This is a genomic window from Rhizobium sp. Pop5 (assembly GCF_024721175.1).
GTDB lineage: Bacteria > Pseudomonadota > Alphaproteobacteria > Rhizobiales > Rhizobiaceae > Rhizobium.
In genome coordinates this window covers 114,065-229,407 of the sequence record NZ_CP099400.1, presented here as the reverse complement: position 1 = coordinate 229,407, position 115,343 = coordinate 114,065, and the positions used below count along the sequence as shown (strand labels likewise).

The window sequence follows — 115,343 nt, the reverse complement described above, 5'->3', positions numbered from 1 at the left end:
GACCGCGAAAGTCAACGCCGAGGGTATGGCGGCGGATGTGGAACACGGGCGACCGCCCACGAAAGGAGGACAAGCCATGAGAAAGACCAGAGACGACCTGACGATATCCGAAGCCCTTCGCGACCCCCTGATCGCCATGGTGTTGCGCGCCGACGGCGTGAAGCTTGAAGACTTCAAGCAACTCCTGGAGACGGCCGCCGGCAAACGCGAACCGCGTGCGACTTCGGTGGGCAACATGATCGGCGCGCTTGCGAGCCGCGCCAATCTGCCGGCGATGCCCTGCTTCGGTTGATAGCGCCGCCTGAACAGCTTGGGGATCTCTCCCTGCCCCCGCCAAGGGCTGCCGCCGTAAGAAGCGGCGGCCTTTGTCGTTTCCGGCACCCCGGCGGGCGACATGCATCAAAGGATCGGTTTGCCACCTGTGACCGCGATTGTCGTGCCGGAGACATAGCTCGACAGGGGATCGGCCAGCATTACATAGGCTGTCGCAAGCTCGGCCGGCTGGCCGGGCCGTTTCATCGGCACCTGCTTGCCGAAATTGCTGACGCTTTCCTCGGGCAACGTCGAAGGAATGAGCGGCGTCCAGATCGGACCTGGAGCCACGGCATTGGCGCGAATGCCCTTCTCAGCCAGTAGTTGGGCAAGGCCGGCGGTGAAATTCTGGATCGCGCCCTTGGTCGTCGCATAGGCGAGCAGCGTCGGGTTCGGGCTGTCGGAATTGATCGAGGCCGTGTTGATGATGGCGCTGCCGGGCTTCATGTGGGCGACGGCTGCCTTGGTCAGGTAGAACATCGCGTGGATATTGACCTTGAAGGTCAGTTCCCACTCTTCGTCACTGATCTCGTCGATGCTCTTGAAACTTGCCTGATGGGCGGCGTTGTTGACGAGAATATCGATGCCGCCGAGCTCCTTGACCGCGGTTTCGACGATCTGTCGGCACTGGGCAGGATCCTGGATATCGCCGCTGACGAGGACGGCCTTGCGTCCCGCCCGCTCGACGAGCCGCTTCGTCTCGTCGGCGTCCTCGTCTTCATCGAGATAGGAAATCACCAGATCGGCGCCTTCCCTGGCATAAGCGATCGCCACCGCCCGGCCGATGCCGCTATCGCCGCCGGTGATGATCGCCCGCTTGCCCTTGAGCCGGTCTGCGCCGCGATAACTCTCCTCGCCGTGATCGGGAACCGGGTCCATTTGCGCCGTGAAACCCGGCATCGGCTGCTTCTGGGACGGGAAAGGCGGTGTCGGGTAATTTGTCATCATGACCTCCTGGGTTCGGGGGTCAAACTCAGGCTGGGGCTTGTTGTTCCAAGCGGATGACGACGGAATTACCACATCGCTGCGCAACTGCTGGCGGGTCTTCTTGTGGTGAGCGGGTTAGGAGATGGTGGTGGCTGAAGACCAATCCCTGAGTTTTTAAAGTCCCATCACGGATCCCTCCAGGCTCCACCACGCCGGATCTGACCACACGATCAACCTACAAAATGTTGCGATTTGCCGCAGCGACCGCTATGCCATAGTAATGTAACATGACCGCAGTTTTCATGAGGTGCGTGGAATTGGACGGAAAGACATCGCCCGAAGTTTACTCCGACGATGAAGCCCTTGCCGCCGAAAGCGGCGGCAAGGGCGCACGGCGTGCGCGCGTCAGCGGCATCGACCGGGCGCTTCAGGTAATCGATCATCTCTATGAGACCGGCTCGCCGGCCGGCGTCTATGCCATTGCCAAGGCAGTCAAGGCGCCGCTGTCGACCGTTTACGTCATCGTCGACGACCTCGTCGAAAAGAACATGCTGACGCGCCAGGCCGACGGCTCGATCTGGCTCGGCGCGCGGCTCTACCACTACGGCCTCGCCTATGCCCGATCGCTGGATTTCATGAGCATCGCCACACACGAAATGCACGATCTCTGCCGCCAAGCCGGCGAGACCGTGCAGGTCTGCGGCCGCGACGGCGATTATATGCTGGTGCTTGCCATGGCTGACGGCCCCAGTCATTTCCAGGTGGCGTCGCGCGTCGGCACCCGTGTGCCGCTCAACTGGACGGCGTCCGGCCGCCTGCTCGTCGGCCACCTGCCCGAGGAAGAGCGCATCGAACTCTTCAAGCGCTGCGCTCGCTCCTCGCCGACCGGCCGCGCAGAGATCGACCCGGGCACGCTGTCGGAAGCCGCCGGCAAGGCCTTCGGGGCGCGCCTGTCGATCCAGGCCGGTGAATCGGACTATGCGGTGGCCTGCATCGCCTCGCCGATCTGCGATCGCGACGGCCAATGCGTCGCTACCATCTCCATAGTATTGCCGGAGCAGAAGGCGTTTTCCGATGAAAACCACTATACTGCCCACGTGCGCAGTTCGGCGGAACATATCGAAAAGCTGATGGGGTGGCGAAACCGCTGAATGCCCCGCCTTGCTTCAGACGGCTCTCCGGCGGATTCTTGATCGAACCAAGCCCGGCGCGTGATCCTATCTGTAAGAATAACCATGGCTGTGGCGCACAAGCTTGCGCGCTCGCGGCACGTACCGGCTTGCAGCGAAGGCGTCGGCACCGATTACCGCGTAGCGCGGCTCGAACAGCTTGTTGAGAACCGAGACATCACCGTTGGAATCCGTGGCTTCGAGTTCGGAGTCGACGAGATCGAAAATGGTGAATTCGGCTTGCGAGCCGACCGCAAGCCGGTTTTCCATCGACAGCTTGATGACGGATGCCGGCGCATGGGTGACGGCTTCGACCACCTTGTCGAAGGGCATGCCGACGCTCAGTAGCTTCGACATCGTCGTCGCGAGGTCCCAGACCGGGAAGTTCATCGAATGGCCGTGCAGGTCGGTGGAGATCGAGAAGGGCAGAAGCCCGCGCGCGATCGCCGCTTCGGCGACCTTGAAGGAGAAGGAGGCGCCGCCATGGCCGATGTCGAGGCGGATGCCCTCGGAGGCGCAGCGCTCGGCGAGATAGAAGAGGTCTTCGTCTTCCATGATGCTCGAACCCGCCTTGCCATTGAAGCAGTGGGTGACGACGTCGCCGGGGCCGAGAATCTCCAGCACCTCGTCATAGAGCGCCGGTGGCTCGCCGACATGCACCATCATCGGCACTTTCAGGATCTTGGCGATTTTCTTGCCGAGCTTGACGGGGGTGACACCCCAGGACCCGGTGATGACATGGCTGGCGCGCACCTTGATGCCGACGATATGGTCGCTGTTTGCGGCATAGACTTCGAGGATGCGGTCGAGGTCGATATCTCTAATATCCCTGAGTTCGGCAACGCGGTTGCAGGCGACGAGACCGATCGAGCCGAGGTTCAGGAAGGCCTTGATGCGTTCGCGCGAGGTTTCGATGATATATTCCCGGAAACCATGGAAATTCGCCTCGCCGGCCGAACCGGCATCGACCAGCGTGGTCACGCCGCGCTCGACGCCGCATTCGGAGGGGCGAATGGAAATATCCGTGCCGCCATGCCAGATATGCACATGCAGATCGATCCAGCCGGGCGAAATGAAGGCACCCTTGCCGTCGATGCGTGTGACGTCACGTTGAACACTGAGCGAAGGACCGATCTCGATAATCCTGCCGTCGCCACCGACGAGAATATCGACCGTTCCATCAGGCGTGCCGGCGCCGAAAGCCATGGGCCTGACATTGGTGAGCAGGAGCGGTTTCTTCGCCTGGTCCCCGGACATGATATGCATTCCTTTCGACGTCTTAGAGGTGAATCGTTCCGCGCCCGGCGGCGATCCGTCTGCTGGCCGTTATGGAGGATGAAGGAACGTCAACCGCTCCCCCGCAATTCCATAATTACGTTATGAAAGTCCTTATAATAGAATAAGGGTGATGGCGTCGCTGTCAAGACTAATGACGCTGCGACGATAGGCGGAAGACGCCGGCGGACGCGCTCTCTACAAAGCGCGTCCGCCTTCAGATCCTTTTGTTTTCAATGGGAAAGAACTGAATAGTCGACCCGAGCGAGATGGTCCGGATCGGCGAAGGCATCGATCGCCAGGATCTTGCCGTCGGCAATGGTGAGCGCCACGACGACACGGATCTCGCCCGCGACACGCACGATGTAACCGAGTTCGCCGTCGACGAGAGCGGTTACCGCGGTCTGTGCACGACCCTTGAAAAGTTCGGCGACCTCGTGAGCGCCGCGGAGTTCGCCGCCTCTTCCAAATTGCGCCGCCGTCGCATCGGGCCGGAAGACGACATCGGGAGCCAGCACGGCGACGAGCGCCTCGAGATCGCCTCTGCGCGATGCGGCGAGAAAGGCCTCGGCGATCATCCGCTTGCGCTCGAAATCGACATCCGGCGTCTCGTCCGTGCCCTGCACCCGGCGGCGGGCGCGGCTTGCGAGCTGCCGTGTGGCGACGGATGAACGGCCGATGATCGCTGCAATCTCGTCGAATGGCAGATCGAACATGTCGTGCAGCACGAAGGCGACACGTTCGGCGGGCGCCAGCGTCTGCAGCACGACGAGCAGCGCGAGGCCGACCGAATCGGCAAAGGCCGCCTCGCGCTCCGGATCCTTGGCCGGATCGGTGATCCCGCCATGGACGGGCAATTCCAGCGGCTCCTCGCGACGGGTCTTGCGCGCTCGCAGCATGTCGAGGCAGATGCGCGCCACCACAGTCGTCAGCCAGCCGCCAAGATTGCAGACACCGGTCGCGTCCGTGCGGTTGAGCCGCAGCCAGGCCTCCTGAACGGCATCGTCAGCCTCGCTGCGCGAGCCGAGCATGCGATAGGCGGCCGCTTTCAGATGCGCCCTGTTTGCTTCGAATTCATCGGCCAGCCATTTTTCCTCGTCCATCCGTCACATTCCTCCGCTGCGATCCGTCAAGACCATGACGAACGAAAACCGGCCGATGTGACAGCGCCGGCAGATCGTCAAACGACAAACGTATCAAGGAGACATATCATGCAGGAGAGAATGGTCATGCAGGAAAGAATGGGAAATCCTGCCCTCGTCATCCCCGAGGCGATGCAGGCGCTGGCTGCCCTCAGCAAAATACCGGCCGACACCGGCCTGTCGCCCAAGCTGCTCGAACTCGTCAATCTGCGCGCCAGCCAGATCAACGGCTGCAGCGTCTGCATCGACGGACATCCCCGCATCGCAAAGAAGCTCGGAGAGACGGATGAAAGGCTTTTCGCGGTCAGCGCCTGGCGCGACACGCCCTATTTCAGCGACGCCGAACGGGCAGCCCTTGCCTTGACCGAAGCGGTGACCCGCCTCAGCGACCGCGCCGACCCGGTGTCGGACGAAATCTGGGACGAAGCAACCCGGCATTATGACGGCAGGAGTCTTGCCGCGCTCGTCATCGCTATCGCCAATATCAATGTCTGGAACCGGCTGAACATCGCCACCCGCCAGATCGCCGGCGCCTGGAAACCGTGAGCGGCGATGCCGGCAGCGGTTCACTCCGCGCTGCCGGCATCATATTCATAGCTCAGATGATACCGCCGCCACCGGCAACGGAAGCCGGGCGCTCGGCCGCGACCTGTCTGCGGTAGCCGCTGGCGCGATAAGCAGCGATCGGATCGATCGCGCCACCCGCGCGGCGGCGCGCTTCGGCCAGGATTGGCTCGACATCGGCGCGATAGGCACGCTTCAGTGTTTCCGACGCCATCAATGCATCATTGTCCTGCTGATAACCCTCGAGCGCCTTGCGGTCGACGAGCAGCGCCTGCGCATAGGCGCGGCGGATTTCGTTGGCGCTGTTGATCAGGCTCTCGATCGGGTCGGTGACATTGTGCGACTGGTCGATCATATGGGCCGGATTGAAGTCGTTGACGCCGCGCTGTTCGGCATCCACCAGTTCGTTGAAGACGAGGAACAGCCGGTAGGGATCGATCGCGCCGGCATCGAGATCGTCATCGCCATATTTGGAATCGTTGAAGTGGAATCCGCCGAGCTTGCCGAACTGGATCAGGCGGGCGACGATCATCTCGATGTTGGTGTTCGGCGCATGATGACCGAGGTCGACGAGGCAATAGGCCTTGGGTCCGAGCGTCTGGGCGATCAGGTAGTTGGTACCCCAATCCTGTACGATCGTCGAATAGAAGGCCGGCTCGTACATCTTGTGCTCGGAGTAGAGCTTCCAATCATCGGGCAGCGCCTTGTAAATGTCAGCCATCGAGGCGAGGTAGCGCTCGAAAGCCTTGGTGAAATTGCTCTGTCCCGGGAAGTTCGAACCGTCGCCGATCCAGACCGTCAGCGCCTTGGAACCGATCGCCTTGCCGATCTCGATGCATTCGAGATTGTGCTCCACCGCCTGCGCGCGCGTTGCCGCATCGGTGTGGCTGAGCGAGCCGTATTTGTAGGAATGAGCCTGTCCCGGCGTATCGGAGAAGGTGTTCGAATTCATCGCATCGAAACCGAGTCCGAGCGCATCGCCCTTGGCCTTCAATTCCCGCGCATCCGCCTTGTCCCAGGGAATATGCAGCGAGACATTCGGGGTCGCCCGCGTCAGCTGGTTGATGACGGCGCAATCGTCGAGCTTGTCGAAGATGCCGCGCGGTTCGCCGGTGCCGGGAAAGCGGGCAAAGCGCGTGCCCCCGGTGCCGACGCCCCAGGAGGGAACGGCAACGAAAAACTCCGCCACGTTGCGGGTGATTGCTTCGATATCGACGTCACGGCGCGCGAGCGTCGCGCCGAGCGCCTCGTAATCGGCTTTCAAGGCCGCAGCCCGCTTTTCATTTTCTGTCGCGATGAGATCCTGCGCGATCCTGAACTCGGCCATTCTTTCCTCCCAACCTACATCGCGGTCTTGGACGTCCGCTATTGCATTCCTCATTCCTGTGCTTGCCACAGGAATCCAGCCACGGCGCGTCCGCGCCGTGAATGACTCATACATAGCGAGGGCGATGTTCTCCCGCGCCCAAGGACTTGGGCGCACTGGATTCCTGTGACAAGCACAGGAATGAGGGAGGAGAATAGCGTCCCCGCAGCACTCCCGTTGACGCAGCAGTTACCGCGTAAAACTCTGCACGTTGCCGGCGTCGACGTTGATAATGTTGCCAGTCGATTTCGCCGAAAGGTCCGAAGCGAAGAAATAGATCGCCTCGGCGATATCCTCCGGAAACACGTTGAGCTTCAGCATCGAACGCTTGCGGTAGTGTTCCTCGAGATCGTCCACCTCGATCTTCGACGAGGCGGCGCGCTGTTCGCGCCATTCCCCGCTCCAGATCTTGGAGCCGCGCAAAACAGCGTCCGGATTGACCGTGTTGACGCGGATGCCGGCATCTGCGCCTTCGAGCGCCAGGCAGCGGGCAAGATGGATTTCGGCGGCCTTGGCCGTGCAATAGGCCGACGCATTCGGCGAAGCCGCAAGGCCGTTTTTCGAGGCGACGAAGATGACGTTGCCGCCGAGCGCCTGACGGCGGAACAGGCGGAACGCTTCGCGCGAGACGAGGAAATAGCCGGTCGCCAGGATATCGATATTGCGATTCCACGTCGAAAGCTCGGTTGCTTCGATCGGCGCGGAGGAGGCAATGCCAGCATTCGAAACGAGGATATCGATGCCGCCGAATTCAATGCAAGCTTCCGCGAAGGAGGCGATCACCGCATCTTCCTTGGTGACGTCGAGCCGCAGGCTGCGCACAGCGTCAGCGCCATACTTCTTGACGAAATCGGCTTCGGTGCCCTCGAGCGCTGCCTGATCAATATCGGCGAGCACCACGCAGGCGCCCTCGCCGACGAGGCGCGCGGCCGTCGCGCGGCCGATGCCGCCGGCGCCACCGGTGACGAAGGCGACCTTGCCGGCAAGGCTCTTCGGCTTCGGCATGCGCTGGAGCTTCGCCTCTTCGAGCAGCCAGTATTCGATGTCGAAGGCTTCCTGCTCTGGCAGGCCCTGATATTCCGAGACCGTCGAGGCCCCGCGCATCACGTTGATGGCGTTGACGTAGAATTCGCTGGCGATGCGGGCTGTCGCCTTGTCGCGGGCGAAGGACAGCATGCCGACACCAGGCACCAGGAAGATGACGGGATTGGCGTCGCGCATGGCGGGCGAATTGTCATGCTTGCAGTCGTTGTAATAGCGGGCATAATCAGCGCGGTAATCCTCCAGCGCCTGGTCGAGACCGGCAACGATGGCATCGACATCCGGCTTGGCCGGATCGAATTCGACGATCAGCGGCCGGATCTTGGTGCGCAGGAAATGGTCCGGGCAGCTGGTGCCGAGCGCGCCAAGCGGACGCAACTCCTTCGAATTGACGAATTCCAGAACCGCATCCTGATCATCGAAATGGCCGAGCTTGCGCTCCTGCCCGCCGATGCGGCCACGAATCTCGGGCATCAGGCGGGCGGCGATGGCGCGCCGTTCGGCCATCGGCAGGCTCTGCACAATCGTGCCGCCGAAGATCGTCTTGCCTTCGGTCTGGCCGGCGAACCATTCGATCGCCTTGTTGATGATATCGAGCGTCAGCTCATAGCAGGCCTTGGCGTCATCAGCCCAGGTGAAGAGGCCATGGCTTTCAAGCACGACGCCCTTGGCATTCGGATTCGCCTTGACGAAGGCTTCGAGATCGAGACCGAGCTGGAAGCCCGGACGGCGCCAGGGAAGCCAGCCGATCTCCTCGCCGAAGATCTGTTTCGTCAGTTCCCTGGAATTCTTCGACGCGGCGATCGCGATGATCGCGTCGGGATGCATATGGTCGACATGGGTGAAAGGCACGAAGCCGTGCAACGGCGTGTCGATCGAGGCGGCGCGAGCATTCAGGTTGAAGGTGCAATGCGGCAGGAAGCCGACCATTCGGTCCTCATCCTCGACACCTCTATAGATGCCCTTCAGCGCTTCCAACTTGTCCTGGTAAAGCGTCGCAAAACCGTCGAGCTTGATGGTGCCGACATCACCGCCGGAGCCCTTGACCCAGAGAACCTTGACTTTCTCACCGGTCAGCGGATCGGTTTCCATCACCTTCGCCGAGGTGTTGCCGCCGCCGTAATTGGTGATGCGCTTGTCGGCGCCGAGCAGATTGGAGCGATAGAGAAGTTTGCCGGGCTCGTCGAGGCCTGCCGCGTAACCATCATCCCACCGGTTTTCCAGAAGCCGGACGTTCGCCGCCATGTCATCCTCCCATATAAATCATCAATGGGGACGCGAGTCGGCGCCCCCTTTTCACAGACGATATCGCTCATCAAAACCAAACTTGTCAATCGAAAACGATCAAATTCGATTATTGTGCAGCGCAATATGAAAATTTATGATCGTTTGTGATTGACAGCTTTTAACGGATACGAAATAAACATGACAAGAGGAGGAGCTCAATGCACGAACGTGAACGCCATCGCATCATCCTAAGCGCCGTTCAGGAAAAGTCGGTCGTCACGATCCAGGACATTTCCGAACTGACGGAAGCCTCTGAAGCCACGATCCGGCGGGATATTGCGGCTCTTCACGTGCAGGGCAAGATCCGTCGCGTGCGCGGCGGGGCGGAAGCCGTTCACCCGCCGCAGCTCGGCAATCTTGCCGGCCGGCCGTTCCGCGTTTCAGAATCGGTCAATATCGATAAAAAGCGCGCAATCGCTCGCGCAGCCGTGGATCTCTGCGAAGCGGGCGACGCCATCATCATCAATGGCGGCACGACGACCTTCCAGATGGTGCATTATATGGCCGGCCACCGCCTGCAGGTCATGACCAATTCTTTTGCGATCGCCGAACATCTGGTGAAGCATTCCAAAAACACTGTGACGGTGCCAGGCGGCGCGATCTATCGCGAGCAGAGCCTCATCCTGTCGCCTTTCGACAATGACGCGATCCGCAATTTCTATGCGCGGCGCATGTTCATCGGCGCGCAGGGCGTCGGCCCGCTCGGCATCATGGAGGCGGATGCCCTCATCATTCAGAGCGAGCAGAAGCTGATGCACCAGGCCGAAGAACTCGTCGTCATGGTGGATTCAAGCAAATTCAATCGCCGGTCGAGCCTCATTCTCTGCGCGCTCGACCGTGTTTCTGTGGTCATCACCGATGACGCAATCTCGGACGAGGCAGCTCGCATGGTCGAGAATGCCGGCGTCCGGCTCGTCGTCGCAAGCCCGGTGGCCCAGCTTGTGAAGGAGGATTCCTCGTCGGTCGCATGAAGCGCCGCCGAGGTGTGGCAGTCTAATCTTAATGGGAGGAAAGTGACATGAAACTCGCAAAGACACTTGCGCTCGGCGTAGCGCTCGCCGTCGCCATGATGGCCGGCACCGCAAGCGCCAAGGACATCAAGATCGGCCTCGTCGTGAAGTCGCTCGGCAACGGCTTCTTCGACGCCGCCAACAAGGGCGCACAGGAAGCCGCCAAGGAACTCGGCGGCGTGGAGGTGATCTACACCGGTCCGACGACGACGACGGCCGAAGGCCAGATCGAAGTCATCAACTCGCTGATCGCGCAGGGCGTCGACGCCATCGCCGTTTCGGCCAACGATCCGGACGCGCTCGTTCCGGCTCTCAAGAAGGCCACCCAGCGCGGCATCAAGGTCATCTCCTGGGATTCCGGCGTCGCACCCGAGGGCCGCATCCTGCAGCTCAATCCGTCGTCCAACGAATTGATCGGCAAGATGTGCCTGACGCTCGCCAAGGACCATCTCGATGGCGGCAAGGGTGACTTCGCCATCCTGTCGGCGACGACCACCTCGACCAACCAGAACATCTGGATCGACCAGATGAAGAAGCAGCTCAAGGACTTCCCGGGCCTCAACCTCGTCACCACGGTTTACGGCGACGACCTCTCGGACAAGTCCTATCGTGAAGCCGAAGGCCTGTTGAAGTCGAACCCGAACGTCAAGGTCATCGTCGCTCCGACGACGGTCGGCGTTCTCGCCGCTTCCAAGGTCGTCGAAGACAAGGGCCTGGTCGGCAAGGTCTACGTCACCGGTCTCGGCCTGCCGTCCGAAATGGCCGGCGCGATCAAGTCGGGCGCCACGAAGGAATTTGCCATCTGGAACCCGATCGACCTCGGCTATTCCGCAACCCAAATCGCCTATCGCCTCGTCAAGGGCGAGACCGACGGCAAGCCGGGCAGCGAGATCGCTGCCGGCCGCATGGGCAAGATCAAGGTCGGCGATAACAGTGAAGCCGCCATGGCCGATCCCTTCGTCTATAATGCCTCGAACATCGACCAGTTCTCCAAGGTCTTCTGATCCGGAGCCAACGCGTCAGAGCCCGGCGGTCTTGCAGCCGCCGGGATTTCCCATTCGACACTGGTAGAAGCTGATGAACGCCGCCTTTCAACAACCCGTCACGGACAGCAAAACCGGCGATGCGCCCGCCATTCTGGAAATGCGCGGCATCTCCCAGATCTTTCCTGGCGTGAAGGCGCTCGACAATGTCAGCATCGCGCTCCACCCCGGCACGGTGACGGCGCTGATCGGCGAAAACGGCGCCGGCAAGTCGACCCTCGTCAAGATCCTGACAGGCATCTACAGGCCGAACGAGGGCGAGATCCTAGTCGATGGCAAACCGACGAGCTTTGCCAGCGCCCAGGCCGCGATCGATGCTGGCGTTACCGCCATCCACCAGGAAACCGTGCTTTTCGATGAGCTGACGGTTGCCGAAAACATCTTCCTCGGCCACGCGCCGCGCACGCGCTTTCGCACCATCGACTGGCAGGCAATGAACAGCCGATCGAAGACGTTGCTGACCGCGCTCGAAAGCAATATCGACCCGACGATCCGCCTGAAGGACCTCTCGATCGCGCAGCGCCATCTGGTGGCGATCGCGCGCGCACTGTCGATCGAGGCCCGTATCGTCATCATGGACGAGCCGACGGCGGCCCTTTCCCGCAAGGAGATCGACGACCTCTTCCGCATCGTCCGGGGGCTGAAGGAACAGGGCAAGGCGATCCTGTTCATCAGCCACAAGTTCGACGAACTTTATGAGATCGCCGACGATTTCGTCGTCTTCCGCGACGGCCGCGCTGTCGGCCAGGGCCGGCTCAAGGAAACGCCGCAGGACGAGATCGTCCGCATGATGGTCGGCCGCGACGTCGAGAACGTCTTTCCGAAGATCGATGTCGCCATCGGCGGCCCGGTGCTCGAAGTCGCAAAATACAGTCACCGCACGGAATTCCGCGATATTTCGCTGACGCTGCGCAAGGGCGAGATCCTCGGCATCTACGGCCTGATCGGCGCCGGACGCTCGGAGCTCGCGCAATCGCTCTTCGGCATCACGAAGCCGCTCTCCGGCAGGCTGACGCTCGAAGGCCGGGAAATTTCGATCAACTCGCCGCATGACGCCATTAGAGCCGGCATCGTTTACGTGCCGGAAGAGCGCGGCCGCCATGGCCTGGCGCTGCCGATGCCGATCTATCAGAACATGACGCTGCCATCCCTGACGCGCACCTCACGCAAGGGCTTCCTGCAGGCGGCGCAAGAATTCGCGCTCGCCCGCAAATATGCCGAGCGGCTGGATCTGCGCGCCGCGGCCCTCTCCGTGCCGGTCGGGACGCTGTCGGGCGGTAACCAGCAGAAGGTCGTCATCGGCAAATGGCTTGCCACCATGCCCAAGGTCATCATCCTCGATGAACCCACAAAGGGTATCGACATAGGCTCGAAGGCCGCCGTTCACGGCTTCATCAGCGAGCTTGCTGCCGAGGGCCTTTCCATCATCATGATCTCGTCCGAACTGCCCGAAATCATCGGCATGTCGGACCGGGTGCTGGTTATGAAGGAAGGCCTGTCGGCCGGGTTTTTCGAGCGCGATCAGCTTACGCCGGAAGCGCTGGTGCGCGCGGCGACCGGAAATGCATGAGGTAATGGGCATGGCCAAACTGATTAGAAAACGCGAAACCCTGCTCTTTGCCATCATCGTGGCGATGATCGTCGTCTTCTCGACGCGCGCCGCCGATTTCGCCACACCTGACAATCTCGCCGGCATCTTCAACGACACGGCGATCCTGATCATCCTGGCGCTTGCCCAGATGACAGTCATCCTGACGAAATCGATCGATCTCTCGGTTGCCGCCAACCTCGCCTTTACCGGCATGGCCATTGCGATGATGAATGCGGCCTATCCCGACCTGCCGCTCGTCGTGCTGATCCTTGCTGCGATCATGATCGGCGCCGCCCTCGGCACGATCAACGGCTTCCTCGTCTGGCGCCTCGAAATCCCGCCGATCGTCGTGACGCTCGGCACGCTCACCATCTATCGTGGCATGGCCTTCGTGCTCTCGGGCGGCGCCTGGGTCAATGCCCATCAGATGACGCCGATCTTCCTCTCCGTTCCTCGCACGCCGATCCTCGGCCTGCCTGTCTTGAGCTGGGTTGCAATCATCATCGTCGCGCTGATGTACATGCTGCTGCGCTACAGCCCGTTCGGCCGCTCAGCCTATGCGACCGGCGGCAATCCGACGGCCGCCGTCTATGCCGGTATCGATACGGGCAAGACGAAATTCCTCGCCTTCGTGCTCTCGGGCGCGCTCGCTGGCCTTTCCAGCTATCTCTGGGTTTCGCGTTATGCGGTCGCCTATGTCGATATTGCCAACGGTTTCGAACTCGATAGCGTCGCTGCCTGCGTGATCGGCGGCATTTCGATTGCCGGTGGCGTCGGCTCGGTCGCCGGCACCGTCCTCGGAGCGCTCTTCCTCGGCGTCATCAAGAACGCGCTGCCGGTCATCGGCATTTCGCCTTTCACCCAGATGGCGATCTCTGGAACCGTCATCATTCTCGCCGTCGTCTTTAATGCAAGGCGAGAGCGCAATCGCGGCCGCATCATTCTGCGTGATCGCGCAGCAGCGGAGGTCGCAGCATGAGCACCGTTTCGACGCAGCCCGAAAAGCGGGTCATTCCCGACCGCCTCGGCACGCCGTTCAAACGCATCATGTCGAGCTGGGAAGTGCTGCTATTCTGTGTGGCCGTGCTGATCTTTATCTTCAACTCCGTGGCCTCGCCCTATTTCCTCGATGCCTGGAACCTCTCGGACGCGACCTTCAATTTCACCGAAAAGGCGATGATCGCTTTCGCCATGGCGCTGCTCGTCATATCAGGCGAAATCGACCTCTCAGTCGCTGCGATCATCGCGCTCGCCTCGACGGCGATGGGCGCGGCAGCACAGCTCGGCGTCGGCACGCCGGGCCTCGTGCTGATCGGCATCGGCACCGGCCTTCTCTGCGGCATCTTCAACGGCGTCCTCGTCTCGGTGCTGAAACTGCCGTCGATCGTCGTCACCATCGGCACGATGAGCCTCTTCCGCGGCATCTCCTACATCGTGCTCGGCGACCAGGCCTATGGCAAATACCCCACGGATTTCGCCTATTTCGGCCAGGGTTATGTCGTCTGGGTCTTCTCCTTCGAATTCGTGCTGTTCATCGTGCTGGCGATCCTCTTTGCGATCCTGCTGCATGCGACGAACTTCGGCCGGCAGGTCTATGCGATCGGCAACAATGACTTCGCCGCCCGCTTTTCCGGCATTCCGGTCGAGCGCGTCAAATTCATCCTCTTCCTGCTGACCGGTATCATGAGCGGCGTTGCCGCCGTCTGCCTGACCTCGCGCCTCGGCTCGACCCGACCGTCGATCGCTCAAGGGTGGGAACTCGAAGTCGTCACCATGGTCGTGCTCGGCGGCATCTCGATCCTCGGCGGCTCCGGCACGATCGGCGGCGTTGTCATTGCCGCCTTCGTCATGGGCCTCGTCACCTTCGGTCTCGGCCTGTTGAACGTGCCCGGCATCGTCATGTCGATCTTCATCGGGCTGCTGCTGATCATCACCATCGCCATCCCGATCATCGCCCGCCGCATCAAGATCATGAGCTCCCGATGACCTCAGAAAAACACGCCTTCAAGATGCAGCTCAATCCCGGCATGGAAGCCGAATACCGCAAGCGGCATGACGAGATTTGGCCGGAGCTGGTCGTTCTCCTGCACCAGTCGGGCGCCAGCGACTATTCCATCCATCTCGACCGCGAGACCAACACGCTGTTCGGCGTGCTGACGCGGCCTGCCGACCACACAATGGCAAGCCTGCCGGAACATCCGGTCATGAAAAAATGGTGGACCCACATGGCCGATATCATGGCGACCAATCCTGATAATTCGCCCGTCCAGAGCGACCTCGTCACCCTCTTCCATATGCCATGAGCAATTATCGCCGCATCGCCGTCCTCGACATCGGCAAGACCAATGCCAAGGTGGTCGTGCTCGACAGCGCAACCGGCGCCGAGATCGCTGTCCTGAAACGGCCGAACATTGCGATCAAGACCGGCCCCTACCCGCATTACGACATAGAGGCGCTCTGGTCCTTCGCGCTCGATGCGTTGAAGAGCCTGGCGCAGGAGCCGGGTTTCGACGCCCTTTCGATCACCACCCATGGCGCCGCCGCCGCGCTCATCGGCGAAGACGGAATGCTTGCCATGCCCGTGATCGACTACGAGCATGAATATCCGCAGGAAATCCGCGACGCCTATACGCGGCTGCGTCCCGCCTTCGACGAAACCTTCTCGCCGCGCCTGCCGATGGGGCTGAATGTCGGCGCGCAGCTGCATTACCAAAAGACCGCCTTTCCCCAGGAATTTTCCCGGGTCGCAACCATCCTGACCTATGCGCAATATTGGGCGATGCGGCTGACCGGGGTCGCCACCAACGAACTGACCTCTCTCGGCTGTCATACGGACCTCTGGAACCCGAAAACATCAAGCTATTCCTCGCTTGTCGACAGGCTCGCAATCCGCGATCTGATGGCGCCGATCCGTTCGGCTTTCGATGCGCTCGGTCCTGTTCTGCCTGACATTGCAGACGAAATCGGCACTTCCGTGCCCGTCTATTGCGGCATCCACGATTCCAACGCCTCGCTACTGCCGCATCTCGTTCATCGTGAAGCTCCCTTCGTCGTCGTCTCGACAGGCACATGGGTCATAAGCTTCGGCGTCGGCGGCGATCTCGATCATCTCGATCCCAAGCGCGATGCGCTCGCCAATGTCGATGCCTACGGTCGAGCCGTTCCCTCTTCCCGCTTCATGGGCGGGCGGGAATTCGAGATTCTCTCTGCCGAGATCGGCAATATCGACGACAAGGCCGCCCAGGCGGCGATCGGTCCCGTCATCGACAAGGGCGTGATGCTGCTGCCGAACATCGCCTCCGGTTCCGGTCCCTTTTCCGATAAGGCAAGCCGCTGGATCGGTGCGGAGGAAGCAAGCCGCGACGAACGCCATGCTAGCGCCTGCCTCTATCTCGCGCTGATGACCGACGCCTGCCTCGGGCTGATTGGCGCGAAAGGCCCGGTGATCGTCGAAGGACCTTTCGCCCTGAATGAGACCTATCTGAAGCTGCTTGCCGCCCTTGCCGGTCGCGAGGTGCTAGCCGTTCCCGGCTCGACCGGCACCAGCCAGGGTGCGGCGCTCCTCACCGGCATCCGCCCGGTATCGGGCGCCGAGAAGCACTTTCCGCCGGCCGATGTCCATGGATTGGCCGCCTATCGCGATCGCTGGTACGCGGCGATGGAATAGGTCTCTTTCCAAGAACGGTCTTGTTCGCCGCGGCCTTGCGGTTAGTGTGCACCTCGAAAATCATTCGAGGAGATATCATGACAGAGACATTCGATCCGCGCGGCCTTGCCGCGAGGCTGCACAGCCTGCGTCAGACCGGCAGGCAAGAGACGACGAGCACCTTCGCCCTGCCGGCCGATCTGCATCAGGCGATGGAGACGCAGAATTTCCTCGCCGCCGCAGATGGCATCTCCAGCAATGCCTGGAAGGTAACGGTCTCGCCGCTGGGCCAGGGGGTTGCCGGGCCGCTTCATCCCTATGTCGAAGCCGTCTCAGCCGCCAGCATTCCCTGGTATCCCGGCCTGAAATTCGAAACCGAGATCGCCGTGCGCCTCGGCACGGATCTGCCGGTCCGCACCGGCGCTCCATACAGCCGCGCCGAAATTGTCGAGGCGATCTCAGCCGTCCATCTTGGCGCCGAACTGCTGGTCAGCGCCGTCAAGGAAAGCGGCAGCGTCTCCTTTCTGCTGTTTCTCGCCGACCGGCTCGGCAATAGCGGCTATGTGCTTGGGCCCAAGGTCGACAAAAGCGTCGTCGACACCGCCGGCGGCACGCCTCTCAAAGTCACCCATGCCGGCCGCACCATCTATGATGGTCCGGCGCAGCATCCGAAAGGCGACGTTCTCGCCTGGCTCGTCGACTACGCCAATGACGGGCAGCGCCCCGAGACATCGCTGAAGGCAGGCGCGCTCATCACGACGGGCACGTTGAGCGGCGCGATCGAACTGACCGGACCCGGCGAGATCGACATCCTGTTCGGCGACGTCAGGCTCGATTTTTCGGTGTCCAAGGTCGATTGACGCCAGCCTGGTCAGTCATCTCTTCTCGGCATTCGCTCACGCCTTTTCGCGGAACATCTCGATGATGGCCGAGAAATCCCTTCCGCCATTACCCAGCTTTTCGAAAAGCGCGAAAAGCTGAGCCGCTTCGGCGCCGAGCGGCGTGGAAGCGCCGCTTGCGAGCGCTGCTTCCTGCGAGAGCCTGAGATCTTTCAGCATCAGCGCCGCGGCAAAACCTGGCTTGTAGCCGTTGTTCGCAGGCGAGGTCGGCACGGGTCCCGGCACCGGGCAATAGGTATTGATCGCCCAGCATTGACCGGATGAGGTGGAGGCGACGTCGAACAGCGCCTGATGCGAGAGGCCGAGTTTTTCGGCGAGCACGAAGCCTTCGCAGACGCCAATCATCGAAATGCCGAGGATCATGTTGTTGCAGATCTTGGCCGCCTGGCCGGCTCCCGCCTCGCCGCAATGGACGATCTTCTTGCCCATCGCCTCGAGGATGGGCTTTGCCTTGGCGAAAGCCTCATCAGAGCCGCCTGCCATGAAGGTGAGTGTACCTGCGGTCGCCCCGCCCGTGCCGCCGGAGACGGGCGCATCGAGCGACAGGCAACTTGCGGCCTTGGCCATCTCATGCGCCTTGCGGCTGCTTTCGACATCGATGGTCGAGCAATCGATAACAAGCGTGTCTTGCGCCGCGGTCTGCAGGATGTCGGTCCAGGCCGTCAGCACGTGTTTGCCCTGCGGCAGCATCGTGATGACGATTTCGGCGTCCTTCACGGCCTGGCTGGCATGGCTCGCCGGCTTGACGCCGCTCTCCTCGGCCGCCTTCAGCACGGGAGCGGCGAGATCGAAGCCAAGAACCTCGTGACCTGCTTTGACGAGATTGGCCGCCATCGGCCCGCCCATATTGCCCAATCCGATGAATGCGATCCTTGCCATGGTCTTCTCCTATCGATTGTCTTCGAGGATCATCGCGGCCGCCTTTTCGGCGATCATGATCGTCGGCGAATTGGTGTTGCCAGAGGTGATCGACGGCATCACCGAGGCATCGGCGATTCTAAGCTTGCCGAGCGCCCGAAGTTTCAGCCGGGGATCGACGACGCTGTCCCTGTCGGCGCCCATGCGGCAGGTGCCGACGGGATGGAAGATCGTCGTGCCGATATCGCCCGCCGCCCGCTCCAGATCGGCCTCCGTCTGATAGGAAGGCCCCGGCTTGAATTCCTCCGGCCGGAACCGGGCGAAGGAAGGCTGCGCCACGATCCTGCGCGTCAACCGTATGGAACGGACAGCTATGTCACGATCGCGCTGCGTCGAGAGGTATTTCGGGCTGATCGCCGGCTGGACGGCGAAATCCGGGCTCGAAATATGCACCGAACCCCGGCTTTCGGGTCTCAGATTGCAGACGCTCGCGGTAATCGCCGGGAAAGGATGGACGGGGTCACCGAACTTTTCCAGCGAGACCGGCTGCACATGATACTGCAGATCGGGCGTCTCCCGGTCGGGACCTGAGCGGGTGAAGATGCCGAGCTGGCTCGGCGCCATCGCCATCGGGCCGGAGCGGCGGACGAGGTATTCGAGCCCGATCGCCGCCTTGCCGATCAGCTTGGTCGCCTTCTCGTTCAGCGTCGGAACGCCCGTCACCTTGTAGGCCAGACGCAGCTGCAGATGGTCCTGCAGGTTTTCACCAACACCCTTCACCTCAGCGACGACATCGACACCCGCCTGGCGCAGCACCTCGCCCTTGCCGATGCCCGACAGCTCCAGAATATGCGGCGAGCCAATCGAACCGGCGGAAAGGACGGTTTCCCTGGCCGCATAGGCGCGTTTGGCGACGCCATCATGCTGGAATTCGACGCCGGCAACAGTGCCCTCCTCCACCAGGAGCCGCCGGACCTGCGCCTTGGTGAGAACGGTGAGGTTGGAGCGCTTCATCGCCGGGCGCAGGAAGGCCTTCGAGGTATTCCAGCGAATGCCGGAACGCTGGTTGACGTCGAAGTAGCCGGAGCCTTCATTGCTGCCGCGGTTGAAATCCACAGTTTCTGGGATGCCCGCCTCCTTTGCCGCCTGCTGGAAGGCATCGAGTACGGCCCAGCGTACGCGCGCCTTCTCGATGCGCCATTCTCCGCCCGCACCATGCATCTCATCGGCGCCGCGATAGAAATCCTCGGACTTGCGAAAGAAGGGCAGAATATCGTCCCAGCCCCAGCCGGAGCAGCCCATCTGCCGCCAGAGGTCGTAGTCGCGCGCCTGGCCGCGCATGTAGATCATGCCGTTGATCGACGAACAGCCGCCGAGAACCTTGCCGCGGGGATAGCTGAGCGCCCTGCCGTTCAGCCCCGCTTCCGGCGCCGTGGTGAAGCACCAGTCGGTACGAGGATTGTTGATGCAATAGAGATAACCCACAGGAATATGGATCCAGTGGTAGTTGTCTCTGCCGCCGGCTTCCAGCAGCAGCACGCGGCTTCGGCCATCCGCCGACAGCCGATTGGCGAGCACGCAGCCGGCGCTGCCCGCCCCGATAATGATGTAGTCGTAACGATCCATGTGCGCCCCGCACGAACTCCAGATGCTTGCCGCTTCCCTCTCCCCGCGGGACGGGGAGAGGGACAGTCGCAGTGCCGCCGCCGTCTCTCTTTCCGGAGAAGAAAGCTTCCCCAGGGAGAAAGGTCCGCCCGTTCAGCGGCGATAGACGAAGCCCAGTTTGCGCCCCAGCCGCGAGGCGTAGAATTCGCCGATGACGCCGCGACGGAAGATCAGCACGCAGACCATGAAGACGATGCCGGTGATGATCGTCACCGGGAATTCCGACGTGGCGAGGTAGTTTTCCAGCGCCACCACCAGACCGGCGCCGAAGAGCGGGCCGATCAGCGTGCCGATACCGCCGAGCAGCGTCATCAGGATCACTTCGCCCGACATCTGCCAGGCGACATCGGTCAGCGTTGCAAATTGGAAGACGATCGATTTCACCGCGCCCGCGAGCCCGGCAAGTGCGGCCGACATGACGAAGGCGCCGAGCTTGTAGCGCGCCACGGAATAGCCGAGCGAGATCGCCCGTTGCTCGTTTTCGCGGATCGATTTCAGGATCATGCCGAAGGGCGAATTGATGAACCGCCAGATGATCAGCACGCCGATGATGAAAACAACCAGCACGAAATAGTACATATTGGTCGAGCTGCTGAGATCGATGAAGCCGAAGAGATGGCCGCGCGGCACCGATTGGATGCCGTCCTCGCCCTCGGTAAACTTGGCTTGAAGGCAGAAGAAGAAGAACATCTGCGACAGCGCCAGCGTGATCATCGCGAAATAGATGCCCTGGCGGCGGATCGCGAAGAAACCCATGACGAGGCCCAGAAACGCCGCGCCCGCCACGCCGATCAGGATGCCAAGTTCGGGCGGCAAGCCCCATGCCTTCACCGTATAGGCGGTGAAATAGGCGGCACCGCCGAAGAAGGTGGCATGACCGAAGGAAAGCAGGCCGGTATAGCCGAGCAGCAGGTTGAAGGCGCAGGCAAAGAGCGCGAAGCAGAGCAGCTTCATCAGGAAGATCGGATAGAAGAAGAACGGCGCCAGGAGCAGGAGCAGCAGCCCTACGAGAAGAAAGCCCGCCTGCACCGAAAGAGCGGTTCGGCTTTTTTCCGTTCGGATGGTTTCGGTGATGTCCGCCATATCAAGCATCCCGGCCGAAGAGGCCCGCGGGCCTGATGAGAAGCACGATCGCCATGATGACGAAGATCACGATGTTGGAGGCCTCGGGATAGAAGACTTTGGTCAGCCCCTCGGCGATCCCCAGCACATAGCCGGTGATGATTGCGCCCATGATCGATCCCATGCCGCCGACGACGACCACGGCGAAGACGACGATGATCATGTTCGAGCCCATCAGCGGCGAGACCTGATAGATCGGCGCCGCCAGCACGCCGGCAAAGGCTGCAAGGGCCGCACCGAGCGCATAGGTGAACGTCAGGAGCACCGGCACGTTGACGCCGAAGACCTGCACCAGCACGGCGTTTTCGGTGGCGGCTCTGAGATAGGCGCCGAGCTTGGTCCTCTCGATCAGCAGCCATGTGCCGAGGCAAATGACGAGCGAGACGACGACCACCCAGCCGCGATAGATCGGCAGGAACATGAAGCCGAGATTGGCCCCGCCTGCAAGGGCCGCCGGCGTCGCGTAGGGCTGGCCGGAGGAGCCGTAGAGATAGCGGAAGGTTCCCTCGACCGCGAGCGCCAGACCGAAGGTGAAGAGCAGGCCGTAAAGCGGATCGAGATCGTAGAGCCGGCGCAGGAACAACCGCTCGATGACGGCGCCGGCAAGGCCGACGATGACGGGCGCCAGGATCAGCGACGGCCAATAGCCGATGCCGGCATAGGTCAACAGCAGATAGGCGACGAAGGCGCCGAGCATATATTGCGCGCCATGGGCGAAGTTGATCACCCGGAGCAGGCCGAAGATGATGGCGAGGCCGAGGCTGAGCAGCGCATAGAAGGAGCCGTTGATCAGCCCGATCAAGAGCTGACCGAGCAGCGCCTGCAAGGGAATGCCGAAGATCATCGTCATCTGGTCACACTCCCAGAACCTTGTGCAGCGTATCCATGCGCTGCGGCAGTTCACCGACCGGGAATTCCGACACCATCTGCCCATGATCCATCAGATAGAAGCGATCGGCAATACGGCTGGCGAAACGGAAATTCTGCTCGACGAGCAGGATCGTCATGCCACGCTCCTTGAGTTTCTTCAGCACCTCGCCGATGCGCTGGACGATGACGGGAGCAAGCCCCTCGGTCGGTTCGTCGAGGATGAGCAGCCTGACGCCGGTGCGGAGAATCCGGGCGATCGCCAGCATCTGCTGCTCACCACCGGAAAGTTTGGTGCCCGGGCTGCCGCGGCGTTCGTAGAGATTGGGGAAGAGCTCGTAGATTTCGTCGAGCGTCATGCCGCCTGCGGCCACGACAGGCGGCAGCAGCAGGTTTTCAGAAACGGTGAGCGTGGAAAAAATGCCGCGCTCCTCCGGCACGAAGCCGATGCCCCGGTGCGCGGTCTTGTGCAGCGGCACCTGCATCATGTCGCTGCCGGCAAAGCTGATCCTGCCCTTGCGGGCGCGCACGATGCCGGTGATGGTGCGCAGCGTCGTCGTCTTGCCGACGCCGTTGCGGCCGAGAATGGTAATCGTCTCGCCTTCGCCGACGTGCATGTCGACGCCGTGCAATATGTGACTTTCGCCGTACCAGGCATTGAGGCCCTGAACTTCGAGGAGAGCGGCCATCAATGCTCCTCCGTGCCCATATAGGCGACGCGCACGCGCTCGTCCTGGCTGACGGTGGCATAGTCGCCCTCGGCGAGGATCTCGCCGCGCTGCAGCACCGTGACATGCTGGCAGATGTTGGCGACGACCGAGAGATTGTGCTCGACCATCAGCACCGCCCGGTCGCGGGCGACGTCGCGGATGATCGAGGAAACGACGCCGACATCCTCATGCCCCATGCCGGCCATCGGTTCGTCGAGCAGCAGCACTTTCGGGTCGAGCGCCAGCGTGGTGGCGATCTCCAGCACGCGCTTGCGGCCATAGGAAAGATCGGCGGCGATATGATCGCGCTCCTTGGACAGTCCGACACTGGCAAGCAGTTGTTCGGCGCGCTCGTTCAGCCGGTCGAGTGCGGAAAGCGGCCGCCAGAACTGCGTGGAGAGATTGTTCGGCCGCTGCAGCGCCACGCGCACATTGTCGAGAACCGAGAGGTGCGGGAAGACCGCCGAGATCTGGAAGGAGCGCACCAGCCCCATGCGCGCCACCCTGTCGGGCGCCGTCCCGGTAATGTCGGTGCCCATCAGGGTGATCGTGCCTGCCGTCGGCTGCAGGAACTTCGTCAAGAGGTTGAAGACGGTCGTCTTGCCGGCGCCGTTCGGGCCGATCAGCGCATGCACGCTTGCATCATGCACGTCGAGATCGACGTTCTTGACGGCCGTGAAGCCGCCGAAATCGCGGCGCAGGCCGCGGGCGGACAGCACCACCCGCGGCTTTGCCTGAGTTTCAATCGCGGAAACCGCCATGATGATTACTTCACCAGATCGCAGCCGCTCTTGGCGGGATCGATATAGGCTTCCTTGCCGGGAATGGTAGCGAGAACATTGAAGTAGTCCCACGGCTCCTTACTTTCGGCAGGCTTCTTGACCTGCAGGAGGTACATGTCGTGGATCATGCGGCCGTTGGCGCCGACCGAGCCGCCGCGGCCGAAGACGTCGTCGACCGGCATTTCATGCAGCAGCTTGGCGACGGCTTCCGTATCGTCGGTGCCGGCCTTCTGCACCGCCTTCAGATATTGCGTCACCGCCGAATAGGTGCCGGTGTGGATCATGTTCGGCATCTTGCCGGTGCGGGCGAAGAATTTCTTTGCGAAGGCGCGGCTTTCGTCGTCGCGGTTCCAGTAAAAACCTTCCGTCAGGGTCAGACCTTGAGCCGCTTCAAGGCCGAGACCATGGACTTCGGCGAGCGTGAAGAGCAGCGCCGCCAGATGCTGGCCGCCCTGGGTGATGCCGAATTCAGCCGCCTGCTTGATGGCGTTCGAAGTGTCGAGGCCGGCATTGGCAAGGCCGATCACCTTGGCGCCGGAGGATTGCGCCTGCAGCAGGAAGGATGAGAAATCCTGCGTCGACAGCGGGTGACGAACCGAGCCGACGACCGTGCCGCCGCTCGCCTTGACATAGTCTGTCGTCTGCTGTTCCAGCGAATAGCCGAAGGCATAGTCTGCCGTCAGGAAGAACCAGGTGTCGCCGCCCTGCTTGACGAGCGCGCCGCCGGTGCCGACGGCGAGCGCATGCGTGTCGTAAGCCCAATGGAAGCCATAGGGCGAACAGGCCTTGCCGGTGAGATCAGTCGTTGCAGCGCCAGTGACGATGTCGATCTTCTTCTTTTCCTTGGCGATGGCCTGGACGGCGAGCGCGACGGAAGAAGTCGTCAGTTCCATGATCGCATCGACCTGCTCGGTATCATACCACTGGCGCGCGATGTTGGAGGCGATATCCGCCTTGTTCTGGTGGTCGGCATCGACGATCTCGACCGGCACGCCGAGCACCTTGCCGCCGAAATCCTCGACCGCCATCTTGGCGGCCTCGACGGAAGACTTGCCGCCGAAGTCGGCGTAGACGCCCGACTGATCGTTGAGAATGCCGATCTTGACCTTGCCGTCAGTCGCGCTCTGCGCGAACACCGCCGTGCTGCTTGCAAGCAGAAATGCAACGGATGCAACGAGATTCTTTCGCATACTCTCTCCTCCCAGAGATTAGCCAGATTACGGTTCTGTTCAGATTTGGCCAGCCGCACTCCTCAGAGCGGCAGACCCTTGCCTTACGATCAAGGAAATTTCGCCTTGAAGCAACGGGTGGTTTACAACTAATTCCAAACAGTATCTGTTCGATTTTGAACAGATGGGGATAACGATGACCAACCCACCGCAGTTTACTTGGGACGATCTTCAGTTTTTTCTAGCCGTCGCCCGCACCGGACAGCTTTCGACCGCGGCCCGGCAGCTGCGCTCCAGCCATGCCACCGTTTCCCGGCGCATCGACCGGCTGGAATTCACCCTCAAGGTCAAACTTTTCGAGCGCAATCCGCGCGGGTATGTGCTGACCGCCATGGGCACGCGCTTCATCGAGACGGCCGAGAGGATGGAGCAGGAGACCGAGCGGCTGCGCGCCGACCTCGCCGACGGCTCGATGGCGCAGCGCGGCCTGGTGCGGCTCAGCGCGCCGGAGGGTTTTGCCAATTTCTTCTTCGCGACCGTGCTGCCGCGATTTGCCGCCCAGCATCCGCATCTCTCGCTCGAGCTGGTGACGATCCAGCAGATCATGTCGCTGTCGCGCAAGGAAGCCGATATCTCAGTCGTGCTCGACGAGCCGAAGGGCGGGCCTTATTTCGCCGAGAAGCTGACGGACTACCATCTACAGATCTATGGCTCGCGCGATTATCTGGCGAAGGCTCCTGAGATCACCTGCCGCGACGACCTGCTCGGCCATCCCTTCGTCAGCTATATCGAGGAAATGATTTTCGCACCGGGCCTGGACTATCTCGGCGACGTGCATCCGCGCATCAAGCCGCAGTTCCAGAGCTCCAGCATCTTCGCGCAGCTCACTGCCACCCGAAACGGCCTCGGCCTCTGCATCCTGCCCTATTTCTTTGCCAGCCGCTACCCCGAACTCGTGCGCGTTCTGCCCGACGAGATCGACCTCAAGCGCCATTACTGGATCACCTGCCACCGCGACCTGAAACAGGCGCCGCGCGTGCGCGCCGTCATCGACTTCCTGCGTGAGGCGGTGCGCGGCGAGGATGCGCGCTTCGTGCCGCCTTACGTCACAGCCGCCGGCCCGGTGCGCCGGGGAAAGACGGAAAGCTAGCTATTTCAGGAATTCGGCCCGGTGTGGGGTGAAAGTATCGATCAGCCGGCCCTTTTCCAGAGCCTTGACGCCGTGGATGAGATTGGGCGGCACGATGAAACTGCCGCCCTGCTTGAGCACCTCGGTCCGGCCGTCGATCGTCACCTCGAAGCTGCCCTCGGCGACATAACTTGCCTGAATGTGCGGATGCGAATGGGCAGCGCCGACGGCGCCGCTTTCGAAAGCCACTTCCACCATCATCATTTCGGGCAGATAGGTCATGATGCGCCTGACCACACCGGGCTCGGGATTGACCCACTCAGCGCCTTCACCCGATACGAACAGATCGCTTGACGACATTTCCGCCTCCTCTTTCCAGAATCGAACGTGGGCAAGGTGGATCATGCCGCCGCTTTTGAAAAGATGGCGCGTCTCGTCTTTTCGCCGGATCGCCCTCGGTTGACGCGGTCGGCTGGCGGGTCTATGGCGACCTTGACGAGGAAAGCCTGAACTTGAGGCGAGGAGACCCCCATGCAGCGCACACGCGAGCTTTTCGACTGGACCGATCCCTTCCGGCTGGTGGAGCAGCTGACCGGTGAAGAGCGCATGGTGCAGGAGACCGCCCACGCCTATGCGCAAGAGAAGCTCGCTCCCCGCGTTCTTGAGGCCTTCCGCAAGGAAAAGACCGATCCTGAGATTTTCCGCGAAATGGGCGAACTCGGGCTGCTCGGCCCGACGATCTCCGCCGACTACGGCGGTTCAGGGCTCGGCTACGTCGCCTACGGCCTGATCGCTCGCGAAGTCGAACGGGTCGACAGCGGCTATCGCTCGATGATGAGCGTCCAGTCCTCGCTCGTCATGCTGCCGATCGAAACCTTCGGCTCCGAGGCGCAGAAACTGAAATATCTGCCGAAGCTTGCGAGCGGCGAATGGATCGGTTGTTTTGGCCTGACCGAGCCCGATCACGGCTCCGATCCCGGCTCGATGGCGACACGCGCCAAAAAGGTCGATGGCGGCTACAGCCTCACCGGCTCCAAGACCTGGATCTCCAACGCGCCGATCGCCGATGTCTTCGTCGTCTGGGCAAAGACCGAGGACGGGCTCATCCGCGGCTTCATCCTCGAAAAGGGCTGGAAAGGGCTATCGGCTCCCGCGATCCACGGCAAGGTGGGATTGCGCGCCTCGATAACAGGCGAAGTGGTGATGGACGGGGTCTTCGTGCCCGAGGAAAACCTTCTGCCCGGCGTTACCGGCCTTAAAGGTCCATTCACCTGCCTCAACTCGGCCCGCTTCGGCATTGCCTGGGGCGCGCTCGGCGCGGCCGAGGATTGTTATGCCCGGGCGCGGCAATATACGCTCGAGCGCAAGCAGTTCGGTCGCCCGCTTGCCGCCAACCAGCTGATTCAGAAGAAGCTCGCCGACATGGCGGCGGAAATTTCGCTCGGCCTGCAGGGCTGCCTGCGGCTCGGCCGCATGAAGGAGGAGGGCCATCCGCCGGTGGAACTGACCTCGATCCTCAAGCGCAACAGCTGCGGCAAGGCGCTTGACATCGCGCGTGCGGCCCGCGACATGCTCGGCGGCAACGGCATCTCCGACGAATTCGGCATCGCCCGTCATCTCGTCAACCTCGAAGTGGTCAACACCTATGAGGGCACGCATGACATCCACGCGCTGATCGTCGGCCGCGCCATCACCGGCATCGCCGCGTTTGCGAACTAATGCATGTCGCCCAAAAGTGTGCAGCGGTTTTGCGACAAGACATGCGTAAAACAAAGACCTAAAGCGCGAGGAGCGAATCTGAAAGATCGCGACGCGCTTTAGGCCGGTGCGTATCGGCGAATTGCCACGCGCCTGACAATGTGCAACCTTCCTTAACGACGGCCCCAAAGCCGGCAAAGAGGGGATCGCATGTTTCTGCTTCTTGGATTGCTGATCGGTGTCATCTCGGGCCTTCGCACCATGACCGCGCCGGCCGCCGTCGCCTGGGGCGCGGCGCTTGGCTGGTTCGACGTCTCGCAGACGCCGCTTGCCTTCATGGGTTACCGTTGGACGCCCTGGATCTTCACGGTCCTCGCGGTCGTCGAACTGATCGCCGACCAGCTGCCGTCCACGCCGTCGCGAAAAGTGCCGATGCAGTTCGGCGCCCGCATCGTCTCAGGGGCGCTCTCGGGCGCAACGATCGGGGCAGCCAGCGGTCTGCTCTTCGGCGGGCTGATCGCCGGTGTGATCGGCGCGGTCATCGGGACATATGGCGGTGCGGCTGTCCGCGGCAAGCTTGCCGCCTCCTTCGGTAAGGATCTGCCGGCCGCTCTCATCGAAGATGCCGTCGCCGTCATCGGCGCGGTGTTGATCGTGGGGGCTGTCGCATGAAAAGCTTCGACGCCATCGTCATCGGAGCCGGTCAATCCGGACCGTTCCTCGCCGCCCGCATGGTCGAGAAGGGCATGAAAGTGGCGCTCATTGAGCGCAAATTCCTCGGCGGCACCTGCGTCAATGCGGGCTGCATGCCGACGAAGACGCTGGTCGCCAGCGCCCGCGCCGCCCATGTCGCAAGAAACGGCGCCGCTTACGGCGTCAATATCCCGGGCGCGATCGCCATCGACATGAAAGTGGTCAGGGCGCGCGCGCCGAGGCCGTGACCATGAACGCCCGCAACGGCCTGATCGGCTGGTTCGCCGGCATGGACGGCATGACCGTGATCTACGGCCATGCCCGTTTCGAGGGGCCGAAGACCATTAGCGTCAACGGCGAGACGCTGACCGCTCCGCGCATTTTCCTCAATGTCGGCGCGCGGCCCGTCATCCCCGCCCTGCCTGGTGTTGATGATATCGACTATCTCACCAGCACCTCGATCATTCAGCTCGACACGCTGCCAAGGCATCTGGCCGTGATCGGCGGCAGCTATATCGGACTGGAATTCGCGCAGATGTATCGCCGCTTCGGCGCCGAGGTCAGCGTCATCGAACACGGCCCGAAGGTCGCATCGCGCGAGGATGAGGATATATCGGACGCGATTGCCGACATCCTGCGTTCGGAAGGCATCGGCGTTTACACCAATGCCGGCGACATTGCCTTCGCGAGAAATGGCGGCGGAGTGGCCGTCACCGCCGGCTCTGCGACGATCGATGCGAGCCATGTGCTGATCGCCACCGGGCGCAAGCCGAACACCGACGATCTCGGCCTCGACGCCGCCGGTGTTACCACCGATGAACGCGGCTACATCAAGGTCGACGATCGGCTCGCGACCAATGTCGAGGGCATCTATGCGCTCGGCGACTGCAACGGCCACGGCGCCTTCACGCATACCTCTTACAACGACTTCGAAATCGCTGCCGCCAACCTGCTCGACGGCGACGACCGCAAGCTTTCGAGCCGCATCCTGGCATATGCTCTCTATATCGACCCGCCTCTCGGCCGGGTCGGCATGACGGAAAAGCAGGCGCGCGCCTCAGGGCGCAGGATCATGGTCTCGACCCGGCCGATGAGCCGCGTCGGCCGCGCCAACGAACGCGGCGAAACCAAGGGCTTCATGAAGGTGATCGCCGACGCCGAGACCAAGGAAATTCTCGGCGCGGCGATCCTGGGCATCGAGGGCGATGAGGTGATCCACGGTATCATCGACGCCATGAATGCAGGAACGACCTATCCCGCGCTGAAATGGTCGGTGCCGATCCACCCGACGGTATCGGAACTGATCCCGACGCTGCTTGGGGATTTGAAGCCTGTTCCGCCCGCGGCCTGACGTTTCGGGAAGGCTTGGAGGCGGGCTGACATGTCCATCGAAGCGCTGATCGAAAATTACGGTCTGCTGGCGATATTTCTGGGGGCTGCCTTCGAAGGCGAAACGGCCGCCTTCCTGGGCGGCGTGATTTCCCATCGCGGGCTGCTCCCCTATTGGTCGGCATCGCTAGCGGCGACCGCTGGGTCCTTCGCCGGCGACCAGCTATGGTTCCTCGCCGGCCGTTACGCCGCACAATGGAGGGTCGTTCGCCGGCTGATGGAAAAACCGGCGCTCGCCCGTGCAACCGGGCTTCTGGAAAAATATCAGACCGGTTTCATCCTTGCGTTTCGTTTTCTGGTGGGACTGCGGACGATCAGCCCGATCGTCATCGGAACGACCCGAATCTCAACCGGAAAATTCGTCGTCCTGAACGCCGCAGCCGCGCTGGTCTGGGGGCAGCTATTCACCGCGCTCGGTTACCTCTTCGGGCACGGCATTCAGCAGACGTTGGGCCACCTTCCCCTTCACCGCCATCTGCTGATCGCGGTCGCAGCCGCGGCTGTCGTCGCAGCCGCGGTCCTTGTCTTTCGCAGGATGAAAGCGACCGCCAGCCACTCATAAAGAGCGCCGCCCTATTCCATCACGATCTGCAGCTTCACGTCACTCGGCCGCGCCTCGACGGCGCGATCGAACGCCTTGATCGAATCCTCGAATTTGAACGTTCCTGATATCAGCGGCTTGAGATCGACACGACCCGATGCCAGGAGCGCGATCGAACGTTCATACTGATGCGCATAGCGGAATACCGTCTCGATGCGGATTTCCTTGGTGGACGCCGTTGAGACGTCGAAGCCGATCGGATTGACCGGCAAACCGACGGCGACGATGACTCCGCCCGGGCGCGGCAGCGCCATGATCGTTTCCCAGGCCTTCGGCGAACCGGAGCATTCGAAGACGACATCGGCGCCCCAGCCTTCGGTCAGCCGACCGACTTCCTCGATCAGGTTCTTCTCGCGAATGTTGACGGGGATCACGCCCTGATATTGCGCTGATATATCGAGCTTCGGCTGGGCGAGATCGGCGACGATGGCGCGGGCGCAGCCGCCGGCAAGGGCGGCGATCGCCACCATCGTGCCGATCGGCCCGGCGCCGAGAACGACAGCGGTATCGCCAGGCGCGATCTTCGCCTTGTGAGCCGCCTGCATGCCGACCGCGAAAGGTTCGACCATGGCGCCTTCGGCGAAACTGACATTGTCGGGCAGCTTGAAGGTATAGTTGGCAGGGTGCACGACCTCAGGCGTCAGTACGCCATGGATCGGCGGCGTTGCCCAGAAGGTGACATCGGGATCGATATTGTACAGGCCGAGGCGGCTTGCCTTCGAATTCGGATCGGGAATTCCCGGTTCCATGCAGACGCGGTCGCCAACTTTCAGATGCGCGACATCAGGTCCGACCTCGACCACCGTGCCCGCCGCCTCGTGGCCGAGCACCATCGGCGCATTGACGACGAAGGGACCGATCTTGCCGTGGGTATAATAATGCACGTCCGAACCGCAGACGCCGACTGTATGAATCTTGATCTTCACCTGCCCCGGTCCCGTTTCCAGAGGCAGATCGATATCGCGAAGCGCGAGCTCATGCTGGCGCTCCAGCACCAGCGCACGGACTTTGGTCATGATCGGTTTCCTTCCCTATGGCCTCCCGCGATTCATGGAGCGCCGTTGACGGGACTATAAGACCGTAAGGGGCAGCAATTCAATCGCACCAATCAAGCTTTTGCTCATCATGCGATGAAATGCCCATTTTCCATAACCCGAAAGATTCCCGTCCCAAGACCTCTGGATGATTCCAGCCGAGGCTATCGGGGAGTATATTCTCAAGTCTAGATCGCCATCAATGAAGAAAGATAAAGATATGAACCACGATAACGATAATATCGTCAGGAATATCTCTCGCGGCGCGACGATACCAAAGCAATTCCGGGATCTCTGGCGCCGGCTCGTGGACAATTGTATCGCCGCGTTCGAAGAAGACCGCTCGCCGAAGCCGGTGCGCGTTATTGTCAAGCCAATGGATCGAAATCGTCCCATACAGCGTTAATAGCAGGCGCCGGCATGGCGTCGCGGGGACATGACGGCTCCCGGCACCGCGCGGATCGGCAAGAGAAGGAAGACCATCATGAAGTCGATCGCGTCATTTTGCCTGTTCGCATCCCTTCTCCTTGCCGCAACCGGAGCGTCTGCCGCGATCGAGGAGGCATCGCTTCCGCCGCAGCAGCAGGAAGAAGGGCTGGTGCCGGTCAATCTCGAACTCACATTCACCGGCCCTGTCGATCTTGCCCGCTCGACGGCTGTCCTGCTGGATGCGAAGGGCACGGCGCTTCCGACAGGCAGGCCCTTTCTCTCCGGCCCCGAAGGCTCCATATTCAAGATCCCGCTCGATCCCTCGATGGCACCGGGCCTCTATACTCTCGACTGGCGCGTCCTCTCGATGGACGGCCGCAGCGCCGAAGGCCGATATCAGTTCCGAGTCGATCCGTAGAGCCACCGCTTCGGGCCGATAAAAGCATTTATAAGATTTTTATATTGATGGCTGTCGGCCCGTCTCGAACCTTTATGCCCTCCGGCTCCATATTGATGTCCGAGAGATCGAAAAGATCATCTCCACGCCAGAAAGCATGAAAGGCGACCTCCTTCAGGACGGCGCCCTTTGTCTTGTCTGACTCCAAGAAGAACAACAGGAGTCATGATCATGATGGATATCATTCTACTCGGCACGGCGATCTTATTCTTCGCGCTGTGCTTTGCCTACGTCAGTGCCTGCGACAGGCTCTAAGGGAACACCGACAATGACCTTCGACTATGTCTTGAGCGGTGGAGTGACCGTGTTTCTCACCGTTTACCTCACCTACGCTCTCCTTCGCCCGGAACGCTTCTGAGGTCGCGCATGCGCGACCGGGAAACAGTCGGGTATTGAAAGTTTAACTCCATGACCCTCAACGGATGGCTTCAGATCCTGCTTTTCTGCGGGATCGTCCTCGTGCTCGTCAAACCGCTCGGTGCCTATATGACGCGCGTCTTCAGCGGCGAGCGCACGCTCCTCTCACCCGTCCTCGTTCCGATCGAACGGGGACTTTACCGACTTGCCGGCACCAGTGAACGGGAGGAGCAGCATTGGACCTCGTATGCCTTCGCCATGCTGCTCTTCAACCTGCTCGGCGTCATCGTCCTTTACGCGTTGCAGCGCCTGCAGGCCGGCCTTCCCTATAATCCGGCCGGCATGGCGGCCGTTCCGCCCGAGCTTTCTTTCAACACTGCCGTCAGCTTTGTCAGCAACACCAACTGGCAGAACTACGGCGGTGAAAGCACGATGTCCTATCTCACTCAGATGGCCGGCTTCACCGTGCAGAACTTCGTCTCTGCCGCGACCGGCATTGCCATCGCCCTTGCCTTTATCCGCGCCTTCGCACGCTCTTCGGGCAAGGCCATCGGCAATTTCTGGGTCGATATGACGAGGGCGACCTTTTACGTACTGCTGCCGATCTGCGTCGTGCTGACGCTCGTCTATGTCTATCTCGGCGTGCCGCAGACGCTCGGAGCCTATGTCAATGCGACGACGCTCGAAGGCGCACAGCAGACGATTGCCGTCGGCCCCGTCGCCTCGCAGCTTGCCATTAAGATGCTCGGCACCAACGGCGGCGGCTTCTTCAACGCCAACTCCGCCCATCCGTTCGAAAACCCGGATGCGATCTCGAACCTCATCCAGATGGTCTCGATCTTTGCCATCGGCGCGGCTCTCACCAATGTCTTCGGCCGCATGGTCGGCAACCAGCGCCAGGGCTGGGCGATCCTCGCCACGATGGGCGTTCTCTTCGTCGCGGGCGTCATTGTCACCTATTGGGCGGAAGCCGCCGGCAACCCGCTGATGCATGCCTTCGGTCTCGCAGGCGGCAACATGGAGGGCAAGGAAGTCCGCTTCGGCGTCGCGCTGTCCTCGCTCTTTGCGGTCATCACGACGGCCGCCTCCTGCGGTGCTGTCAACGCCATGCATGGCAGCTTCACCGCTCTCGGCGGTCTGGTTCCGCTGATCAACATGCAGCTCGGCGAAATCATCGTCGGCGGTGTCGGCGCGGGCTTCTACGGCATTCTGCTCTTCATCATCGTCGCCGTCTTCGTCGCCGGCCTGATGGTCGGCCGCACGCCGGAATATCTCGGCAAGAAGATCGAAGCGAAGGAGATGAAGATGGCCGTTCTCGCCATTCTCTGCCTGCCGCTCGCCATGCTTGTCTTCACCGCGATCGCCACCGTGCTGCCCTCCGCCGTCGCCTCGATCGGCACTGCGGGACCGCACGGCTTCTCCGAAATCCTCTATGCCTATACGTCGGCTGCGGCCAACAACGGCTCGGCTTTCGGCGGCCTGACAGGTAACACGCCCTGGTACAACGTGACCCTCGGCATCGGCATGCTCGCCGGCCGTTTCCTGGTCATCATCCCGGCCCTTGCCATCGCCGGCTCGCTGATCGCCAAGAAGGCAGTTCCGGCCTCGGCGGGCACCTTCCCGACGGACGGTCCGCTCTTCGTCGGCTTGCTCGTCGGCACGATCCTGATCGTCGGCGGCCTGACCTTCTTCCCGGCCTTAGCACTCGGCCCCGTCGTCGAGCACCTGGTCATGATCGCCGGCCAGACCTTCTGAGGTGATGCGATGATCCTCCGTCACAGGCTTCGCCACGCTTGTCATCCACGTCCCGGTGCGCCGGGACGTGGACATGGCCCGGGACCCCAAGCCTCCGACATCATCCTGGTGATGATGGCAGGTCTGCTCGTCGCTGTGGCGATCCTCAAGATTTTACAGGGCTGACCGCACAGGTTCGCCATCCTCGTTTCAAGCTGGAGTCTCTTATGAGCCAGGCAAAATCCGCGAGCATCATGGATTCTCGCATCCTCATTCCGGCCGTGGGCGCCGCTTTCAAGAAGCTCGACCCGCGCGCGCTCGCCAGAAACCCGGTCATGTTCGTGGTCGCCACGGTCTCGGTGCTCACCACCGTGCTCTTCCTGCGCGACCTCATCGCCGGCAACGGCAATCTCGGCTTCTCCTTCCAGATCAATCTCTGGCTCTGGTTCACCGTGCTTTTCGCCAATTTCGCCGAAGCCGTCGCCGAAGGCCGGGGCAAGGCGCAGGCGGATTCGCTGCGCAAGGCACGCACCGAAACGCAGGCGAAGCTGCTGACCGCTGATAATGGCAGCGGCTACCGCATGGTGCCGGGCACCAGCCTCAAGGTCGGCGACATCGTGCTCGTCGAGGCCGGCGACATCATCCCTTCGGATGGTGAAGTCATCGAAGGTGTCGCCTCCGTCAACGAGGCGGCAATCACTGGCGAATCCGCCCCCGTCATCCGCGAATCCGGCGGCGACCGCTCGGCGGTGACAGGCGGCACGCAGGTGCTCTCCGACTGGATCCGCGTGCGCATCACCGCCGCCGCAGGCTCCACCTTCCTCGACCGGATGATCTCCCTTGTCGAAGGTGCGGAACGCCAGAAGACGCCGAACGAGATCGCGCTCAACATCCTGCTTGCCGGCATGACGCTGATCTTCGTGCTCGCCACCGCGACGATCCCGAGCTTTGCCATCTATGCCGGCGGCTCGATCCCGATCATCGTGCTCGTCGCCCTGTTCGTCACCCTGATCCCGACGACGATCGGCGCGCTGCTGTCGGCGATCGGCATTGCCGGCATGGACCGCCTCGTCCGTTTCAACGTGCTTGCCATGTCCGGCCGCGCCGTCGAAGCCGCCGGCGACGTCGATACGCTGCTGCTCGATAAAACGGGCACGATCACCCTCGGCAATCGCCAGGCGACGGCCTTCCGCCCAGTGCGCGGCATTTCCGAACAGGATCTTGCCGATGCCGCCCAGCTCGCCTCGCTTGCCGACGAAACGCCGGAAGGCCGCTCGATCGTCGTGCTCGCCAAGGAAAAATACGCGATCCGCGGCCGCGATATGGCAAGCCTCAAGGCCACCTTCGTGCCTTTCACCGCTCAAAGCCGGATGAGCGGCGTCGATCTCGAGGGCGCCTCGATCCGCAAAGGTGCGGTCGACGCGGTGCTGGCTCACGTCAACGGGGACGCGCCTTCGAAGAACGGCAGCGAAGTCATGCGCGACCTGCAGTCGATCGCCGACGAGGTCGCCAAATCGGGCGGTACGCCGCTTGCCGTTGCCCGCGATGGAAAACTGCTTGGCGTCATCCAGCTGAAGGATATCGTCAAGGGCGGCATCCGCGAACGCTTCACCGAGCTGCGTCGGATGGGCATCCGCACCGTGATGATCACGGGCGACAATCCGCTGACGGCTGCGGCCATAGCTGCCGAAGCCGGCGTCGACGACTTCCTTGCCCAGGCGACGCCGGAGATGAAGCTGGCGCTGATGCGCGAGGAACAATCCAAGGGCAAGCTCGTCGCCATGTGCGGCGACGGCACCAACGACGCACCCGCCCTCGCCCAGGCCGATGTCGGCGTTGCCATGAACACCGGCACGGTCGCCGCCCGCGAGGCCGGCAACATGGTCGATCTCGACTCGGACCCGACGAAACTCATCGAGATCGTCGAAATCGGCAAGCAGCTGCTGATGACGCGCGGCGCGCTGACGACCTTCTCGATCGCCAACGACATCGCCAAGTATTTCGCCATCATCCCGGCGATGTTCCTGACCTTCTATCCGCAGCTCGGCGTCCTGAACGTCATGGGACTATCGACGCCGCAAAGCGCCATCCTCTCGGCGATCATCTTCAACGCGCTGATCATCATCGCGCTGATCCCGCTGTCGCTGAAGGGTGTTCGCTATCGTCCGATCGGCGCAGGCGCGCTCCTATCGCGCAACCTGCTTATCTACGGTTTGGGCGGCATCATCGTCCCCTTCATCGGCATCAAGGCGATCGACATGGCTGTCGCGGCCCTCGGCCTCGCTTAGCGGAGAACCGGTTCCGGTTCCCGCGGAAACACTTCAAGGAGTAAGAACAATGTTGAAAGAATTTCGCCCGGCGTTCGTCATGATCGTTGCCACCACGGCCATCACAGGCCTTCTTTATCCGCTCGCCATGACCGGCGCTGCCCAGGCGCTCTTCCCCACCCAAGCGAACGGCAGCCTGATCGAGAAGAACGGCCAGGTGATCGGTTCGACGCTGATCGGCCAGGCCTTCACCAGTGACAAGTATTTCCACGGCCGCCCCTCGGCCGCCGGCGACGGCTACAATGCGGCCTCCTCCAGCGGCTCGAACCTCGGCCCGACCAGCCAGAAGCTGATCGACAGGGTCAAGGGCGATTACGATGCTGCGAAAGCCTCGAACCCGAATGCGGACGTGCCCGCCGATCTCGTTACCGCCTCGGGCAGCGGCCTCGATCCCCACATCTCGCCAGAGGCAGCTTATTTCCAGGTACCGCGCGTCGCCAAGGCACGCAATATCGATGAGGCCAAGGTCAAGGCCCTGGTCGACGGTGCAGTTCAGCCCCGAGAACTCGGCATTCTCGGCGAACCCACGGTCAATGTTCTGGCGTTGAACCAGAGCCTTGATGCTTCTATGACTGAGTGAGTTTGGCAGGCTGGGCGCACGCCGTCCCCTATGCCCGCACCTGCAGAAAGACCATACGCATGCCAGACGACAATCGCGACCAGGCCGGCAGGCCATCGCCCGATGCGCTTCTCGAAAAAGCCCGGGCAGAAACGCGCGGCCGTCTGAAGATCTTTCTGGGCGCCGCCCCGGGCGTCGGCAAGACCTATGAGATGCTGATCTCCGGCCGCGCCAAGATCTCCGATGGTCTCGATGTCGTCATCGGCGTCGTCGAGACCCACGGCCGCAAGGAGACCGAGGCGCTGCTCGCCGGCTTCGAGATCATTCCACGCGTGAAAGTCTCCTATCGCGGCCAGACGCTCGAGGAAATGGATCTCGACGGCATCCTCGCCCGCCGGCCCGACCTCGTGCTGGTCGACGAACTCGCCCATACCAATGCCGAGGGCAGCCGGCACCCGAAGCGCTATCTCGACGTCAAGGAGCTGCTCGATCGCGGCATCGACGTCTATACGACGCTGAACATCCAGCATGTCGAGAGCCTGAACGACGTCGTCTCGCAGATCACCCGCATCCGCGTGCGCGAAACGGTGCCGGACTCGATCATCGACCTTGCCGACGACGTCGAGATCATCGACCTGACGCCCGACGATCTCATCAAGCGCCTGCATGACGGCAAGGTCTACATGCCGAAAACGGCGGAGCGGGCGCTGACCAACTATTTCACGCCCGGCAATCTGACGGCGCTGAGAGAACTGGCGCTGCGCAAGACCGCCCAGCGCGTCGACGATCAGCTGCTCACCCATATGCAGGCCCACGCGATATCGGGTCCTTGGGCGGCGGGCGAGCGCGTCCTCGTTTCGGTCGACCATCACCCGCGGTCGGCCTCGCTGGTGCGTTACGCCTCACGCATGGCATCGCGGCTGCGTGCCCCCTGGGCCGCCGTCTATGTCGAGACCAGCCGTTCGATCAATTTGACGGAAACCGAACGCGATACCGTCGCCGACACACTGCGTCTTGCAGAACAGCTCGGCGGCGAGGCGATCACCATTCCCGGCCGCGAGGTCGCTGAAGAGCTCGTCCGGCACGCCACCGCCAACAATGTCACCCATATCGTCATCGGCGCCCCGAAGAAGCCGACATGGCGCGACTGGTGGAGCCGCTCGATCACCGATGAGCTGATCCGCAAGACCGGCGAGATCAGCGTCCACGTCATCTCAGGCAACGAGAAGGACGGCACCACCGCGCGCGGAATCAGGGCGGCCGCAACATCGCCGCAAATGGATCTTTGGGCCTATCTGCTGGCGACCGTCTATGTCACCATCGCGCTCGGCGTCAGCATCGTGCTCGACCAGGTGCTCGACGTGCGCAACCTCGCCCTCGTCTTCCTGATGGCGGTGCTGACCTCCGCTGTGATCCACGGCCTGCGGCCGGCGCTTTACAGCTGCATCCTGAGCGCTCTGTCCTTCAATTTCTTTTTCCTGCCACCGCGCTACACGCTGACGATCAGCGATCCGGAAAGCGTGCTTGCGCTGTTCTTCTTCCTCGGCGTCGCCATCATCGCCAGCAATCTGACCGCGACGGTGCAGCGCCAGGCCGCCGCCGCCCGGCAGCGGGCGCGCACGACGGAAGATCTCTATCTCTTCTCCAAGAAACTCGCCGGCACCGGCACGCTCGACGACGTGCTCTGGGCGACCGCTTTCCAGCTCGCCTCGATGCTGAAGGTACGCGTCGTGCTGCTGCTGCCTGAGGAAGGCACCATCGCCGTCAAGGCCGGTTATCCCCCCGACGACACGCTCGACGATGCCGATATCGCCGCCGCCCGCTGGGCCTGGGAACACAATCACGCCGCCGGCCGCGGCGCCGATACCCTGCCCGGCGCCAAGCGGCTCTACGTGCCGCTCCGAACCGGGCGCACCGCCGTCGGCGTCATCGGCCTCGATAGCGACCGCCGCGACGGGCCTCTGCTGACGCCGGAACAGCAGCGGCTGCTCGATGCGCTGGCCGACCAGGCGGCGCTCGCCATCGAACGCATCCAGCTTGTCGCCGATGTCGACCGGGCACGGCTCGCGGCCGAAGCCGACCGGCTGCGCTCGGCGCTGCTGACATCGATCTCGCACGACCTGAAGACACCGCTTGCCGCCATCCTCGGCGCCGCCGGCACATTGCGCGACTATTTCGCTTCCATGCCAGAAGAGGATCGAAGCGACCTGCTCTCCACTGTCGTCGACGAATCGGAGCGGCTCAATCGCTTCATCGCCAACCTGCTCGACATGACGAAGATCGAATCCGGCGCGATGGAGCCGAACTATGCGCTGCACTATGCCGGCGACATCATCGGCAGCGCGCTACGCCGCGCCACAAAGATCCTCGAGCATCACAAGACCGAAATGAACATGCCGACCGACCTGCCGATGGTACGCGTCGACCCTGTCCTGTTCGAGCAGGTGATCTTCAACCTGCTCGACAATGCCGCGAAATATTCACCCGAGGGATCGGTGATCCACATCGAAGGTTGGGCAGATACCGACAGCGTCGTCATCCAGGTTTCGGACGAAGGCCCGGGTATTCCCCCGGCCGACCTCACCCGCGTCTTCGACACGTTCTATCGCGTGCGCAAGGGCGATCAGGTGCGTGCCGGCACCGGCCTCGGCCTCTCGATCTGCCGCGGCTTCATCGAAGCGATGAGCGGCACGATCGCCGCCGGCAACCGAAGGGGCCGGTCCGGCGCCGTCTTCACCATCCGCCTGCCGAAACCCCACGACATTCCGAAACTGGATGAACTCAGATGACCGGTTCAGCCGTCAAAATCCTCGTCGTCGACGACGAGCCGCCGATCCGTAAGCTACTCCGCGTCGGCCTCACCGCGCAGGGCTACGAAGTCCGGGAGGCGCCGAATGCGGCCGCCGCCACCCAATCCATCGCTGAAGACATGCCTGACCTCATCGTGCTCGACCTCGGACTGCCCGACAAACCAGGCCATGACCTCTTACAGGAATGGCGTGACGAGGGCCTTTCCATGCCCGTCGTCATCCTGTCCAGCCGCACCGACGAGGCCGGCATCGTCAAGGCGCTCGAAAGCGGCGCGGACGATTACGTCACCAAGCCCTTCGGCATCAACGAACTCGGCGCCCGCATCCGCGTGGCGTTGCGCCACCGCCTGCAGCAGCAGGGCGAAAAGGCGATCTTCCAGACCGGCGGGCTGTCGATCGACCTCGTCAAGCGCATCGTCAAGGTCGATGGCAAGGATATAAAATTGTCGCCGAAGGAATACGATATCCTGCGCGTGCTCGCCCAGCATGCCGGCAAGGTGCTGACGCACCAGTTTCTCTTGAAGCAAATATGGGGTCCGGCGGCCGACGTGCAGTATTTGCGCGTCTACGTCAGGCAGCTGCGGCAAAAGGTCGAACAGATTCCGGACCAGCCTCACTATATCACCACCGAGACCGGCGTCGGCTACCGGCTCAGGGAACCGGATTGACCTCCCGCCCCTCCCGCTGCCCGAACAGCATCGAGCCGAACAGCATTGAGAATCACATGAACCTTCCCAACATCATCCGGCCGGAACACACCTTCATCGGCGTGTCGGCGCCGACAAAATGGCGCGCGCTGCAAACCATATCGGACAAGGCGGCCAAAGCTTTCTCCATCGACGGCCAGACCGTCCTCAAGGCGCTCGAAGCGCGTGAGAAGCTCGGCTCCACCGGCATCGGCAACGGGATCGCCATTCCGCATGCGGCGGTCGACGGCATGACCAGCCCCCGCGGTCTTCTCATCCGCTTCGCCCAGCCGCTGGATTTCGAAGCGATCGACGATATCCCGACCGACATTGCCGTCGTGCTGCTCTTCGGGGAAAACAACCGCGGCGAATATCTGAATGTGCTTTCCGCCATCGCCCGGCGGCTGCAATCGGACGGCGTGCTTGCCGCCATGCGCAAGGCGAAAACGGTCGACGAGTTCTATTCGGATTTCATCGCCGATTCCAGGGTATGAAAAAGGCGCGGCCCGAAGGCCGCGCCCGCTCGTCTGTAATCAGACGACCTTAGAAATCGCGCTGGAAGCGCAGGAAGCCGAAGACTTCGTCGTCGCCTTCGTCCTCATCGTGATATTGCACGCTGAGCTTGGTGCGCAGGTCCTCGACGATCTGGTAGTCGATGGTGACACCGGTCGTGTAGGCGCTGCCACCGGTGAAGCCATTGCCGTCAGCCTCGAGAGCAATGTTTTCGAAGTACTGGAAGCCGGGAGTGATCTTCCACTTGTCGTTGATCTTCAAGGCGTATTCTGCTGCGATCGTCCATTCGGACTCTTCGTAGTAGTAGTTGGCGCCGCTTGCCCATACGCCGGCAATGCCGAGGGTACCCGGGCCGATGTCGGCATAGACGATGCCGCGAACCGCGACTTCGCTGGTGTCGGTGTCATAACCTGCGAGCAGGTAGGCGCTGATGGCGCCGGCCTTATAGGAGACCTGGCCTGCGACACCGAAGTTGTTCGGGCCTTCGCCCGGCTTGGTGGCATAGTCGTCTTCCAGTTCGTCGACCGAAATGCCGGCCGCGAAAGCGCCGGACTCGTACTGATAACGGATCGAGTTATGGGTCGTTTCGTTGCTGGCGAGCGTATCGGTCTCGCCACTCATGTCGTCGTCCCACCAGCTGTACAGCTTACCGACGCGGAAACCGGCGATGTCGATGTAGCCTTCATCCAGGAGGGCTTCCTGATCTGATGCGTTGTCGACGTTGTAACGCAGCGTGATGACGCCGGTGAGTGTGCCGTACTCGGTGTCGTTCTTGGCCTGGAAGGTGACCTGACCGCGAGTCCAGAAATTAACGTCGGAATCACCGGCGATATTGTCACCGAAGCGCACTTCGGTCCGGATGTAACCGCCGATCGAAAGGCATGTTTCCGTCCCCGGAATATAAAAATAGCCGGTACCGTAGGCGTCGCAAACGCGAACATATTCCACGGGCTCGGGCTCCGCCGCCACAATGGCGTCGGCCGCGCGGGCTCCGGATGCCGCGGCAAGGGCGGCAACGGAAGCAAAAAGGATCGTTTTGATATTCATTTTGAATGGCCCTTAACAGGTTTGGAATGCGAGGCGCATTTCAAGGGATGCCCCCACGTAGCGGCCGGTGAAACGGCCGCACCGACGCCATATAGGAATCGGCAAGTGTCATCGCGGCAAAATCTTGGCAAAAATCAGCATCGCTTCGGCCGCTTGTGGAGAAACTGTGGCAGAAAAAACACGGTTCTGCGGCAGGACGACGACCGGCCCGACGATTGGCCGCGGCCAACTTCGGCACGTCCATTTCAAAATCGACCGCGAAATGGAATGAGATTCTAACAGCATCAGGGGAACCGGAAGAACCTTCGTTTCATTATACGACTGACTTGATAGAGTTAAGACAGAAAACAGGAGGGTTCCTATGCAGACACAACGGCTCACCCGGCTCCTCGCGGCGGCGGTCATGGCAAGCAGCTTCGCGATCGGGAGCATTGCCCCGGCATTCGCGGATCAGACGCTGCTTAACGTTTCCTACGACCCGACCCGCGAATTGTACAAGGATTTCAATGCTGCCTTTGCCGCCAAATGGCAGAAGGACAGCGGTGAAACCGTGACGATCAAGGCTTCGCACGGCGGCTCCGGCGCCCAGGCTCGCTCCGTCATCGACGGCCTCGACGCCGATGTCGTGACGCTGGCGCTCGAAGGAGATATCGACGCCATCGCCAAGGCGACCGGTAAGATCCCGGCCGATTGGAAGACCAAATTCCCGAACAATTCGACGCCTTATACCTCGACGATCGTCTTCCTCGTGCGCAAGGGCAACCCGAAGGGCATCAAGGACTGGGGCGATCTCGTCAAGGACGACGTGCAGGTCATCACGCCGAACCCGAAAACCTCGGGCGGCGCCCGCTGGAACTTCCTCGCCGCCTGGGCATGGGCCAAGCAGGCGAATGGCGGCGACGACGCCAAGGCACAGGAATACGTGACGAAACTGCTGCAGCACGTTCCGGTTCTCGACACCGGCGCGCGCGGCGCCACAACCACCTTCGTCCAGCGCGGCCTCGGCGACGTGCTGCTCGCCTGGGAAAACGAAGCCTATCTTTCGCTTGAGGAACTCGGTCCCGACCAGTTCGAGATCGTGACGCCGTCCTTTTCCATCCGCGCCGACCCGCCGGTCGCGATCGTCGACGGCAACGTCGACAAGAAGGGGACACGCAAGGTCGCCGAAGCCTATCTGAACTACCTCTATTCGGATGAAGGCCAGAAGATTGCCGCCAAGCATTTCTACCGGCCGATCAAGCCCGAGGCCGCCGATCCGGCCGACATCGCCCGTTTCCCGAAGCTGACGCTCGCAACCATCGACGACTTCGGCGGCTGGAAGGCGGCGCAGCCGAAATTCTTCGGCGACGGCGGCGTATTTGACCAAATCTACAAGCCGGCCCAATAATAGATTTCATGAAAGCACATAGCCCCACGCGGTGGCGGTTCAAACGGCCGAGCGTCATTCCGGGTTTCGGAATGGCGCTCGGCCTTACCTTGACCTGGCTCACCCTCCTGATCCTCATCCCGCTCTCGGGCCTTGCCGTCCGGTCGAGCGCGCTCGGCTGGGAGAAATTCTGGTCGATCGCGTTCGATCCACGCGTACTGAACGCGCTGCGCATCAGTTTCGGCAGCGCCTTCATCGCCGCAATTGTCAATGCAGTCTTCGGCATCATCCTTGCCTGGGTCCTGGTACGTTACCGTTTCCCCGGCAAGCGCGTCATCGACGCCATGGTCGATCTGCCCTTTGCACTGCCGACGGCCGTTGCCGGTATCGCATTGGCGGCGCTCTACGCACCGAACGGCTGGGTCGGCCAGTTCCTGACACCGCTCGGCATCAAGATCGCCTTCACCCCGGCCGGCATCGTCGTGGCGCTGATCTTCGTCGGCCTGCCCTTCGTGGTTCGCACCGTGCAGCCGGTCATGGAGGAAATCGACAAGGAAGTGGAAGAGGCCGCTGCGACGCTCGGCGCCAACCGCTTTCAGACGATTTTCCGCGTGCTGCTGCCGGGGTTGGCGCCTGCCGTCCTCACCGGCTTCGCGCTCGCCTTTGCCCGCGGCGTCGGCGAATACGGCTCGGTCATCTTCATCGCCGGCAACCTGCCGTTCAAATCGGAAATCGCACCGCTGCTGATCATCATCAAACTCGAAGAATACAATTACGCGGCAGCAACCGGCATCGCGGCGATCATGCTGGTGATCTCGTTCGCCTTGTTGCTCGTCATCAACCTCATCCAGAGCTGGAGCAGGCGGAGGTACGGCTATGGCGCTTGATGCGACCGCTCAACCGGGGAAACTGCGTTCGGTGACCACCGAACACAGGATGGCGCGCTATACGCTGATCGCCCTTTCGCTCGTCTTTCTGCTGCTGATCCTGCTGCTGCCGCTCGCCGCCGTCTTCGTCGAAGCCTTCCGCAAGGGCGCCGGCCCCTTCCTCGAGGCGCTTGGCGATGCCGAGACCTTCTCGGCGATCCGCCTGACACTCGTCGTCGCCGGCATCAGCGTACCGCTGAACCTCGCCTTCGGGGTCGCCGCCGCCTGGGCGATCGCCAAGTTCGAGTTCAAGGGCAAGGCGTTCCTGACGACGCTGCTCGACCTGCCCTTCTCGGTTTCACCCGTGATTTCGGGCCTGGTCTTCGTGCTCCTGTTCGGGGCCAACACGTGGCTCGGCCACTGGCTCAGCGCTTACGATATCAAGATCCTCTTCGCCGTGCCTGGATTGGTGCTCGCCACCATGTTCGTCACCTTTCCCTTCGTCGCCCGCGAGCTGATTCCGCTGATGCAGGAACAGGGAACGGCGGACGAGGAGGCAGCGCTTTCGCTCGGCGCCAGCGGCTGGCAGACCTTCTGGTATGTCACACTGCCCAACATCAAGTGGGGCCTGCTCTACGGCGTGCTGCTCTGCAACGCCCGCGCCATGGGCGAGTTCGGCGCCGTTTCGGTCGTCTCAGGGCACATCCGCGGCCAGACGAACACCATGCCGTTGCAGGTGGAGATTCTCTACAACGAGTATAATTTCACCGGCGCTTTTGCCGTCGCCACGCTTTTGGCCTTGCTCGCGCTGGTGACTCTTGTTTTGAAGACGCTGCTGGAAATGCGCTATAGCGCCGAGATCTCCGCCAGCCGGCGGCACTGAAGGAATTGGAATGGAAGTACGCGTTCAAAACATCCGCAAGGAATTCGATCGTTTTCCGGCGCTGCACGATGTCTCGCTCGACATCCGCTCCGGCGAGTTGATCGCACTGCTCGGCCCTTCCGGCTCCGGCAAGACGACATTGCTGCGCCTGATCGCCGGCTTGGAAAGCCCGACGGAGGGGCAGATCTTCTTCGGCGACGAGGATGCCTCGAAGAAATCAGTGCAGCAGCGCAATATCGGCTTCGTCTTCCAGCATTATGCCCTCTTCCGCTATATGACGGTGCTCGACAACGTTTCTTTCGGCCTGAGGGTCAGAAACGGCGCACGGCGCCCGCCGAAGGCCGATATCCGCAGGCGAGCCTTGGAACTGCTCGATCTCGTCCAGCTTTCCGGTCTCGAGAAACGCTATCCGGCGCAGCTTTCCGGCGGCCAGCGCCAGCGCGTGGCGCTCGCCCGCGCCATGGCGGTCGAGCCGAACGTGCTGCTGCTCGACGAGCCCTTCGGTGCGCTCGATGCCCAGGTGCGCAAGGACCTGCGCAAATGGCTGCGCGAGATCCACGATCGCACCGGCCACACCACCGTCTTCGTCACCCACGACCAGGATGAGGCTCTTGAGCTTGCCGACCGGGTCGTCGTCATGAGCCAGGGCGCGATCGAACAGGTCGGAACGCCCGACCAGGTTTACGACAATCCGAATTCTCCCTTCGTCTTCGGCTTCATCGGCCAGTCGAACTGCCTGCAGGTCGAGATATCCGATGGCGACATCCGCTTCGACGGGCGCTCGCTCGGCCTCAATGCCGACGGCGAGCCGGATGGTCCGGCCCAGCTTTATTTCCGCCCGCACGATGTGAGGCTCTGCGAATCAGCCGAAAACTGCATCGCCGGCCAGTCGGTTTCCAGCCGTCGTGTGGCCGGCACCCGCCATATCGAACTCGATATCGGCAACGACCGCCCGCATATCGAAATCGAGCTGCCGCCGAGCGAGGCCGACAGGCTCGATCGCAACCGCGTGGCGTTCAAGCCGACCCGCTGGAAGCTGTTCCGCGGCTGATCAACATCGGGAAACAAGGGGATTATCGCCGGAATCGTATTCGGCGAGAGCCCCTCAGGCTTTTTGTGATCACAAGTTGTTTGTATTTGTATCATATGACGAGTAAAAGATTTTCACGTTAATCATAAAGGGCTGGACGAATCCAATAGGAGGCACCTGGCGTTGAGGGCGGAGATTTCCTTTGGAAAATCCCTGATCGGGATTTTGCTCGTAGGACTGGCAGCGGCAAGCTGCACCACAACATCGAAGCCGGCGGCAACGGCGGCGAACACCAAGACGAAGCAGGCTCAAGCGCCAAAAGTCACTTTCAATTATACGGCCAAGGATCGCGACTGCCTGAAGCGCGCGATGTATTTCGAATCGCAGCATTCGGATGAGGACGGCTATCTGGCCGTCGGTACCGTTGTCATGAACAGGCTGACGTCAGGCGCCTATCCGCCTTCCATCTGCGGCGTCGTCGCCCAGGAGAAACAGTTTGCGCCCGGCGTGATGACGCGCGAGGTCAAGCCTCAGGCCGAAACGGAGCTTGCGACCGCCGCCGATGCGATCCTTCTGAAGGGTGCGCGCCATCCGCAGGTGAAGGATGCGATGTTCTTTCATACCGAGGGGCTGAAATTCCCCTACGACAACATGCATTATGTGGCAGTCGCCGGCGGCAACGCCTTCTATGAGAAGCGCGACTCCGACGGCACGCTCGAGACGCCGCCGCCGCTGCCCGCCTATGAGGTGGCGATGAACTATGTGCCCGGCGAAAGCATGCTGCCGCCGCAATTCGAAGCGCTGATACCCTCGGCCGTTCCCGTTCCTCTCCCGGCGCCGGACCCCTTGGCCACGGCGAGCACGGCGTCGATGCAGATCATTGCGCCGGTGACCGCGCCAGCACCTTCGCCGGTTCCCGTTCCGGTGGCCGCGCCGGCACCCTTGCCGGTAACCTCAATCGAGCCCGAGCCGGGAATGCCGATCGCAATCCCTACCCCCCGCCCCGCCTATGACAGCGTGATGCTGCGCGGGAGCATGCCGGCGAATGGCGGCTAGCGCATCGGCCCGAAAATCGGAATCGATTTTCGGAAAGCTCGATGCGTAGATTTAATGTGTTAGAGCGTCCTTTGTGCGTCCGAAGGGACGCACAAAGGACGCTCTAGTACCGCCAGTCCCGCATCTCAGACAGGTGAGAATGTTCAAGCCCGCTCTTCCCAGACCTTCGCAAGCTCCACGATCGTCTGGACGGCTTTTTCCATATCCTGGCGGCTGACCCATTCGAGCGGCGAGTGGAAAGCATGGCCGCCGGCGAAGATGTTCGGGCACGGCAAGCCCATGAAGGAGAGGCGCGAGCCATCCGTACCGCCGCGGATACTGCCGCGCACTGGCGTCATGCCCGCCCGCCGCACCGCTTCGATGGCGTTGTCGACGATCTCCGGGTGACGGTCGAGAACGACCTTCATGTTGCGATACTGTTCCGTCACCTGGAAATGATAGGTCGAGCCGGGATAGGCTGACATCACCTCCTTGACGATCGTTTCGAGCATTGCTTCCTTTTCCACTAGCCCCGTATCGGTGAAGTCGCGGATGATGAAGCTCAGCGAAGCCTTCTCCATCGAGCCGGTCACGCCGACCGGGTGAATGAAGCCTTGCTTGCCCTCGGTGGTCTCGGGCGCGATATCCGCCGGCAAGCGATCGATGATGGCGCCGGCGATCTTGATGGCGTTTTCCATGCGGTCCTTGGCGAAACCGGGATGGATCGCCACGCCTGATATGCCGATCTCGACGCCGTCGGCCGAAAAGGTCTCGTCCTCGATATGGCCTGATGTTTCGCCGTCCATCGTATAGGCGAAGTTGGCGCCGAGTTTCTTCAGGTCGACCTTGTTGACACCGCGCCCGACTTCCTCGTCGGGCGTGAACAGGATCTTGATCGTTCCGTGCCTGATCTCGGGATTATCGATGAGGATCTGAGCCGCGGTCATGATCTCCGCCAATCCCGCCTTGTCGTCGGCGCCGAGCAATGTCGTTCCGTCGGTCGTGATAATGTCGTTGCCGATTTGGTTCTTCAGCTCCGGATGCTCGCTGACACGGATTACCCGGCTGGTATCGCCGACGAGCTGAATATCCCCGCCCGCATAGCTCCTGACGATCTGCGGCTTGACACCGGTGCCGCTGAAATCGGGCGCAGTGTCCATATGCGAGCAGAAACAGATGACCGGCACCACCTTGTCGCTGTTGGCGGGGATGGTCGCATAGGCATAGCCATGCTCATCGAGATGCGCGTCGGAAAGGCCAATCTTCAGCAGTTCGTCGACCAGCACCCGCCCGAGATCCTTCTGCTTTTCGGTCGTAGGTTGGGCCGACGAGGATGGATCGGATTGGGTGTCGATCACGACATAACGGAGAAAGCGGTCGAGAACAGTATCGGTCATATCAATCCCATTCAGCAAGATCATCTGACGATATAGCCCTCGTGGGCGATGCGGCAAAAGCTTTTTCCTCACGCGACGCGTGAGGATTGGCCGTTCAGTCGACGCGCCTTCCCTCGGCATCGAATACGTGCAGATACTGGGGCGGAAAAGCCGCGTTGACCTTCGGGCCGGCCTTCAGCGCTTCGCGGTTCAGCGTGAAGATCTTGAAGGGCAGACCATGCAGGGCAAGGTGCAGGATGATGCCGAAGCCCGTGGGTTCGATGAGTTCCACGTCGGTGGCAAGACCCGTCCCGTCATTCGTCATCAGCACATGCTCGGGCCGGATACCGAGCGTCACCTTTGTGCCGTCCGAAAGCGCCAGCGGCTTTGCCAGCGGCACGATCGTTCCATCCCTCAGCCGCACCCCGCCCGCATCATAGGTCGCTTCGAGGAAATTCATGCCTGGCGAACCGATGAAGCCGGCGACGAAGAGATTGGCGGGCCGGTCGTAGAGCTCCAGAGGACTGCCGACCTGCTGCACCACACCGCCATGCATGGCGACGATCCGATCCGCCAGCGTCATCGCCTCGATCTGGTCATGGGTCACGTAGATCGAGGTCGCCTTCAGATCGCCATGCAGTTTCTTGATCTCGGCGCGCATCTGTTCGCGCAGGCGCGCGTCGAGGTTGGACAGCGGTTCATCGAAGAGGAATGCTTTCGGCTGGCGCACGATGGCGCGGCCCATGGCGACGCGCTGGCGCTGGCCGCCGGAGAGCGCCTTCGGCCGCCGTTCGAGCAGCGGATCGAGGCCGAGCTTGGCGGCCGCTGCGGCCACCGCGCCGGCGATCTTTTCCTTCGCCGTTTTGCGGAGCCGCAGGCTGTAGCTCATATTGCCGGCAACGTTCATATGCGGATAGAGCGCATAGGACTGAAACACCATGGCGATGTCGCGGTCCTTGGGATGCAGCTCGTTGACCCGGCTGCCTGCAATGCGGATCTCGCCTGATGTGACCTCCTCCAGCCCGGCGATCATGCGCAGGAGCGTGGACTTGCCGCAGCCGGAAGGGCCGACGAGCACGACGAATTCGCCGTCCCGGATCTTCAAATCGACGTCGTGCAGCACCTGCACATGACCATAGGCTTTGCGGATATTCTGGATATCGATCGATGCCATTCTGTTTAACCCTTGACCGCGCCGGCCGTCAGGCCCTGGACGAGATAACGCTGGATGAGCAGGAAGAAGAGGCCGGCCGGAATGAGCGCCATGACGCCCGCCGCCATCATCTGCCCAAAATCCACCGAGAACTTGGAAACGAAAGTGAGAAGCCCGACCGGGAATGTCGCCGCGTCATTGCCGTTGATCAGCATCAGCGCGAACAGCAGTTCGCTCCAGGCAGCGGTGAAGACGAAGCCGAGGGTGGCGGCGATGCCGGGAAGCGTCAGCGGCAGGATGATCTGGCGGAACGCGGTGAACTGCGTCGCCCCGTCGATCATCGCCGCCTCTTCGAGATCCTTCGGAATGCCGTCGAAGAAGGACTGCATCAGGAAGGTGGCGAAGGGCACGTTGAAGGCGGTGTAGACGATGACGAGCCCGGCCAGGCTGTTGGTCAGATGCAGGGGCGACAGGATCTTGAAGATCGGCGCGACCAGCATGACGAGTGGAAACATCTGGGTCAGCAGCATCAACGCGACGATCCAGTATTTCGCCCGGAAATTGAAGCGCGACAGCGCGTAGCCGGAAAGCGAGGCGCAGATCGTCACCGTCACCGCCGTCGAAGCCGAGACGATCAGGCTGTTCTTGAAGAAGGTGGGAAAGGCGCTGTGCTGCAGCACGAAGGCATAGTGATCCCAGCTCGTGCGCGAGGGCCACATGCGCACGCCTTCGGTATAGAGCAGATCGTTCGGTGTCACCGAAACCTTGAGCAGCCAGAACAGCGGGAAGAGCGCGAAAGCGATGTAGCAGAGGATCGCCAGACGGTGCGCGATCGTGGGGATGACGGATCGTCTCATGGTCTCAATCCTTGTTCAGCAGCGTCTGCCGCAGCAGGATGATCAGCATCGAATAGGCGAGCAGCAATGCGAGCAGCACCAGCGCGATCGCCGAGGCATAACCGAAATCGAGCCGCTTGAACGCCGTCGTGAAGATGTAGCTCGCCACAATCTGCGTGCGGTCGGCCGGCCCGCCATTGGTCATGACGACGATGAGATCGGCGAAATTGGAGATCCAGACGGTGCGCAGCAGCACGGTGATGGCGATTGTCGGCGCCAGGAACGGCAGGGTGATCGAGCGGAAACGCTGGAACCAGCCGGCGCCGTCGATCGACGCGGCTTCGTAAAGATCGCGCGGAATCGCCTGCAGGGCTGCCAGCAACGTGATGGCGAAGAAGGGAATGCCCCACCACACATTGGCGACGATCGGCCCCCACATGGCATAGTTGGGATCGGAAAGAATGTTGCCCGGCTCATGCATCAGCCCGAGCGCGAAGAGCCAGTGCGGGATCGGCCCGATGACCGGATTGAACAGCCAGGCCCAATTGAGACCGGCAAGGAAGGACGGCACCGCCCAGGGCAGGAAAACCAGCGCCTGCGCAATCGCCCGCCCCGGGAACGGCTTGTCGAGCAGCAGCGCCAGGATCAGTCCGAAGACGAATTGCAGCGCGACGGAAGCACCGGTCCACCAGAGCGTGTTTCTCAGCGCGCCGTAGAAGGCGGCATCGCCCGAAAGCTCACGGAAATGCTCGAGCCCGATGAAACCGCCGGAGAACGGATTGAGCAGCTGGATGTCGCGGAAGGCATAGGAAACCCCGAGCGTCAGCGGCACCAGCATCACCGCGATGATCAGGATCAGGGACGGTGCGCTGTAGAGATAGGGCTCCGAAGCATCGGCAAGGCGACGCAGCCACGGCCTGCGGTCGCGACGCATGTCGAGCGTATCGGCGGAAATGGTCATCGGATTGCGGTTTCCATTGTCTTACCCGGTTAGGGATTCACGAGTGGGTCATGCTTTTGAATGGAGAGACCGGAGCCCCCTCATCCGACCCTTCGGGCCACCTTCTCCCCGCTGAGGAGAAGGGGAATGAGGCGCCGCCACGAGTCTCTCTCCCCAGCGGGGAGAAGGTGCCGGCAGGCGGATGAGGGGGCTTCCAGCTCGAAGCCCCCTTTTTCCACTATTTCTTCGACAGGAACTTCTGCTGCGCCTTGGTCAGATATTCCGCCCACTGGTCGGCCAGATCCTTCGCCGAGATATCGCCGAGCAGGGCCTGCTGCGAAGTCTTGATCGCCAGCGAATCCTTGAAGAAGGCGAATTCCTCGAGGTAGGTCGGCATCACGGTCGGCACCGTGTTCGGGTCTGCCAGCTCCTCGAACCAGCCCTTGAACTGGTCACCGGCATAGAAGGGGTCCTTCTCGGCCGCCGTATAGGCCGGCAATGCGCCGATGCGCTTGTTCCACTCGATATTGCCTTCCGGCCCTTCGAGGGTGGCGATCAGCTTCCAGGAGAGATCCTTGTTGCCGCTCGTGGTGAACATCGACCAGCCGCCGTAGCCAATCGTCGGGAAGGACTTGCCGTCAGGTCCCTTGGGCAGCGGCATGACGCCGAAATCTTCCTTTTTCATGCGTTCGGCGATGGCGATCAGCGCATCCGGGTCCTGATCGAGGAAGGCGCAGGTGCCGGAATAGAAGCCGGCGACGACTTCGTTGAAGCCCCAATTGACGCTGTCCTTCGGCGCATAGCCTTTCTTGTAGAGATCGACCATCCACTCGATGCCCTTGGCCCAGCCGGGGCTGTTCATCGTCGAGGTGCCGTCCTCACTGAAGTACTTGTTAGAGCCGGCCATCGAGGCAGCGAAGATCATCCAGCCGTTGAGGCCGCCCGGTCCGCCGCGCATGCAGTAGCCGTATTTGCCTGACAGCTTGGAAACCTTTTCCGAAGCGGCGGTGAATTCCTCCATAGTCTTCGGCGGCGCCGCGACGCCGGCTTCCGAAAGCAGTTTCTTGTTGTAGAACATCGCCCTGAGATAGAAGCCATAGGGCAGCATGTAGGCGGTGTTCTTGACGTCGCGGCCGAGTTCGAGCGCGCGCGGCGTCAGCTCCTTGGTGTGCTCCCACTTTTCAAGGTAGGGTTCCAGGCTTTCGAGCATGCCGTTATTTGCATAGAGCGAGAGCCAGGTATCGGGCATCTCCATCACATCAGGCACATCGCCGGCCGATACCATGGTCGCGAACTTCTGGAAGGCTTCGTTCCAGGGCAGCGAGATGATGTCGACCTTGGTGCCGGGATTGGCGGCTTCGAACTTGCCGACGATCGATTTCAGCGTTTCTGTGCGTTCCGGGCTGGTGATGACTTCGACGAGTTTCAGCGTCGTGTCGGCAAAGGCCGTACCCGCCATCATCGAAGCAAAGAGCGTCGAGATTATTAGCTTTTTCATGCTCAGTTCCCCCTTTTAGGTTTCTCTTGGGTTTCAGGATTGTGAAGCGGCGGCGAGCGCCTCCTCGATATCTCTCCACAGGGCCTCGGTTCCTTCGAGGCCGACATGGAGGCGTACGGATCGCGCGTGGATGCCAAAGGCATGCGCGGAATTCGGCTGTGCCTTCTGCTGAAGCACCACCTCGCCCGGTACGATCAGGCTTTCATGTCCACCCCAGCTTACACCCAGTTTGAAAAGCTTGAGGTGATCGGCGAAGGCACGGATATCGACGCCTTCGCGGAAGATGAACGAAAACAGGCCCGACGTGCCATTGAGCCCGGCGGGCAGGCGATTGGCGAGGCCCGGATGGCAGACCGTCTCCACCACGTCGAGTCTTTGCAGACGCCTGGCGACTTCGAGGGCGGATGCCTCATGCGCTTTCATGCGCAGCGGCAGCGTGCGCAGGCCGCGGATCAGCAGCCAAGCGTCGAAAGGCGAAAGTTTGCCGCCGAGATAGGGATAGGCCTCGGCCTTGATGCGCGCGATCATTTCCTTCGAACCGGCAACGACACCCGCCACCACATCGCTGTGGCCGCCGAGATATTTCGAGGCGGAATGGATGACGAGATCGACGCCGAGCGTCAGCGGCCGCTGGAAAAACGGGCTCGCCCAGCTATTGTCGATCATCGAGATCGCACCGTGATGTCTTGCGAGCGCCGCAAGCGCGCCAACGTCATGAGCCTCCATCACCCAGCTTGTCGGGCTTTCCAGGTACAGGACCTTGGCGCCGGGCAGCGCCTTGGCGACGGCCTCCTCGTCGCGCCCGTCGACATAGGTCACCTCGATCTTCATCCGCTTCAGGATGGTGCCGAACAGGCGGAAAGCATCGGGATAGACGTGTTTGACGGCAACGATGCGGTCGCCTGGTTCGACGAAGCTCAGCACGGCCGACGAGATCGCCGCCATGCCGCTCGCAAAACCCAGCGCATCCTCCGCAGCTTCGAGCTTTGCCAGCATTTCCTCGAAAGCGCGCACCGTCGGGTTCAGCCCGCGCGTATAGATCGGCCGCACTTTCTCGCCGCGATAGGAGGCGATCATCTCGTCGTAATCGGAAAAGGTGAAAAGCGAGGTCTGGAAAATCGGCGGCACGACGGCCTCGGCGAAATTGCCTTCGTCGTGAGCCGTGATGATGGAAGCGAGATCGAACGGGTCTGCGCCGCTGCTCATTTGGACATTTCCTTGATGTCTTCCTCGACGATATCGAGAATTTTCAATGTTTCCGCCCGCGCCGCCTCTGGATCCCGGGCGACGATCGCGTTGAAAAGCGTGCGGTGAAAGGGAAAGGACCGTCGGGCGAAATCCTGCCGGTCGAACGGGTGCTCCCAGAAGCGCTCGAAGGTCTCGCGCATCTGTTCGAGAAGTTGGCGAAACAGCGGGTTATGGGTGGCGTCGTAGACGGCGAGATGGAAGGCAAGATCCTCCGGCCCTGAAGTGCCTTTCTCCAGGTGCACCCGCTCCATTTCGTCAAGCTTCTCCTCGATGACGACGAGATCCCTCTCGGTGCGCCGCCGGGCGGCGACCATGCCCGCCTCGCATTCGATGCCGCGGCGAACCTCCAGCGTCTGCAGCAATGCATCGCGCAGATGCACCGCGTCGAACGACAGCGGCATGTGTATCGTCGCCCGGGAAACCGGCTTTAACAGATAGGTTCCGCTGCCCTTGCGCGTCTCGATGACGCCGAGCGCCTGAAAGTGGCGGATCGCTTCGCGAATGGTCGACCGGCCCACGGCAAGTGCCGCCATCAACTCGCGCTCGGCCGGCAGCCGATCACCCGCCTGCAATCTGGCTTCCTCGACATAATCCGCCAGCGCATCGGTCACCTGACGCGCCCGGTCCATGACGGGAAGCGGCCGGATCACCGGCCTGCCGCTATGATTTGCCTTCATGGTTCCCCATTTTCTATCAGGCAACGACCTAAAAATTGGTCTGACATCTTAGCATTAAGCAAAGACGCAAAGGCGTCAAGCGGTGTTTTTCGACGTGAGATAATGCCCAATCGGCGCCGCTCCGGCTGGAGCCAGGAACTGTTGATCAATAACCGAAGCAGGTCTTCGGATGCTTCTATGATCATAACTCACGCGGCGCAGTCTATCGAACTCGCATGCCCGAAAGGATCATGTTACGCTCGCCCAATAAATTAGAGATATATTAAAAATAGACTGCTATTCCTCGCACTCTGTGCAAAACCAACACGCACGGGTGGAGAAAAAAGCGTTGAAGACCTCATATAATGCACTACGCGCATTGCTTATCATTGCCAACATTACATCACCATTGACCGGATATTCCGCCGCCTATGCCGCGGCGCCGCCGACGCATGCGCTTCCTTCGCCTCAGATTTCCAAGGCGCTCGATGCACTGCTGTTGCCCGTCAACAAGGCGGTCATAAAGAAGTTCAAGCTCGCCAAGGGCGAACACGGCGTGTTGGTGCTCTCGGTCAAGAAGGGCGGCGTCGCCGACAAGCAGGGGATCAAGCCCGGCGATGTGCTCTCGGAGGTTCACGGGCACAAGGTTCACAAACCCGTCGATGTCGACATCGCTGTCAGTCGCGATCTGAAAGCAGGCAAATCCGATATCGCCTTGGCCGTCCTTCGCGATGGTGCGCCGGTGGCTGTCGCCGCCGTCATCACGCTTGAGGAGTACAACGAGGCCATCTCGGTCACGGAAATTTCGACCTGGGAGAGCGACACGTCGGAGACGTCTTTCTCCTATTCCGAATATGTATCCGAGGAAACGCAGACGATCGAGTCCTCCTATGAAAGCGAAGAGACGACCGTCGAGGAAGCGATGACCCAGGAAGAATCTTCCAGCGACGAGGAAACAAGCGAAGAGGCAAGCGACGATAGTTCCGAGGATGACGGCGACGACGATGCCGGTGGCGATGATGATGGCGGCGACGACTCGGGCGGCGATTCCGACGACGGCTGATCATAGCCTGCCAAGGCTCTACCGCGTCTAACCCATCGGCCACCACGTTGTGGCCGATGCGATGATCGAGCGCGTAAGACGCGCCGCGCGAGAGAAGTCTTTCCTGGTCAGATTGCGGCATTCCGACCGGGAAAGACTAGCGGCGGCTCCGGACCATGCGGCCGCTGGTGTGGGCAAGGCCGGGATGACCAAGCCAGACCAGTGCGAGCCGCTCGCCTGTCTGCTTGGCAAGATACATATAGCCGTCGGCGCGCTTCATGAATGAGCTCACGTCGTCGTCCGATTGCAACATGGTGACCCCGACTGCGGCGCCGAGTTCGACCACGACGCCATCGATCGCCATCGGTTTGAAAATGCGGTCCATTGCTTCGGTCAGCGTCGGCTCGACGTCGTTCAGATGGGCCGGATCAACCTCAAGCAGAACGACAAATTCGTCGCCCCCAATGCGTGCGATGAAGTCATTGGTTCGGAAACTGTCACGAAAACGGCTGGCAATCGTCCTGAGCACTTCGTCGCCGGCTGCGTGTCCCATCGTATCGTTGACGGCCTTGAACCCGTTGAAGTCGATGAATGCCAGCACAAGGAGCTTTTCGCTCCCATGCATCCGCTCCACATGCCCGGCGATCACTTCGTCGAAACAGGCCCGGTTGGGAAGCCCCGAGAGCGCATCGGTTCGTGCCGACGCGCGCAATGCAAGTTCGATCTCATGCTGGTGTCGAACACGTGCGGAGACATCGAGAATCACTTCAACATCGAAGGAAACATCATCCACGATCGTGCGCTGCGCGGAAATCAGCGTCGGAATGACCGTACCGTCGGCGTGCCGGATATCGACCTCCTCCAACACGTAGCCGCCATCCTCCTCGAGCATGCGGTGTCTGCGATCACGCGCCGGGCTGCTGATGGCAGCCCCCTCCGAAGTCAGCGTCCTACCGCGAATATCATCCCACTTTAGGCCCGTAAGGCGCAGATAGGCGTCGTTTACCTTGAGGTAGCTTGATGTCTCCGTGTCGCTGGTCGAGATTGCCATCGCTATCGGCGCGAACTCGAACATTCGCATCAATATCGAGGTCAGAACCTCTGAAGGAAGTATTTCTTCGTCAGCCATGCGCCATAACACCAAAAGGACGGAATCAATCTAGCCGACGAAAGTTAAGCTCTCCCTGACGATGGCGGCCAATTTAGAGTATAACCTGCGCCACCGCCGTGGCTCGTTGACCGGGGATCAGTATGCGAGGTGCGTTTCTGACATTCGTCATTGCCCTTTCCGCCGGTGCCGCCTGCGCAGCAGGGCTCAAAGATAACTTCGATTCCGACAGGCTGAATACGGCGAATTGGACAACGCAGCAGATTCTGTCGCGTCAGTATCAGTTCCAGAAACCCGGACGCTGCGGAAGCGCTGCCATCGATATCGTCACGACGGACGGCGACAACGGCCTCGAATGCGAAGACGACTGCCAGCGCGCCGAGTTGAGAACCACCAAAAAGACCTGGCCGATTTTCGGTGACGAGGTTTGGTACCGTTTCAGCTTCAAGATAACGGGCGACGTACCGTCGACAGGGAGCGCCCGTTTGGTGATCGGCCAGTGGAAGGGTCCGGGCGACGGCAGCCCTATGATTGCTCAGCGATTTGACAACGGAGTCTTCCACATCACCGTGCAGGACAACAATGTCCGACGCGTGGTCGCAAGGGCGGAAGGCGATCCGGATGCATTGCTTTCGGCACAAGCCTTGCTCGGAAATCTTCCTCGCGACGAGCGTACAGTCAACGCGATCAACTCGCTGCAGTCTCTTGACCTCTTCACCAGAACGCAACCCAACCTTTCACAGCAGTTCTTCAAGCAGAATCTGATGGACAGCCTGGGACCCGAGGCGCACCCATCCGACTCCCAGCAGTTGTCGCAAGCGCTCGGACTGGGCGACCCCGCCCTGGTAGGGCAATTCAGCGCTTTTTCCTTCGTGGCGGAACCCGGAAAGTACATCGGCAAGGCGGACATCGACATAGAGCCGGAAGACAACCGCTCGCTGCCGGACCCCCGCAAGGACTGGGTCGACATGGTCTACCGCATCAAGCCAGGACGCACCGACAACGAGTATGGACCGCAGCGTCCCGGCGAGATCGACATCTGGGCGAATGGCCAGAAGATCGTGTCCGTCAGGGGCAATATCGGCGCCACGTTAAGGAAGAACGATCCCCGGCCGTTGGTCGGTCCATATTTCAAGTTTGGAACCTACAGACTGCGTATACCCGGCACGTTCCATTTCGAATTCGACGAGTTCTCTCAGGCGTCGACGCAAGCGGGTCTGGGTCAAATCTGCGCGGCTCACTGACAGTCGAGGCCATCGTGGCGACCGGCGGATGGGATCATGCCATGTCCCACCTCGGTGAGTTTCTACTTTCAGGATTGTCTCGTCGCGCCACAGGGATAGCCGAGCTTCGCCGATCGCGGCCGCCGTTAAGACCCTTCGATCCGGGACCTGATCCAGCGAACGAACAGCAAGGCCGGCGGGGTGAGCCGGTCGAAACTGCGCGCGACGAGCCAGTAGGCGCCAAGGGGAATGGCGAAATCGAAGAGGCGAAGCAGCCGGCCCGCTTTGATCTCTTCCTCCGCAAAAATCTCGTCCATCAGCGCTATGCCCTGCCCACGTAAGACCGCCTGCATCACCAGGCCGCCATCGGCATAGACCGGTCCCCGCGCGGCTTCCGGCATCGCAACGCCTGCGGCTTCGAACCAGCGCGACCACACGTCCCTGTTTTCTTCATGCAGCAGCGTGTGACACAGGATGTCCTCCGGTCGTTCGATCACCGGTCCTTTCTCAAACAATGCAGGCGCTGCGACCGCTATCGTCCTGACATCGGCAAGATGCTCGCTCTCGGTCCTCGGCCAGGTGGTCGCGACAGCGCCGTGACGGATGGCGACCTCGGCCTGCCCGGTGCGGAACTCGACCAGCCGCGGATCGGAGTCGATCGTCACGTCGATATCGGGATGCTGCTCGCGAAACTCCGGTAGGCGGGAAACGAGCCAGCAGGACGCAAAGGAAGGTTCCGCGCTGATCGTCACCGCCATATTCGCCGGCCGGCGGCGAAACTCCTCCAGGCACTCGTCGATCCGGTCGAAGGATTGCGTGAGAATAGCGAGCAGCTTGGCGCCGGAGGCGGTGAGATGGACGCTGCGATGGCGGCGCTCGAAAAGCGCTTCGCCGAGCAGCGCTTCAAGCTCGCGGATCTGCCGGCTGACGGCTGCCTGCGAGATGAACAGCTCCTGCGCCGCCTGCGTAAAACTTTCGAGACGGCCGGCGACCTCGAATGTACGCAAGGCCGTCAATGGCAAGCGTCCGCGCTTCATCCATAACCTCAAGTCATTCGAAAGTGACGATAAGCTCGTTTGAACGCATCGGGCAAGAGGAAGCAAATGATCTCGAAGGAGAAATACCATGTTCGAGATATTACGTGACGTCATCAGGCTCGTGACCTTTCAGCCCCGGCCGACCGAAGCGCAGATGCCATCTGCTCGACAGGCCGCTCGCGCGGAAAGACGCTTGCCGGGCGCAAGTGTCCATTGTGCCTTCGAGCATGCCGTGAGAAGCTTCCAGGATCGGTAGAGCCCCTGGGACAGGCAGTGAAGCATGCGCGACTATTTGAAAAGTCGAGACTTTCACCGACATATGCGCTCACTGCTGGCGCCGAGATTTCGGGAGTTGGGCTGGGAATCACAGGCTGCCGGCAAGTGTAGCTTTGCCCGTGCCGAACGGGTTTGTTGGCTACAGGTATCCCAATATTCGAACAGCGTCATGGGCGCCAAATTCACGATCAACATGACTGAGGGCTCTGGCCCGGCCGACGACACGAGAATACTTTACCGCCTGGACGAGGCGGATCGAGCCACTGGCAAGGCTTTGGAGGAACGCATCATCGCGCGCCTTCCGAGGCCCGATCCCGATCTCGAGATCGAAGTCGTCGGAAACGACGGCGGGACTGTGTTGGTGAAGCTGGGCGATCTGGTTCGAGCAAATCCAAGACAGTGGGAAGGCCCCTCCGACGTCTGGCTGCCTTACTTCAGCAAAGCCGATCTCGACGATTGGGCTGCCTTTCTCCTGCCTCGCCTTGAGCGACTGACCACAGCTTCCTCATCTGAAATAGTCGATCCGCAATTGTGGGCACGGCGGTTTCACCGTCTCATGGGTTTTTTCCGCTCAAAGTGAGAATACACGGCGGTCGATTGAGGTCCCGCGGGACGGCACCAACCGGCAGGCTTCCTAACCGGCTATCGGCTTCAGATCGACGAGCGCCTTGACCGGCAGGTGGTCCGAAGCGATGCGCGCGAGCGGCGTGTCGTGAGCCTCCACTTCGGTGATGATCCCCTTGCGGTTGGCGATGATGCGGTCGAGTGCGAGCAGCGGCAGACCGGCGGGAAAACTCGGGACGGCGGGCGGCAGCTCTCCGAAGGCGGATTGGAAAGTGTTGAGCGACGAACTGTCGCCGAGCCGCCATTCGTTGAGGTCGCCGAGCAGGATGGTCGGCATCTCGTGTCTGTCGTTGATAAGCTCGACCAGCGTGCGGGCCTGCTGGGCTCTGCTATGGCGCAACAGCCCGAAATGTGCGGCGATGATGCGCAGCACCCCGCCCTCTTCGAGTTCGATTTCGGCAACCAGCGCGCCGCGTGGCTCCAGTCCCGGCAGCTTGACCTGGTGCACGTCGTGCACCAGCCCTTTCTTGAAAAGCACGACATTGCCGTGCCAGCCATGCGCCTTGGCCATGCCGGCGATCGGCACCGGGATCAGTCCCGTTTCCCTTTCCAGCCGGCCGAGATCGAGAATGCCCGTGCGCTCGCCAAAGCGTGTGTCGGCCTCCTGCAGCGCGATCACGTCGGCGCCGATTTCATGGATCACCCGGCTGGTGCGCTCTGGATCGAAGCGCCTGTCGGTGCCGACGCATTTATGCACGTTGTAGGAGGCGATCAGCGTCCCCGCGCTGCGCGGCCTTGCTTCAGTGTAGGCAGGATCGAGCCGCTTTTTCCTGTTCCTGATCGAGGCGAGAATGCTGGAGGGAAGATTGTCTCTTTTGGCCTGCATCGGACGGCGCACTTGTTCCGTTGATCAAAAAGGCTTCTCTCGGGAGTATAGGCAAGGCAGCGCAACTTGCTACGCCCGATCACGAAAAATCCGCTCAGAGATAGGGCGAACCGAGCCACAGCACCTTCTCGAGCAGCCGCACCGGAAAAGGCCGTGCGCGTAGCCCCTCCAGCGTCACCGGCGTCGCCGATTTTAGGGCTTCCTCGATATGCTCGTCGATCTCGGACGCGAACCCCTCGTTCAGCACTTCGAGATCGACTTCGAAGTTCAGCCTCAGCGAGCGCGGGTCGAGATTGGAAGAGCCGACATAGGCCCAGGTGCCGTCAATCGTCAGCAGCTTCGAATGGCTGAAACTGCCGGTCGAGCGCCAGATGCGGCAATAATTCTTCAGAATCTGGTCGAATTGCGCCGTCATCGCCCGGTCGACCAGCATGAGATTGTTGACATCGGGCACGACGATATCGACTTCGACGCCGCGGCGCGCGGCCGTCACCAGCGCGCTGATCAGTTCGCGGTCGGGCAGGAAATAGGGCGACATGATGCGGATCGACTGGCGCGCCACGGAAAAGACACCCATCAGCATCTTGTGGTTGGTCTCCACACTGCGGTCCGGCCCAGAGGCGACGACGCGCATCAGAATGGGATCGCCGGGGCTGCGCTGCGGCGGCTCGATGCGCCAGGCTTCACCGTTCAACAGTTCCTGGGTGGTGAAGCGCCAGTCTTCGGCGGCAAGGTCGAAGAGGTCGGCGACGACGGGGCCGGTGACGCTGAAATGCGTGTCGTGTGCGAAGCTCTCGCCCGTCGCCTCCTCGCTGAAGCCTGCCCTGATGTTCATTCCGCCCGTCAGTGCGATTTTGCCGTCGACGATGAGGATCTTGCGGTGGGTGCGCAGATTGGCATAGGGCAGCCGCAGGCCCATGATGACATTGCCGTTGAAGACGGCGACGGTGACGCCGCCCTCCCTCAGATGACCGAGAATGCTCGGCACCGAATAACGGGCGCCCACCGCGTCGATCAGCACCCGGACCTCTACGCCGCGCCGTGCCGCCGCGATCAACGAATCGGCGATGCGAAGACCCACGACATCACGGTCGAAAATATAGGTTTCGAGCAGGATGCTGCGCGTCGCCTCGTCGATGGCCGATTTCATTGCCGCATAGGCCTCGTCGCCGGTCTCCAGCATGTCGATGGAATTGCCCGACGTCAGCGGATTGCGGGTCACTCGGTCGCCGAGTGTCTGCAGCGCCGCAAAACGGCGGCCGAACTGGCTGATCACCGTCTCGGGTTCGGCGTCGAAAGTCTCCAACTCGTCGATCTCGGCCGCACGCAGCAGCGCGTCACGACGTATGCTCAGCGATTTCCGGCGAATGCGGTTGATGCCGGCGATCGCATAGAGCAGCGCGCCGATGATCGGAGAAAGGATGATGACGCCGACCCAGCCGATGGCGGCGCGCACCTCCTCCTTGGTCATGGCGGCGTGGATCGCCGCCGCGGCCCCCATGGCGATCGAGACGACAAAGAGGATATGCGGCCAGTAGGTCGACAGGAGGTAGAACATCGCTGGCAAATATAACCGCGAAACGACGGCGTTCAATCGCGCCGTCACTCTCCCATGGCGGGAAATTTCCTGCCGTGATCATTTTACCGCCCGCGTCTGCCGCTCCGCCGCGGAACAAATTCCCGGTGCGATCGATTGATCCCAAGGAGATGAGGATCGTACCATGAACATCGCCGCAAGTGGCGGCCCCGCCCTGGCGCTCGAAGTCGCGAGTGCCGAAAGCATCGCCGAACTCCGGCATCAGGCCGAAGGCTGCACCCGCTGTGATCTCTACAGGAACGCCACGCAGATCGTCTTCGGCGAAGGCCCCGGTAAAGCCGAGATCGTCCTCGTCGGCGAGCAGCCGGGCGACCGGGAAGATCTGACCGGCAGGCCTTTTGTCGGTCCCGCCGGCAACCTGTTCGATCGTTGCCTTGAGGAGGCCGGCCTCGATCGTCAGCGCTGCTACGTCACCAACGCGGTCAAGCACTTCAAGTTTACCCCGCGCGGCAAACGGCGGCTGCATGCGAAGCCGAATGCGGGAGAGATCAGGCGCTGCGCCTGGTGGCTTGGTGCGGAAATCGACATTCTGCAGCCGAAACTCGTCGTGGCGCTCGGCGCGACCGCACTTTATGCGTTGCTAGGGCCGAAGGCGAAGCTGACGCTGCAACGCGGGCATATCCTCTACCCGGCAAACCATCCGCCTGTATTGGTGACCATCCACCCCTCCTATCTCCTGCGCATCCGCGATGAGGAGGACCGGCACCGGCAGCGCCGGGATTTCGTCTCAGATCTGCACAGGGCGGCGGAGTTTCGGCCGCGGTGAAGGCGGTTTCATAACCCTGATATGCTGCAACGCGAAATATTTGCGGTTGCAGCGTGATTTCGCTTGAAAGAGCCCCGCTCCTCTGGAACCATCTCACCCAGTATCGCGTTCGAACGACGGCATCATGTGACTGGAGATCAGCGATGACAGAAACTCGGGAAGAGTGGATCAAAAAACGTGCCTACGCCCTCTGGGAAGAAGAGGGTTATCCGACAGGGCGAGATTCCATCCATTGGGACCAGGCACGGCACGAGCGCGACACGCTCGAGGGTTCGGCTGCGACGTCCAACGGCAAGGAAGTCAAAACCAAGGCGAAGCGCACCGTTACCAGCAGCAAGAAGACCAACGGTGTCGTCACACCGGCACCGAAGCGGACCGCGAGCCGCAAAACGGCGTCCTGAGCACAGACATATCGAACAGGTCGAGAAAAGAGGGCGCCCTCGCGACGCCCTTCGATCCTGTTTGTCATATGCCTGAATTAGTTGTGCTTTATTGAATTGTGAGGGCGGCTTTTTATGCGGGGGTGAACAGAGGCCGAATGATGCTGCAGGCTTTGAGGCTTCTCAGAAAAATTGAGCCCACGCGCGATGTTCCCGAACAGAGCACAAGCTGTTCCGGCGGCCGTAGCGATATCCAATTGCTTCCTTCGTTTAGAGCCGGCCGCCAGGTTCCGGCCGGAATCGTATGAGGATGGAGATGTCGCTTCTGCTCATCGCCGCCCTGCTCTATCTCGGTCTCGCCCTCGGGTTCATCCTCATCGTCGATAATCTCGTCGGTCTGGTTTTCCGCGATCCGCGCGCACCACTGCAACTGCCCTCCATCGATATCGGCCGCGCCTTCGCCGCATCGCAAAAGCTCCATCGAAAATAGAGTTCACCGGCGGCATCCGCAGACCGCCTAACCGTCTGCGCGCCGGCAGACGATGTTTTGGCCGCCTCTGGTCTGAAGGCGCTGCCGTGGCCGTTCGGATGGCCGGAACTTTTGACCTCCTTACCAGTTCGACCTCTTTGCAAGCCAGAGGAGGCGACGATGCCAAGAGGTGACAAGTCAGACTATACCGACAAGCAGAAACGCAAGGCCGAGCACATCGAGGAGGGCTACGAAGATCGCGGCGTCTCCGAGAAGGAGGCCGAACGGCGCGCCTGGGCGACCGTCAACAAGGAAAGCGGCGGCGGCAACAAATCCGGCTCCGGCCGCGGCAAGAAGGATACGCACGAATCCTCCGAAAAGGGTGGCCGCGCCGGCGGCGCTGCATCCGCCGCCCGCTCGAAGGAAGAACGTTCTGCCTCCGCCAAGAAGGCCGCCGCGACGCGCAAGCGTAGTGAGCACCACAGCCACCATTGATCAAGGCTAAGGCAGAGGACTTGGATATGGCCAAATCGAAGAAGAAATGGTCGCAGGACGTTACCGAAAACAGCGACGCGATGGATCTGAAGGAAGGCGTGTTCAAATCGGACGATCCGAAGAAGATTGCCCGCTCCGTCAAACACTCCGCCGAGGCGAGCCATCGCCGCAAGTCGAGCCCCTTCCGCGCGGCTATGTCGATGCTGACCTTCTACATCAACCGCGCCGGCGACCAGTTGACGAAAAAGCGGCGCGGCACGCTTGAAAGGGCCAAGGAAGAATTGCGAAAAGACTTCGGTCGTAAACCGAAGGATTGAGCACCATGACATATGAGCTTCATTATTGGGACGGCATCCAGGGTCGTGGCGAATTCGTCCGGCTGGCGCTGGAAGAAGCGGGCGCCGACTATGTCGACGTCGCGCGCGAGCCGGGTCGCGGTACCGCCGCGATGTTCGCCATCATGAAAAGCGAAAGCGAGCCGCACATTCCCTTCGCGCCCCCCTTCCTGAAGGATGGTGACCTCATCATCCCGCATGTCGCCAACATCCTGCTTTATCTCGGCCCGAAGCTCGGTCTGGCACCTGAGGATGAGGGCCTTCGCTATATCGCCAACGGACTGCAGCTCACCGTCACCGATTTCGTCGCCGAAGTGCACGACACACACCACCCGATCGACATGTCGCTCTATTACGAGGACCAGAAAGAGGAGGCGAAAGCCCGCTCGGCCGCCTTCATACGCGATCGAATTCCAAAATTTCTCGGTTATTTCGAGCGTGTGCTGCGGCAGAATCCTGAAGGTTCCCACCACGTGGTCGGCAATGCTCTCACCTATGTCGATCTCTCGCTCTTCCAGATAGTCGAGGGTCTGACCTACGCTTTTCCCAAAGCCATGGCGAACCGCAAGGCGGAATATCCCGCCCTCCTTGCGCTACGAGATGCTGTGGCGAAGCGCCCGAACATTGCGCGCTATCTCGCCTCCTCACGCCGCCTCGCCTTCAACGAGGAAGGGATATTCAGGCATTATCCCGAACTCGACAGCGCGGGTTAAGTTCATTCCAGCGGCACGGCCGCATCGAAGAAATCGCCCCACGGGTCCTTTGCCCGGCTCTCCACTCGCTGCGCCGCATTGGCGAGCGTGATGGCGGCCGGGCCGGCCAACTTCTGCAACTCCTGCCAATCCAGCGGCATGGAAACCGGGGCACCCGGCCTTGCCCGCGTCGAATAGGGCGCGACCGCGGTGCTGCCGCGGCCGTTACGGAGATAATCGATATAGATGTGCCCGCCGCGTTTGGCCTTCGTCGCGGTTGCCAGATATTTCTCCGGCGCATCGGCCGACATGCTCTCGGCAAGCGAATGAGCGAAATCCTTCGCCTCGATCCAGCCGACCTTCGGCGCAAGCGGCGTTACTACGTGAAGCCCCTTGCCGCCCGACGTCTTGATGAAGGCCGCAAGGCCGCGCGCTTCCAGCCGCGCCTTCACGTCAAATGCCGCGTCGATCACTGCGCCCCAGGCGACGTCTTCCCCGGGATCGAGGTCCATGGTGATCATATCGGGCTTTTCCCAACTGTCGGTCGTCGTGCCCCAAGGGTGAATTTCGAGCACGGCCGATTGAACCAGCGCCGCGAGACCGTCGAAATCGGCAATGCACAGCAGCTTTTCGCCGTCCGCATCCTGCGGATCGGCAATCTCCTCGATATGGGGATTCATGCCCTTCCACCCGTGTTTCTGGAAAAATCGCTGATGGCTTTTAATCCCGTCCGGCAGGCGCAGCAGCGCCAACGGCCGGTTGACGACATAGGGCGCCATGAAGCGCCAGACTTCGGCGTAGTAATTCGCCAGCCCCTGTTTGGTTATGCCCTCATCCGGCCAGTAGAGCCGGTCGGGATGCGTCAGCGATACGTCCGATTTCAGGGGATTGCTCTGGCTCATTCTTCGATCTCGCGTGTGAGGAAATCAAGTAACCTGTTTTCCTCGGCGCGCAAGCCGCGCAGCGGTTCGTTGACGCCCTCGATCAGCCGATGGTCGTTGCCGGCAAGTGCGATGATCGCGGGATGGATATAACTCGAGCGTGAGATCGCCGGCGTGTTGTGCAGCGCCTCGGCCGCGGCCTCCGACATTTCCTTCACCGTCGGACGATCGCCGTCTGCGATCCTCTCGCGCGCCGCGCCGAAGGCCGCCAGCGATCCCGCCCAGGTGCGGAAGGTCTTCGCGGAAATGGGGATGCCCGAGATCTCGGCGAGATAGCTGTTCAATCGGCCGGAATCGACCGGCTTCAGCGTCCCGCTTTCATCTTTCCAGACAAAGAGCTGGCGGCCTGGCAAGTCCGCTATCTCCTCCAGGATCTTCTGCAGCCGGGGGTGCTTGAGGCTGCGCTGGACGCGCTTGCCGCCCTTGGCGCGGAATTTCAATTCTATCTGTCCGTCGACGATCTTCAGGTGGCGCTTCAGCAGCGTCGTGGCGCCATAGGTGCCGTTTTCCCTGACATAGGCCTGGTTGCCGACGCGCAGATGCGCCTCGTCGAGCAGCGTCGTCAAAGCCGCAAGCACACCGTTGATATCCTCCACGCCGGTGTCGAGGTGGCGCAGAACCGTCCGGCGTATCTTCGGCAACGACCGGCCGAATTCGATCAGTTGGTGGAATTTTCCTGCACTTCGGAAGGATTGCCAGTCCTTGTGATAGCGGTACTGCTTGCGCCCGCGCGCATCGAAACCCGTCGCCTGCAGATGGCCATTCGCGTACAAACAGATCCAGACGTTCTCATAGGCCGGCGGCAGGCCGAGGGCGCCGATGCGCGCCCGCTGCAATTCGTCGGTCAGCGTCGTGCCGTCCGGCATCAGATAGCTGAAGCCCTTGCCTTTCCTACGTCTGCGGATGCCAGGCTCGATGTCGCTGACATAGACCAGACCAAGTTCGGTGATGGCTTCGGCATTCATCTTCTCTGCGACCTGCTACTTGCTCCTGCGACCGAACTGGAACCAGCGGCGGCGCTCGGCTTTTGTCGCGTCCTTCGGCGGCTCGGTCTGTCCCCTCGGTGCGAAGACCGCCGCGCTCTGGGTGTAGACCATCACGGGATTGTCCTGATCGTGCACTTCGAAGGCATCCGTCTCCGCTCCGGTGTCGAGAACCCTCGCCCACTCCTCCAGCCCGTTCACGACAGGCAGGTGAACCTCGCAGTCGCCGCCGGCGTTGAAGACGAGGAAAAGGTCGTCCATCGACTCGGTGTCGAGCGCATGGGCGCTCTTTGACAGATAGACGCCGAGCACCTGCAAACCGTCGTCGTTCCAGGCCCCGTCGTCCATGAAGCTGCCGTCCGGCTTGTACCAGGCGATCTCGATGCGTCCCTCCTCGCTGGTCTCTCCGGTGAGGAACCGCTCCTGTCTCAGAACCGGATGCGCCTTGCGAAAGGCGACGGCCTGCCGGCAGAAATCGAGAAATGGGTCGTCGAGCCCATCCCAGCCCGTCCAGCCGATCTCATTGTCCTGACAATAGGCATTGTTGTTTCCGCCCTGGCTGTTGCCGAGTTCGTCGCCGGCAAGGATCATCGGCACGCCCTGGGAGAGCATCAGGGTCGCCATCATGTTGCGCCGCCGCCGCGCCCGCGCCGCGTTGATATCGGCATTATCGGTGCCGCCCTCGACACCCATATTGTCGGAATGGTTGTCGGAATGACCGTCCCTGTTCTCCTCGCCGTTCGCCTCGTTGTGCTTGCCGTCGAAGGAAACCGTGTCCATCAGCGTGAAGCCGTCATGAGCCGACAGGAGATTGATCGAGGAGGTCGCCCCCCGATCCGAATGGTTGAATTGCAGCGCCGAGCCGGTCACACGCGCCGCCAACTCCGACACCATGCCGCCGTCGCCCTTCCAGAACCGGCGCACATCGTCGCGGAACTTGTCGTTCCACTCGCGAAAAGGATGCGGGAAACCGCCGACCTGATATCCGCCCTCGCCGATATCCCAGGGTTCGGCGATCAGCTTGACGCCGGCAAGCATCGGATCCTGGCGGATCGCGCCGAAGAACAGGCCCTGACGGTCGAATTCCAGATCCTGCCGCCCGAGCGTGCTGGCGAGATCGAAGCGGAAGCCGTCGATATGCATGACGCCCACCCAGTAACGCAGGCTGTCGAGCACCATGCGCATCACCATGGGATTGGCGACATTCAGCGTATTGCCGGTGCCCGTCGTATCGAAGGTGTGGCGCGGATCGTCGGGAGAAAGGATGTAGTAGCTCGCATTGTCGAGCCCGCGGAAAGACAGCGTCGGTCCCTTCTCGCTGCCCTCGGCGGTGTGGTTGTAGACCACGTCCATGATGACCTCGATGCCGGCGGCATGGAACTTCTTCACCATGGTCTTGATTTCGGTGATCTTGTCGCCGGACATGTAGCGCGACTGCGGCGCGAAGAAGCCGAGTGTCTGGTAGCCCCAATAGTTTCTGAGGTTCTGTTCCAGGAGATAGCGGTCGTCGAGGAAATACTGGATCGGCAGAAGCTCGATCGCCGAAATGCCGAGCTTCATCAGGTGATCGATGATCGGATCGCTGCACATGCCGAGAAAAGTGCCGCGCAGCCTGTCCGGCACTTTCGGATGTGTCATGGTCAGGCCGCGCACATGCGCCTCATAGATGATGGTGTCTGGCCAGGGACGGCGGATCGCCTCTTCCCCCGCCCAATCGAAATCCGGGTCCTGCACGACGCTCTTGACCATGTAGGGTGCGCTGTCGCGCTCGTCGAAGGAAAGATCGTCCTCGCCGATCCGATAACCGAAAAGCGCGTCGTCCCATATCAGGTCGCCGGTTACCTGCTTGGCATAGGGATCGAGCAGCAGCTTGTTCGAATTGAAGCGATGACCGGCTTGCGGGTCATAGGGGCCGTGGGCGCGATAACCATAGACCGAGCCGGGGCCGACACCGGCGATATAACCTGACCAGATGTCGCCCTCGCGCTTCGGCAGCGGCAGCCGGGCGATCTCGTTCTTTCCATCGGGCGAGAAGAGACAAAGTTCGATTTGTTCGGCGTGGGCTGAGAAGACGGCAAAGTGGGTGCCTGAGCCAATATATTCGGCCCCGAGCTCCGGTTTGAGGAAATCGAGTTCCGAAAATGAGAAGCTCATGGTGCCCCGCTTGACAATAAGACCAAGCGGGAAACGTGAAGCTTGTTCGAAAGTTCCCTCTTGCGGGGGAAAAGGGCGAAAGCGCGCAGCTCGGAAGAAGCTGCTACGGCATCAGCTGGCCGCCGTTGACCTCGATGATCTGGCCGGTGATGTAGCCCGAAAGCGTCGGCGAGGCGAGAAAGAGATAGGCTCCGACGCAGTCCTCGGATGTGCCGACGAAGCCCATCGGGATCGACTTGCGTTGCAGCTCCATCTGCTCGTCATCGGTATAACGCTCGTGGAACGGCGTGGCGATAACGCCCGGCGCCACCGCGTTGACACGGATCCTGTCGGCGACGAATTCCTTTGCATGGCCGCGCGTGATGGTCGAGACAAAGCCTTTGGAGGCTGCATAGAGCATCGCGCCGTTGCCGCCGCCGTTGCGCGCGGCGATCGAGGTGGTGTTGATGATGAAGCCGCCCTGCTTCTTCAGCCAGGGATGGGCCGCACGCGTTGCCGCCAGCACCGAACGGGCGTTGAGGTCCATGACCGCGGCATAATGCGCGTCGGTATATTCCGAGGTCGGCTTGCGCCCGAGCATGCCGCCGGCATTGTTGATGAGCCCGTCGAGATGCCCGAAGGTCTTGGCCGTCTCCTCGACAACGCGCTCCGTCTCGCCCTCCCGCGACACATCGCCCTGGATCAGATGGACGGTGCCGCCGGCGGCGCGGATCTCCTCGCCGAGCTTCTCGGCCGGTTCGCGGCTGGCATTGTAATGCACGCCGACCTTGGCGCCTTGAGCCGCAAAGGCGCGGGCGACAGCCGCGCCGATCCCGGTCGAGGCGCCGGTAATCAACACTGCCTTGCCGGACAGGTCGGGCAATTTGATGGATGCGAGCAATTGAGCAAGTTCTGCCATGGCCAGGATAGCCTCCCAAAATCACAGACATAGGTGATGAAACAGACCAAGGAAGTCTATCAGGCGAAATCTGAGAAGGGCAATGCACGAAAATGGGAGATTTGCATCTCCCATGGCTGTCGGGCTGCCCCCCACGCAAGGCGCGCGGAGGACCGAGAGGTTGCGGCATATCCCCCGCTCCGCGTGTGGGAAGAAGGTGGCAGCAGCCGGATGAGGGGCCGGGCTCGCCGATCTCATCCCATCACGACGCCCCGCCGAAGGCCGGCTGCGGCTGGTTGCGGGCGAGAGGCGGGAAGGCGAGCGCGATCGCCGCAGCGCCGAGCCCGACCATTGCCGAGCCGATGAACAGCCAGGAATAGTTGGCGAAAGTGTCGAATATCCAGCCGCCGATCAGAGGACCGAAGGCCATGCCGAGGCTGGAGAGCATCGTCGCCGCGCCCAATACGGTACCGATGATGCGCTGGCCGAAATATTCTCGCGCCAACACCGCATAGAGCGGCATCACGCCGCCATAGGCGCTGCCGAAGACGATGGCGAGCGCGTAGAATTCGGTCAGCTCGCTGACGAAGAGATAGGTCGCGAGTGCGCCCGCCTGAACCAGCAGGCCGGCGACCAGGACAGGCTTCACCCCGATCCTATCGGCGAGGGTGCCATAGAAGAGCCGGCCGCCGAGGCCGGCAAGACCTTCAACGCTGTAGATGCTCACGGCCGCCATCGGCGCGATGCCGCAGATCGTGGCATAGTTCACCATGTGGAAGATCGGACCGGAATGCGCCGCACAGCAGGCAAAGAAGGTCAGGCCGAGGACGATGAATTGCGGCGACCGGAAGACTTTCGACAGCTGTGGCCGGCCGCCTTCCGCGGCAAACTCGGTGCCGGCTTCGACGCTCTCGGCAGGCGGACGCCTGACCAGCAGGGCGGCCGGCACCAGCAGCACCCAGGTCGCAATGCCGATGATCAACATGGCCGGTCGCCATTCATAGGCGGAGATCAGCCAGCGCGCGAAGGGCGAAATCGTCATCGGCGCGACCCCCATGCCGGCGGAGACGAGTGACACGGCAAGACCGCGGTTCACGTCGAACCAGACGGTGGTCGCCGCGATCATCGGCGCGAAGAAGGCGCTGGCGGCCAGTCCGACCAGGATGCCATAGGTTAGCTGGAACTGCAGGAGCGCTTCGGCCCGGCTTGCCAGCACCAGTGCCAGGCCGAGCAGCAGAGCCCCCGTCAAGACGACGATGCGCGGGCCGAAACGGTCGCTTGCGGTACCCCAGAGGAAGCCGCCGACGCCCATGACGATGAAATTCAGCGTCATCGCACTGGCGATCCCGACATGCGACCAGCCGGTGGCGGTCGCGATCGGTTCCTGGAAAATCGCCAGCGAGAACATCGCGCCAATGGCAACGCACGACATCAAAGCGCCCACGGCGACAATGACCCAACGATAGGAAACACTCATGGCTTCATACCTCCATGCCGACAGAGTGATCGCGACGCATGCGGCTCTTCCCGCCGCGCCCGCGATCTAAAGACGCTCGAGCCGCTGCGATTTCGACAGCGCGCTCACATCTTTTTTGATCCGCTGCGCGGCCTAGAGATTACGGAACATCACCAGCGCATCGACGTAGCCTTCCGTAGGATGAAGGAAGACGCCGGGAAGGCGGCCGACGATCTCGAAGCCGAGGGACTGCCAGAGCTCGACCGCGCGTCGATTGCTGCCGACGACGAAATTGAACTGCATGGCGCGAAAGCCTCTGAAGCGGGCATGCTCCAGGGAGTGTTCATGCATCTGGCGGGCAACACCGCGGCCGGTGGCGGCAGGATCGGTCATGTAGCCGCAGTTGCAGACATGCCGTCCGCCACCTGCCTGATTGGCCTTGATGTAATAGGTGCCGAGGATCACGCCGTCAGCTTCGGCGACGAAGGTCTCGCGGTCCGGCCCCATCCAGTAGGCGAGCGCCTCGGCCTCGGAGAGATCGCGGTCGAGCGCATAGGTCTCGCCGGCGCGGATCGTCGGACCGATGATCCTCCAGATCGCGCTTCGATCGTCGTTGACGGCAGGTCGGATGAGCATGCCCGTTTTTTACAGAAATCGGGCATGGCGTGCAACGGGCGCTACGTTCTCACATCCTTTCGAGCGCGATGGCGATCCCCTGCCCCACACCGATGCACATGGTCGACAGCGAGTATTTTCCGCCAGTCTCCAGAAGCTCCAGCGCCGCCGTGCCGGTGATGCGTGCGCCCGACATTCCGAGCGGATGGCCAAGCGCAATCGCTCCACCATTGCGGTTCACCCGTTGATCGTCATCGGCAATCCCGAGTTCGCGCAGCACCGCCAGCCCCTGGCTGGCAAAGGCCTCGTTGAGTTCAATCACGTCGAACTGTTCCTGGGTCATGCCGAGCCGGGCCATCAGCTTGCGCGAGGCCGGGATAGGCCCCACGCCCATGACCCTTGGCGGAACGGCAGCAGCAGCGCCACCCAGAATGCGGGCGATCGGCGTCAGATCATATTTCCGCGCCGCCGCCGCCGAAGCCACGATCAGCGCCGCCGCCCCGTCATTGACTCCAGAGGCGTTGCCTGCCGTCACCGTGCCGCCTTCCTTCTTGAAAGGGGTAGCGAGTTTCGCCAGCGCCTCAATCGTCGTTACGCGCGGATGCTCATCCTTCTCGACGACGACAGGATCGCCCTTGCGCTGCGGGATGGCGACAGGGGTGATCTCCTTCGCCAGCCGCCCGCTTGCCTGCGCGACCGCGGCCTTCGCCTGGCTTCGCACGGCGAAGGCATCCTGGTCCTCACGGCTGACATGATAGTCCTCGGCGACATTCTCGCCGGTTTCCGGCATGGAATCGACGCCGTATTGCTTCTTCATCACAGGGTTGGCGAAGCGCCAGCCGATCGTCGTGTCGTGGATTTCGGCCGCGCGCGAAAAGGCCGTCTCGGCCTTCGGCATGACGAAGGGCGCGCGCGACATGCTTTCGACCCCGCCTGCGATCATCAGCTCGGCCTCGCCGGCGCGGATGGCGCGTGCCGCCGTGATCACCGCATCCATGCCGGAACCGCAGAGCCTATTGATCGTCGTGCCCGGAACTGTGATCGGCAGGCCGGCCAGCAGCGCCGACATGCGTGCGACATTGCGGTTGTCCTCCCCCGCCTGGTTGGCGCAGCCGAAGATCACGTCGTCGACGGCTTCCCAATCGACGGCGCCGTTCCGCTCCATCAGCGCCTTCAACGGGATTGCGCCGAGATCGTCGGCGCGCACCTGCGAGAGCGACCCGGCGAAGCGGCCGATCGGCGTCCTGATATAGTCGCAGATAAAGGCTTCGGTCATGGCTTTTCCCTTAGAGTTTCGGAACGACGAGATCGGCAACGGGTCCGTCGACATGAAGCGGCGCACCGGTCATGGCCTGCAATTCCTTCTCGGACATCGCGGCCAGCTTCTCCCGCAGGACGAAGCGCCCATCGACGATGTCGATGACGGCATGGCTGGTATAGACGCGGGTAATGCAGGCGACGCCGGTCAGCGGAAAGGTGCACGTCTCCACCAGCTTCGGCTCGCCCGTCTTGGTGACGTGCTCGGTAATCACGCAGACCTGCTTGGCGCCATGCACGAGATCCATGGCGCCGCCGACAGCCGGCACGCCCTTGCTGCCGACCCGCCAATTGGCGAGATCGCCGTTCTGCGCCACCTGATAGGCGCCGAGGATCGCGACGTCGAGATGCCCGCCGCGCACCATGGCGAAGCTGTCGGCGTGGTGGAAGAAGGCAGCACCCGGCTTCAGCGTCACCGCTTTCTTGCCGGCATTGATCAGATCCCAGTCCTCTTCACCTTGCGCCGGTGGCTCGCCGAAGTTCAGGATGCCATTTTCCGTGTGGAAAATCGCCTCGCGGCCGGGCGGCTGATAGCGCGCGACCATTTCCGGAAAACCGATGCCGAGGTTGACATAGGCGCCATCGGCAATGTCCTGCGCGGCGCGCCAGGCGATCTGCGCATTAGAAAGCTTGATGTCTTCCCGCGTATTGATGGGGCGCGTATCGATGGTCATACGTAGGCCACTCCGGCTCGGATGAGCTCTTCTTCCTGTTGGGGATCGGGGACAGCGACGAGGCGGTCGACGAAAATTCCTGGTGTCACCACATGTTCTGGATCGATGCCGCCGACCGGTACGATGGATGAGACCTGGGCGATCGTCTTGGCCGCGGCCATGCACATCAGCGGGTTGAAGTTGCGGCCGGCCTTGTTGTAGGTGAGGTTGCCGTGGGTATCGCCGATCTCGGCTTTCACGATCGCGAAATCGGCCTTCAGCCAGCGCTCCTGCACATAATGGCGGCCGTCGAATTCGGCGATGACCTTGCCTTCGGCAAGTTCGGTGCCATAGGCCGTCGGCGTATAGAAGGCCGGAATGCCGGCTCCGCCGGCGCGGATGCGCTCGGCCAGCGTGCCCTGCGGCACGAGTTCGAGCTCGATTTCGCCGGCCAGATATTTGTCTGTGAAGGCGCGCGGGTCCGACGAACGCGGAAACGAGCAGATCATCTTTCTGACCATGCCGGCGTCGATCATCGCAGCGATGCCGATGCGTCCGTTGCCGGCATTATTGTTGATGACGGTGAGGTTCCTCGGGCCTTTGTCGATCAAAGCGTGGATCAGCTCGATCGGCGCGCCCGAGCCACCAAAACCACCGATCATCACGGTCGCGCCATCACCGATCTCAGAGACCGCTTGCGCGGTGCTTCCGATTGTCTTGTCCATGCGGGACCTCCCTTGGCTATGCGGCCGGGAACGCAGTCCTCCCGTCCTCCAGCGTCAGGCATAGGGTGCTGCGGCTTCGTCGGCAAGCAATTTGTGCGTTATTTGATTTTTGTTCGTATATCGCACAAAAATGAACGAGTTGACTCGAAATTCGGCCCTGATGGCTTTGCGCTCTCATCACTCCAATCGAGGCCATTCTGGCGTTGCCCGCAATTGCTCGCATTCGTTGAATTTTTTCACCGCTCGCTTGATTGTTCATGGTTTTTTGTTACCTGTTATGGGGGAACACCGCGGGAGGAACTTTTGAGATCTAACCTTATTTGAATCTGCGCCTGCAGCGTTTGTCGCCGTCGGCTCTATGTCCGGCTCCTTCATCGGAAGCCAGGCTCGAGCAGCAGGTTCAATTTCGCTGAATTGACCATCGTCAATAGGGGATCGATGAGAACTTCCTCTCATCCCGCCTGCGAAGCGATGCGTTGATTCTCGAAGCAACGGGTTATTTTATGTACTCAAAACCCCAAAATTCGGCACCCGAGAACATCACCGAACTGACTGCGAACATCGTCACTGCCTATGTGGGCAGGCACGATGTCTCGATGCAGGATCTGCCTTCCCTCATCGCCAGCGTGCAAGCCGCTCTGGGTCAAGGACCTCGTCCGACCGAACTGGCCTTGGCCACCGAAGGAGCACCCACCACACATCAAAAACCAGCCGTTCCTATCGATCGGTCGATCGAGAAGGACTTCCTAATTTGCTTGGAGGACGGGAGACGATTCCGTTCGTTGAAGCGGCATTTGAAAACCCATTACGACCTGACGCCTGACGAGTACCGCATCAAATGGGGCCTTCCGCCGGAATATCCTATGGTCGCGCCCTCCTATGCCGCCAAACGGTCGTCGATCGCAAAAAGCATAGGATTGGGCATCGCCGTTTCAAAACGCTCTCAAGCTAAAGCAAAATAAGGCGAACAGGGAGGCGGGGGTCGCTCCCCCGCCTTTGTTATGAAAATGGCATGGGCTCCAGCCGTCTGGACGCTTTCTCGCAGAACAGATCGATCCATCTGTTGTCGTTGTTGTTATGGTCGCCCGGGCTCATGTGAAGGAAGAAATCCGGCGACACGACGCGGCAGAAGTGCAGCTTGGTGCCGGCAACATAGATGCTGCGGAAATAGAGATAGACGTTCCTGGATACGGAAAGAATGCTGTCCACAAGCGTCTCCATGTTTCTGTCGTTTCCGTCTGCTCCGATTGCCCTGGGATCGACGCCGACACCCAACTCGAAACCTGCCCTGTTCGCAGCCTGAAAATTATCCTTCAGAGAGGTGCTGCCATATTCTCGGGCTCCAAAGAACTCCATCTGAGGGAGGAGAAGCGATGTCTGCCATGCTTCGGTAAAGGCCTTTGCCGTGGCGGCATCGGGATCGAAATCCGCCGAGCAGCCGCAGGAGAAATTCACCAATGCATCCGGATCCTGCGACTTGTATTCGCAAAACTTGACGCTGGCGCCTTTCAAGAACGAAAGGTCGAGAACATTCAGGCTTCCCGCCATCGCCATCTGATCATGGATGGCGCGCGCCTTGCGGTCCTTGAGCGCAGCGCCAAGACCTTCGATAGCGTTGCAGCGCCGCGAGACCCACATCGCGGTCGTGCATTGGCGCTCGACAAATTCCAGCAGAGCGCCCTGAAATGCAGTCTTTTTATCCGGATGTATCGCCGATCCGGAGCTGTCTCGGACCGGAGCAAAGCGAACGTCTCTCTGTTCGTCGAAGCTGTGCAATGACAGAAGCAGGGTTGGGTAGAGAGCCATGCGGTCTTCCCCGAGCCTGTTTACTTCGACCAGTCGAAAACTCGCGGCCTCGATATCGTCGCGCACGTCATCGTGACATGTCTGGCGAAGCGCAAGAACCAAAGCATCTTGCTCTTCCGGATCAAGCCGCATCTCGGCGATCTTACCCATCCCGCGGGAGGTCACAGCGCGGAACGCCGCATAGCGTTCAAAATACTCACCCATGGCTTTGACCGCGACGCCTGGCCCAAGGCCAAATCCGTGACCATTGAGGTCGTTCGCATCATCGGCCGAGAACACCGTCGGTTCGAAGATGCTCGCGGGATAGGCAGGGGTCACACGATATCTCGGCGTCCGGGAAGCAAAACTGCGATATGACCGTTGCATTAATTCTCCTCCGGATAGGCAAAGGCCTGGATGATCCCCGGCAGGAGAACGCGGCTGTCCAGCCCGCAGTTTTTCGCAAGGGCGTATTCGGAAAATCCCGACAGGACACGGGAGCGTATTCCATGGTCTTGGGCGACCCTCAGCATTTGCTGATACATCGACCCGACTTCCATCAAGGCCAGGCGGTAGCCGCGCGAACGATATTTGAAGATCGCCTTCTTGAGATTGATGAAATACACGACGTAAAATGCCGCGCGCTCGATCTTGTAGATTTCATTGAAGAGTGTGGGATCGTATCCGCCTCGAAGCATTTCGAAGGCGTTGCTCACCGGCAGGTAATGAAGGACGTTGAAGCCTTCTTCCGTTCCCACGACGTTTCCCAGGACGTTTCCCAGGATAGCAACCGACTCGACGCTGTAAAGGGCGCCTCCGGAGGGGTAAGGCCGACGTCTGGCGTAATCGGCACCAAGCGCTTCTGAAAAAATTTGGTGAACGGTGGAGAAATCAATTGGTCGCGTGCCGCCTTTGTCAAGCGACGGCCACCGCCAGGTCGTGTCGGCGACAGAGGCATCGGGAAACTCGATGGTGCGGGTAATGTGGGAGAACCGCGTTTCGAAGGTCTCCGCTCGTTTCAGGTCTTCGATGGAAAGGTAAGGCTGGCTGAGTGCGTTCTCCAACGGAGAACCTGCAACGGAAATGCAGTGCTGATGAAATGCACGGATCTCGCTTTCGACCTCCGGATCAACGAACTGGCCGGCGTGTGAAATCTGGTTCACCGAGGATATCTTGACGTGTCGCATCTGACAGTCCTCCCTAAATCTCTCGCAGCGACGAGCTGAAATTGGAATGGACGCCCCGATGCCGTTCGATACGGCCTGTGTCGAGATTGAGCTCGATAACCGTGCTGAGATCGTCGGGAAAAAGCGGCGATACGCCGTCCGCTATCAGGGGGCGGAGCCGCATGTAAGCAAGATGCAGCGCGACGGCCGTTTCGATCTGGGCGGCCGGAAAGGTCGGAACATGCATCGTTTCGATCGCATAGGGATCGGAGAAGAAATAGTCGGCCCAACTGGAGGGCTTGAATTTCGACGACCGGTCAAGTCCGGCGAGATTATGGATACCGCTAAAATGGTCGGGCAGATCGATGGCCGACGAATAGAAGCCGTCGATGATAAAATGCCGGAAAACAAAATAGGAGTGAAGCAGGATGGCCTCTCTCTTCGATTTGCAGGCGGCGTAGATGTCCTTGGCAAGCCCCGGCTCGTAGCGATCCTGAATTGCCAGGATCAAATCGGCGTCCGCGATATCTGAAAGGGTCGTGCATGCCCGGCAGGAGACCGCGTCGCGGTCAAGGATCAATTGCACGACATCATCGGCAAGTGTCTGGGACGGCGAAAATACCGCCACTGTTTTCATATCTTCGACTTTTCGAAGCACTTTCAGGCGTTCAAGAAACTGCTGGGCGGCGCTGACCGGAAGTGTTTTCCTCTCGAGGATCTTTTCGATCTCCACCTCGTCAACACGAGACCGGAGCGCTTTTATTTCGCCGAGGGCCGCGACAAGATTTGCGTCGGTGATGCGCGCCGCACCCACCGGAGTGAAAAGCTGCCATGCGCCATCCGCCGGCGCCGAACTGAGTACGAACGGGGAAACCGAAAACATCTTTGCAAACCTCGTTGTGAAAGGTGGCGGCCCCTGATCGGGGCCAGCCGTTGTCTATCAGGTCGAAATCGAGCTGGCCGAACCGGAGGACTTGCCGGAGGCGCCGCAACGGCTGCTGCTGTCGCAACGTGCGCAAGTCGCAGCCGTTTGAACCGTGGAATCGCCCGCGTCGACGAACTCGATTTCGGTGCCAAACTGCGGCGGATTCAGAATCTGCGTCGTCATTTCACATACCTCCTATTTGCGAGTTGAAATTGCAGCACCACGCTGCAAAAGCAAAACTATTTCAATTTTTGCGTTCGTCAAGAAGAAATTTTGTGATACCTTGTATAAATCAAGAGAGTTCAAGAATAATATTCTTAGATATTCACTTGTATCGATCAATAAAATTCGAAATATGGAGCGGTTATTATGGGTAAATCTGAAAGCGTATTCAGAGTAATTAATAATATGCTTCTAAATAATCGCAGGCAACGCGCATCCTTCGCCTTGGTATTGTGCACTATAACGCTTACGGCGATCGGCGCGGCGCTGTTTCCGGTGTTCTTCTCGCTAGGTATCGATGCGCTGGCTGAGGGAAATTCTGGTGGGAGCCCAGGTATTCGCTACATAATCGCCTTCGGGATCGGCTTGACGATCGTCGGCGCTCTCGAACAGGCTCAATGGCTGACCTTCGGCCCGATGAATCTGCGCCTTCAAAGGCATTTGACCACACATGTCTTCAATCACGCCCTCTCCTTGCCTTATCGCAAGCTGAGGGAATACACGACTTATGAGATCGGCAGGACGGTAGAGCGCGGTCTGGACGCGGTCCGGGAAATAACCTCCAACCTGACGTTCTTCCTGATACCTACATTTATTGAATTGGTGATTGCCGCATCGGTCATCGCCTTCATGATCGACGTCTGGATCGCGCTGCTGCTGTTTTCCGCCCTGTTCGTCTACGCGGCGATCGCCAATGTCTCGGCGACGAAAATCCGCGGGGCCACAGAGAATGCGATGGAGACCGGAATTGAAGCGTGGACCTTCGGGCTCGACGGTGTCGCAAACGCGGAACTCGTTCAACAGGCAAACAGGGTCGAAGAATTCACGGAACGCTTGAACCTCAAACTCAAGGTCAACGATAAAGCCTGGGCGGTCACCTTCAGACAGAGAGCCTTTTTCGGTGTTCTGCAGGCGCTCGTCTTCGGAGCCGTTGTGCTCGGCGTCCTGTGGCGCGGGGCCTCTGACGTTTCCGAGGGAGCCATGAGCATCGGCAATCTGGTGCTTCTAAACACCTACATCATCCGTCTCCTGCAGCCTGTGGAGACTTTCGCGCGTGTCTACCGCGAAGTGAATTCGTCGCTGGGGGAAGCGAGATTGCTTATGGATCTCCTGTCCGTGCCGGTGCCGGCACCTCACCTCCGGTCGGATCGCGGAGATCGATCGCCGATGTCCTTGCAGCTATCCGGTGTTTCCGTGACCGTCAGCGAGAATGCCTTGCTTGAAGATCTGTCCTTCTCCGTCGCGGCCGGGGCAAAGCTCTATATCGTCGGCCAATCGGGAGTCGGCAAATCTTCCTTGTTAAGAGTCATCTCCTGCCTCTCCGTTCCGGATGGCGGTGAGTATCTGATCGACGGAACCAGGGTTGGCGAACAGAATGCCGGTCTCTTCAGACCAAGCATCAGCGTCGTGCAGCAGGATTGCTTGCTGTTCGACTGGTCGATATCCGAGAATATTGCTTTTGGCGTCGACGCATCACCGGCGGAGATCGAACTGGTCATCCGCAAGCTCGGCCTGAACGAAGTCGTCCGCCGCCATCAGGACCTCGGAGAACCGACGGTCGGCGAACGGGGAAGCCGCCTGTCGGGCGGCGAAAAGCAACGTGTCGCGCTTGCGCGTGCCTTGCTCGCCAAACCGCGGCTGCTTGTCCTGGACGAACCCACCGCTGCCTTGGACGAAGCGAACCGGAAGCGGGTGCTGGAAGCCATCGCAGAGTTGCAGCAGACATGCACGACGGTTTTCGTCACGCATGATCTGTCCCTGCTCGATGCGGATAGCCAAGTTCTGTTTCTTGCGCCGGATCGACGTCATTTCACCGGATCCCACAGAGAAGTTCTGGCGACGAGCGACGAATATCGGAGCTTTAACAGCAGCGGGCCGGCGGCAACATGGGCTGAACCTTTGTCGTTTGCTTCCAAATGATCGACAGGCGGACATGGACAAATCAATTGGGGCAGATCTCCGAAACAAAGTGATGCACGGTTCGAATTCCCCTATAGAAACCTCGGCGAGGTTCTGCCTCGGAAAAACGTCGAAAGAGCAGAAACAATACCGATGCGCGAAACGGATTTTGTCAGCGGCTTCGCCCGCGGCCTGAAAGTCATCGAAGCTTTCGGTGAAACGCGCCAGCGGCTGTCCATCGCCGAGGCCGCCAAGCTGACGGATCTTGACCGCGCTACCGTGCGCCGCTCGCTGCTGACGCTCGCCGAACTGGGTTATGCCGATTACGACGGCAAGTTTTTCACGCTGACGCCGAAGATCCTGCGGCTTGGCCATGCCTATCTCGCCGCCACGCCGCTGCCGGCGCTACTGCAGCCGCATCTCGATCTTCTCTCGGAGAAAGCCGGCCAGAGCGCCTCGGCCTCGGTGCTCGACGGCACCGAAATCGTCTATATCGCCCGCGCCTCGCAGCGCCGCGTCATGTCGATCAATCTCACTCCGGGCAGCCGCCTGCCCGCCTACTGCGCATCGATGGGCCGCGTGCTCCTTGCTGCCCTGACCGAGAACGAAGCGCGCGCCATCCTGGCCCGCAGCGAGCTGAAGCAAAACACGATAAATACCAGGACCGACCCGGACGAACTCATTGCCGAATTCCGCCGCGTCCGCGCCGAGGGTTACGCCATCATCGATCAGGAGCTGGAAATCGGCCTCTGCTCCATTGCCGTGCCGATCGACAACGACCGCGGCGAAACGGTGGCGGCGATCAATATCGGCGCGCCGGCCGCCCTCGTCCCGGCCGCGGAGATGAAGGAGCGTTATCTCAAGCTGCTGAAGGAAACTCAGGCCGCGCTGCGGCCGCTGCTGCGCCGGTGACGACAAGCAGTTCCAGCAAAAGTGCGCTGGCCCGGAATGCGTAAAGAAAGAGATTGAGCGGCCCCGGCCGGTGACCGGGGCCGCTCAATCGTCAATGCGTCAGGTCGAGCGAAGCGGTCAGGTCGCCCATCGGCGGCTGGCCGTTGGTGCGCAGCGCCTCGTCGCGGGCGACGATACCGGGCAAGACAGGCAGATCGTAGCGCGCGGTGATGAGGCGGATGATGGAGGTCGTGTCGTACTGGGTATGATCGATCGTGCCGCCTTTGGCGAAGGGCGAGATGATGAAGGCGGGAATACGGTTGCCCGGGCCCCAGCGGTCGGCCTTCGGCGGCGCGACATGATCCCAGAAGCCGCCATTCTCGTCATAGGTGACGATGACGAGCATATGACCCCATTGTGGGCTCTTTTCCAGATGCGAGACGATATCGGCAAGATGCTGGTCGCCGCTCGACACATCGGCATAACCGCCATGTTCGTTGAGGTTGCCCTGCGGCTTGTAGAAGGAAACGGCCGGCAGCTTGCCCGCGTCGATATCCTTCAGGAAGGCTTCGCCGGCAAGGCCGCCGTCCTTCAGATGTTCGGCGCGCGCCGGCGTGCCGGGCGCGAAATTGGCGAAATAGTTGAACGGCTGATGGTGGAACTGGAAGTTCGGTACCGGCGTGGCGTTCTTGCCGTCCAGCGCCGCCTGCCAGGCGCCGCTATACCAGGCCCAGCTGACGCCTTTCAGCGACAGCAGATCGCCGATGGTGATCGCATGCTGCGGCGGCAGTGTCGTCGCCGCTGCCGGATCGGCCAAGGCGGTATCACCGTCCTTGGCCGGCGGATTGGCGCTCGGCTGATAGGGTGGCTGCATGGTGTTGACGGCGTAGAAATCGGGCGTCAGCGTGCCGTCGGAGACGAATTTCGGGGCGCCGTCGAGCGCCGACTTCGGGGCGTTGTCGGCCACAACAAGCGACGTGCCGTCGGCATCGACCTTGGCGATCACCGGCTTGGCCGGGCTCTTGTCGGCGTCGGGGTAATAGGGCGCACAGGCGCAAACCAGCGCGAAGTGGTTGAGGAAGGAGCCGCCGAAGGCGCCCTGGAAGAAATTGTCGGCAAGGACGTATTTCTTCGCCACCTGCCACATCGGCAGGATGGAGCCGTCATAATGGCCCATGACGAGGCTGCCGGAATCCGCCCAGGCGACGAATTTGTCGTTCTTGCCGCCGTCGATCTGCATCTGCTCCTGATAGAAGCGGTGCCAGAGATCGCGGGTGATGACCGTGGGCGCTTGGGCAAAACCCTTGGGATCGTCGATCGCGAAGCTGGCATTGGCAAGATGGGCCGACTGGGCCTCGGTGACGGCGGGCGTCACGCCCTTGGCGGTCAGGCCGCCCCAGGCCGGCGGCAGTTCGGCAAGCGGCTGCCCGTCGCGGTCGAGCTGGCGCGCCTGGTCAGCGGTGACATTGGAGAGACCGTTGGCGCCGGGGAAGCCGCCATAGAGATTATCGAAGCTACGGTTTTCGGCATAGATGACGACGATATTGTCGATCTTGTCGTAACCGGCAGGTGCGGCATGGGCTGCCGTCACTATCGCGAGCGGCATCATGGCCGATCCGGCGAGGCAGAGGGCGTTGAGGAGTTTCAGTCTTTTCACGGGTAGAGACCTCATGGCTAGGGGGCGTTGGCTAGAGGGAGCGGGAAACGCTCGGGGGCGCACCGACGCTATTCCCGCCGTCTATCAACATTGTGACATCAAGGTTACAGCGAGGCGGCCGTCATCAATTTGTTGCAACGAGGTTCGATCATGAAGGAAAATAGGCCTAAGCTATTGGAATTCTTATCATGTCGACAAAGACGTTCTGGCTGCTGCGCTCCGGTTTGGCAGTCAGCCTGGGTGCCGCGGCGCTCTGTGTGGCCATTCCGCCGCTGCGGCAAAGCAGCGCGGCCGCCGCTGCCGGCGTCCATCCAGGACCGATGTCACGCGCCGAGGCCTTCGCCCGGGCCGAAACGCTGACTGCGCTCGGCCGCAAAATCTTCTTCGATCCCTCGCTGTCGGCCTCAGGCCTCCGGGCCTGCTCGTCCTGCCATGATCCCGCTCACGCCTTCGGCCCAGCATCGGCCAAACCGGTCGAGATGGGCGGCAAGGATATGAACCAGCCGGGCCTGCGCGCCGTTCCGACGCTGCGTTATCTGCAATCGATGCCTGCGTTCACTGAGCATTATTACGACTCCGAGGACGAGGGCGACGAAAGCGTCGACAACGGCCCGACGGGCGGCCTCACCTGGGACGGCCGGGTCGATCACGGCGCCGACCAGGCGAAGATCCCGCTGCTCTCACCCTTCGAGATGGGCAACAGGGATGCGGCCGAAGTCGCGGCGAAACTGCGCAGGGCGCCCTATGCCGACGCCATCAAGGCGGCCTTCGGCGAGACGGTGTTCGACAACCCCGCGGATACTTTCGCCGCCGCCGCCGAGGCACTCGCCACCTTCGAGCAAAGCGGCCCGGACTTCTATCCCTATTCCAGCCGCTACGACGCCTTCCTCGCCGGCAAGGCGACGCTGACGGCGCAGGAATTGCACGGCCGACAGTTGTTCGAGGACCCGGCCAAGGGCAACTGTTCGAGCTGTCACCTGAGCGAACCTGCCAATGACGGCGAGCCGCCGCTCTTTTCCGATTTCGGCTTCCTCGCCCTCGCAGCCCCCCGCAACATGGCGATCCCGGCCAATGCCGACCCTGGATATCACGACCTCGGCCTCTGCGGCCCACAGCGTACCGACCTGGCCGGGCACAGTGAATATTGCGGCTTGTTCCGCACGCCAACGCTGCGCAACGTCGCGCTGAAGAAGAGCTTCTTCCACAATGGCTATTTCCACACGCTGCGCGACGTCGTCTCCTTCTACGCGACCCGCGACAGCGACTCCGGCCGCTGGTATCCTCGCAACGCCGACGGCACGGTCCAGCGATATGACGACCTGCCGCAAGCCTATTGGGACAATGTCAACCAGGACCCGCCCTTCGGCAGGAAACCCGGAGATGCGCCGGCGCTGACCGACCCCGAAATCGACGACATCGTCGCTTTCCTGGGGACACTGACGGATGCGGACTTACAGCCCGAGCCGACCGGGCACTGACGCCATCGCGAAACGGCTGAGGATTACGACAATCTCCGGCCGCCTCCTTGCTACTTCGATCTAGGCTCAGGACCTTTGATTAGAGCCAAAAAATGACGGTTGCTGCGATGCAGATCACCAATCTTGAATCTGATTTGCAGCCCTTGGAAATCCGTCCGATCCGCGGGAAGATCATCCCGCTCTAATTCTTGGGAGTTCTCATGGAAAATCACGAGCCGTTTCTGCGAGAGGCGATTGCGCTCTCGAAATCCGCGATGGCAAACGGCGACGAACCGTTTGGCTCGGTACTGGTAAAGGACGGCGAAGTCATCCTACGCGCCGAAAACAGCGTCTTCACCGGCCACGATATGACAAACCACGCCGAGATGAACCTGGTTAAACTTGCGGCACAGCACTACGACACTGCTTTTCTGGCTGACTGTACGCTCTACACCAGCACTGAGCCGTGCGCGATGTGCTCCGGGGCGGTCTACTGGTCGGGTATCGGGCGTATGGTGTTTGCGTGCTCCGAAACACGGCTTGGCGAGATTGCTGGGATCGGGTTGAACGTGCCTAGTCGGGTAGTGTTGCAGACCGGCGCTCGTGCAGTCACTGTGGTTGGCCCGACGAACCTCGAAGACGAAGCCGCCGAAGTCCACCAGGAATTCTGGCCGAAACATCTGGGCAAGGTTTAGACTCAGGGCTTATTGATCAGAGCCAGAAGATGACGGCGGCTGCGATGCAGATGGCCGAGAAGAAGGTGTAGGCCCATCTGTCGCAGCGGGTGGCGATGCGCCGTGGCTGCGGCTGCACGCGCTCCCGCCACTCATGCCTGCACGGCCGAGCCACTTCGATCAGAGCAACAGCCGCCCCGATGGTATGGAGGCGCAACCGCGATGATCTTGGATTTCCAGGCAGTTCGCGAGACGTAGCAGTTCATGAATTTGCAGCAGATAATTCTCTCTTTCAAGAAGGCATTTACCGCCCCGGACGAAGCAAAATGGTTCTTGTGTGTGCCTTTTCATACCGAAACACCTAGCTTCAATTGGATATCTCAATTCTCGACGCTTAAAGACCACTTGATGTATCAGAATTTCCGATATACATCAGTTCATCGGAAATGATGGGGAAACGATGGAACGTTCGTTTTTGACGATTGCCGCCGGCGAGAATAATGATGCAATACGCGCGCTTTCGGCTCCGGCACGGGTTGAGATACTCAAGCTGCTCTGCGCCAAAGGACCGATGAATATCAACGATATCGCGCGCACTCTTTCCCTCCCCCAATCCACCGTCGCGACCGGTATCCAGATCTTGGAAGACGCCCGGCTGGTCGACTCCCAGCTGGCGAAGGCTCGGAAGGGGAACCAGAAAATCTGCTCGGCAATCTACAGCGAAATTCTGATCAGCTTCGAGGAAAGTGCCGCCCAAAGAGCCAACAACATCATCGAAGTCGAGATGCCTGTGGGGCTCTACACCAGTTGCGACGTCCATGCGCCCTGTGGTCTTTGCTCCACCGAGAGCGTCATCGGCCCGCTCGACGTGCCCGACTATTTCCTTGATCCGCAGCGCATGCAGGCCGGGCTCGTCTGGTTCGGTCGGGGCTATGTGGAATATAAATTCCCCAATAATGCCAAGGTGTTGAACAAGGACATCCGTGCCATCGAATTTTCGCTGGAGCTCTCGTCCGAGGTGCCCGGCACCAATGCGGACTGGCCCTCCGACATCACGCTCTGGGTCAACGGCATGGCGATCGGCACCTGGACGTCGCCCGGCGATTACGGCGACAAGCGCGGCGCCTTCACGCCGGCATGGTGGAAGCTCGAGGGCTCGCAATATGGGATGATGAAGACGTGGCGGATCTCGACGCGCGGGACTTTCATCGACGGTGTCGCCGCGTCGAATATCACGCTCGGCGACCTGGCGCTCGGCCAGCATTCGTCCATTCGGTTGCGGGTCGGCATCGCCGAGAATGCCGGCCATACCGGCGGGGTGAACATATTCGGCCGCGGCTTCGGGAATCACGGCCGCGACATCATCATGCGGCTGCATGTCTGAAAAAATCAATATCGGATATCTTGATTTAAAAACTTCATTTATTTCCGATTTCAGCGACCGTTAATCTTATACAAGTTATTGTTATAAAATATTTTTCCTTAAATTTTGTATTAGTATGATTAAATAAGGGACTCGATTGACAGAACGACATTCCTGATATCAAGTTAGAGGCAAGAAAACAAAATTCTTGATATATAAACGGGAGGATCCGTTGAAGACGAGTGTCGTTGCCCACCGCGATTTCCGCATCGCGACCATTGATTCCAGGCTCTACAGCTCGTTTCTCGAGCATCTCGGCAGAGCGATCTACGGCGGCATCTATGAGCCCGGACATCCGACAGCCGACGAGGACGGATTCCGCCGCGACGTGCTCGATCTGGTGCGTGAGCTCGATACGCCCTACTGCCGTTATCCCGGCGGCAATTTCGTATCGGCCTATAATTGGGAGGACGGCGTCGGCCCGCGTTCGGAGCGCCCGGTTCGCCTCGATCTTGCCTGGCGCACCCGTGAAGCCAATCAGATCGGCGTCAATGAATTCGTCGACTGGTGCAAGAAGGCGAACACCAAGCCGATGCTCGCGGTCAATCTCGGGTCACGCGGCCTGGATGCGGCCCGCAATTTCCTGGAATATTGCAATCATCCCGGCGGCACCTACTATTCCGATCTGCGCCGCAAGCACGGCTGGGCCAATCCGCACGATGTGAAATTGTGGTGCCTCGGCAACGAGATGGATGGTCCCTGGCAGGTCGGCCACAAGTCGGCCTATGAATATGGCCGGCTGGCGGACGAGACGGCGAAAGCCATGCGCGGCTTCGACAAATCGCTCGAACTCGTGGTCTGCGGCTCGTCCAATTCCGATATGAAGACCTATCCCGATTGGGAGGCCCAAGTCCTCGACCAATGCTATGACAGCGCCGACCATATCTCGCTGCATATGTATTTCGCCAATCGCGAGAAAAATACGCTGAACTACCTCGCCCGCGCGACGAAGCTTGACCGCTACATCACTACGATCGGCGGCGTGATCGACTACATCAAGGCGAAAAAGCGCTCGAAAAAGACGATCGGCATTTCCTTCGACGAATGGAACGTCTGGTATCATTCCAACCAGCAGGACAAGGAGATCCTGGCGCGCGACGAGTGGCCGGATGCGCCGCACCTGCTGGAAGACGTCTATAATTTCGAGGACGTGCTGCAGGTCGGCGGTATCCTGAACACCTTCATCCGTCGCTCCGACCGCGTCCGCATCGCCTGCATCGCCCAGCTCGTCAACGTCATCGCCCCGATCATGACCGAGGACGGCGGTGCGGCCTGGCGCCAGACGATTTACTACCCGTTCTACTACGCTTCCCGATATGGCCGCGGCTCGGCGCTGCAGCTTGTTGTCGATGGCCCGACCTATGATAGCGACGAGGAGAACGAGGTTCCCTATCTCGACGTCTCGGCAGTCCAATCCGAAGACGGCAGGAGCCTGACCTTCTTTGCCGTCAACCGCCATCCGGATAGTGCGCTCGATCTCGACGTGCGGCTGGAAGGCTTCGGGGCCGCCCGCCTGATCGAGCAGGTGGAAATGACCCATGGCGATCTCGAAGCCGTCAACACGGCGCGGCGGCCGGAGACGGTCGTGCCCGCAAAGGTCGAGAGCGCGAAGATTGAGGACGGACGGGTGCGGGCAGCTCTGAAGCCGCTGTCCTACAACGTCATCAGGCTGTCGGTGTGACAGCCGCCGCCGGATAACCCGGCTGAGAATTCGGCTCGACTGCGAGGAGGCAGGCGGGCCGGAGGGATGGTTCACCAAGGCCTCGAGCTGCCAAGCTCCGGCTTCTGCGAACCGACAACCGCGACGTGCCCATGCGTGCCTTAGCGGCCGCCGTATCGTCGCTTTCTAGGGAGGAGTTCATGCAACAGTGGAAGAGGCTCGCATTCGGCGTCGCGCTGGCCGCACTTAGTCTGGCCGCCGCCGCCAAGGCCGATGACTACACCTCCTTGCCACGCAAGGAGACGCTCATCGTCGAAAATCCGGAAGGGACGATCAAAAATCCCGGCTGGTTCAACATCTGGGTCAATGGCGGCGGCGGCGTGTCGACCGGCCTGCAGCAGCTGACCATGGATACACTCTGGTATATCGACCCCGAACAAGGGCTTGGCGGCGCGGCCTGGGACAATTCGCTCGCCGCCGACAAGCCGCAATATAATGCCGACTTCACCGAAATGACCGTGAAACTGCGCAAGGGGCTCTACTGGAGCGACGGCGTTGAATTCACGGCAGACGACGTGGTCTATACCGTCAAGACGCAGATGGATCACCCCGGCATGGTCTGGAGTGCGGCCTTCTCGGTGCAGGTGGCAAGCGTCGAGGCGACCGATCCCCAGACCGTGGTGTTCAAGCTGAAGAAGCCGAATTCGCGCTTCCATGCCATCTTCACCGTTCGCTGGAACGGCGCTTGGATCATGCCCAAGCACGTCTTCGAGAAAGTCGAAGATCCGCTTCGCTACGATTTCGCCAATCCCGTCTCGCTCGGCGCCTACAAGCTGAAGGCCTACGATCCGCAGGGCAAATGGTATACCTGGGAGAAGCGCGACGACTGGCAGCGCACCTCGCTCGCCCGCTTCGGCGAGCCGGCCCCGAAATATGTGACCTATACCGATCCCGGCCCGCCGGATAAGCGCACGATCGCCCAGCTCGAGCACAATCTCGATATCATCCACGACAATACGCCGGAGGGCATGTTCACCCTCAAGGAGAAGTCGAAGACCATCGACACCTGGTTCCCGGGCTTCCCCTTCGCCCATCCGGATCCGACGCTGCCGGCTGTCATTTTCAACACCCAGAATCCGCCCTTCGACAATGCCGATGTACGCTGGGCGCTGGCCCTGCTGATCGACATCAAGGCAGTCGACATGGCGAGCTACCGCGGGGCGGCGACGCTTTCGGCGCTCGGCGTGCCGCCGACGGCCGCTACGATGAAAGACTATCAGGCGCCGATGCAGGATTGGCTGAAGAATTTCGAGATCGATACCGGCAAGAGCAAGATCAAGCCCTATGACCCGACAGTCGGGCAACAGATCGCCGATATCCTGCGCAAGCAGCCGAAGTTCAAGGACCAGATCCCGACCGATCCGGAGGCGATCAGCGGTGCCTTCGGCTATGGCTGGTGGAAACCGGACCCGAAAGCGGCCGGCGAACTTCTGGAAAAGGCAGGCTTCAAGAAATCCGGCGGCAAATGGCTGACTCCGGACGGCCAGCCCTTCAAGATCCGAATGACGGTCGAAGGCGATACTCGCTCCGTCTTCACCCGCGCCGGCACGCTGATCGCGCAGCAATGGGCGGCCTTCGGTATCGACGCCAAAGCCGTGCCCGCCGCGAAACTTTGGCAGACGGCGCTGCAGCCCGGCGATTTCCAGGTGGCGATCGCCTGGAGCGTCGAAACCTGGGGCGGCGATCCCGACCTCTCCTTCTTCCTCGACAGCTGGCACTCCCAGTTCGTGGCGAAGAAGGGTGATGTTCAGCCGCCGCGCAACTGGCAGCGCTGGTCCAATCCGGAGCTCGACAAGATCATCGAGAGCATCCGCGGCATCAGTGCGGACGATCCGAAGGGCATGGAGCTCGGCAAGGATTATCTGAAGCTGGTCACCCGCGAAATGCCGACGATCCCGCTCATGTCCTATAACGTCTTCACCTCGATGGATACGACCTATTGGACCGGCTATCCGACGATCAAGGACCCCTATACGGATCCGGTGCCGAACTGGGCGAACTCCAGGTTGATGATGGTCAAGCTGAAGCCGGCTCAACCGAAATAATCCTCCCAACGCCGGCGCGCAGCCACGCGCCGGCTCCTTATCGGCGGGCTCCGCCCGCCGATCCTTTCCATCCGATGAAAGGAAACCAGAGAGGAACCACTGCCTTATGACGTCCTATCTGATCTTTGTGCTGAAGCGGTTTGGTCAGTTTCTGCTCGTCGTCTTTCTCGGCGTGACGATCACCTTCTTCGTCACCCACCTGACCCCGATCGATCCGGTCGAAGAAAGCATAGGCGCCATCACGCAGATGGGTCAGTCCGACCCGAACGCGATCGAGCTGATGCGCCAGTCGCTACGCGAGCTCTATGGAATGCAGGGCTCGATCTGGCAGCAATATCTGCATTTCTGGCTGCGGCTCGCGACCGGCGATCTCGGTCCCTCGCTCTCGGCGTTTCCGACCCCCGTTTCGACAATCATCCTGCGCTCCCTGCCCTGGACCATCGGCCTGATGACGGTGTCCACCCTGATCACCTTCGTGCTCGGCAATGCGATCGGCGCGCTTGCCGGCTATTACCGCAAAGACATGGTGCTGAAGGCCGTCAGTCTCGTCTTCATCGCGATGCTGCCCATTCCCTATTATATCCTCGCCTTCGTGCTTCTCATCGTCTTCGGCTTTATCTGGCCGGTGCTGCCGATCAATGGCGGCTACGAGATGAACGCCAATCTGGACCTCTCCTTTGCTCTCGTCATCGATATCCTCAAACACTCCATCCTGCCGGCCCTCTCGCTGATCCTTGTCGGCGCCGGCAGCTGGCTGATCGGCATGCGGGCATTGGTTTCCAACATCATTACCGACGACTATGTCGTCTTTGCCGAGCTCGGCGGCGTTCCCAAGGGAAAGATCCTGCGCTCCTACATCGCCCGCAACGCCATGGTGCCGCAGTTCACCGGGCTTGCCATGTCGCTCGGCGCGATCTTCAACGGCACGGTCATCACCGAAATCGTCTTCGGCTATCCCGGCATCGGCAATCTGCTGATCGAAGCGGTGCATGCCGGCGACTACAGCCTGGTGCTCGGCCTCAGCGCCCTGTCGATCGTCGGTGTTGCCGCCGCGGTCTTCATCATCGACGTGCTGAGCCCGCTGATCGATCCGCGCATCAAGGTGGAATAGGCCATGTTTACCATCATCCGCGACCTCGCACGCCAGAACATGGAATTCCTCTGCGGTCTGCTGCTCTTTGCCGTTATCGTCGGCTTCGTCATCTTGTCGTATTTCTCGCCCTATGGCGCGACCGACATCTATTTGCTGCCGCCCGATATGCCACCCGACGGCGACTATTGGCTGGGCACCACCTCGCGCGGCCAGGACGTGTTCTGGCAGCTGACGACGGGGCTGCGCAACACGCTCTATTTCGGCATCGGCGTCGCCTTTCTCTCGCGCATCATCTCGTTGGTCGTCGGCCTGGTGGCCGGTTATGCCGGCGGCACGGTGGACCGGGTGCTGATGGCCATCAACGACAGCGTCATGGTCATCCCGCAATTTCCGCTGCTAATCCTTTTCTATTTCGTGCTGAAGGACAACATGACCTGGGCCGTGCTGATCGTCATCATGGCCTCGCTCGGCTGGTCCTATGATGCGCGGCTGATCCGCTCCGTGGCGCTCGGCCTGAAGAGCCGGCCCTTCACCACCCAGAGCGTCTATTCCGGCATGACGATGCGCAAGATCCTCGTCGAGGAGCACCTACCCTATGTGCTGCCGATCGTCTTCGCCACGACGATGAACAACATGATCTGGTCGATCGGCATGGAGATCACCCTTTCTGTGCTCGGCTTCACCGACATCGAGACGCCGACCATGGGCATGATGATCTATTGGGCCAATGCGCATTCGGCGCTGATCTCAGGCATATGGTGGTGGGTGGCCGCCCCCGTCGCCGTCATCGTCATCCTCTTCCTGGCGCTCTTCCTGCTCTCCATGTCGATGAACGAATACAATGATCCGCGCAGCCGGCTGAACCGGATGGGAAGTTAGCATGGAGAATTTGGTCGAAATCCAGAATCTGAAAGCCTATTATCGCGCCTTCCTCTACGGCGTCGATCGCGAAGTGCGGGCTGTCGACGATATCAGCCTGACGATCGGCCGCGGCGAGGTCTATGGCGTGGCCGGCGAATCGAGCAGCGGCAAGACGACGCTGATCAAGACCATTGCTGGCGCCATCCGGCCACCGCTCCGGGTCGTCTCCGGCAGCGTCAAATTCCATTTCGGCGGAGGCACCCAGGATATCTATGCGATGACGCCGGAAGAGCGCATGGCGCTGCGCTGGCGGCATCTCTCCTACATCATGCAGGGCTCGATGAACGTGCTCAATCCGGTGCGCCGGATCCGCCATTCCTTCACCGATTTCGCCTTCCGGCACGTGAAGGTCAGCAAATCAATCTTTTTCGAAAAGGTCGCCGCCCACCTGCAACGGCTGAAGCTCGATCCGCAGCTGCTCGACGCCTATCCGCACGAATTATCAGGCGGCATGCGCCAGCGCATGACCATTGCGCTTGCCACGATCCTCACGCCGGAATTCATCATCGCCGACGAACCGACGACGGCGCTTGACGTAATCGTCCAGCGCGACGTCCTGTCGATGATCCGCGAAATCCAGCGCGAAATGGGCTCTTCCTTCCTGTTCGTCACGCACGACATGGGAGTTCACGCGATGGTCTCCGACCGCATCGGCATCGTCTATGCCGGGCGCCTCGTCGAGGAGGCGCCGACCGCCAAACTCTTCAGCATGCCGCTCCATCCCTATACGCAGCACCTCGTCGGCAGCCTGCCGAAGATCGGCGACCCCACGACGCGGCCTTCGCTGGAGGGACGCCCGCCGAACCTCGCCATGCCGCCGGAAGGCTGCCGGTTTCACCCACGCTGCCCGAAGCGGATGGAGATTTGCTCACAGAAGGTTCCGCCCATGGTGACCGTCGAGCCGCAACGGCGCGTGGCATGTTTTGCAGTAACGGGAGATCAGGTTTGACCGCTCTGCTTAGCCTCTCACATGTCACCAAAGTCTACCGGCAGGGCGGCATGCTCGGCCGGCGCCTGATCACGGCGGTCAAGGATGTCAGCTTCGAACTCGGCGAGGAGCCGGAGATCCTCTCGATCGTCGGCGAATCCGGCTCGGGCAAATCGACGGTCGCGGCAATGATCCTCGGCCAGACCGAACCGACGGAAGGGCAACTTCAATTCGCCGGCAAGACCGTCGCCATCCATAGCCGGGCCGAGCGCAAGGCTTTCATGAAGGAGGTCCAGCCGGTTCTCCAGAACCCCTTCGAAGCCTTCAATCCGTTGAAGCGGGTCGACCGCTATCTCTTCGAGACCGCCCGCAATTTTTCCGCTGACGGAAAACGACCGGACCGGCAACAGGCCGAGAAAATAGCCGACGCCGCCCTCCATCACGTCGGCTTGACGCTGGAAGAGGTGAAAGGCCGCTTCCCCCACGAACTCTCCGGCGGCCAGCTTCAGCGCGTCGCCATCGCCCGCGCGCTGATCCCTGAACCCCGCCTGCTGGTGGCCGACGAACCGGTCTCCATGGTCGACGCGTCGCTCCGCATGGCGATCGTGAACCTCTTCGGCCGCCTGAAGAGCGAACTCGGGCTTTCGATCATCTACATCACCCACGACCTCGCCACCGCCTATTACGTCAGCGACAATATTATCATCATGCGCAAAGGTGAGATTGTTGAACGAGGACGGGCGCGGGCAGTGTTGGATGATCCGCAGCATGAGTATTCGCGGGCGCTGAAGGATGCGGTGTTGGCGGCGGATTTTGCTGCGGTGGTGTGAGTGGTGGAGGGGACGCGGCCGTTGGCTGCGTCTGTCACCCGGCGTGATTTCGCACCTTCCGCCCAAGCATTTCGAATACGATAGCTTTTGGCGGTCGCCTGCAGGACCTAGTTCTTTTGAGTGACTTTCGCACATTCTCCACGCGTTCTACTATCTTGGCGGGAATTCTGGAGAGGGGCATGCACTATCGCCAAAGGTCGGTGCTGTTTTCAGCACCTGGACTGATTGTCGGAGTTGCCGCACTAGGCGCTTCGGGTGGTATAACTATCGCAGATCTCGATAAGCCAGAACTGCTGATTGCCGCCCTCCTTGTCGGTCTCATCATCGGCATGGCCGTTGAGCAGCTCCTAGCCACGATGAGAAAGCAGGCGCGGCGGGAGAGAAACAGGTCACGCCGGAGGAAAAAGCGGAGCAACGAGCGCATTATACTGTGGCCCTCATCTCCAATGCGAGCTGTGGCGCCAATGAGGCCAATCGACGCCACAGATCAATTGCGTATCGTCATGAAATCGCATTTCACCATTCAGCCGTTGCTCAACAAGAGCGAAGCCCGAGTGTTTCGCGAACTCGACAGCATCGTGATCGGCTGCAATTCTTCTTGGCAGGTGATGGCGCAGGTTTCGTTGGGCGAAATCCTCCGAAGCACCGATGCGGGCGCCTACAGTTGCATCAACTCCAAGCGGGTCGACTTACTGCTCGTAGACAGCAATTGCCAACCGCGGCACGTCATCGAATATCAGGGCGGGGCGCATCATCAAAGTGCCGCAGCCGCACGCGATGCAATAAAGAAAGAGGCGCTGCGACGCGCCGGGATCGGCTACCACGAGGTGGTGGCGGGACAAACGACCCCGTCAGAACTCAGGCGATTGGTCGAGAAACTGGTGGACAAGCCCGGTGTCACCTAACGTGCCCTCGCCACGCCAGGCCCATGTCCGATGCGTAGCACGGGCAGGCAGGTTCAGATACCGCGCTTTCATCCTCCCTGCGGGTTTAGCGTTGCCTTAAAGAAGCTGTGGCAGGATGAGCGCCAGTCATCCACGCCGGCAACCTGATGAAGCTTCGAAGAAATCTAGCTCGCTCTATAATGAGCCATACCAGCGCATTCGCTCCCGCAATATTTGCCGCAATTATTGCTGCAATCGTCGTCTGGGTAGCAACGAACTGGCGGATGGAGCGATCGCTGGCCGATGAACGTTCGATCGTTGCCGGCGAGCTTGCCACCATATCCTCTCGGCTTCAGACGAACCTCAATAGCAATGTGAAGCTGTTGCAGGGGCTGGCCGCCGGCATCGCAGTCAATCCGACGATGGATCAAAGCGGATTTTCCAAGCTTGCCGCACAGATCCTGCAGCCCGATTCACAATTGCGAAGCTTCGCCGCAGCACCCGGGATGGTGGTCAGATGGGTTTATCCGGAGAAAGGAAACGAAAAGGCCATCGGTCTCGACTACCGGACGAATGAGAAGCAGCGGGCTGGCGCCATGCTGGCGCGCAATACTCACAATATCGTCCTGACGGGCCCGGTGGAGCTTGTTCAAGGCGGAACCGCCTTTGTGGTGCGGTGCCCGGTTTACATCAACGACGGCGCGAGCCAGGTTTTTTGGGGGCTGCTTTCCGGAATCGTCGACACACCAAGGCTTTACCGGGAAAGCGGTCTCGGCTCCACCGAGCTTGAGATCGCCATCAGCACCGTTCCGGAGCCGAACGCCCCCCAGCAGGTTTTCTTTGGCAGTCTCGAGACTTTTTCAAAGAAACCGGTCGAGACATCCGTCGATATGGTCTATGGCCGATGGACCCTCGCCGCACGGCCAAAGCAGGGATGGGGTCAAAATAGCGGGATCGGCATTTTTGAGTTCTATGCCAGCCTGTTGGCATTATGTGTCGTTGCGCCGATCGTCTGGGTCGGTTTCCTGACCAAGTCACGCCAGCAAACGATTGAAAAACTTCGCCTTCACAAGAAGAAACTCGTTCGAGCCCAGCAAAGGCTGGAATACCTGTCATTGCATGACGCGCTGACGGGTCTTCCCAATCGACGATTTGTTGACCGGATGATCTCGCAGCCGCCGCGGCCCGCCCCGGGAGATTGTCTGATACTCATCCATATCGACCTGGATCGTTTTAAAGAGATCAATGATACGAAAGGGCATGCCGGAGGTGACACGGTCTTGCAGGCAACGGCTTTCCGCCTTGCCGATTTGGCTGGTCCAAACGACGTAGCGGCTCGGATCGGCGGAGATGAGTTCATCTTCGCCAGCTGGAGTACCAATCCCGAGCCGAAGGCCAACGCATTGGCCCAGCAAATTGTCGATACGCTGGAGCAGACCCTTTTTATCGATGGTGCGGAGTGTCTGGTCGGCGCAAGCGTCGGCGTCGCCTGGGAGACTGAACGTGCTGGTGACCGGGACCTCAGTCAATTGCTTCTCAATGCCGATTTGGCTCTGTATGAGGCGAAGAAGACGGGCCGCGGCCGCGCGGCCATTTTTACAGAGGAGCTTCGCAGCGCCGCCATCCATTCGAAAGAATTGGCGGACGAATTTAATCACGCCCTCGATCGCGACGAACTGGTTGCGTTCTTCCAACCGCAGTTCAATGCAAACACATTGGATATTGTCGGTGTCGAGACGCTTGCCCGCTGGGATCACCCGCGAAAAGGACTGCTTGCCCCGGACAAATTTCTTGATGTCGCGGAAAGGCTGGGGCGTACCGGCGACATGGACAGGCTGATCCTGCAAAAGGCCCTGTTCGAGCTGACAAGATGGGACAGCCTGGGAATGCAAATCCCACGTGTCTCAGTCAACATGTCTGCGCGTCGACTGGCACAGCCGAACCTGCTTGCCGAGCTGTCCGAGCTTCCTCTGGCAAGCGGTCGCCTGTGTTTCGAGCTGCTTGAAACAATCTCCTTCGACGAACTTCAACCCGTCCTTAATGAGATTATTCCAGCCGTCAAAGAGCTTGGCATCGAAATCGAGATCGATGATTTCGGCACCGGACATGCCAGCATCGTCAGTCTGCTTCGATTTGAACCGCGACGACTGAAGATCGATCGCGAAATCATCAAGCCGATTATCGCGTCTCCATCTCAGCGCCGTCTGGTAACCTCGATCATCGAAATCGGCCGATCGCAGAACATCGACATCGTTGCCGAGGGCGTGGAAACAATGGAGCATGCGAAGATCCTGAAAGATCTCGGCTGCCATATCCTGCAAGGTTACGCTCTGGCCCGACCGATGACCTCGGAGCAGTTGATTGAATTCTGCCGTATCAAGGACAAAGGAGCTACAGCGGCAGGCCGATAGCCACGCCCCGCGTTCCTCGGGTGTGGCTATCTCCAAGCTTCCCTATTGTTTCGTGACTGCCTTTAGGACGTCTCCCTGCAAATCCGCCTCGTCGGCAACAATGGCGGCGGCCTCGTCCAGCAAGACGTCCTTTGCCTTCTTTCGGGCATTCTCCATGGCAATATCGGCGCTCAGGCTGCGCTCGTCCGCCTCCAGGCCGTCATCGCCACCCGGATCTTCGCCATCGCCTGCCTGCGCCCGATCCTTGAACCGTTTCTCTCGGGCCGCCGCTTCTTTGCGACGTTCCGCTTCGTTGAGGGAGATAACCCCCTTCTCGCGCTGCGCCTTCAAGTCGGCAATGTCTTTCAACAGATTCTGGAAGTCCTGATCGCTGCCGACCCGCGCATCGTGGCGGCTCTGCAAAGTCGGCAGCAGCCTCGCGACCGTATCGGCGGGCGCATAGTTCGCGGGCTTGATCTCAGCCCATGGCAGGGCGTTGTCATAACTGGTTTCGCCGAAAGCGGTTGGATCGGACAGACCCGGCAGAACGATATCGGGTGTTACGCCGCGCAGCTGCGTCGTACCGCCGTTGACCCGGAAGAACTGGGCAATCGTCACTTTCAGCTCCCCGAATTCGGGTTTGCTATTGTGGACCATCTCGTCGAGATCGACGACGGTCTGAACGGTGCCCTTCCCGAAACTCGGTTCGCCGACGATCACGCCTCGACCGTAATCCTGGATTGCCGCGGCAAAAATCTCCGAAGCCGAAGCCGAGCCGCGGTTGATCAGGACGCCCATCGGGCCTGCCCAGACGGGCGCGGAGAGGTCAGACCTTTTGACGTCGATCTTGCCGTCGCTGCGACGTTGCTGAACGACCGGTCCCTTGCCGATGAAGAGGCCGGTCAGATCGATCGCCTCGTCCAAAGAACCGCCGCCATTGTTGCGCAGGTCGATGAGAACGCCGTCGACCTTTTCGTCCTTCAGCTCTTCGAGAAGCTTGGCGACATCGCGGGTGGCGCTCTTGTAATCCTTGTCGCCTTTGTTCTTGGCTTCAAAATCCTCGTAGAAGACCGGCAGGGTGATGACGCCGATCTTGCGCGTCGCGTCGCCCACCTTCACCGACAGCACGGCCTTCCTGGCAGCCTGCTTGTCGAGACTGATCTTATCGCGCACCAGGCTGATGACGCGATGCGTGGCATCTGCCCCGGCGTCCGCCGGCAGAACATCAAGCCGCACCACGGAGCCTTTTTTCCCACGGATCATCTGCACGACTTCATCGAGGCGCGTGCCCACCACTTCCTTGATCGGCCCGTCCTTGCCCTGCCCAACGCCGGTGATGCGGTCTCCGACCGCGAGCTTGCCGGACAGCTGCGCCGGCCCGCCGGGCACGAGTTCGCGGATCGTCGTATAATCGTCGCGCTCCTGCAGCACGGCGCCGATGCCGAACAGCGAAAGCTTCATCGAGACATTGAAGTCGGCCGAAGCGGCCGCGCCGAAATAATCCGTATGCGGGTCGATCGAGGTTGAGTAGGCGTCCATGAACGACTGGAAAACGTCGTCGCTTTTGAACTTGTAGGCGCGCTCGAGCGTATTTTCATAGCGTTTGTCGAGCGTTTCGCGGATCGCCGCGTCGGTCTTGCCGCCGAGCTTCAGCCGCAGCCAGTCGCTCTTGACGCGCTTGCGCCAAAGCTCATTGCTCTCGGCTTCCGACTGCGGCCAAGGCGCTTTGTCACGCAGCACCGAAAAGTTTTCCTGCGTGCCGAAATCGAAGTCCTGCTTCAGCAGGCTGCGCGCGTAGCTCATGCGCTCGACGACGCGTTGCTCATACACGTTGAAGATAGAAAACGGGATCTTCAAGTCCTGCTTCTCTATGGCATCGTCGATCTCGCTGCGATCGGCCATGAACCTGTCGACATCGGCTTGCAGGAAGAGCATGCGGTCCGGATCGAGCGATTTGACAAACCGATCCATGATCTTGGCCGACAAGGCGTCATCGAGCGGAACGGGCTTGTAGCTGTATCGCGAAAGAAACTGCGCGCTCAATTCAGCAGCCTGCGCCTGCCGCTTCAGCGGCGCCAAAACAGGCGGTGACGCGACTTCAGCATATGCGGTCTGTGCAATTGCAAGAAATGCACCAAGAAAAACGTAAGGTATGCGCATTCAGCGTCGATCCAATTCTGTATGCCGGGTGTGGATTTGTGATCTATGTGAGGCAATCATGGTTTTTTGGCAACCAGGTGGCAACGGGATCGTGTGAAAGGTCGCGGGAAAGTATTCGGCGGCGAGGGAGGGCGACGCGTCGACGAGCACGGTTCTCACAAAGTTTGAGTTGACCGCTTCCGATGGCGAGGCGACACTTGCAACCTGCGGCAAGGGAGGAGAAAAGACGATGGACGAGGCAGATCGCTGGCGCAACATGGCAAGCGCACCGAAAGACGGCAGCCGGATTCTTGTCACGATCCGCCCGTCCGAACAGGGGCCGGCGGAGGTCGATCTCGCTTATTGGTCGAATGGCGATCAGTTCGCAGGAGAAGGCTGGCGCGCCTCCGATTCCTCGCCGGGGCACATCATCGAATATGCCGAACCGGAATTGAAGTGCTGGATGCCGATGCCCTCGGCCAACCGCCTCTCGATGCCTTCGCCCTGGGAAGGCGAGGACGCTCAGCAGCTCGACGGATCAGGGATTTAAGAATTCGCGCCAATAACACATTGGCTCCCCAGGTTGCCGTCCCGGGCTCCTACGCCGCGCGCACCCTGTCCCGGCCGCTCAGCTTGGCGGCATAGAGTGCCTGATCGGCGCGCCGGTAAAGGTCCGACGCGCTGTCTGACGGGGCGCAGGCGGCGATGCCGGCGGAACAGGTGTAGCTGAAGTCGGGAGAGTCAGGCAGGGGCCGGGAGAAGCGGATCACCGTCAGCATACGCTCGACCATAGCAATGGCGTCGTCCGGCCCGGTTGCCGGCATCACGAGCAGGAACTCTTCGCCGCCGACGCGCCCGAAACAATCGTTGCGGCGAACATTCTGATGGATGCGATGGGCGAAATCGCGGAGCACAATATCGCCGGCATGGTGGCCGAGCCGGTCGTTGATGTGTTTGAAATTGTCGATGTCGAAGACGGCAAGGCATCCGGGGCTTCCGTGCTCCGCCGCGGCCAGCATGTCGTCGACGCGCGCCATCACGAAGCGGCGGTTGGCGACACCCGTGAGCTCGTCGGTGTAAGACGCCTTGATCGCCTGATCGCGATCCTGCCGGACAGTCCGGCCATGCGCCCGCAGATTGGTGATGTCGCTCGCGATGCACAGCATCCAGCCGTTTTTCTGGACGGCCTCGGTCATCCAAAGCCATCGGCCATCGCATAGATCTGTTTCGAAAGCCCGATAACCGATCTTGCCGCGGCGCGACTGTGTCGAGCGCAGCCACTCTTCAAAATTGCCTGTCCGAATGACGGTGCCACGGCTCAGCTGAAAATTGCGCCGCATGAGATCCGGCCAGAGCGGCGTTTCATCCGGCTCGATGAAATAGACCGAACGAAAGGCGCTGTTGGCATATTGCAGCCGGTCATCGCTATCATAGACCGCAATTAGCGTTTCGGTGTGTGCGGAGAGGTGCAGAAGCTGTTCGAATATCTCGTCCATACCGAACCTGTCTGTTTGCCTTGGCATGACATGGCGCAGAAATCCTACGAGAAAAGAGTCCGTCGGCAAGCAAAGGTGCATCCAGTGATTACGGAAACGTCAACGAGCCGCTGTGCCCAATCGTGATTGGACATCGGCTGCGACCTGAGCCACGCTGTTTCTTGGAGGCGGACCGTCTATTTTTTCGGAGATAGGAGGCCGAGATGGAACAGTACGCATTAGACCAGCTGAAGAGCATTGCGAAGGTCAGCACGACCTGCAAGCCCCTTGACATGACGCGGCGCGAGCGGCTTGAGCGGTGGGCCGAAAGCCTCGAACGCAGCCCCAAACCGTTTCTCAGGACGCTTCACGAAACCGAATACCAGCCGGTTGCGGATCGGGAAGCCCTGCGGGATGACAATACCCCGATCTCAGTCGCGTTCGCAGATCCCATTCTGCGGGCGGCGGGCATGGAAAATGACAGCTATGGAGAAGCCAAGCGGTTCTTCGAGCTCAGCGACGAGCAATTGCACGGCCTTGTCTGCTTCTGCCATTTTGGGGAACAGGTCAGCGCTGCAACACTCTCTCGCCGGGTGAGAAAGATGGCGGACTACAAACCAGGCGGGTTCTTCGCTCAGCTTCTTGCGTTCTTTGGCTGATTGAGGCCAAGAGCCATCTGGCGCTCTAAGGCTGGCGCTCGCCGTCGTAACGATCGGCGGGTTGCCCGCATGCGTATCTGCGATCCCCTGAAAGCCGGATGTCCTATCACGGGAAGGCCCCGCGCTGACCCAAAACATGATGAGCCCGAGCGATGCGGCCGGGTATGCGCATGCGTCGTCATTTGAGCGCACAACTCGCCATCAAGCCGCAAGCCATACATATATTAGCGTCACCGCACGAAAAGCTTGCATGCAAGCTATAAATCGGATGTCCTGAGAAAGACTTCTGTGGTGTTGGGCGACCCAGTATGAAAACCCTCGACGCGCGAATTCGGTTCTCAGGTGAGCGGCGACAGGTCACGGCTCTTTTCTATGACATTGTCGGCTCGACGGAGCTTTTGTTACGCAGCGAGCCGGAGAAATTCTTTCGCGCTGTCTCGGCATTACATCAGAGCGCCGAAACGATCATCAAAAGGCACGGGGGATTTCTTCATCAGCGGCTCGGAGATGGGGGATGCTGTTTCTTCGGCTATCCCGACCAATCCGAAGATGCAGCTGAAAGCGCGGTACAGGCTTCGCTGGAGTTGCTTGGTATTGTAACGAGCACCAAGGCCAAGGCGCGCACCGCCTTCAGGCTTCGGATCGGTGTTGCCACCGGTCTGGTCGTCTTCTCCACGCAAGGAGACGAGATTGTCGGGACGGCGCCCGTCCTGGCGGCACGCCTGCAGGCGGAGGCCGAACCGAATTCCGTTCTGGTCGCAGGTTCGACCGTTCAGCTCACCCGGCACAAGTTCGACTACGCCCTGATAAGGAAGGCCAAGCTCAAAGGCTTCGAAGACCCCGTGGCGCTCTGGCGCCCCCGCGACCGCGGTCGACTAACCTCTGAACCGTCACTACCCCATGTGTGGGACCGGCCGATCAGAGGCAGGGAAAATGAGCTCGCCGCTCTTTTGAGCGCCTGGAATTCAGCGCGCGATGGCAAGGGCAGTTCGATCACCGTGGTCGGAGAGGCAGGCATCGGCAAATCCAGGCTGATCGGCGAACTCGCCCGCAACCTCTTGCAAACGCCGCACGAGACCCTGATCTTTCAGTGCGGCAGGCGCATGGAGAGCCAGCCTCTGCACCCGTTTTTGTCTTTTCTCGATAGGCTTGTCGGCGAAGCTTCGATCCTGAAGGATGGCGATAGCGCGGCTTTCATGCAGGCGCTTCGAGCATCCGGCCGAAAGGTCAACGCGAGCGTCGCCCAGACCATTCTCTCATTCACGTCGGACCGCTCGCCAGCGACCTCGCGCAATATTCGCGTGTCGAATCTCTCCGACCGCGCATTCAGGCGGGAGGTGATCGAAGCCGCGGCTGACATCCTGACCTGCAAAGTGACAGCGGTTCCGACCCTCCTCGTCTTCGAGGATGTCCACTGGGCTGACGGCATGACGCTGGAGCTGATCGACCGGCTCGGATCGCTCGCAGGCCAGTTGCCGATCCTCGTGGTTCAGACGTCGAGGATAAGACGGTCCCTGGCGCTGGCAACCGAGATAGAATTAACCGGCCTGGCCTCTGCCGCAGTTCGCGACCTCGTCGCCTCGATCTGGGGGGAGCCTCCTCCGCCGGGCCTTGACGACTTCATCCTGGATCAATGCGATGGCATGCCGCTCTATGCGGAAGAACTGGCCAACTTCTTCCGGGCAAGGCAACCACTGAGCAAGGCCTCGTCCGAATGGCAGGAGCTGCTCAGGGAAGGCGGCGTCACCTCGCTCAACGATCTGCTGTCCGCGAGACTCGCTGCGACCGGTTCGGCGCGACGGGTGGCGCAATTTGCAAGCGTTATCGGCCGCGAATTCAGCATGTCGCTGCTCGCCTACCTCCTAGAAGGGGTCGACCGGCAGGCCGTCGACGTCGCCGTCGAGCGGCTTCTCTCTCAAGGCATCATCGAGCCTTCCTCCATTGGGCCTGGCTCCTTTCAGTTCCGGCACGTGCTGACCCAGGAAGCCGCCTATAGCAGCCTTCTCAAGACCGACAGACGCCGCATCCACAAGCGGATCGCCGATCTGTTGATCGGTGAAGCAAAGCCCAGCCTGCCGGCTGCCATCGCCGCCTGGCAGTGTGCCGAAGCAGGCCTGCACGACGCCGCGGCGCGGTTTGCCCTGGCGGCGGCGGAAGCAAGCGTCCTCCGCTCGGCGATGCACGAGGCAAACGTATCGCTCGAGCTCTGTGCACGGGAAGTCGGCGGCGTTTCCCGGCGCCATCCCGATCGCGCCGAGCTGGCATTGGGTCTGCTCGAACTTCAGGGTGTCGTTGCGACCGCACTTGAAGGTGAAGGCTCGGAAAGCGCGCGGCGGGTCTATTCACGCGCCATGCAGCTTCTGCAGAAGCAGGCCTCGGCCGTTCGGGTCAAACATTTCCCGGTCTATTGGGGATGGTGGTTCACCGCGCCCAATATTCTGACGCAGCAGTCCCGCGCGCGCATTCTCGTGGGAGACATGAAGGCCGTCGAGGATCAGGAGACGCGGCTTCAATCCTATCATTGCGGATGGGCGACGAGCTTCCATGCCGGCGAGCACGAATTCTGCCTCGATTGCGTCGCCAGAGGCCTTGACCTTTACGATTCCGAAAGAGCGGTCAGAAATCGCGCCTTCTTCGGCGGACATGACGCCAAGGTCTGCGGCCTGGGCGAGAGCGCCCTCTCCTATCTATTGCTCGACGATGCCGACGCCAGCGAAAATGCGATCGGGCGGTGCCTGGACTGGGCGGCCTCGACCGATCATCCGGGCAGCATGGTTCATTCGCTTTATTACGCGATCGTCCTTCGCCGCTGCCAAAGCCGATATGACGATGTCCATGCGCTCGGCGAACAAATGCTGGCGCTTGCCGAGCGGCACGGCCTCGCCGCCAGCCAGGCCCGCGCCAATATGTATTGCGGCTGGGCGGAACTGATGACTTCCGCCGACGAGCGCGGCCGGGAACGCTTCCAACGCGGCCTGCTGCTCCAGCAGCAGTTGGGCACCGACGATAATTTTTCCATGCACAGCGACATGCATGCACAAGTGCTGCAGCGGCTCGGCAAGCCTGTTGAAGCGCTGGCTACCGTTCACAATGCCATCAATGTCGGCCGCAACAGCGGCCAGCGGTTCTGGCTGGCCGAACTCTATCGTCTCAGCGCAAGGCTGAGGCGGGATCTGAACGAGCCTCCCTCCTCGATCAGAAGGGACCTGGTGAGAGCGGTCCAGATTGCCGAAGGTCAGAAAGCCGCCTGGCTGGCCGAAAGAGCGAAGCAAGGTCTGGACGGGTTGCCAAGGCCGTAAGACCAGGAGGAAGCGATGGAGGACGGGATGCTCGACCATATCTTCGATATCCCCCTCTCCTCGCCTCCTGATCCCTGGCAGACGGTGCAGCGCATCCTGGCGCGTAAACAAGAATACGGCATCACCAGGCTGGGCTCTGTCACAGAGCTCGACCGGATCGGCATCCCCGTCGTCCAGGTCATCAGGCCGCAGGCGCTTTCCGTTGCCGTCAGCCAGGGCAAAGGTTTGACTGTGCCGCTTGCGGCGATATCGGGCCTGATGGAATCCCTGGAGGGATGGGCCTCGGAGCGGATTGCCCCGGACCGCGTCTTCACGGCGACCTTCGGCGACATCAACGAGAAGGAATTCTGGTCGCACCTTGGCGTCGGACGAGATGAGGAGAGGCTTTCCTGGATCGGCGGACTGGATCTCTTTTCCGGCCGGAGAACGCCTGTCCCGCTTGCCCTTGTCGATTCCGCATACACCGTCCTCTCGCCTCACCCGCATTGGCTGCCCAGAGACACAACGGGCCTTGCGGCCGGCACCAGCCTGCAAAGCGCGACCTTGCATGCCGGCCTGGAGATTCTCGAGCGGCAGGCGCGATGCACGGCGATGAAGACCCCGCATTTCTTCGATCGCTTCCAGATCGACGGCCGCTCGGTCCGCTCCGGCAGCGCCGGCGACATCATGCAGCGGCTGGCCAAGGCGGGTTTCGTCACCGGCATCTGGAAAATCCCGGCGCCGCATGCGCTGCCGATCTACTGGTGCCACGTGATGGAAGGTGCCGGCCGCGCTCCCTTTGCCCCCTTGCCGGCCGAAGGTTTCGGCTGCAACTTCAGCCATGACCGCGCTTTGACCAGCGCATTGCTCGAAGCGTGCCAATCGCGGCTGGGGGTGATTTCGGCTGCACGCGACGATATCAGCAGCGAAGTCTACTCCTATGCCGATACCTCGGAGCTTTCCGCATGGCGCCAGCAACTCGCACAGGGCGGCATCTCCTATGTCGCCGATGAAGATCCTGTCGCCAAGGACCGCTCCATGTTGGCGATCGTCGAGGCCTTGAAGTTGGCCGGGGCGAAGGCGGCCATCAGAGTGGTTCTTCATTCGGATGATCGCATTCCCCTTCACGTCGTCCGGGTGGTTGCTCCGCCGCTGGAAACAAATCCGGAGGCGGATCTTGCGTGACGATGTCGTGGTCTTTCTCGGCCCTACTCTCTCCGAGACGGAAGCGCTCGGATATCTCGACGCGATCTATCGGCCTCCCGTCGGCTGCGGCGATGTCGTGCGCGCCGTGGCGGATTACGGGCCGTCGGCGGTCGTGCTAATCGACGGCGTCTTCGCGCAGCGCCCGGCCGTTCGTCACCAGGAAATTCTCTGGGCGATGGCCCGTGGGGTCCGCGTCTACGGTGCGGCCAGCATCGGCGCGCTGAGAGCAGCGGAACTCGCGCCCCAGGGAATGATCGGACACGGACTGATCTACCGATGGTATCGGCGGCACCCGCTCGCCGACGATGCCGACGTCACGGTGCCGATGGCGCCCGTCGAACTGGGATCACGCGCATTGGGCGACGCTCTCATCGACATCAGGCTGAGCTTGAGAAAAGCGGAACGCGCCGGGGTCATCGGAAGACGATTGCGAGATCAGCTGGAGTCCCTGGCCCGCGCGCTGCACTTCAGCGAAAGATCATTCGCCAGGCTTCTCGCAATGGCTGAAAACAATCCCGGCCCTGCGGACAAGCTAGCGGCACTAAAGTCGTGGCTGAAAGCCGAGGCCGTAAACCAGAAACGAAGGGATGCGGTAAATCTTCTGACATATCTCGCCGACCACAAGCTAAAATCCGGGGCCAACCCCATTTCCTTCGACTTTGAACTTACGGAATCATTCGCAAACGATATGGAGTACTGCGGATTGCTCGAAACACTATTGTCGAAACACAAGTAGAACTGGTATAGTGCAAGATCGCTCGGCGTTGGGCAACGAGCTGTGGGGGCAGCATTGGATGCCATCACACATGCGGAGGGGGGAGGCCATGGGGCGGCTTCAGAGCTGCCGCTTGGAACGCGTTTCCTTGTCTTCCCTCAGCCGCCCTTCATTCCCGGTTACGAAAAGCCCGAAGTGGTCTGGATCGGACCATCGGCAGGACCCATCCTGGCCGGCCCATCCGACAGCCGCATCTATGTGGCAAATCCCGTCGAACCGAAAACGCCCTATGCCGCGCCCTATATTCCTCCCTATCGCGGTCTTTTGCAGCCGCCCGCCGAGCCCGGTCCCGACGGGCATTTCGATCACATCGGGCCTGGCTCGCCGGCATTCCTTTCGACGCACAGCTATGCCTGCGCGCGCAGGGTTCTCGATATCTGCGAGAGCTATGTCGGGCGCTCGATCCCCTGGTTTTTCGAACCAACGCTGGAACGGTTGGAAATTATTCCCCGCATTCCCGGTTGGCAGAATGCGCAATCCGGCTTTGGCTTTCTGGAGCTGGGTGAGAGCGAGCCGGGAAACTCGGCATCGTGTTTCGCGCTGAATTTCGATGCCGTTGCTCACGAAATGGGACACCTCATTCTGTTGAGCGAACTCGGGATCCTCGCGGGTGACGGACGTGACACCGATTTCTTTTCCTACCACGAAGCGATAGCCGATTTCATATCGCTGCTGGGATTGCTGCAATTCGATACCGCTCTCGATCGGCTCCTTCGCCGCACCGGCGGAAATCTGCTCTTGCACAATGAGCTCGACAAATTTTCCGAACTCAGTGACGAGAAGCAATTGCGATCGTTTAACAACTCGCTTCGTATCGGTGATGTCGGCAACGATGTTCACGACCAGTCCAAGCCGTTTGCGGCGGGCCTATTCGATTGCCTTATCGAGGTCTTCCAATCGCTGCAGTTCGAACGCGGAACGTCGGACATCAATCCCAGGGAATTCAGCGATCTTCGGCGGCAAATGGTGCCTGCGCTTATCGAAGAAGGCCTGCGAGCGCCGCAGGCATCTTATGAATTGAAGCACTTCGCCACGAAGGCGGCCCTGCAGGACGCACGGGACATCGTGGGCGAAGCCGTTGTGCGTTCCTGGAGATATCTCGAACCGGACAGTCTGACTTTTGAAGCTGCAGCACTGGCCTTCCTCGAAGCTGCCAGCCGTGGGCGGGGTGTCGCTTACATGGACCAGCTTGAAGATTGCATGAGGTGGCGTGGAATTCTTTAACCAGACGACGGGAGGTATCGATGATAAATGACAGCGTCCCCGCTCCGGCGACCGAGCGCTACGAAGCTGATGCCCTAATCCTCTACGGGGTCAAGCTCAACGACAGAAACGATTATGCTCGCTTCGATATCGGAGAGGGATCCCAAACCGATCTTCGAATGCAATTGTTCCATGGCGATGTCGGAAGTGCGTCCGGAGAATATTCAATCGTCTTGGCCTATGGTTATGCTTTTGAGGGGCATTGCTACAGGTTCGATTCAAACCGGGTATTTCTCGTTACGGGCGATCCTCCCCGGGACGCCGTCGGATGTGGATTTGATGATCTTGGCTATATGATGTGGAGGATCCGCGCATCCGATATGTTGCTTGAGATATGCACAAACTTCGGCGACGCAAAGACACTCATACTCGACGCCAATCTACCGGGAAAACGATCCCCAAGCTCTTACGCAATCACCCTCAGGATGGCACATCGTGACGGCCGTCTTACCCGCGACTAATACGCATTGATGGAGAGCATCATGGCATTCGTGGTCTACGCAAAAATACTGGACGACTACAAGCAGCTATCGATCTTTGACGAGTATGCTTCAAGTCTGTGTGAGGACAAGAACGGGCAAATCAGCGACCGAGATGGTAGTAAAAATGAAGAGTACAAATTCTCTGTCAAGGAAGACAAGAAGAGCACACCGCCCGGTCTGATTACGGTAACAGCAACGCTCACTCCTGACAAAGGTGCGGAGCGAACGGTGACAGTGGAATATCCGATCCCAAAAAGCGGTGAGCACTTTGATTTTCCGAAGCCGGCATAACCACCGCCAACGCAACTCTCGAACATGAAACGTCCTTGCGACAAAGAGGCCGTTTCACGCACGAAAAACCCCGCGGTTGTTGCGACCGCGGGGCTCTTTGACGCCCGATCCGGGAGAGAGGGATCAGGCAGCCTGGACTTTACTGGATGTGCGCGCCCATTCGGGGAGCCAGTTGCCGTGGGCGGCGAGCAGATCGTCGACCAGCGACCAGATCTGGTCGAGGTCGAGTTCGGCCGCCGTATGCGGGTCCATCATCGCGGCGTGGTAGATGTGCTCGCGATTCTCAGTCATCAGCGCCTGCACCGTCAGTTCCTGCACGTTGATATTGGTGCGCATCAGCGCGGTCAGCTGCGGCGGCAGGTTGCCGATGAAGGTCGGCTGGATGCCGGAGGCATCGACGAGGCAGGGCACTTCGGCGGCGCAATTTTCCGGCAGCGAAGTGATGCAGCCATTGTTGCGGACGTTGCCGTAGATCACCGAGGGCTCGCCGGTCCAGACCGAGTTGATGATCGAGGAGGCGTATTCCTTCGACGGCGTGACCTCGATCTTGTCGGCGGAGCGATAGGCCTCGGCCTGGCCCTTCCAGCGCTCGATCTGCTCGATGCAGCGCTTCGGATATTCATCGAGCGGAATACCGAATTTCTCGATCAGGTCCTCGCGGCCTTCCTTGATGAAATAGGGCGTGTATTCGGCGAAATGTTCGGAACTTTCGGTGACGAAATAGCCGAGCCGCGTCAGCATCTCGTAGCGCACCTTGTTCGGGCAGCGTGGGTTCCAGCCGGGCTTCGGCGCCCTGCCCTCGCGATAGCCGCGCAGGAGGTCGGGATAGAGGTTGCGGTACGAACCGTCCGGCTGGCGATGCTCGAATTTGAGATAGAAAGCCATGTGATTGATGCCGGCCGCGCGATAGCGGATTTCCTCGTAAGGAATGTCGAGGTCATGGGCCAGTTCCATCGCCGTGCCCTGCACCGAATGGCAGAGGCCGACCTGTCGGATGGTCGGATATTTCTCCGAGATCGCCCAGGTGTTGATCGCCATCGGATTGACATATTGCAGCATGATCGCTTCGGGGCAGACGGCGAGCATGTCCTCGCAGACCTTCCAGAGATGCGGCACTGTGCGAAGCCCGCGCATGATGCCGCCGACGCCGAGTGTATCGGCGATCGTCTGGCGCAGACCGTATTTCTTCGGCACCTCGAAATCGGTGACGGTGCAAGGCTCGTAGCCGCCGATCTGGAAGGCGACGACGACGAAATCGGCGCCCGCAAGCGCGTTGCGCTGGTCGGAATAGGTCTCGGCCTTCGCCTTCACGCCGAGCGTCGAGATCAGCTTGTTGACGACGATGGCGCTTTCTTCCAGCCGCTGCGGATTGAGATCCATCAGCGCGATGGTCGCACCCGACAACGCCGGACGCTGAAGCACGTCGCCGATGATGTTCTTCATGAAGACGGTGGAGCCAGCTCCGATGAACGTGATCTTGGGATTTCCTGCCATTATAGCCTCCGGCATTCGGTAATCATGCTACCTCGAAAGCGGCTTTGACGAGCCGTTCGGTGTAGGCGGTCTTGGGATGGGTGAGAACTTCGTTGACGGGCCCCTCTTCGACGATCTTGCCATGCTGCATGACGATGACCCGATGGCAGAGCGCCCTGACGACCTTGAGGTCGTGGGAAATGAAGAGATAGCTCAGGCCGCGCTCGTCCTGCAGCTTGCGCAGGAGTTCGATGATCTGCGCCTGGACGGAGAGGTCGAGCGCCGATGTCGGCTCGTCGAGCAGGATGAATTCCGGTTCCAGCGCGATGGCGCGGGCGATCGCGATGCGCTGGCGCTGGCCGCCGGAAAATTCGTGCGGGAAACGTGAAAGGATATTGCCGGGCATGCCGGCGGCAATGAGCGCCTCGCGCACCCGGTCCTGCCGTTCGCCGCGGGTCGCGCCCAGCCGGTTGACGACGAGCCCTTCGTCGATGATCTGGCCGATCGTCATGCGCGGATTGAGCGATGAGAACGGATCCTGGAACACCACCTGCATGCGGGCGCGCAAAGGCCGCATCTCGGCTCTTGAAAGGCCGTGGATCGGCTGACGGTCGAAATAGATCTCGCCGTTCTGGGCGTTGTTCAGCCGCAGGATTGCCTGGCCGAACGTCGTCTTGCCGGAACCGGATTCACCGACGAGGCCGAGCGTCTCGTGACGGCGCAGCGACAGGTCGAGGCTGTCAACCGCGACGAGTTCGCGCATCTCGGGTTTCAGGATGGTACCGTGGCGCAGCATGAAGGAGACGCGCACACCCTTGGCATCGAGAATGACATCCGAACCCTCCGGCAGCGGATTGGCCTGGCCGCGCGGTTCGGAAGCGAGCAGATGCCTCGTATAGGCGTGCTGCGGATTGGCAAACAGAGCTTCGGTGACGTTGTGCTCGCGCACTTCGCCATGCTGCATGACATAGACGTAGTCGGAGAACTGCCGCACGACCGTCAGATCGTGGGTGATGAGGATGACCGCCATCCCCAGCTCTTTCTGCAGGTTGCGGATCAGATTGAGGATCTGCGCCTGCACCGTGACGTCGAGCGCCGTCGTCGGCTCGTCGGCGATCAGCACGTCGGGATCGTTGGCGAGCGCCATGGCAATCATCACGCGCTGGCGCTGACCGCCGGAAAGCTGATGCGGATATTGCTTCAGCCGCGCCGCCGGATCGGGGATCTGGACATGTTCGAGCAGTTCGAGTGCACGCTTTTGCGCATCCCTCCTGCTGATCCTGCGATGCACGCGGATCGCCTCGACGATCTGGCTGCCGATCGTATAGATCGGGTTCAGCGAACTCATCGGCTCCTGGAAGATCATCGAGATACGGTCGCCGCGCAGCTTGCGGCGCGCCCGCTCGGAAAATTTGAGGATATTGCTGCCGTCATAGGAAACGGTCGATTTGCCGGAGACGACGGCGCGCTTCGACAAGAGCCCCATCACCGTTCGCGCCGTCACCGATTTGCCGGAGCCGGACTCGCCGACGATCGCGATCGTCTCGCCGCGATAAAGCTGGAAGGAGACATCCTTGACGGCCTCGACCATGCCGTCCTCGACCTTGAAATTCACTGCCACGTTGCGCGCATCGATGATGGGCGTGTCCGAACGGCCGTCGTGATCATGGCGGACGGGCGGGGCGAAGGAATTGACCAGTGCAAGAGCCATATCAATCACCTCAATAAGGATCGACCGCATCGCGCAGTCCGTCGCCAAGCGCGTTGAAGGCGAAGACGGTGACGAGCACGAAGGCGACAGGAGAGAGAATCCAGGGATAGGAACCGATGACCGAATAGGTCGCCGTATCCTGCAGCATCAGCCCCCAGGAGATCAGCGGCGGCTTGACGGCGAAGCCCAGGAAACCGAGGAAGGATTCAAGCAGCACGACGCTTGGTATGGCGAGCGTCACCGCAACGATGACATGGCTCATCACATTCGGGAAGATATGCTGCATGATGATGCGCCTGTCGGTGGCCCCGACCGCCATGGCCGCCCTGACATAATCGATGCGGGCGAGCGCCAGGGTCTTGCCGCGCACCTCGCGCGACATCTGCGCCCAGCCGAGCGCCGACATCACGACGATGACGAAGGCGAGGAAGACATTGGTCGGCGCCGTCACCGGGATCAGCGAGGTCAGAGCCAGATAGAGCGGCAACTGCGGGAAGGCGAGCACCAGCTCGACGAAGCGCTGCACCCAGACATCGAAGGTCCCGCCGAAATAGCCTGAGACCATGCCGACCGTCGTGCCGATAATGGTGACGATGAAGACCACGGTGAGCGCGATCACCAGCGAGATGCGCGAACCGATAATGGCGCGCGACAGCACGTCGCGGCCGAACTTGTCGGTGCCGAGGAAATGCGCCGGCTGGCCGTCGGTCGAACCGAAGAAGTGCCGGTTCGCGGGAAAGAGGCCGAACAACCGGTAATCCGCACCCTTGACGAAGAAGCCGAGCAGCCGCGGATTGTCGTAATCCATGCCGACGATCGGCTGGAAGGTGACCGGATCGAGTTCCTTGGAATCCGACAGCGCATAGACGCGCGGCTGGAAGACAAAGTTCCCGTCCTTGTCGTGGAAGCTCATAATCTGCGGCGGCGCGAAGCCGACATCGGTCGCTTTCGGGTCCATCGGCGCGAAGAAATCGGCAAAGATCGCCATGAGGATCAGGAGCCCGACCAGCACCAGCCCGGCCATGCCGGTCCAGGAGCGCCGCAACCGGCGCCAGACCAGCGCCAGATAGCTCTCGCTGCCATGCGAAGGCTTCTTGATCGCCGATTCAGCTGTCGGCGGCGTGGCGGAAGAGTCAAAAGCAAGCATTTCAGGCTCCTCCGAACTGGCGCACGCGCGGATCAAGCAGGGCCAGCAGCATATCGGCGATGATGTTGCCGACGATCAGCGTCGCCGACAGCACCATCATGAAAGTGGCGGTGACATAGACGTCGCCGACCGCCATCGAACCGACGATCGCCGGGCCGACGGTCGGCAGTGCGAAGATGATCGCGGTTTCGATTTCGCCGGTCAGCATATAAGGCAGCACGACGCCCTGATACATCACCAGAGGATGCAGTGCGTTCGGCACCGCATGGCGCATCACCACCGCGCCGCCGGAAAGTCCCTTTGCCTTTGCCGTCTCGACATATTGGGCATTCAAAGTATCGAGCAGATTGCCGCGCATGACGCGCATGTTGTAGGCGAGCCCGCCGAAGGTGGCGATCGCCACAACAGGCCAGACATGGTGGACGAGATCTGCGAATTTCGCCCAGGACCATGGGGCCCCGCCATATTGCGGCGAGAAGAAGCTGCCGATCTCGGAAACGTTGAACTGGAAAACCAGGAGATAGACGATGATCAGCGCCATCAGGAAGCGCGGCACCGTCATGCCGAGGAAGGAAATCGCCGAAAGCGTGCTGTCGATCCAGCTGTACTGGCGGGTCGCCGCCCAGATGCCAAAGCCGATGCCCAGCACCGAGGCGAAGATGTGGCAGACGAGCGCCAGAAGCAGCGTGCGCGGCAGTCGCTCACCGACGACGTCGGCGACCGGCTTGTTGTAAAACATGCTGTAGCCGAAATCGCCGCGCGTCACGATTCCGCCGATCCAGTTGACGTATTGGACGACCATCGGCTTATCGAGGCCGTGTTCGGCCCGGTAGGCCTGCGCTTGCGCATCGGCCTGAGCGTAGGACGCACCGCCCTGGTTGATCAGCTGGGATCTTATATAATCGGCATAGTCGCCGGGCGGGGCCTGGATGATCGCGAAAGTCACCACACTCAGGATGAAGAGAACGGGGATCGCGGAGGCTATGCGCACGAGCAGGAATCGTAACATCGGACGGCTCGCTTCTCCTTACTGCCAGTCGCTCCTTGTCAGCGCGGCCGGCTTGTTGGTCATATCAGGCCGCGCGCGGCACGCGCGGCCTGAGGCTCACTTCAGCTGGGAGGAGCTTAGTTTATCGGACCCTTGTCGC

General features: G+C 61.0%; 106 protein-coding genes and 2 pseudogenes (1 of these 108 cut by a window edge). 60 read left to right on the top strand and 48 right to left on the bottom strand.

The annotated features are described in order from the left end of the window. The first annotated feature begins 76 nt into the window (after positions 1–76). The gene (locus tag NE852_RS24935; protein WP_008537150.1) at positions 77–292 is read left to right on the top strand and encodes a hypothetical protein; all 216 of its coding nucleotides are present in this window, start codon (positions 77–79) and stop codon (positions 290–292) included. A 107-nt stretch (positions 293–399) separates the two neighbouring features. Here NE852_RS24935 and NE852_RS24930 read toward each other — a convergent pair whose 3' ends face one another. After that, entirely contained in the window at positions 400–1,257 is an 858-nt protein-coding gene (locus tag NE852_RS24930; protein WP_258156850.1) for an SDR family oxidoreductase, read from the bottom strand. 284 nt (positions 1,258–1,541) lie between these two features. On the opposite strand from NE852_RS24930, the gene NE852_RS24925 reads away from it, so the two are divergent. Beyond that, a complete protein-coding gene (locus tag NE852_RS24925) occupies positions 1,542–2,390 on the top strand; it encodes an IclR family transcriptional regulator (RefSeq protein WP_037173610.1) in 849 nt (282 codons plus the stop codon). Positions 2,391–2,456: 66 nt separating this feature from the next. On the opposite strand, the gene NE852_RS24920 is transcribed toward NE852_RS24925, so the two are convergent. Continuing rightward, on the bottom strand, positions 2,457–3,665 hold the full coding sequence (locus tag NE852_RS24920; protein WP_037173614.1) for an amidohydrolase/deacetylase family metallohydrolase: 1,209 nt from the start codon (positions 3,663–3,665) through the stop codon (positions 2,457–2,459). A gap of 251 nt (positions 3,666–3,916) precedes the next feature. Next, positions 3,917–4,786, bottom strand: a complete 870-nt coding sequence (locus NE852_RS24915) for a sigma-70 family RNA polymerase sigma factor (RefSeq protein ID WP_258156737.1) — start codon at positions 4,784–4,786, stop codon at positions 3,917–3,919. Between the two features lie 126 nt (positions 4,787–4,912). Between NE852_RS24915 and NE852_RS24910 the strand changes: the two genes are divergently transcribed. Then, on the top strand, positions 4,913–5,371 hold the full coding sequence (locus NE852_RS24910; protein WP_008531914.1) for a carboxymuconolactone decarboxylase family protein: 459 nt from the start codon (positions 4,913–4,915) through the stop codon (positions 5,369–5,371). A gap of 52 nt (positions 5,372–5,423) precedes the next feature. Here NE852_RS24910 and rhaI read toward each other — a convergent pair whose 3' ends face one another. Then, positions 5,424–6,716: an L-rhamnose catabolism isomerase gene (rhaI, locus tag NE852_RS24905; RefSeq protein WP_258156736.1), complete on the bottom strand. Its 1,293-nt coding sequence runs from the start codon at positions 6,714–6,716 to the stop codon at positions 5,424–5,426. Between the two features lie 228 nt (positions 6,717–6,944). Next, the gene (locus NE852_RS24900; RefSeq protein ID WP_258156735.1) at positions 6,945–9,041 is read right to left on the bottom strand and encodes a bifunctional rhamnulose-1-phosphate aldolase/short-chain dehydrogenase; all 2,097 of its coding nucleotides are present in this window, start codon (positions 9,039–9,041) and stop codon (positions 6,945–6,947) included. Positions 9,042–9,241: 200 nt separating this feature from the next. Here NE852_RS24900 and NE852_RS24895 point away from each other — a divergent pair, with 200 nt between their 5' ends. From NE852_RS24895 to NE852_RS24860, 8 genes are all read left to right on the top strand, one after another. Further along, positions 9,242–10,054: a DeoR/GlpR family DNA-binding transcription regulator gene (locus NE852_RS24895; protein ID WP_008531912.1), complete on the top strand. Its 813-nt coding sequence runs from the start codon at positions 9,242–9,244 to the stop codon at positions 10,052–10,054. A gap of 47 nt (positions 10,055–10,101) precedes the next feature. Next, entirely contained in the window at positions 10,102–11,097 is a 996-nt protein-coding gene (gene rhaS, locus NE852_RS24890) for a rhamnose ABC transporter substrate-binding protein (RefSeq protein ID WP_008531911.1), read from the top strand. 73 nt (positions 11,098–11,170) lie between these two features. Beyond that, positions 11,171–12,706: a sugar ABC transporter ATP-binding protein gene (locus NE852_RS24885; protein ID WP_008531909.1), complete on the top strand. Its 1,536-nt coding sequence runs from the start codon at positions 11,171–11,173 to the stop codon at positions 12,704–12,706. A 10-nt stretch (positions 12,707–12,716) separates the two neighbouring features. Next, on the top strand, positions 12,717–13,706 hold the full coding sequence (locus NE852_RS24880; protein ID WP_258156734.1) for an ABC transporter permease: 990 nt from the start codon (positions 12,717–12,719) through the stop codon (positions 13,704–13,706). Then, positions 13,703–14,713 carry an ABC transporter permease gene (locus NE852_RS24875; RefSeq protein WP_008531900.1) on the top strand — a complete coding sequence of 337 codons (1,011 nt, stop codon included), beginning with the start codon at positions 13,703–13,705 and terminating at the stop codon, positions 14,711–14,713. The genes NE852_RS24880 and NE852_RS24875 overlap by 4 nt, the downstream gene beginning before the upstream one ends. Beyond that, complete coding sequence (rhaM, locus tag NE852_RS24870) at positions 14,710–15,030, top strand: L-rhamnose mutarotase (protein ID WP_008531899.1); 321 nt, start codon at positions 14,710–14,712, stop codon at positions 15,028–15,030. The genes NE852_RS24875 and rhaM overlap by 4 nt, the downstream gene beginning before the upstream one ends. Further along, positions 15,027–16,394 (top strand): FGGY-family carbohydrate kinase, encoded by a 1,368-nt coding sequence (locus NE852_RS24865; protein ID WP_258156733.1) that lies wholly within the window; start codon positions 15,027–15,029, stop codon positions 16,392–16,394. Before rhaM ends, NE852_RS24865 begins: the two co-directional genes overlap by 4 nt. Before the next feature lie 77 nt (positions 16,395–16,471). Further along, the gene (locus tag NE852_RS24860) at positions 16,472–17,233 is read left to right on the top strand and encodes a fumarylacetoacetate hydrolase family protein (protein WP_008531895.1); all 762 of its coding nucleotides are present in this window, start codon (positions 16,472–16,474) and stop codon (positions 17,231–17,233) included. Between the two features lie 36 nt (positions 17,234–17,269). Here NE852_RS24860 and mmsB read toward each other — a convergent pair whose 3' ends face one another. The 7 genes from mmsB to NE852_RS24825 all read right to left on the bottom strand — a co-directional run bounded on the left by mmsB (position 17,270) and on the right by NE852_RS24825 (position 24,466). Further along, positions 17,270–18,151, bottom strand: coding sequence for a 3-hydroxyisobutyrate dehydrogenase (mmsB, locus tag NE852_RS24855; RefSeq protein ID WP_008531894.1), 882 nt, complete (start codon positions 18,149–18,151; stop codon positions 17,270–17,272). 9 nt (positions 18,152–18,160) lie between these two features. Next, a complete protein-coding gene (locus NE852_RS24850) occupies positions 18,161–19,756 on the bottom strand; it encodes a GMC family oxidoreductase (protein WP_258156732.1) in 1,596 nt (531 codons plus the stop codon). 132 nt (positions 19,757–19,888) lie between these two features. Beyond that, a complete protein-coding gene (locus tag NE852_RS24845) occupies positions 19,889–20,878 on the bottom strand; it encodes a branched-chain amino acid ABC transporter permease (RefSeq protein WP_258156731.1) in 990 nt (329 codons plus the stop codon). A 1-nt stretch (position 20,879) separates the two neighbouring features. Next, positions 20,880–21,767, bottom strand: coding sequence for a branched-chain amino acid ABC transporter permease (locus NE852_RS24840; protein ID WP_008531886.1), 888 nt, complete (start codon positions 21,765–21,767; stop codon positions 20,880–20,882). A gap of 4 nt (positions 21,768–21,771) precedes the next feature. After that, positions 21,772–22,473, bottom strand: coding sequence for an ABC transporter ATP-binding protein (locus NE852_RS24835; RefSeq protein ID WP_258156730.1), 702 nt, complete (start codon positions 22,471–22,473; stop codon positions 21,772–21,774). Then, the gene (locus NE852_RS24830) at positions 22,473–23,255 is read right to left on the bottom strand and encodes an ABC transporter ATP-binding protein (RefSeq protein ID WP_008531884.1); all 783 of its coding nucleotides are present in this window, start codon (positions 23,253–23,255) and stop codon (positions 22,473–22,475) included. The genes NE852_RS24835 and NE852_RS24830 overlap by 1 nt, the downstream gene beginning before the upstream one ends. A 5-nt stretch (positions 23,256–23,260) precedes the next feature. Next, on the bottom strand, positions 23,261–24,466 hold the full coding sequence (locus NE852_RS24825) for an ABC transporter substrate-binding protein (RefSeq protein WP_008531883.1): 1,206 nt from the start codon (positions 24,464–24,466) through the stop codon (positions 23,261–23,263). 175 nt (positions 24,467–24,641) lie between these two features. Here NE852_RS24825 and NE852_RS24820 point away from each other — a divergent pair, with 175 nt between their 5' ends. Further along, a complete protein-coding gene (locus NE852_RS24820; protein WP_037173591.1) occupies positions 24,642–25,595 on the top strand; it encodes a LysR family transcriptional regulator in 954 nt (317 codons plus the stop codon). Here NE852_RS24820 and NE852_RS24815 read toward each other — a convergent pair whose 3' ends face one another. Continuing rightward, a complete protein-coding gene (locus NE852_RS24815; protein ID WP_008531876.1) occupies positions 25,596–25,934 on the bottom strand; it encodes a cupin domain-containing protein in 339 nt (112 codons plus the stop codon). 171 nt (positions 25,935–26,105) lie between these two features. On the opposite strand from NE852_RS24815, the gene NE852_RS24810 reads away from it, so the two are divergent. The 4 genes and pseudogenes from NE852_RS24810 to NE852_RS24795 all read left to right on the top strand — a co-directional run bounded on the left by NE852_RS24810 (position 26,106) and on the right by NE852_RS24795 (position 29,916). After that, a complete protein-coding gene (locus tag NE852_RS24810) occupies positions 26,106–27,293 on the top strand; it encodes an acyl-CoA dehydrogenase (protein WP_008531874.1) in 1,188 nt (395 codons plus the stop codon). Between the two features lie 189 nt (positions 27,294–27,482). Next, the gene (locus NE852_RS24805) at positions 27,483–27,944 is read left to right on the top strand and encodes a DUF4126 family protein (protein WP_008531873.1); all 462 of its coding nucleotides are present in this window, start codon (positions 27,483–27,485) and stop codon (positions 27,942–27,944) included. Continuing rightward, a pseudogene (locus NE852_RS24800) lies at positions 27,941–29,316 on the top strand (FAD-containing oxidoreductase). Before NE852_RS24805 ends, NE852_RS24800 begins: the two are co-directional and overlap by 4 nt. Positions 29,317–29,346: 30 nt before the next feature. Beyond that, a complete protein-coding gene (locus NE852_RS24795; RefSeq protein ID WP_008531869.1) occupies positions 29,347–29,916 on the top strand; it encodes a DedA family protein in 570 nt (189 codons plus the stop codon). A gap of 11 nt (positions 29,917–29,927) precedes the next feature. Here the strand turns inward: NE852_RS24795 and NE852_RS24790 are convergent, their stop codons facing one another. Continuing rightward, complete coding sequence (locus NE852_RS24790; RefSeq protein WP_258156845.1) at positions 29,928–30,971, bottom strand: NAD(P)-dependent alcohol dehydrogenase; 1,044 nt, start codon at positions 30,969–30,971, stop codon at positions 29,928–29,930. Between the two features lie 502 nt (positions 30,972–31,473). Between NE852_RS24790 and NE852_RS24785 the strand changes: the two genes are divergently transcribed. From NE852_RS24785 to NE852_RS24750, 8 genes are all read left to right on the top strand, one after another. Next, positions 31,474–31,836, top strand: a complete 363-nt coding sequence (locus tag NE852_RS24785) for a copper resistance protein CopC (RefSeq protein ID WP_008531859.1) — start codon at positions 31,474–31,476, stop codon at positions 31,834–31,836. A gap of 307 nt (positions 31,837–32,143) precedes the next feature. Beyond that, positions 32,144–32,233, top strand: coding sequence for a K(+)-transporting ATPase subunit F (gene kdpF, locus NE852_RS24780; protein WP_008531858.1), 90 nt, complete (start codon positions 32,144–32,146; stop codon positions 32,231–32,233). Between the two features lie 50 nt (positions 32,234–32,283). Further along, positions 32,284–33,987, top strand: coding sequence for a potassium-transporting ATPase subunit KdpA (kdpA, locus tag NE852_RS24775; protein ID WP_258156844.1), 1,704 nt, complete (start codon positions 32,284–32,286; stop codon positions 33,985–33,987). Between the two features lie 206 nt (positions 33,988–34,193). Beyond that, entirely contained in the window at positions 34,194–36,254 is a 2,061-nt protein-coding gene (kdpB, locus tag NE852_RS24770; protein ID WP_258156843.1) for a potassium-transporting ATPase subunit KdpB, read from the top strand. A gap of 49 nt (positions 36,255–36,303) precedes the next feature. After that, positions 36,304–36,873 (top strand): potassium-transporting ATPase subunit KdpC, encoded by a 570-nt coding sequence (gene kdpC, locus NE852_RS24765; protein ID WP_008531853.1) that lies wholly within the window; start codon positions 36,304–36,306, stop codon positions 36,871–36,873. A gap of 59 nt (positions 36,874–36,932) precedes the next feature. Continuing rightward, positions 36,933–39,641, top strand: a complete 2,709-nt coding sequence (locus NE852_RS24760; RefSeq protein WP_258156842.1) for a sensor histidine kinase KdpD — start codon at positions 36,933–36,935, stop codon at positions 39,639–39,641. Continuing rightward, the gene (locus NE852_RS24755) at positions 39,638–40,330 is read left to right on the top strand and encodes a response regulator transcription factor (RefSeq protein ID WP_008531849.1); all 693 of its coding nucleotides are present in this window, start codon (positions 39,638–39,640) and stop codon (positions 40,328–40,330) included. The genes NE852_RS24760 and NE852_RS24755 overlap by 4 nt, the downstream gene beginning before the upstream one ends. A gap of 56 nt (positions 40,331–40,386) precedes the next feature. Next, positions 40,387–40,842, top strand: a complete 456-nt coding sequence (locus tag NE852_RS24750; RefSeq protein WP_258156841.1) for a PTS sugar transporter subunit IIA — start codon at positions 40,387–40,389, stop codon at positions 40,840–40,842. A 49-nt stretch (positions 40,843–40,891) separates the two neighbouring features. On the opposite strand, the gene NE852_RS24745 is transcribed toward NE852_RS24750, so the two are convergent. Continuing rightward, complete coding sequence (locus NE852_RS24745; RefSeq protein ID WP_258156840.1) at positions 40,892–41,908, bottom strand: porin; 1,017 nt, start codon at positions 41,906–41,908, stop codon at positions 40,892–40,894. 361 nt (positions 41,909–42,269) lie between these two features. On the opposite strand from NE852_RS24745, the gene NE852_RS24740 reads away from it, so the two are divergent. The 5 genes from NE852_RS24740 (at position 42,270) to NE852_RS24720 (ending at position 47,109) form a co-directional block, all read left to right on the top strand. Continuing rightward, positions 42,270–43,295, top strand: a complete 1,026-nt coding sequence (locus tag NE852_RS24740; protein WP_008531846.1) for a sulfate ABC transporter substrate-binding protein — start codon at positions 42,270–42,272, stop codon at positions 43,293–43,295. Between the two features lie 8 nt (positions 43,296–43,303). Continuing rightward, the gene (gene cysT / locus NE852_RS24735; RefSeq protein WP_008531845.1) at positions 43,304–44,161 is read left to right on the top strand and encodes a sulfate ABC transporter permease subunit CysT; all 858 of its coding nucleotides are present in this window, start codon (positions 43,304–43,306) and stop codon (positions 44,159–44,161) included. Then, entirely contained in the window at positions 44,151–45,023 is an 873-nt protein-coding gene (cysW, locus tag NE852_RS24730; protein WP_258156839.1) for a sulfate ABC transporter permease subunit CysW, read from the top strand. Before cysT ends, cysW begins: the two co-directional genes overlap by 11 nt. 10 nt (positions 45,024–45,033) lie before the next feature. Then, the gene (locus NE852_RS24725) at positions 45,034–46,074 is read left to right on the top strand and encodes a sulfate/molybdate ABC transporter ATP-binding protein (protein ID WP_008531841.1); all 1,041 of its coding nucleotides are present in this window, start codon (positions 45,034–45,036) and stop codon (positions 46,072–46,074) included. A gap of 162 nt (positions 46,075–46,236) precedes the next feature. Continuing rightward, a complete protein-coding gene (locus tag NE852_RS24720) occupies positions 46,237–47,109 on the top strand; it encodes a cell wall hydrolase (protein ID WP_258156838.1) in 873 nt (290 codons plus the stop codon). Between the two features lie 143 nt (positions 47,110–47,252). Here NE852_RS24720 and pepT read toward each other — a convergent pair whose 3' ends face one another. The 7 genes from pepT to NE852_RS24685 form a co-directional block, all read right to left on the bottom strand. Then, positions 47,253–48,485, bottom strand: a complete 1,233-nt coding sequence (gene pepT, locus NE852_RS24715; RefSeq protein WP_258156837.1) for a peptidase T — start codon at positions 48,483–48,485, stop codon at positions 47,253–47,255. A gap of 94 nt (positions 48,486–48,579) precedes the next feature. Further along, positions 48,580–49,638, bottom strand: coding sequence for an ABC transporter ATP-binding protein (locus NE852_RS24710; protein ID WP_008531831.1), 1,059 nt, complete (start codon positions 49,636–49,638; stop codon positions 48,580–48,582). A gap of 5 nt (positions 49,639–49,643) precedes the next feature. Then, positions 49,644–50,474: a carbohydrate ABC transporter permease gene (locus tag NE852_RS24705; RefSeq protein ID WP_008531830.1), complete on the bottom strand. Its 831-nt coding sequence runs from the start codon at positions 50,472–50,474 to the stop codon at positions 49,644–49,646. A 4-nt stretch (positions 50,475–50,478) separates the two neighbouring features. After that, positions 50,479–51,414, bottom strand: a complete 936-nt coding sequence (locus tag NE852_RS24700; RefSeq protein WP_008531829.1) for a carbohydrate ABC transporter permease — start codon at positions 51,412–51,414, stop codon at positions 50,479–50,481. A gap of 217 nt (positions 51,415–51,631) precedes the next feature. Then, a complete protein-coding gene (locus NE852_RS24695; protein WP_037173560.1) occupies positions 51,632–52,891 on the bottom strand; it encodes a sugar ABC transporter substrate-binding protein in 1,260 nt (419 codons plus the stop codon). A 33-nt stretch (positions 52,892–52,924) separates the two neighbouring features. Further along, the gene (locus NE852_RS24690; RefSeq protein ID WP_008531827.1) at positions 52,925–54,097 is read right to left on the bottom strand and encodes a PLP-dependent transferase; all 1,173 of its coding nucleotides are present in this window, start codon (positions 54,095–54,097) and stop codon (positions 52,925–52,927) included. Next, the gene (locus NE852_RS24685; RefSeq protein WP_008531825.1) at positions 54,094–54,816 is read right to left on the bottom strand and encodes a FadR/GntR family transcriptional regulator; all 723 of its coding nucleotides are present in this window, start codon (positions 54,814–54,816) and stop codon (positions 54,094–54,096) included. The genes NE852_RS24690 and NE852_RS24685 overlap by 4 nt, the downstream gene beginning before the upstream one ends. A gap of 328 nt (positions 54,817–55,144) precedes the next feature. On the opposite strand from NE852_RS24685, the gene NE852_RS24680 reads away from it, so the two are divergent. Next, positions 55,145–55,858 (top strand): PDZ domain-containing protein, encoded by a 714-nt coding sequence (locus tag NE852_RS24680; RefSeq protein WP_008531823.1) that lies wholly within the window; start codon positions 55,145–55,147, stop codon positions 55,856–55,858. 136 nt (positions 55,859–55,994) lie between these two features. On the opposite strand, the gene NE852_RS24675 is transcribed toward NE852_RS24680, so the two are convergent. Beyond that, positions 55,995–56,966 (bottom strand): sensor domain-containing diguanylate cyclase, encoded by a 972-nt coding sequence (locus NE852_RS24675; protein WP_258156836.1) that lies wholly within the window; start codon positions 56,964–56,966, stop codon positions 55,995–55,997. Positions 56,967–57,088: 122 nt separating this feature from the next. Here NE852_RS24675 and NE852_RS24670 point away from each other — a divergent pair, with 122 nt between their 5' ends. Beyond that, positions 57,089–58,189, top strand: coding sequence for a heparin lyase I family protein (locus NE852_RS24670; RefSeq protein WP_008531821.1), 1,101 nt, complete (start codon positions 57,089–57,091; stop codon positions 58,187–58,189). A 125-nt stretch (positions 58,190–58,314) separates the two neighbouring features. On the opposite strand, the gene NE852_RS24665 is transcribed toward NE852_RS24670, so the two are convergent. Further along, positions 58,315–59,205 (bottom strand): LysR substrate-binding domain-containing protein, encoded by an 891-nt coding sequence (locus NE852_RS24665; RefSeq protein WP_008531820.1) that lies wholly within the window; start codon positions 59,203–59,205, stop codon positions 58,315–58,317. 280 nt (positions 59,206–59,485) lie between these two features. On the opposite strand from NE852_RS24665, the gene NE852_RS24660 reads away from it, so the two are divergent. Then, positions 59,486–60,061 (top strand): hypothetical protein, encoded by a 576-nt coding sequence (locus tag NE852_RS24660; RefSeq protein WP_037173556.1) that lies wholly within the window; start codon positions 59,486–59,488, stop codon positions 60,059–60,061. A 54-nt stretch (positions 60,062–60,115) separates the two neighbouring features. On the opposite strand, the gene NE852_RS24655 is transcribed toward NE852_RS24660, so the two are convergent. Both NE852_RS24655 and NE852_RS24650 read right to left on the bottom strand, forming a co-directional pair. Beyond that, positions 60,116–60,931: an endonuclease/exonuclease/phosphatase family protein gene (locus NE852_RS24655; protein WP_008531818.1), complete on the bottom strand. Its 816-nt coding sequence runs from the start codon at positions 60,929–60,931 to the stop codon at positions 60,116–60,118. A 94-nt stretch (positions 60,932–61,025) separates the two neighbouring features. Next, positions 61,026–62,489, bottom strand: coding sequence for a phosphatidylserine/phosphatidylglycerophosphate/cardiolipin synthase family protein (locus NE852_RS24650; protein WP_008531817.1), 1,464 nt, complete (start codon positions 62,487–62,489; stop codon positions 61,026–61,028). 163 nt (positions 62,490–62,652) lie between these two features. Here NE852_RS24650 and NE852_RS24645 point away from each other — a divergent pair, with 163 nt between their 5' ends. The 6 genes from NE852_RS24645 (at position 62,653) to NE852_RS24620 (ending at position 65,686) form a co-directional block, all read left to right on the top strand. After that, entirely contained in the window at positions 62,653–63,294 is a 642-nt protein-coding gene (locus NE852_RS24645; RefSeq protein ID WP_258156835.1) for a UdgX family uracil-DNA binding protein, read from the top strand. Between the two features lie 143 nt (positions 63,295–63,437). Then, positions 63,438–63,695, top strand: a complete 258-nt coding sequence (locus tag NE852_RS24640; protein WP_008531814.1) for a DUF2934 domain-containing protein — start codon at positions 63,438–63,440, stop codon at positions 63,693–63,695. A 295-nt stretch (positions 63,696–63,990) separates the two neighbouring features. After that, positions 63,991–64,164 carry a hypothetical protein gene (locus NE852_RS24635; protein WP_164841465.1) on the top strand — a complete coding sequence of 58 codons (174 nt, stop codon included), beginning with the start codon at positions 63,991–63,993 and terminating at the stop codon, positions 64,162–64,164. Positions 64,165–64,323: 159 nt separating this feature from the next. Further along, entirely contained in the window at positions 64,324–64,638 is a 315-nt protein-coding gene (locus NE852_RS24630; RefSeq protein ID WP_008536843.1) for a hypothetical protein, read from the top strand. 26 nt (positions 64,639–64,664) lie between these two features. Then, positions 64,665–64,955, top strand: coding sequence for a DUF3175 domain-containing protein (locus NE852_RS24625; RefSeq protein ID WP_258156834.1), 291 nt, complete (start codon positions 64,665–64,667; stop codon positions 64,953–64,955). A 5-nt stretch (positions 64,956–64,960) separates the two neighbouring features. Continuing rightward, the gene (locus NE852_RS24620; RefSeq protein WP_008531809.1) at positions 64,961–65,686 is read left to right on the top strand and encodes a glutathione S-transferase; all 726 of its coding nucleotides are present in this window, start codon (positions 64,961–64,963) and stop codon (positions 65,684–65,686) included. Between the two features lie 2 nt (positions 65,687–65,688). Here the strand turns inward: NE852_RS24620 and ligD are convergent, their stop codons facing one another. The 9 genes from ligD to NE852_RS24575 form a co-directional block, all read right to left on the bottom strand. Continuing rightward, complete coding sequence (ligD, locus tag NE852_RS24615; protein WP_008531808.1) at positions 65,689–66,567, bottom strand: non-homologous end-joining DNA ligase; 879 nt, start codon at positions 66,565–66,567, stop codon at positions 65,689–65,691. Further along, entirely contained in the window at positions 66,564–67,571 is a 1,008-nt protein-coding gene (locus NE852_RS24610; RefSeq protein ID WP_008531807.1) for a DNA topoisomerase IB, read from the bottom strand. The genes ligD and NE852_RS24610 overlap by 4 nt, the downstream gene beginning before the upstream one ends. A 15-nt stretch (positions 67,572–67,586) precedes the next feature. Continuing rightward, on the bottom strand, positions 67,587–69,743 hold the full coding sequence (gene glgX, locus NE852_RS24605) for a glycogen debranching protein GlgX (RefSeq protein WP_258156833.1): 2,157 nt from the start codon (positions 69,741–69,743) through the stop codon (positions 67,587–67,589). Positions 69,744–69,846: 103 nt separating this feature from the next. Then, positions 69,847–70,641, bottom strand: a complete 795-nt coding sequence (locus NE852_RS24600; protein WP_008531803.1) for an SDR family NAD(P)-dependent oxidoreductase — start codon at positions 70,639–70,641, stop codon at positions 69,847–69,849. Between the two features lie 241 nt (positions 70,642–70,882). Then, positions 70,883–72,097: an MFS transporter gene (locus NE852_RS24595; RefSeq protein WP_008531802.1), complete on the bottom strand. Its 1,215-nt coding sequence runs from the start codon at positions 72,095–72,097 to the stop codon at positions 70,883–70,885. 132 nt (positions 72,098–72,229) lie between these two features. Next, positions 72,230–72,712, bottom strand: a complete 483-nt coding sequence (locus NE852_RS24590; protein WP_008531801.1) for a GNAT family N-acetyltransferase — start codon at positions 72,710–72,712, stop codon at positions 72,230–72,232. Positions 72,713–72,761: 49 nt separating this feature from the next. Further along, positions 72,762–73,967 carry a 3-oxoadipyl-CoA thiolase gene (pcaF, locus tag NE852_RS24585; protein ID WP_258156832.1) on the bottom strand — a complete coding sequence of 402 codons (1,206 nt, stop codon included), beginning with the start codon at positions 73,965–73,967 and terminating at the stop codon, positions 72,762–72,764. Positions 73,968–73,977: 10 nt separating this feature from the next. After that, positions 73,978–74,682 carry a CoA transferase subunit B gene (locus tag NE852_RS24580; RefSeq protein ID WP_037173544.1) on the bottom strand — a complete coding sequence of 235 codons (705 nt, stop codon included), beginning with the start codon at positions 74,680–74,682 and terminating at the stop codon, positions 73,978–73,980. Beyond that, a complete protein-coding gene (locus tag NE852_RS24575; protein WP_258156831.1) occupies positions 74,679–75,386 on the bottom strand; it encodes a 3-oxoacid CoA-transferase subunit A in 708 nt (235 codons plus the stop codon). Before NE852_RS24575 ends, NE852_RS24580 begins: the two co-directional genes overlap by 4 nt. 503 nt (positions 75,387–75,889) lie before the next feature. On the opposite strand from NE852_RS24575, the gene NE852_RS24570 reads away from it, so the two are divergent. Next, positions 75,890–76,348, top strand: coding sequence for a MucR family transcriptional regulator (locus NE852_RS24570; protein WP_008531786.1), 459 nt, complete (start codon positions 75,890–75,892; stop codon positions 76,346–76,348). A 37-nt stretch (positions 76,349–76,385) separates the two neighbouring features. Here the strand turns inward: NE852_RS24570 and NE852_RS24565 are convergent, their stop codons facing one another. From NE852_RS24565 to NE852_RS24550, 4 genes are read right to left on the bottom strand one after another with little or no spacing between them, the layout of a single operon-like run. Further along, positions 76,386–77,558, bottom strand: a complete 1,173-nt coding sequence (locus NE852_RS24565; protein WP_008531785.1) for a YcaO-like family protein — start codon at positions 77,556–77,558, stop codon at positions 76,386–76,388. Then, complete coding sequence (locus tag NE852_RS24560) at positions 77,558–78,334, bottom strand: nitroreductase family protein (RefSeq protein WP_258156830.1); 777 nt, start codon at positions 78,332–78,334, stop codon at positions 77,558–77,560. Before NE852_RS24560 ends, NE852_RS24565 begins: the two co-directional genes overlap by 1 nt. 37 nt (positions 78,335–78,371) lie before the next feature. Beyond that, positions 78,372–79,220 carry an McbB family protein gene (locus NE852_RS24555; RefSeq protein ID WP_008531782.1) on the bottom strand — a complete coding sequence of 283 codons (849 nt, stop codon included), beginning with the start codon at positions 79,218–79,220 and terminating at the stop codon, positions 78,372–78,374. A gap of 57 nt (positions 79,221–79,277) precedes the next feature. Further along, positions 79,278–79,445, bottom strand: coding sequence for a phazolicin family TOMM bacteriocin (locus NE852_RS24550; RefSeq protein WP_164841440.1), 168 nt, complete (start codon positions 79,443–79,445; stop codon positions 79,278–79,280). Positions 79,446–79,631: 186 nt separating this feature from the next. On the opposite strand from NE852_RS24550, the gene NE852_RS24545 reads away from it, so the two are divergent. Both NE852_RS24545 and NE852_RS24540 read left to right on the top strand, forming a co-directional pair. Next, complete coding sequence (locus NE852_RS24545; protein ID WP_128623601.1) at positions 79,632–81,404, top strand: ABC transporter ATP-binding protein; 1,773 nt, start codon at positions 79,632–79,634, stop codon at positions 81,402–81,404. Positions 81,405–81,536: 132 nt separating this feature from the next. Next, positions 81,537–82,295 (top strand): IclR family transcriptional regulator C-terminal domain-containing protein, encoded by a 759-nt coding sequence (locus NE852_RS24540; RefSeq protein WP_008531780.1) that lies wholly within the window; start codon positions 81,537–81,539, stop codon positions 82,293–82,295. Between the two features lie 91 nt (positions 82,296–82,386). Here NE852_RS24540 and NE852_RS24535 read toward each other — a convergent pair whose 3' ends face one another. Next, complete coding sequence (locus NE852_RS24535; RefSeq protein ID WP_258156829.1) at positions 82,387–83,931, bottom strand: acid phosphatase; 1,545 nt, start codon at positions 83,929–83,931, stop codon at positions 82,387–82,389. 188 nt (positions 83,932–84,119) lie between these two features. On the opposite strand from NE852_RS24535, the gene NE852_RS24530 reads away from it, so the two are divergent. Continuing rightward, the gene (locus NE852_RS24530) at positions 84,120–85,409 is read left to right on the top strand and encodes a cytochrome-c peroxidase (RefSeq protein WP_258156828.1); all 1,290 of its coding nucleotides are present in this window, start codon (positions 84,120–84,122) and stop codon (positions 85,407–85,409) included. A gap of 200 nt (positions 85,410–85,609) precedes the next feature. Next, complete coding sequence (locus tag NE852_RS24525) at positions 85,610–86,083, top strand: nucleoside deaminase (RefSeq protein WP_008531769.1); 474 nt, start codon at positions 85,610–85,612, stop codon at positions 86,081–86,083. 16 nt (positions 86,084–86,099) lie between these two features. Here NE852_RS24525 and NE852_RS24520 read toward each other — a convergent pair. Continuing rightward, positions 86,100–86,186: pseudogene (locus NE852_RS24520) on the bottom strand (IS5/IS1182 family transposase); the annotation flags it as partial. 336 nt (positions 86,187–86,522) lie between these two features. On the opposite strand from NE852_RS24520, the gene NE852_RS24515 reads away from it, so the two are divergent. The 9 genes from NE852_RS24515 (at position 86,523) to NE852_RS24475 (ending at position 98,317) form a co-directional block, all read left to right on the top strand. Further along, positions 86,523–87,446: a transcriptional regulator gene (locus tag NE852_RS24515; RefSeq protein WP_258156827.1), complete on the top strand. Its 924-nt coding sequence runs from the start codon at positions 86,523–86,525 to the stop codon at positions 87,444–87,446. Positions 87,447–87,657: 211 nt separating this feature from the next. Beyond that, entirely contained in the window at positions 87,658–89,166 is a 1,509-nt protein-coding gene (locus NE852_RS24510) for an alpha-N-arabinofuranosidase (protein WP_258156826.1), read from the top strand. A 179-nt stretch (positions 89,167–89,345) separates the two neighbouring features. After that, positions 89,346–91,250: an ABC transporter substrate-binding protein gene (locus tag NE852_RS24505; protein WP_126919110.1), complete on the top strand. Its 1,905-nt coding sequence runs from the start codon at positions 89,346–89,348 to the stop codon at positions 91,248–91,250. Between the two features lie 106 nt (positions 91,251–91,356). Next, positions 91,357–92,361, top strand: coding sequence for an ABC transporter permease (locus tag NE852_RS24500; RefSeq protein ID WP_008531757.1), 1,005 nt, complete (start codon positions 91,357–91,359; stop codon positions 92,359–92,361). Positions 92,362–92,364: 3 nt separating this feature from the next. Then, entirely contained in the window at positions 92,365–93,222 is an 858-nt protein-coding gene (locus NE852_RS24495) for an ABC transporter permease (protein ID WP_008531756.1), read from the top strand. A 1-nt stretch (position 93,223) separates the two neighbouring features. After that, positions 93,224–94,213, top strand: coding sequence for an ABC transporter ATP-binding protein (locus tag NE852_RS24490; protein WP_258156825.1), 990 nt, complete (start codon positions 93,224–93,226; stop codon positions 94,211–94,213). After that, the gene (locus NE852_RS24485; RefSeq protein ID WP_037173523.1) at positions 94,210–95,022 is read left to right on the top strand and encodes an ABC transporter ATP-binding protein; all 813 of its coding nucleotides are present in this window, start codon (positions 94,210–94,212) and stop codon (positions 95,020–95,022) included. Before NE852_RS24490 ends, NE852_RS24485 begins: the two co-directional genes overlap by 4 nt. 179 nt (positions 95,023–95,201) lie before the next feature. Next, positions 95,202–95,927 (top strand): DUF2726 domain-containing protein, encoded by a 726-nt coding sequence (locus NE852_RS24480; protein WP_008531754.1) that lies wholly within the window; start codon positions 95,202–95,204, stop codon positions 95,925–95,927. Positions 95,928–96,073: 146 nt separating this feature from the next. Further along, on the top strand, positions 96,074–98,317 hold the full coding sequence (locus tag NE852_RS24475) for an EAL domain-containing protein (RefSeq protein WP_258156824.1): 2,244 nt from the start codon (positions 96,074–96,076) through the stop codon (positions 98,315–98,317). 42 nt (positions 98,318–98,359) lie between these two features. Here the strand turns inward: NE852_RS24475 and NE852_RS24470 are convergent, their stop codons facing one another. Next, complete coding sequence (locus NE852_RS24470) at positions 98,360–100,456, bottom strand: carboxy terminal-processing peptidase (RefSeq protein WP_258156823.1); 2,097 nt, start codon at positions 100,454–100,456, stop codon at positions 98,360–98,362. A gap of 229 nt (positions 100,457–100,685) precedes the next feature. Between NE852_RS24470 and NE852_RS24465 the strand changes: the two genes are divergently transcribed. Next, a complete protein-coding gene (locus NE852_RS24465; RefSeq protein ID WP_008531745.1) occupies positions 100,686–100,985 on the top strand; it encodes a hypothetical protein in 300 nt (99 codons plus the stop codon). Between the two features lie 49 nt (positions 100,986–101,034). Here the strand turns inward: NE852_RS24465 and NE852_RS24460 are convergent, their stop codons facing one another. Continuing rightward, positions 101,035–101,931, bottom strand: coding sequence for a GGDEF domain-containing protein (locus NE852_RS24460; RefSeq protein WP_008531744.1), 897 nt, complete (start codon positions 101,929–101,931; stop codon positions 101,035–101,037). Between the two features lie 203 nt (positions 101,932–102,134). Here NE852_RS24460 and NE852_RS24455 point away from each other — a divergent pair, with 203 nt between their 5' ends. From NE852_RS24455 to NE852_RS24425, 7 genes are all read left to right on the top strand, one after another. Then, positions 102,135–102,569 (top strand): hypothetical protein, encoded by a 435-nt coding sequence (locus NE852_RS24455; RefSeq protein WP_008531742.1) that lies wholly within the window; start codon positions 102,135–102,137, stop codon positions 102,567–102,569. 308 nt (positions 102,570–102,877) lie between these two features. After that, the gene (locus NE852_RS24450; protein WP_258156822.1) at positions 102,878–105,868 is read left to right on the top strand and encodes an AAA family ATPase; all 2,991 of its coding nucleotides are present in this window, start codon (positions 102,878–102,880) and stop codon (positions 105,866–105,868) included. A 15-nt stretch (positions 105,869–105,883) separates the two neighbouring features. Further along, positions 105,884–107,032: a YcaO-like family protein gene (locus NE852_RS24445; RefSeq protein ID WP_008531737.1), complete on the top strand. Its 1,149-nt coding sequence runs from the start codon at positions 105,884–105,886 to the stop codon at positions 107,030–107,032. Beyond that, positions 107,025–107,789 carry a TfuA-like protein gene (locus tag NE852_RS24440; RefSeq protein ID WP_008531736.1) on the top strand — a complete coding sequence of 255 codons (765 nt, stop codon included), beginning with the start codon at positions 107,025–107,027 and terminating at the stop codon, positions 107,787–107,789. Before NE852_RS24445 ends, NE852_RS24440 begins: the two co-directional genes overlap by 8 nt. A 42-nt stretch (positions 107,790–107,831) precedes the next feature. Continuing rightward, positions 107,832–109,052 carry a hypothetical protein gene (locus tag NE852_RS24435; protein ID WP_258156821.1) on the top strand — a complete coding sequence of 407 codons (1,221 nt, stop codon included), beginning with the start codon at positions 107,832–107,834 and terminating at the stop codon, positions 109,050–109,052. Between the two features lie 20 nt (positions 109,053–109,072). After that, positions 109,073–109,552: a hypothetical protein gene (locus NE852_RS24430; protein WP_008531729.1), complete on the top strand. Its 480-nt coding sequence runs from the start codon at positions 109,073–109,075 to the stop codon at positions 109,550–109,552. Positions 109,553–109,573: 21 nt separating this feature from the next. Then, positions 109,574–109,864, top strand: a complete 291-nt coding sequence (locus NE852_RS24425) for a hypothetical protein (protein ID WP_008531728.1) — start codon at positions 109,574–109,576, stop codon at positions 109,862–109,864. 123 nt (positions 109,865–109,987) lie between these two features. Here NE852_RS24425 and NE852_RS24420 read toward each other — a convergent pair whose 3' ends face one another. The 5 genes from NE852_RS24420 to NE852_RS24400 form a co-directional block, all read right to left on the bottom strand. After that, a complete protein-coding gene (locus tag NE852_RS24420) occupies positions 109,988–111,358 on the bottom strand; it encodes an alpha-glucosidase/alpha-galactosidase (RefSeq protein ID WP_008531727.1) in 1,371 nt (456 codons plus the stop codon). Between the two features lie 22 nt (positions 111,359–111,380). After that, complete coding sequence (locus NE852_RS24415; protein ID WP_008531726.1) at positions 111,381–113,048, bottom strand: ABC transporter ATP-binding protein; 1,668 nt, start codon at positions 113,046–113,048, stop codon at positions 111,381–111,383. 10 nt (positions 113,049–113,058) lie between these two features. Further along, on the bottom strand, positions 113,059–114,195 hold the full coding sequence (locus NE852_RS24410; RefSeq protein WP_008531725.1) for an ABC transporter permease: 1,137 nt from the start codon (positions 114,193–114,195) through the stop codon (positions 113,059–113,061). 1 nt (position 114,196) lies between these two features. Then, on the bottom strand, positions 114,197–115,204 hold the full coding sequence (locus NE852_RS24405) for an ABC transporter permease (protein WP_008531724.1): 1,008 nt from the start codon (positions 115,202–115,204) through the stop codon (positions 114,197–114,199). Between the two features lie 116 nt (positions 115,205–115,320). Continuing rightward, positions 115,321–115,343 carry the 3' end of an ABC transporter substrate-binding protein gene (locus tag NE852_RS24400; RefSeq protein WP_258156820.1) on the bottom strand. The gene runs 2,065 nt beyond the window's last position, so only the last 23 of its 2,088 coding nucleotides appear in the window; its start codon lies beyond the right edge, outside the window — the gene reads right to left on this strand; it ends in the stop codon at positions 115,321–115,323.

Coding starts and splice junctions, on each gene's coding strand:
- NE852_RS24935 (WP_008537150.1), top strand. CDS start 77: ATGAGAAAGACCAGAGACGACCTGACGATATCCGAAGCCCTTCGCGAC.
- NE852_RS24930 (WP_258156850.1), bottom strand. CDS start 1,257: ATGACAAATTACCCGACACCGCCTTTCCCGTCCCAGAAGCAGCCGATG.
- NE852_RS24925 (WP_037173610.1), top strand. CDS start 1,542: ATGAGGTGCGTGGAATTGGACGGAAAGACATCGCCCGAAGTTTACTCC.
- NE852_RS24920 (WP_037173614.1), bottom strand. CDS start 3,665: ATGTCCGGGGACCAGGCGAAGAAACCGCTCCTGCTCACCAATGTCAGG.
- NE852_RS24915 (WP_258156737.1), bottom strand. CDS start 4,786: ATGGACGAGGAAAAATGGCTGGCCGATGAATTCGAAGCAAACAGGGCG.
- NE852_RS24910 (WP_008531914.1), top strand. CDS start 4,913: ATGCAGGAAAGAATGGGAAATCCTGCCCTCGTCATCCCCGAGGCGATG.
- rhaI (WP_258156736.1), bottom strand. CDS start 6,716: ATGGCCGAGTTCAGGATCGCGCAGGATCTCATCGCGACAGAAAATGAA.
- NE852_RS24900 (WP_258156735.1), bottom strand. CDS start 9,041: ATGGCGGCGAACGTCCGGCTTCTGGAAAACCGGTGGGATGATGGTTAC.
- NE852_RS24895 (WP_008531912.1), top strand. CDS start 9,242: ATGCACGAACGTGAACGCCATCGCATCATCCTAAGCGCCGTTCAGGAA.
- rhaS (WP_008531911.1), top strand. CDS start 10,102: ATGAAACTCGCAAAGACACTTGCGCTCGGCGTAGCGCTCGCCGTCGCC.
- NE852_RS24885 (WP_008531909.1), top strand. CDS start 11,171: ATGAACGCCGCCTTTCAACAACCCGTCACGGACAGCAAAACCGGCGAT.
- NE852_RS24880 (WP_258156734.1), top strand. CDS start 12,717: ATGGCCAAACTGATTAGAAAACGCGAAACCCTGCTCTTTGCCATCATC.
- NE852_RS24875 (WP_008531900.1), top strand. CDS start 13,703: ATGAGCACCGTTTCGACGCAGCCCGAAAAGCGGGTCATTCCCGACCGC.
- rhaM (WP_008531899.1), top strand. CDS start 14,710: ATGACCTCAGAAAAACACGCCTTCAAGATGCAGCTCAATCCCGGCATG.
- NE852_RS24865 (WP_258156733.1), top strand. CDS start 15,027: ATGAGCAATTATCGCCGCATCGCCGTCCTCGACATCGGCAAGACCAAT.
- NE852_RS24860 (WP_008531895.1), top strand. CDS start 16,472: ATGACAGAGACATTCGATCCGCGCGGCCTTGCCGCGAGGCTGCACAGC.
- mmsB (WP_008531894.1), bottom strand. CDS start 18,151: ATGGCAAGGATCGCATTCATCGGATTGGGCAATATGGGCGGGCCGATG.
- NE852_RS24850 (WP_258156732.1), bottom strand. CDS start 19,756: ATGGATCGTTACGACTACATCATTATCGGGGCGGGCAGCGCCGGCTGC.
- NE852_RS24845 (WP_258156731.1), bottom strand. CDS start 20,878: ATGGCGGACATCACCGAAACCATCCGAACGGAAAAAAGCCGAACCGCT.
- NE852_RS24840 (WP_008531886.1), bottom strand. CDS start 21,767: ATGACGATGATCTTCGGCATTCCCTTGCAGGCGCTGCTCGGTCAGCTC.
- NE852_RS24835 (WP_258156730.1), bottom strand. CDS start 22,473: ATGGCCGCTCTCCTCGAAGTTCAGGGCCTCAATGCCTGGTACGGCGAA.
- NE852_RS24830 (WP_008531884.1), bottom strand. CDS start 23,255: ATGGCGGTTTCCGCGATTGAAACTCAGGCAAAGCCGCGGGTGGTGCTG.
- NE852_RS24825 (WP_008531883.1), bottom strand. CDS start 24,466: ATGCGAAAGAATCTCGTTGCATCCGTTGCATTTCTGCTTGCAAGCAGC.
- NE852_RS24820 (WP_037173591.1), top strand. CDS start 24,642: ATGACCAACCCACCGCAGTTTACTTGGGACGATCTTCAGTTTTTTCTA.
- NE852_RS24815 (WP_008531876.1), bottom strand. CDS start 25,934: ATGTCGTCAAGCGATCTGTTCGTATCGGGTGAAGGCGCTGAGTGGGTC.
- NE852_RS24810 (WP_008531874.1), top strand. CDS start 26,106: ATGCAGCGCACACGCGAGCTTTTCGACTGGACCGATCCCTTCCGGCTG.
- NE852_RS24805 (WP_008531873.1), top strand. CDS start 27,483: ATGTTTCTGCTTCTTGGATTGCTGATCGGTGTCATCTCGGGCCTTCGC.
- NE852_RS24795 (WP_008531869.1), top strand. CDS start 29,347: ATGTCCATCGAAGCGCTGATCGAAAATTACGGTCTGCTGGCGATATTT.
- NE852_RS24790 (WP_258156845.1), bottom strand. CDS start 30,971: ATGACCAAAGTCCGTGCGCTGGTGCTGGAGCGCCAGCATGAGCTCGCG.
- NE852_RS24785 (WP_008531859.1), top strand. CDS start 31,474: ATGAAGTCGATCGCGTCATTTTGCCTGTTCGCATCCCTTCTCCTTGCC.
- kdpF (WP_008531858.1), top strand. CDS start 32,144: ATGACCTTCGACTATGTCTTGAGCGGTGGAGTGACCGTGTTTCTCACC.
- kdpA (WP_258156844.1), top strand. CDS start 32,284: ATGACCCTCAACGGATGGCTTCAGATCCTGCTTTTCTGCGGGATCGTC.
- kdpB (WP_258156843.1), top strand. CDS start 34,194: ATGAGCCAGGCAAAATCCGCGAGCATCATGGATTCTCGCATCCTCATT.
- kdpC (WP_008531853.1), top strand. CDS start 36,304: ATGTTGAAAGAATTTCGCCCGGCGTTCGTCATGATCGTTGCCACCACG.
- NE852_RS24760 (WP_258156842.1), top strand. CDS start 36,933: ATGCCAGACGACAATCGCGACCAGGCCGGCAGGCCATCGCCCGATGCG.
- NE852_RS24755 (WP_008531849.1), top strand. CDS start 39,638: ATGACCGGTTCAGCCGTCAAAATCCTCGTCGTCGACGACGAGCCGCCG.
- NE852_RS24750 (WP_258156841.1), top strand. CDS start 40,387: ATGAACCTTCCCAACATCATCCGGCCGGAACACACCTTCATCGGCGTG.
- NE852_RS24745 (WP_258156840.1), bottom strand. CDS start 41,908: ATGAATATCAAAACGATCCTTTTTGCTTCCGTTGCCGCCCTTGCCGCG.
- NE852_RS24740 (WP_008531846.1), top strand. CDS start 42,270: ATGCAGACACAACGGCTCACCCGGCTCCTCGCGGCGGCGGTCATGGCA.
- cysT (WP_008531845.1), top strand. CDS start 43,304: ATGAAAGCACATAGCCCCACGCGGTGGCGGTTCAAACGGCCGAGCGTC.
- cysW (WP_258156839.1), top strand. CDS start 44,151: ATGGCGCTTGATGCGACCGCTCAACCGGGGAAACTGCGTTCGGTGACC.
- NE852_RS24725 (WP_008531841.1), top strand. CDS start 45,034: ATGGAAGTACGCGTTCAAAACATCCGCAAGGAATTCGATCGTTTTCCG.
- pepT (WP_258156837.1), bottom strand. CDS start 48,485: ATGACCGATACTGTTCTCGACCGCTTTCTCCGTTATGTCGTGATCGAC.
- NE852_RS24710 (WP_008531831.1), bottom strand. CDS start 49,638: ATGGCATCGATCGATATCCAGAATATCCGCAAAGCCTATGGTCATGTG.
- NE852_RS24705 (WP_008531830.1), bottom strand. CDS start 50,474: ATGAGACGATCCGTCATCCCCACGATCGCGCACCGTCTGGCGATCCTC.
- NE852_RS24700 (WP_008531829.1), bottom strand. CDS start 51,414: ATGACCATTTCCGCCGATACGCTCGACATGCGTCGCGACCGCAGGCCG.
- NE852_RS24695 (WP_037173560.1), bottom strand. CDS start 52,891: ATGAAAAAGCTAATAATCTCGACGCTCTTTGCTTCGATGATGGCGGGT.
- NE852_RS24690 (WP_008531827.1), bottom strand. CDS start 54,097: ATGAGCAGCGGCGCAGACCCGTTCGATCTCGCTTCCATCATCACGGCT.
- NE852_RS24685 (WP_008531825.1), bottom strand. CDS start 54,816: ATGAAGGCAAATCATAGCGGCAGGCCGGTGATCCGGCCGCTTCCCGTC.
- NE852_RS24675 (WP_258156836.1), bottom strand. CDS start 56,966: ATGGCTGACGAAGAAATACTTCCTTCAGAGGTTCTGACCTCGATATTG.
- NE852_RS24670 (WP_008531821.1), top strand. CDS start 57,089: ATGCGAGGTGCGTTTCTGACATTCGTCATTGCCCTTTCCGCCGGTGCC.
- NE852_RS24665 (WP_008531820.1), bottom strand. CDS start 59,205: ATGAAGCGCGGACGCTTGCCATTGACGGCCTTGCGTACATTCGAGGTC.
- NE852_RS24660 (WP_037173556.1), top strand. CDS start 59,486: ATGCGCGACTATTTGAAAAGTCGAGACTTTCACCGACATATGCGCTCA.
- NE852_RS24655 (WP_008531818.1), bottom strand. CDS start 60,931: ATGCAGGCCAAAAGAGACAATCTTCCCTCCAGCATTCTCGCCTCGATC.
- NE852_RS24650 (WP_008531817.1), bottom strand. CDS start 62,489: ATGTTCTACCTCCTGTCGACCTACTGGCCGCATATCCTCTTTGTCGTC.
- NE852_RS24645 (WP_258156835.1), top strand. CDS start 62,653: ATGAACATCGCCGCAAGTGGCGGCCCCGCCCTGGCGCTCGAAGTCGCG.
- NE852_RS24640 (WP_008531814.1), top strand. CDS start 63,438: ATGACAGAAACTCGGGAAGAGTGGATCAAAAAACGTGCCTACGCCCTC.
- NE852_RS24635 (WP_164841465.1), top strand. CDS start 63,991: ATGTCGCTTCTGCTCATCGCCGCCCTGCTCTATCTCGGTCTCGCCCTC.
- NE852_RS24630 (WP_008536843.1), top strand. CDS start 64,324: ATGCCAAGAGGTGACAAGTCAGACTATACCGACAAGCAGAAACGCAAG.
- NE852_RS24625 (WP_258156834.1), top strand. CDS start 64,665: ATGGCCAAATCGAAGAAGAAATGGTCGCAGGACGTTACCGAAAACAGC.
- NE852_RS24620 (WP_008531809.1), top strand. CDS start 64,961: ATGACATATGAGCTTCATTATTGGGACGGCATCCAGGGTCGTGGCGAA.
- ligD (WP_008531808.1), bottom strand. CDS start 66,567: ATGAGCCAGAGCAATCCCCTGAAATCGGACGTATCGCTGACGCATCCC.
- NE852_RS24610 (WP_008531807.1), bottom strand. CDS start 67,571: ATGAATGCCGAAGCCATCACCGAACTTGGTCTGGTCTATGTCAGCGAC.
- glgX (WP_258156833.1), bottom strand. CDS start 69,743: ATGAGCTTCTCATTTTCGGAACTCGATTTCCTCAAACCGGAGCTCGGG.
- NE852_RS24600 (WP_008531803.1), bottom strand. CDS start 70,641: ATGGCAGAACTTGCTCAATTGCTCGCATCCATCAAATTGCCCGACCTG.
- NE852_RS24595 (WP_008531802.1), bottom strand. CDS start 72,097: ATGAGTGTTTCCTATCGTTGGGTCATTGTCGCCGTGGGCGCTTTGATG.
- NE852_RS24590 (WP_008531801.1), bottom strand. CDS start 72,712: ATGCTCATCCGACCTGCCGTCAACGACGATCGAAGCGCGATCTGGAGG.
- pcaF (WP_258156832.1), bottom strand. CDS start 73,967: ATGACCGAAGCCTTTATCTGCGACTATATCAGGACGCCGATCGGCCGC.
- NE852_RS24580 (WP_037173544.1), bottom strand. CDS start 74,682: ATGACCATCGATACGCGCCCCATCAATACGCGGGAAGACATCAAGCTT.
- NE852_RS24575 (WP_258156831.1), bottom strand. CDS start 75,386: ATGGACAAGACAATCGGAAGCACCGCGCAAGCGGTCTCTGAGATCGGT.
- NE852_RS24570 (WP_008531786.1), top strand. CDS start 75,890: ATGTACTCAAAACCCCAAAATTCGGCACCCGAGAACATCACCGAACTG.
- NE852_RS24565 (WP_008531785.1), bottom strand. CDS start 77,558: ATGCAACGGTCATATCGCAGTTTTGCTTCCCGGACGCCGAGATATCGT.
- NE852_RS24555 (WP_008531782.1), bottom strand. CDS start 79,220: ATGTTTTCGGTTTCCCCGTTCGTACTCAGTTCGGCGCCGGCGGATGGC.
- NE852_RS24550 (WP_164841440.1), bottom strand. CDS start 79,445: ATGACGACGCAGATTCTGAATCCGCCGCAGTTTGGCACCGAAATCGAG.
- NE852_RS24545 (WP_128623601.1), top strand. CDS start 79,632: ATGGGTAAATCTGAAAGCGTATTCAGAGTAATTAATAATATGCTTCTA.
- NE852_RS24540 (WP_008531780.1), top strand. CDS start 81,537: ATGCGCGAAACGGATTTTGTCAGCGGCTTCGCCCGCGGCCTGAAAGTC.
- NE852_RS24530 (WP_258156828.1), top strand. CDS start 84,120: ATGTCGACAAAGACGTTCTGGCTGCTGCGCTCCGGTTTGGCAGTCAGC.
- NE852_RS24525 (WP_008531769.1), top strand. CDS start 85,610: ATGGAAAATCACGAGCCGTTTCTGCGAGAGGCGATTGCGCTCTCGAAA.
- NE852_RS24515 (WP_258156827.1), top strand. CDS start 86,523: ATGGAACGTTCGTTTTTGACGATTGCCGCCGGCGAGAATAATGATGCA.
- NE852_RS24505 (WP_126919110.1), top strand. CDS start 89,346: ATGCAACAGTGGAAGAGGCTCGCATTCGGCGTCGCGCTGGCCGCACTT.
- NE852_RS24500 (WP_008531757.1), top strand. CDS start 91,357: ATGACGTCCTATCTGATCTTTGTGCTGAAGCGGTTTGGTCAGTTTCTG.
- NE852_RS24495 (WP_008531756.1), top strand. CDS start 92,365: ATGTTTACCATCATCCGCGACCTCGCACGCCAGAACATGGAATTCCTC.
- NE852_RS24490 (WP_258156825.1), top strand. CDS start 93,224: ATGGAGAATTTGGTCGAAATCCAGAATCTGAAAGCCTATTATCGCGCC.
- NE852_RS24480 (WP_008531754.1), top strand. CDS start 95,202: ATGCACTATCGCCAAAGGTCGGTGCTGTTTTCAGCACCTGGACTGATT.
- NE852_RS24475 (WP_258156824.1), top strand. CDS start 96,074: ATGAAGCTTCGAAGAAATCTAGCTCGCTCTATAATGAGCCATACCAGC.
- NE852_RS24470 (WP_258156823.1), bottom strand. CDS start 100,456: ATGCGCATACCTTACGTTTTTCTTGGTGCATTTCTTGCAATTGCACAG.
- NE852_RS24465 (WP_008531745.1), top strand. CDS start 100,686: ATGGACGAGGCAGATCGCTGGCGCAACATGGCAAGCGCACCGAAAGAC.
- NE852_RS24460 (WP_008531744.1), bottom strand. CDS start 101,931: ATGGACGAGATATTCGAACAGCTTCTGCACCTCTCCGCACACACCGAA.
- NE852_RS24455 (WP_008531742.1), top strand. CDS start 102,135: ATGGAACAGTACGCATTAGACCAGCTGAAGAGCATTGCGAAGGTCAGC.
- NE852_RS24450 (WP_258156822.1), top strand. CDS start 102,878: ATGAAAACCCTCGACGCGCGAATTCGGTTCTCAGGTGAGCGGCGACAG.
- NE852_RS24445 (WP_008531737.1), top strand. CDS start 105,884: ATGGAGGACGGGATGCTCGACCATATCTTCGATATCCCCCTCTCCTCG.
- NE852_RS24430 (WP_008531729.1), top strand. CDS start 109,073: ATGATAAATGACAGCGTCCCCGCTCCGGCGACCGAGCGCTACGAAGCT.
- NE852_RS24425 (WP_008531728.1), top strand. CDS start 109,574: ATGGCATTCGTGGTCTACGCAAAAATACTGGACGACTACAAGCAGCTA.
- NE852_RS24420 (WP_008531727.1), bottom strand. CDS start 111,358: ATGGCAGGAAATCCCAAGATCACGTTCATCGGAGCTGGCTCCACCGTC.
- NE852_RS24415 (WP_008531726.1), bottom strand. CDS start 113,048: ATGGCTCTTGCACTGGTCAATTCCTTCGCCCCGCCCGTCCGCCATGAT.
- NE852_RS24410 (WP_008531725.1), bottom strand. CDS start 114,195: ATGCTTGCTTTTGACTCTTCCGCCACGCCGCCGACAGCTGAATCGGCG.
- NE852_RS24405 (WP_008531724.1), bottom strand. CDS start 115,204: ATGTTACGATTCCTGCTCGTGCGCATAGCCTCCGCGATCCCCGTTCTC.